Raw genomic sequence first — 115343 nt, forward strand, 5'->3', positions numbered from 1 at the left:
AGCGCTCCTTCTTTGGTGACTTTCTTCTGGCGCGTCAGAAGAAAGTTACCCGCCCTCGCGGGGCGGATTCCCGCGGCACTGCACCGGGTCGAAAGGACAGCCGCAAAAGCAACCTCTCCCAGTTCACTTCCCGTACAACACCATCTGCGTACACCTGAACAAGGCCATGGTCTTCCCGGTGTCCTTGTTCGTCACCACCGCATCCCAGATCTGCGTCGTCTTGCCCAGGTGAACCGGCCGGGCCACGCAGGCGATGGTGCCTTCGCGCGCCGTGCCGAGGTGGTTGGACTTCAGCTCGATGGTCGTGAAACCCACTGCGCCCGGCGGCAGGTTGGCGATGCAGCCGTAACCGGCGCAGCTGTCCGCGAGCGTCACGATGCTCCCGGCATGCAGATAGCCGTTGGGCGCCATCAGCTCCTCGCGCACCACCAGCTCCGCCTTGATCTCGGCGGGGTCGGCCTGGGTGAAGACGATGCCCAGATGGCCGGGCAGGTTCTTGGCGCCGAATTGATTGAGTTTGTCGGGTGTGGACATCGCTGATCCTCGAAGTGCGCACGATGCTAAGACAAGAAAAAAGGCCGGCATGAAGCCGGCCTTTTGATTGAACGCGGAGCCGATCAGCTGCGCACCAGCGACGCCTTCAGCATCGAGTTCAGCATGTCCTGCGTCTCGGCCAGATGCGCGCGCGTCTCGACCGACAGGCCCGGCTTGGCCGAGGCCACACGCAGCTCGTTGAGCAACTGGCTGGCATGCCAGCGAGCCATCGAGAAGGCGTCGGCATAGACCGCTGCACCGTTGGTCGCGCGGTTCAGCTGGGCCTGCAGGCGGCGCAGGTATTCGCGCTGCAGGCTGCGGCGCATGCGATCGACCTCGGCGCCGGTCTTGAGCTCGCTGAAGATCGCGCCCTGCAGCGTGCCGTAGACCTCGCTCAGCGACACCGCCCCCTTGCGCTGGGCTTCGGGCAGGTAGGCTCCCTGCTCGATGAGGCGGCGCGCGGTGTTGGGCGACATCAGGCGGTCCAGCACGCGGCCCTGCAATGCGCTGACGCTGTCGGGAATGGACAGCGGCAGGCCGCGGTCCCACTCGTTGTAGTCCAGCGTCTGGGTGACGAGGAACTCGGGCTTGAACTTGAACGAGTCGCTGGACAGCAGGCCTGCCGCAATGAAGCGCAGGGCCTCACGCTGCTGGACGTTGTCGACCGGCTTGAAGGCCGGACCGGTCGTGACACCCGGCACCACGCGCTCGGCATACATGCCGCCGACATACTTGCTGATGTTGTTGGCCGTCATGCCCAGCTGGCGGAAGGACTCGAAGATCGAGCGGCGGCTGCGCAGCGGATCGTCGCCGACGGCGGCCGGGCGCGACTGCACGCGCTCCCACAGCTCCTGGCTGAGCTTCAGGCGCTTCTTGGCGTAGGCCAGCGGGTCGTCGCCGAGATCGCGCTGGTTGGTGCGCGGATCGAAGCCGTCGTAGGGGCCGCCGACGCCCTGGTCGAAGTCGTCGCCATAGGCCAGCTTGGGCTCGGTCGAACGGGCCGCGATCTTGGCCAGCTCGGCCGCCTCCTGGTCGACCGCGATGGGCTTGTAGGCGTACTCGATGGCCCAGTAGTCGTAGGCGCCCAGCGTCGTGTTCGTCAGGCTGGCCTTGGCCTCGCCCTTGAGCGGCAGGTTGTAGGCGTTGTAGTCCATCACCGAGTTGGAGATGCCGTTGGCCTCGGTGAAGGCCTTGTCCTTGAGCTGGGCCTGGGTGACCGTCGTGGAGGATTTGAAGTTGTGCTTGAGACCGAGCGTGTGGCCGACCTCGTGCATGACGACGTCCTTGATGACCGCCTGGGCCAGGGCCTCGGCCTCGGGGCCGTTCATGTCCATGCCGTCGCGAAGGGACAGCAGGTCCAGCGCGAAGCCGAGCTCGTTGGCCTGGTCGGCCATGTAGCTGCACTGCTGCTCGGACAGGCGCAGACTGCGCTCGCCCATCCAGCTGCTGGCGGCATGGTCGTGACCATGGAAGCCCACCACGTCGTCCGACGCCAGGCGGCGCGAGCCGCGGCCGAAGACGTCGCTCATGCCGATGTCGGCGTCGAGGATTTCGCCGGTGCGCGGGTCCTTGTTGCTGGGGCCGATGGCGAAGCCCACGTCGGCACCCGTGAACCAGCGGATGGACGCGTGCGTCGAGTCCATATTGTCCCAATCGGCGTCGTCGGGCTGCTGCTTGGCCTGCACGGCGTCCTTGAAGCCGATCTTCTCGAAGGCCTTGTTCCACTCCTCGATGCCGGCCTTGACCGCCTCGCGGTATTTGGTCGGGATGTTCTTGTCCATCCAGTAGACGATGGGCTGCACCGGCTCGGACAGGGCCGCGGCCGGGTCCTTCTTCTCCAGGCGCCAGCGGGCAATCATGTGCACGCGCGGGTTGGCCTTGAGGTCGTCGCCGAAGTCGCTGTAGCTCTCCATGAAATGACCCAGGCGCGGGTCGGCATGGCGCACGGCCGCCGGCGCTTCGGGCAGCGCACGGAAGCTGTAGACGAAGCTGAAGAACATCGAGCGCGGGTCCGGCGTGGCCTGGGGCGGCGTCGGCACGGGCACGGGTGCGGGCACCAGCGACGGCGCCGGGATGCGCGGCGTGGCGAAGTGCACGCGCGAGGTCAGCGTCGAGACCTGGGCATCGGCGCGGGTGGCTTCGATGAAGGAGTTGGCGCGATCGGGCGCGAACGGCAGGCGGTAGGCGAACTCCAGGCGCGTGGAATAGCCGGGGATGTCGCCCAGCAGCAGGTTGCTGGCGTCGATCAGCACCGACTTGCGGTCCGGATGGTCGGCGCTGGCGACCGGCACGCCGCCGATCAGGCTGGGCGAGAAGGCCTGCTCGATGGCGATCTTGCTCGACGGGTTGGCGGTGCGGAACTTGGTGTTCAGCGCGATCAGCTGCACATGGTTGCCGATGCGGCGCCACTCGGCCATCTCGTCACCCAGCATCTGGCTGGCGTAGAGGCCACGCTCGCCGACGGCGTTAGCAACGTTGACGCTGAACAGGAAAGGCTTGTTGAAGGCTTCCTTGGGGATCTCGATCCAGACCTTCTCGTCCTTGCGCCAGATCGGGAACAGGCCGGGCTGCTCCTTGGCGCCCTTGATGACGTCGGCGAAGGGCTTGGGCGCCGTGGGATCCGCCGGCGGGCGGGCGGCGGCGGGGCCGGAGGCGGCGCTGCCGGGTGCGGAGGCGGCGGCAGCGGGCGGGGTCTGGGCTTGGGCGACCGCGGCCAGTGCGAGCAGGACGGCGGTGGCCAGGGCGGTGCGGGGCGTCGGAATCATGGGACAGGTCCGGGATTGCGGAAAGGCAGGCACTGTGGCTGGCGGCGACACTTGCGTCAATCCGATTCCTCCCGCGTCGCGGGTGCACAAAAGTTCACATCAAAACTTCCGTCATGGATCTCACGCATCTGCTCTATTTGCACGGCTTTCGCTCCTCGCCGGCCTCGGCCAAGGCGCGCCGCATGGCAGCCTGGGCGGCCGAGCAGCCCGGTCTCGTCTTCGCCGCCCCGCAGCTGCCGCCCTCCCCGCTCGAAGCCATGGAAATCGTGGCCGGCCTCATTGAAGGCTGGCCGGCCGAGGGCGCCGCCGTCATCGGCAGCTCGCTGGGCGGTTTCTATGCCACCTTTGTCGCGGAGCAGCCCGCCCATCGCGCCTGGCGCGTCGCCGTGCTCAACCCCGCCGTCGACCCGGCGCGCGATCTCGCCCGCCACATCGGCACACTGACGGCCTGGCATGACCCGCAGCTGCAGTTCGAGTTCACGGCCCAGCATGTGGCCGAGCTGGCCGCCTTGACGCCGCCGGCACGGCTGACGAAGCCGCTGCGCTATTACGCGCTGATCGCCAAGGGCGACGAGCTGCTGGACTGGCGCGAGATGCTGGCCCGTTATGCCGGCTGTGACGGCGAGGTGCTGGAGGGCAGCGACCATGGTCTGACAGACTTCGACGACCATCTCCAACCCCTGACGGAATTCCTGACGAAGAGCCAACGATGAAACTCCAGAACAAGGTCTGCATCATCACGGGCGCGGCCCAGGGCATCGGCCTGGCCACCGCGCTGAAATTCGCCCGCGAGGGCGCCACGGTCATCGCCTGCGACCTGCGCCCGGAAGGCGTGCAGGCCGCCGTCCAGGCCTGCGAGAAGCTCGGCGCCACGGCCCAGGGCCACACCGTCGACGTGGCCGACCGCGTGTCGGTCGACCTGATGGTGGCGGCCGTGCTGGAAGACTTCGGCCGCATCGACGTGCTGGTGAACAACGCCGGCATCACCAAGGATGCCCGCCTGCAGAAGATGACGCTGCTGCAGTTCGACGCCGTCATCGACGTCAACCTGCGCGGCGTCTTCCACTGCGCCCAGGCCGTGGCCGACACCATGGTGGCGCAAGGCTCGGGCGTCATCCTCAATGCCTCGTCGGTCGTCGGCATCTATGGCAATTTCGGCCAGACCAACTATGCGGCCGCGAAATTCGGCGTCATCGGCTTCACCAAGACCTGGAGCCGTGAGCTGGGGCCCAAGGGCATCCGCGTGAATGCCGTCGCCCCGGGCTTCATCGACACGCCCATCCTCGGCACCATTCCCGACAAGGTGCTGGACGAGATGCGCGCCCATGTGCCGCTCAAGCGCCTGGGCAAGCCCGAGGAGATCGCCAACGTCTACGCCTTCCTGGCGAGCGACGAGGCCAGCTACGTCAATGGCGCGGTCATCGAGGTGTCCGGCGGCATGACGGTCTGAGGCCGGGCGTCAGGGCGCGGCGGGCGCGCAAAGCGCCTCGTAGGTCTTGGCGCCACGCGCATAGAGGTCGGTCAGCGGGCGGTCTCGTTCCGTGAATGCCGGGGACGCGAAGCTCCAGGAGGCATCGCGGCCCGACCAGTCCACGCCGCCCAGCTCCAGCAGCGAGGCGAAGACGTTCACATGGCTGACGCGGCGCGCGGTGTTGGCCTGCACGGCCGCAAACCGCTGGGCGTGGCGCTCGCGGTAGGCGGCATTGCCCCAGACCAGCAGGGGCACCTTGAGGTCATGGCAGGTGGGCGTCGGGCGCGCATGCATGAAAGCGGCGCTCTCATCGTCGAGAAGATTGTCGCCATGGTCGGAGGTGTAGAGCAGCACGACGGGCCGGGATTCGGCCTCCAGCAGAGCGATGGTGCGCTCCATGAAGCGGTCCAGCTCGACGACGGTGTTGTCGTAGGAATTGACGGCCTCGGCTCGATGGGCCAGGTCGGGCTGGCCGCTGACACCGGCTTCGGTCAGCGTCGGGCGAAAGCGATGCGAGGCCGCGGTGTAGCGTTCGTCGTAGTGGAAGTGGCTGCCCATCATGTGCAGCACCACGAACTGCCGCGGCCCGGCCTGGTGGTTGAAGGCCACCATCAGCGGCAGCAGGCTCATGTCCTTGCGGAAGTATTTGTCCTGGCCGTTCTCGGAATGGTCCACCACGTCCGCCTCGCGGCTCAGCTTCGACGGCTCCTGGTTCGAGAGCCAGGCGGTGCGGAATCCCGCCTCGGCGAAGGTCTGCACCAGCGTCGCCGCGCCCGCGGCAGACTCCTGCGTGACGATGCGGGGCACGGCACCCTCGGTCCATTGGGCGGTCGAAGCCACGTCGCGAAAAATCGCGAACTCGGACGCATGCGCCATCAGCCACGGCGTGGTGGGCCGCTCGTAGCCGTACAGGCCCAGGTGGTCGCGCCTGACGCTTTCGCCAACCACCAGCACCACCAGCAGCGGGCCGTCGTCGCCGCTGCGGCCCGACACGCTCGCCCGCGTATCCAGCTGTCGCTGCCTGTCCCAGCTGTGCTCGGCCGACAGCGCCAGGTTCACCGGAAACACCAGCTTGGCCGTCTGCAGATCAAACAGCGGCGGCCACGGCAGCCACTGAACCAGAACCTGCTGTCCCAGCATGCCGGCCATGGCGTAGGTCAGCAGCGCAGCCAGCAGCGGCCTGCGCCACGGCCAGCGGGCCTCGCGGCCGATGCTGAGTGCGATCACAGCGTAGACCGCCCCCAGCACCGGCACCCAGCACAGCTTCCAGCCAAAGGAGGCCACCATCTGCACCGAGTCCTGCCAACGCGTGTTCAGCGCGGCGGACATCAGCACGTCCCCGGGCACGCTGCGGTAGTAGTGGCAAAGATAGAGATAGGCCGGGATCAGGGGCGCCAGCGGCAGCCACAGCAGGAAATAACTGCGCCAGCGCGGCAGCAGGCACAGCGGCACGGCCAGCACGAACAGCGACAGCAGCACGACGGACAGCGCCTCGAGGCCGTCCAGCCCTTCCGCCAGCCACGGTGTGGCCAGGCCCGGCAACCACAGAAAGCCAAGCAGCAGCAGGATCTTGAAGCGGTCGGTCATCGGCAATCGGCAGCGGCGAAGGCGGCGCATGATATCGATGGCCTGCGGGGACTCCGGCCGGGCGGGCCGTCACTATCAATGACAATGCGCCCCTATGTTTGCGCTGTTTGATGACGCCGGGAAATTTCTCGCCGGCCGGGTGATGTCGGAGGCCGATGCCTCGCTGCAGGTCGAGCTGGACTCGGGCAAGCGGGTCAAGGTCAAGTCCGCCAATGTGCTGCTGAAGTTCGAGAAGCCGGCGCCTGCTGCGTTGCTGGCCGAAGCGCGCACGCTCGCCGACGACATCGACCTCGACCTGGCCTGGGAGTTCGCCCCCGAGGGCGAGTTCGGCTTTGCCGACCTGGCCCGCGACTATTTCGACGCCAAGGCCGGCACCGTGCAGCAGGCCGCCGCGCTGTTCCGCCTCTACGACGCGCCCCACTATTTCCGCCGCGCCGGCAAGGGTCAGTTCAAGAAGGCCCCCGAGGAGACGGTGAAGGCCGCCCTGCTGGGCATCGAGCGCAAGCGCCAGCAGGCCTTGCAGATCGAGGCCTGGGCCGAGGAGCTGGTGAAGGGCGCCTGCCCCCAGCCCATCCAGGACCAGATCTACAAGATCCTCTTCAAGCCCGACAAGAACGGCCCCGAATACAAGGCGGTGGTCGACGCGGCCAAGCGCTCGCACAAGGCGCCGCTGGACCTGCTGCAGCAGGCCGGCGCCATCACCAGCGCCTATCAGTTCCACTGGAAGCGCTTCCTGTTCGAGAACTTCCCCAAGGGCGTGGGCTTCCCTCAGCTCTCGGCGCCGGAGATCAAGGACGAATTGGCCCTGTCCACCGCGCAGGCCTTCTCCATCGACGATTCGCAGACGACCGAGATCGACGATGCGCTGTCGGTGCAGGGCCTGGGCACGGGCACCGTCACCTTCGGCGTGCACATCGCCGCCCCCGGCCTGGCCATCACGCCGGATTCGGCCGTCGACAAGGTCGCCCGCGAGCGCCTGTCCACCGTCTACATGCCGGGCTGGAAGCTGACCATGCTGCCCGACGAGGTCGTGCAGGCTTACACGCTGATCGAGGGCCGCGACTGCCCGGCCGTGTCCATCTATTTCACGATGGACGAGGCGAGCTTCGAGATCAAGGCGCGCGAGACCCGGCTGGAGCGCGTGCACATCGCCGCCAACCTGCGCCACGACAAGCTGGACGGCATCGTCACCGACGCAACGCTGTCGGGCGAGGCGCCGGCCGACTACGCCTTCGCGCCCGAGCTGGCCTTCACGTGGCGCCTGGCCAAGCACCTCAAGGCCCAGCGCGAGGTCGTGCGCGGCAAGCCCGAGAACTTCAACCGGCCCGACTACAACTTCCGCCTCGCCGGCGAGCGCTCGGAAGCGCCCAATGGCAGCGAGTCCGTCGAGATCGGCGTGCGCGCCCGCGGCAGCTCGCTGGACCTCATCGTGGCCGAGGCCATGATCCTGGCCAACTCCGCCTGGGGCGGCTGGCTGGCCGAACTGGGCCTGCCCGGCATCTACCGCAGCCAGGCCAGCCTGGCGCCCGGCATCAAGGTGCGCATGGGCGTCAAGGCCCTGCCGCATGCCGGCATGGGCGTGGCGCAATACACCTGGGCAACGTCGCCGCTGCGCCGCTACGTGGACCTCGTCAACCAGTGGCAGATCATTGCCTGCGCCCGCCACGGCCGCACCGCCGCCTTGGCCGCGCCCTTCAAGCCCAAGGATGCGCAGCTCTTCTCCATCATCTCGGGCTTCGAGTCCGCCTACATGGCCTACAACGGTTTCCAGAACGGCATCGAACGTTTCTGGACGCTGCGCTGGCTGCAGCAGACTGGCACGACCGAGCTGACCGCCGCCGTCATGAAGGACGGCCTGGTGCGCGCCGACGACCTGCCCCTGGTCTTCAGGGCCCTGGGCTGCGAGAACCTGCCGCGCGGCAGCCATGTGAAGGTGCGCATCACCGGCCTGGACGAAATGACGCTGGACGTGCATGCCACGCTGATCGAGCGCCTGGACGAGGCGGCTGCGGCCGACGAATCGGAAGGCGACGACGAGGAACTCGAGGCCGCGGCGGCGCCGCTGACCTTGGCCATCGACCTGAACGACGGCAGCAGCGAAACCGAACCCGCAGAAGCGGCCGCGTCGAACTGAAGATGCGCAAGCTGAGCACGCTGCAGATCGCGCTCGCGTTTTCGCTCGGCGTGCATGCCGCGCTGCTGAGCCTGCGCATCGCCGCACCCGAGGCCTTCAACCGCATCTTCCAGGACACGCCGCTGGAGGTCGTGCTCGTCAACACGCGCTCCAACGAGGTGCCGGTCAAGGCCGCCGCGCTGGCCCAGGCCAATCTGGCCGGCGGCGGCAATACGGAGGTTGGCCGCGCCACGTCGCCGCTGCCGCCCGCGCGCCAGAACGAGGCTGGCAACGCGGCCGAATCGCAGAGCTCGCAGATCGCCCAGTTGCAGCAGCAGCAGCAGCAATTGCTGGCGCAGATGCGCCGCGATCTGGCGCTGCTGCCACCGCCCGACCCGCGCCGCGAGAAGACCGATGCCGCCGAACGCGCCCTGGCCGAGAAACGCCGCCAGCTCGTCGACCAGCTCGCCGAGATCGAGAAGCGCGTCAACGAGGAAAGCGCCCGGCCGCGCAAGCGCTATGTCAGCCCGGCCACGCGCGAGGTCGTCTATGCGCAGTACTACGACGGCCTGCGCCGCCGCATCGAGGAGCGCGGCACGCGTGATTTCCCTGAATCCCGCGGCAAGAAACTCTACGGCGAGCTGACGATGAACATCCACATCGACCACAAGGGCCGCGTCATCGAGACCGAGATCGTCGCCTCCAGCGGCAACCCGACGCTGGACCGCCGCGCCGTCGCCATCGTGCAGGCGGCCTCGCCCTTCGGCAACTTCACCAAGGAGATGCTGCGTGGCGCGGAAGTGCTGGTCATCACCTCGCGCTTCAAGTTCACGCGGGACGAGAACCTGGAAACGACTTTGCAAGGGCAGCCGCAATGAAGGATCAGTACGCCGTCGTCGGCAACCCGGTGGAGCACAGCCGCTCGCCGGCCATCCACGCGATGTTTGCCGAGCAGATGGGCCAGTCGCTGAGCTACGAGCGCCTGCTCGCGCCGCTGGACGGCTTCGAGGCGACGCTGCGTGCCTTTGCGGCGGCCGGCGCCAAGGGCTGCAACATCACGGTGCCCTTCAAGTTCGACGCCTTTGCGCTGGCCACCGAGCACACCGAACGCGCCGCACGGGCCGGCGCCGTCAATGCGCTGCGCTTTGACGAAGGCGGCTGGGTGGGCGACAACACCGACGGCGCGGGCCTGGTCAACGACATCCAGCGCAATGCCCGCCGCCCGCTCGAAGGCCTGCAGCTGCTGCTGGTCGGTGCCGGCGGCGCGGCGGCCGGCGTGCTGGGCAGCCTGATCGCCGCCCGGCCGGCGCACATCACCATCGTCAACCGCTCGCTCGACAAGGCCCTGGCCCTGGTAACCAGCCATGCCGACCTGGGCGTCCCGCTGAAGGCAGCCACGCTGGCCGACGCGCCCGCGGGCCAGGACATCGTCGTCAATGCCACCAGCACCAGCCTGGCCGGCGCGGCCTCGCCCGTGGACGCCCGCGTGCTCAAGCCCGGCGCCCTGGCCCTGGACATGATGTATGGCCCCAAGGCCCAGGGCTTTCTCGACTGGGCCGCCGCCCACGGCGCCGAACCGCGCGACGGCCTGGGCATGCTCATCGAGCAGGCCGCCGAGGCCTTCTTCTTCTGGCGCGGCCTGCGCCCCGACACCGCGCCGGTGCTCACCGCGCTGAGGTCTTCGCTGTGATCCGGCACATCGGCCGCCTGGTCGCCGTGCTGGCGCTGGCGGTGCTGTGCCTGCAGCTGTGGTTTGCGGGCCGCATCCTGCTGATGCGCTTTGTCGCGCCGCAGTCGACCAGCTTCCAGCGCAGCGAGGCGGTGCGCCTGCTGAAGGAGAAGCAGCAGGTCGCCTGGAGCCAGCAATGGGTGGACGACGCCCAGCTGGCCAGCACGCTCAAGCGCGCCGTCATCGCCAGCGAGGACGATTCCTTTGCCGAGCATGGCGGCGTCGATTGGGACGCCCTCAAGGGCGCCTGGAAGAAGAACGAGAAGGCGCAGGCCCGCGCCGAGGCGCGCGGCAAACCCACCGCCAAGGTCATCGGCGGCTCGACCATCACGCAGCAACTGGCCAAGAACCTCTTCCTGTCGGGCGAACGCACGCTGCTGCGCAAGGGCCAGGAGCTGATCCTGACCTTGATGCTGGAAGGCCTGCTGGACAAGCGCCGCATCCTGGAGATCTATCTGAACAGTGTCGAGTGGGGTGAGGGCCTGTTCGGCGCCCAGGCCGCGGCACGCCACTATTTCCACACCGACGCGGCCCGGCTGGGCGCCTTCGAGGCGGCGCGGCTGGCGGTGATGCTGCCGGCGCCCAAGCGCTTCGAGCGCCAACCGGGGTCGGCCTATGTGATGGGTCGGGCCGGCATCATCACCAGCCGCATGAACAGCGCCCAGCTTCCATGAGCGATACAGAGGAAATTGCCGCCGTCGCCGCCCGACTCATCGTCGACGAAGGCATGGACTGGGGACCCGCCAAGCAGCGCGCCGCGCGTGACCTGGGCGCGCCACGCGCCGCCCTGCCCGGCAATGACGAGGTCGAGGATGCCGTGCGCGAGCACATCGCCATCTTCCATGCCGACACCCAGCCCGGCGAACTGCGCGCCCTGCGCGAACTGGCTGCGCAGTGGATGACGCGGCTGGCGGAGTTCCGCCCCCATCTGACCGGCGCCGTCTGGCGCGGCACGGCCACCCGTCTGTCCAACGTCCATCTGCAGCTGTATTGCGATGACAGCAAGGCCGCCGAGATCGCGCTGCTGGATCGCGGCATCAACTTCGACGTGGCAGAGACGACGGCGGGCCGCGGGCGGCAGGTCGACATGCTCATCCTCGACGCGCCCTGCGCCGCCCTGGGCGAGCGAGTGACGTTGTGCCTGACCATCCTGGACTTCGACGATCTGCGCGGCGCCCTCAAGCCCGATGCACGCGGCCTGACCGAGCGCGGTGACCTCGGTGCGCTGCAGAACCTGCTGGATGCCCCCGAATGAGCCCGATCACCCGACGCATCCTCCTGACCAGCGCCGGCCTCGGCGCCGCCACGCTGGGCGCCTCCTTCGCCTGGCGCAAGCTGAACCCACCCCAGTCCTCGGCCCTCGCCCAGGCCTTCTGGGCGCGCCGCTTCCCTGGCCTGGACGGCCAGGAGGTGGACGTCGCCCGCTGGCGCGGCCAGCCCCTGCTCGTCAATTTCTGGGCGACCTGGTGCCCGCCCTGCGTCAAGGAACTGCCCGAGATCAACCAGTTCTATAAAGAAGCCAAGGGCAAGGGCTGGCAGGTGCTGGGGCTGGCGGTGGACCAACTGGACCCGGTCAAGGCCTTTCTGCAGAAGACGCCGCTGGACTTCGCTGTCGCGCTGGCCGGTCCGGAAGGCCTGGGCTTGGTGCGCGAGCTCGGCAATCCGGCCGGCGGCCTGCCTTTTTCGGTGGTCTTCGACGAAACTGGCGAGATCAGCTGGCGCCGTCTGGGCGTCAGCCGCCTCGAAGAGCTGCGCCAGCTGGCGAAAAGCTGAGCCACCCCGAGAATTTCCCTATCCAGCGGGAAATCGGCGGCAAAACGCGTAAAGTTCGCCCTTCCTCAATTTAGTGGCCGCTCTCTAGACCCTCGGGCCTGGCAGCTGCCACGTGTTTGATGCAAGTTCTTGTCCTGCATGGCCCCAACCTCAACCTGCTTGGCACCCGCGAGCCCGAGGTCTACGGCGCGCAGACTCTGGCGCAGATCGACGCTGAACTCGGCGCGATCGCCTCAGAAGCCGGCGCCACGCTGAGCAGCTTCCAGAGCAACCACGAAGGTGCTCTGGTCGACCGCATCCAGGCCGCGCGCACCGACGGCACTCACTTCATCATCATCAATCCGGCCGCCTACACCCACACCAGCGTCGCCATCCGCGACGCGCTGGCGGCCGTGGCCCTGCCCTTCATCGAAGTTCATTTGTCCAATATCCACCGCCGCGAGGCCTTCCGCCATCACAGCTATATGAGTGAACTGGCGGTGGGCGTCATCTGCGGCCTCGGCGCGAACGGCTACCGCCTCGCGCTGCGCCACGTCCTCGAATCGTTGGAAGCCGGCGCCTGACCTCCGGTCTCGCGCCGCCTTTTCCCTTTCTCCCACAACAACAACACCGCCTGGAGCCAAGATGGACCTTCGCAAGCTCAAAACCCTGATCGACCTGGTTTCGGAATCCAATATTTCCGAACTGGAAATCACCGAGGCCGACGGCAAGGTCCGCATCGTCAAGGCTGACCCGGCCGCCGCCGTCGCCATGCAGCCGGTCTATGCCGCCGCCCCGGCGCCGGTCGCCCATGCGCCGGCCCAGGTCGCCGCGCCCGTGGCCGCCGCCGTTCCGGCCGCGCCCGTCGAAACCGGCCACATCGTCAAGTCGCCCATGGTCGGCACCTTCTACCGTGCCTCCAGCCCCAACGCCAAGCCGTTCGCCGACGTCGGCCAGCAGGTCAAGGAAGGCGAGGCCATCTGCATCATCGAGGCAATGAAGATCATGAACGAGATCGAGGCCGACAAGACCGGCACGATCACCAAGGTGATGTGCGAGAACGGCCAGGCCGTCGAGTTCGGACAACCGCTGTTCGTGATCGAGTGAGGCCACTCGATGTTTAAGAAGGTTCTTATTGCGAATCGCGGAGAGATCGCTCTGCGCATTCAACGAGCGTGCCGAGAACTCGGCATCAAGTCCGTCGTCGTCTACTCCGAGGCCGACCGCGACGCCAAATATGTGCGCCTGGCCGACGAGGCCGTCTGCATCGGCCCCGCACCCTCGGCCCAGAGCTACCTCAGCATGCCGGCCATCATCGCGACGGCCGAGGTGACCGACGCCGAGGCCATCCACCCCGGCTACGGCTTCCTGAGCGAGAACGCCGACTTTGCCGAGCGCGTCGAGCGCAGCGGCTTCACCTTCATCGGCCCGACGCCCGAGTCCATCCGCATGATGGGCGACAAGGTCTCGGCCAAGCAGGCCATGATCCGCGCCGGCGTGCCCTGCGTGCCCGGCTCCGAGGGCGCCCTGCCCGAGGACCCCAAGGAGATCATCAAGATCRCCCGCTCGGTGGGCTACCCGGTCATCATCAAGGCGGCCGGCGGCGGCGGCGGGCGCGGCATGCGTGTCGTGCACACCGAAGCGGCCCTGGTGCACGCGGTGCAGACGACGCGCGCCGAAGCGGGTGCCGCCTTCGGCAACCCCGAGGTCTACATGGAGAAGTTCCTCGAGAACCCGCGCCATGTGGAGATCCAGATCCTCGCCGACACCTTCAAGAACGCCGTCTGGCTGGGCGAACGCGACTGCTCCATGCAGCGCCGCCACCAGAAGATCATCGAGGAAGCGCCGGCGCCCGGCATCCCGCGTCGCAACATCGAGAAGGTGGGTGACCGCTGCGCGGCCGCCTGCAAGAAGATGGGCTACCGCGGCGCCGGCACCTTCGAATTCCTCTACGAAAACGGCGAGTTCTTCTTTATCGAGATGAACACGCGCGTGCAGGTGGAGCATCCGGTCACGGAGATGGTCACCGGCATCGACATCGTGCAGCAGCAGATCAAGATCGCCGCCGGCGAGAAGCTGCCGTTCACGCAGCGCCAGATCGAGATGCGCGGCCATGCCATCGAGTGCCGCATCAACGCGGAAGACCCGGTCAAGTTCGTGCCGTCGCCTGGTCGCATCACGATGTGGCACGCCCCCGGCGGCCCCGGCGTGCGCGTGGACTCGCATGCCTACACGAACTACTTCGTGCCGCCCAACTACGACTCCATGATCGGCAAGATCATCGTCCACGGCGACACACGCGAGCAGGCCCTGGCCCGCATGCGCATCGCGCTGAGCGAGACGGTGGTCGAAGGCATCCAGACCAACATCCCGCTGCACCGCGAGCTGATGGCGGACGCCAAGTTCATCGAGGGTGGCACCAGCATCCATTACCTGGAAGGCTGGATGGCTGCTCATAAACGATGAGCCCAGGGCGGGTCTCGGCAGTCGCGGGACAATAGGCGCATGAGTCATTTGTTTGAACTTGCGCTGGTGTGCCGCGAGGCCGATGTCGAGATCGTCAGCGATGCGCTGATGGAGATCGACGCGCTCGCCGTCTCCGTGGAGGACGCCGACGCAGACACCGACGCCGAACACGCCCTGTTCGGCGAGCCCGGCATGCCGGCGCCCAAGGCCGGCTGGGAACGATCGGTCGTGAAGGCGCTGTTTCCCAGCGAGCCCGACGCTACCGAAGCTGCCACGCTGATCCTGGCCCAGGAGTGGGCCGCGGACGTGCATGTGCAGGCCATCCAGGCCGTGCCCGAGCAGGACTGGGTGCGCCTCACGCAAAGCCAGTTCGCACCCGTGGAGATCACGCCCGAGTTCTGGATCGTGCCCAGCTGGCACGAGGCGCCGCCGCAGGCCCAGCGCGTCATGCGCCTGGACCCGGGCCTGGCCTTCGGCACCGGCACGCATCCGACGACGCGCATGTGCCTGCGCTGGATCGCGACCCACGTTCAAGCTTGGACTCGCGTGCTGGATTACGGCTGCGGCTCCGGCATCCTCGCCATCGGCGCGGCCCTGCATGACGCCCGCGACATCGACGCGGTCGACATCGACCCGGCCGCCATCACCTCCTCGCGCGACAACGCGACGGCGAACAACGTCAAGCTCAATCCCGGCCTGCCTGAACTGGCCCAGGGCGAGTACCCGCTGGTCATCGCCAACATCCTGGCCACGCCGCTGAAGCTGCTGGCCCCGCTGCTCTGCGCCCATGTCGCGCCGGGTGGCGACCTGATCCTGGCCGGCATCCTCAGCCGCCAGGCCGACGAGCTGAAGGCAGCCTATGCGCCCTGGTTGAAGCTCGAAGTCACGGACGAAGAAGATGGCTGGATCCTGATGACGGCCCGGCGCCCGGCATGAGCCTCGCGACGCGCTGCACCGCCTGCGGCACGATCTTCAGGATCGTCGAGGACCAGCTGCGCGTCTCCGACGGCTGGGTGCGCTGCGGCCGCTGCGCCGAGATCTTCGACGCCCGCGAACTGCTGTTCGACATCGAGCGCGACGCGCCGCCACCATGGCCGGCGCAATACGCACCCGCCGCCATGGCGCCTGAACCGGAGCCGCTGCCACCGCCCCCGCCGCCTGCTGCGCCACCACCACCGGCCTACACACCGCCGCCGGATTGGATGCCGCCGCCCGAACCCGAGCCGCGCGCCGAGGCCCTGCCCACCGGCTGGCCTTCCGAGTTCGGCAGGAACGAGTCCAGGCCGGAGCCCCGTTGGGTGGAGGATGACCGGGTCGCCGAGGCGGCTGTCGAACCCGCACCCATGGTGGCCCGTGATGCCGAGCCCGAACCGTCCATGGCCGAGATGGCGCCCATCACCGCAGAGCCCGCCGAGCGGCCCGGCAAGCCTGCGAAGCCGGCCAAGGCAGTCAAGCCAGCCAAGGCGCCCAAGACGGCCAAGGCCCAACCCGGGGTGCCCGAGTTCATGCGCCAGGCCGAGAGCAGCGCGCGCTGGAATCGCCCGGCCGTGCGCGTGGCGCTCGTCGCCGTTTCCCTGTTGCTTGCCTTGCTGCTGGGCCTGCAGGTCACGCTGCACTTCCGCGACGCCATCGCGGCGCTGCACGCACCCCTGCGTGAACCCCTGCGGGCGCTTTGCGGCATTGCCAGTTGCGAGGTCAAGCCGTGGCGCCGCATCGAGGCGCTCAGCATCGATGCCACGTCGCTCAGTCCGGTGGGCACCGGCAGCTACAAGCTCAGCCTGTCGCTGCGCAACAAGACCGGCGTCGACGTCGCAGCGCCCTGGGTGGAGCTGAGCCTCAGCGACGCCAACGGCGTGCCGTTCGCGCGCCGTGTGCTCGGCCCGGAGACCTTGACGCCCGCGTTGACCCAGGTCAATGCCGAGTCCGAACAGGCGCTGAGCCTGGTGTTCGGCACGGGCGGGCAAAAGGTCAGCGGCTACAGCGTCAACATCTTCTACCCCTGAGCGCGGCAGCGTCCGACACCGCAGTCATCGCGGGGTCTTGATCTTCATCGCCGCGCCAATGGGAAAGACGCAGAGCCCCGTGCGAGTCCTCGAGACTTGAGCGCTTCGGCCAACGTCATGCGTCAGTCGGGGCACGCTGTCGTGCTGCGGGGAGAGAGGCCGGGAGTCTGCGCCCGGGATCAAAGTTAGGCCCTCGCAGCGGCAACAGCTGTAGGACCAGGCCGCATCGCCGGCAAGAGGCGTCAGCAGATGCATCCGCGCCCACTTGCACGAGTGCGCCGGCAATAAAAAAACCCGGCACCGAAAATTCGGTGCCGGGTGTCTGATTCGCCGGGATCCGGGTGGACAAGCCACCCGGAGACGAGTCAGCGGATCGCCTGATTAGGGCTTGTTGCCGGTCGGGAAGGGCCAGGCAGCTTGCGGGCTCAGCGCGGTCTTGGCCGCAGGAGCGGTCGCAGCAGCGGCAGGCTTGGCAGCAGGGGCAGGCTTGGCGGCAGCCTTCTTCGGAGCAGCGGCCTTCTTGGCAGCAGGCTTCGCAGCGGGCTTGGCGGCAGGCTTGGCAGCAGCCTTCTTGGGAGCAGCAGCCTTCTTGGCCGGAGCAGCCTTCTTGGGAGCAGCAGCCTTCTTGGCGGGTGCAGCCTTCTTCGGTGCGGCCTTCTTGGCAGCAGCCTTCTTAGGAGCTGCAGCCTTCTTGGCCRGAGCGGCCTTCTTCGCCGGAGCAGCCTTCTTGGCCGGAGCGGCCTTCTTTGCCGGAGCAGCCTTCTTGGCCGGAGCGGCCTTCTTTGCCGGAGCGGCCTTCTTTGCCGGAGCAGCCTTCTTGGCCGGAGCGGCCTTCTTGGCCGGAGCGGCCTTCTTGGCCGGAGCGGCCTTCTTGGCCGGAGCGGCCTTCTTCGCCGGAGCAGCCTTCTTGGCCGGAGCGGCCTTCTTGGCCGGAGCGGCCTTCTTCGGTGCGGCCTTAGCCGGGGTCTTCGCAGTTGCCATGGTTTTCTCCTTGATCAAGTGGAAAAGTCACCGTCCCGCACGGACCGGTCCGTGCAGATACGGTTATTCACCGTCCGAGAGTCGCTCAGGAGGAACGCCTCGGTACGGTGAATCGGATCGCCATGCAGCCCCGCCACCWCAAGGGTGCTGATGCGGGTTTCGCTCGGTGACTGCATTGGCCAGGTCTTGATCTTGTGATGGCTGAGACTTCAGTCCCAGCTCAGGGCCCCGCCTGATTGGTACTCGATGACACGGGTCTCGAAGAAGTTGCGTTCCTTCTTCAAGTCGATCATCTCGCTCATCCAGGGGAAGGGATTTTCTTCGTTAGGGAACAGGGCTTCAAGGCCGATCTGCACCGCGCGACGATTCGCGATGAAGCGCAGATAGCCCTTGAACATCGAGGCGTTGAGGCCCAGCACGCCACGCGGCATGGTGTCCTCGGCGTAGCGATATTCCAGCTCGACGGCCTTCAGGAACAGCGCCTTGATCTCGGCCTTGAACTCGGCCGTCCAGAGGTGCGGGTTCTCAAGCTTGATCTGGTTGATCAGGTCGATGCCGAAATTGCAGTGCATGGACTCGTCGCGCAGGATGTACTGGTACTGCTCTGCCGCACCGGTCATCTTGTTCTGGCGGCCCATCGCCAGGATCTGCGTGAAGCCGACGTAGAAGAACATGCCTTCCATCAGGCAGGCGAAGACGATCAGGCTCTTCAGCAGCGTCTGGTCGGTCTCGGGCGTGCCGGTGTTGAAGTTCGGGTCCATGATCGCGCCGATGAAGGGGATCAGGAACTCGTCCTTGTCACGGATGGACTGGACTTCGTTGTAGGCGTTGAAGATCTCGCTCTCGTCGAGACCGAGCGACTCCACGATGTACTGGTAGGCGTGCGTGTGGATCGCTTCTTCGAAGGCCTGGCGCAGCAGGAACTGACGGGCCTCCGGCGCCGTGATGTGGCGGTAGGTGCCCAGCACGATGTTGTTGGCGGCCAGCGAGTCGGCGGTGACGAAGAAGCCGAGGTTGCGCTTGATGATGCGGCGCTCGTCTTCGGTCAGGCCGTTGGGATCCTTCCAGAGCGCGATGTCGCGGCTCATGTTCACTTCCTGCGGCATCCAGTGGTTGGCGCAGGTGGCGAGGTACTTCTCCCAGGCCCACTTGTACTTGAACGGCACCAACTGGTTGACGTCGGTCTGGCCGTTGATGATGCGCTTGTCGGCGGCACGCACGCGACGCGCGGTCGTGGGTTCACCGGACAGCTGGGGAGCGGGGATGGAGATGCTGGCGGCTTCGCGCGACGCTGTCGCCGAAGGCATGGCCGCGAGAGGCTTCGCGGTGTGGGTATCAGTGGACTTCAGGTCTTCGTCCCAATCCAGCATGGTGTGCTTCCTATCACTTCTAATTATCGGCAGTGCTTGTGCAAATCAACAAGAACTAGCTGCGGCTATTTGCATCATTCGCGCAAAGTTTGTTGCGCGTGGGCATCGAAAACAGGAGGTGCGCACTTGTCTATACAAGTACACACCTCCACTTCGACTTACTGGCAGGCCTCGCAGCCGGGGTCGTCGATGGCGCAGAACTTCATGTCGGTGGCCGGCAGTTCGGGCTCGACGACAGCGATCGGTGCAGCCGCAGCAGCCATCACCGGCGCCGCGCTGGACGACACCGAGTTGAGCTGGCCCGAGCGCGTGACCGTGCTCTTCTCGGCCTGTGTCGCGCTGATGGTGCGCAGGTAGTAGGTCGTCTTCAGGCCGCGCTGCCACGCCAGCTTGTAGGTCTCGTCGAGCTTCTTGCCCGATGCGCCGGCCATGTAGATGTTCAGGCTCTGCGCCTGGTCGATCCACTTCTGGCGGCGCGAGCCGGCTTCGATCAGCCACACGGTGTCGACCTCGAAGGCCGTCGCGTACAGCGCCTTGATGTCCTCGGGCACGCGGTCGATGCGGCGCAGCGAGCCGTCGAAGTGCTTGAGGTCCATGACCATCACGTCGTCCCACAGGCCCAGGGCCTTCAGGTCACGCACCAGCGATTCGTTGATGACGGTGAACTCGCCGGACAGGTTGGACTTGACCGACAGATTGCCGAAGCAGGGTTCGATCGACGCGTCGACGCCAATGATGTTGGAGATGGTGGCCGTCGGCGCGATGGCGATGCAGTTGCTGTTGCGCATGCCGAAGGTGGCGATGCGGCCGCGCAGCGAATCCCAGTCCAGCGTCGTCGAGCGGTCCACGTCGACGTAGCCGCCGCGGGCTTCGGCCAGCAGGTCGAGCGAGTCGATCGGCAGGATGCCGCGGTCCCACAGCGAGCCCTTGTACGAGGAATAGCGGCCGCGCTCTTCGGCCATCTCGGTCGAGGCCCAGTAGGCGTGGTAGCAGACGGCTTCCATCGAGCGGTCGGCGAACTCGACGGCAGCGTGGCTGGCGTAGGGCGTGCGCAGTTGATACAGCGCGTCCTGGAAGCCCATGATGCCCAGGCCGACCGGACGGTGGCGCAGGTTGGAGTCGCGGGCCTTCTTGACGGCGTAGTAGTTGATGTCGATGACGTTGTCGAGCATGCGCATGGCCGTGCGCACCGTCTTCTTCATCTTGACCTGGTCGATGGCGCCATCCTTGATGTGCTGGGCCAGGTTGACGGAGCCGAGGTTGCAGACGGCGATCTCGCTGTCGTTGGTGTTCAGCGTGATCTCGGTGCACAGGTTGCTGGAGTGCACGACGCCGACATGCTGCTGCGGGCTGCGCACATTGCAGGCGTCCTTGAACGTGATCCAGGGGTGGCCCGTCTCGAACAGCATCGACAGCATCTTGCGCCACAGGTCCTTGGCCGGCATGCGCTTGAAGAGCTTGATCTCGCCGCGGTCGGCCTTGGCCTCGTAGGCCGTGTAGGCCACTTCGAAGGGCTTGCCGAACAGGTCATGCAGGTCCGGGCAGGTGGAGGGGCTGAACAGCGTCCAGTCGCCGCCTTCGAGGACACGCTTCATGAACAGGTCGGGAATCCAGTTCGCCGTGTTCATGTCGTGGGTGCGGCGGCGGTCGTCGCCGGTGTTCTTGCGCAGGTCCAGGAACTCTTCGATGTCGAGGTGCCAGGTTTCCAGGTAGGCGCAGACGGCGCCCTTGCGCTTGCCGCCCTGGTTCACGGCGACGGCCGTGTCGTTGACGACCTTCAGGAAGGGGACGACGCCTTGCGACTTGCCGTTGGTGCCCTTGATGTGCGAGCCGAGCGCACGCACCGGCGTCCAGTCGTTGCCCAGGCCACCGGCAAACTTGCTCAGCAGCGCGTTCTCCTTCAGGGCCTCGTAGATGCCGTCGAGGTCATCGCTGACCGTCGTCAGGTAGCAGCTCGACAACTGCGAGCGGCGCGTGCCGGCGTTGAAGAGGGTGGGCGTGCTCGACATGAAGTCGAAGCTCGACAGCACTTCGTAGAACTCGATGGCGCGCGCTTCGCGGTCGATCTCGCCCAGCGCCAGGCCCATGGCCACGCGCATGAAGAAGGCCTGCGGCATCTCGATGCGCTGGTCTTCGATGTGCAGGAAGTAGCGGTCGTACAGCGTCTGCAGGCCGAGGTAGTCGAACTGCAGGTCGCGTTCGGCCTTCAGCGCGGCGCCCAGCTTGGCCAGGTCGTACTGGCCGAGCTTCTCGTCCAGCAGCTCGGCCTTGATGCCCTTCTTGATATAGCCGGGGAAGTACTCGGCATAGCGCTGGGCCATCTCGCCCTGCAGCACCTCGCCGCCGATGATCTCGCGGCGGATGGTGTGCAGCAGCAGGCGGGCGGTGGCGCGGCTGTAGCCGGGGTCCTTCTCGATCAGCGTGCGGGCGGCCAGGATGGCGGCCTTGTAGACCTCGTCGATCGCGACGCCGTCGTACAGATTGCGCATGGTCTCGGCCAGCACGGGGTCGGGCTTGACGTCGGCGCCGAGGTTCTCGCAGGCGGAGACGATCAGCGACTTCAGCTGGCCGAGGTCCAGCGGACGACGCTCGCCGCCGTCCACCACCATCAGCTSCGGCTCGGCCGCRCGCGTGGCCTCGCCCTGGGCGGCACGCTCCTGGGTGCGGCGCTCGCGATACAGCACATAGGCGCGGGCGACTTCGTGGTTGCTGCTGCGCATCAGGCCCAGTTCAACCTGGTCCTGCACATCTTCAATATGGAAGGTGCCGCCGCTCGGACGCGAACGCAGCAGGGCGCGCACGACGTTCTGGGTCAGCTGCTCCACCGTCTCGCGCACGCTGGCCGAGGCTGCACCGCTGGTGCCGTGCACGGCCAGGAAGGCCTTCATCAGCGCGACGGCGATCTTGCTCGGCTCGAACGAGACCACGGCACCGTTGCGGCGAATGATCTGGTAGGCCTGGTAGGTCGTCAGCGTGGGGGCGCTGGGAGCGGACGCGTCGGATCCAAACGCGACCGGTGCAGCGGGAATGGCTTGGGCCTGACCCGTGGCGGCTTCATGCAGCATGAGGAGATCCTTTATCGAGAAATGACGGGCAAATGCGCGGCAGCAACCCGGAGGTCGGGCCAGCGCATGGTGCGTAGCTTCAGTGGGGTGTTTCGTCCCTGCCGGTCCATTGCCAGGCCGGTGTTCCGGCTTGGGCCTCGGGCGCTTTGCTGCGGTGGCCAAGCCACTGCAAACAGCAAATCCGAGGGGAAGGTCATGGGGTCGACTGGGTTAGCAGGATATCACGAAGGGACACTATATCTATGGGCCGAAGACCCCTCAAGCACTACCCCTAGTGTCAAACCCTGGGCGTGATTCCGCTGGAAAAATGCCCGGCGCGCGCCTTTGTCCGATCAGATCGGGGCTCATGGCCGACAACCCGCATCAACACTGGGCTGGCGGGTCGAAGCGGCCCGCAAAGCCGCGCCAACGCTAGGCCCGGACAAGCACCCGACAGCCACGCTGCAGATTCAAGCAGGGCAAATCCCGAGAAGGTTTTTCGTTCAACTGTCACCCGCCGAGATCGCCAACCGCGCCATGCGGTAGCGGATCTGGCGCAGCGACAGCCCGAGGCTGGCCGCCGCCGCCGTGCGGTTGAAGCGGTGCAGCTCCAAAGCCCGCAGCAGGATGGCGCGCTCGACCTCGTCGAGATAGCGCGCCAGGTCCGATGGCAGCTCCTCGGGCAGGGACACGCCCTCGACGACGGGCGCTGCCTCGATGGGGAGGTCCAGGGCGGCGAACTGCGACTCGCTGCGGCCTTCATCGAGCAGGGTGTCGGGCAGGCCGAGATCGTCGGCGTCTATCCACTCACCGCCGGCCAGCGCCAGCGCGCGGTGCAGCAGGTTCTCCAGTTCGCGCACATTGCCGGGGAAGGCATAGCGCGACAAGGTCTGCAGCGCGCCCGCCGTCAGCCGCGGCGCCGGCGAGACACCAGCGTCCTGGGCGATGCGCGTCAGCACCCGGGTGCTGATCAGGCCCAGGTCCTCCAGCCGCTCGCGCAGCGGCGGCACGCGGATCTGGATGACATTGAGGCGGTAGAACAAGTCCTGGCGGAAGCGGCCCGCCGCGACCTCGGCGGACAGGTCCTTGTGCGTCGCGCTGAGGATGCGCACATTGATCGGCGTCTCGGCGGTGGCGCCGACCGGTCGCACCGAACGCTCCTGGATGACGCGCAGCAGCTTGCTCTGCATGGCCAGCGGCAGGTCGCCAATCTCGTCGAGGAAAAGCGTGCCGCCGTCGGCCGCCTGGAAAAAACCCTCGCGGTCCTCGTTGGCACCGGTGAAGGCGCCCTTGCGGTAGCCGAAGAACTCGGCCTCCAGCAGATTCTCGGGAATGGCGCCGCAGTTGACAGCGACAAAGCGCGCGTCAGCCCGCACGCCGTGGTCGTGGATGGCGCGCGCCACCAGCTCCTTGCCGGTGCCGGACTCGCCCTGTACCAGCACCGGCGCCATGCTGCGCGCCACCTTGTCGATCAGCGACCGCACCGCGCGGATGGCGGGTGATTCGCCGACCAGGCGCAAGGCCGACGCGGGCGTCGCCACGTCCTTCTCTTGTGCCGCCGCCGGCGCCGGCTCGGGCGCCACGCGGCCCAGGGCCGATCCGACGACGAGGCGGAACTGGCGCAGGTCCACCGGCTTGGTCAGATAGTCGTAGGCGCCGGCCTTCAAGGCCTCCACGGCGTTCTCGGCCGAGCCGAAGGCGGTGATGACGATGGCCTTCTCCGGCCGGCCCGCCTGCTCCAGCCAGCGCAGCAACGCCAGGCCCGAGCCGTCGGGCAGCTTCATGTCGGTGATGACGGCGCTGTAGGTCCCGGCCTGCAGATGCGCGAGCGCCTCGGCCACCGTGCCAGCGCTGTCGATCTCATAGCCTTCGCGCAGCAGCGTCAGCTCGTAGAGCGTGCGCAGATCGGGCTCGTCGTCAACGACCAGCAGGCGCGGGGGCGAAGCAGTAGTCATGCAGGGGATGCGGATGAGGGCGTGCGCAGTCGAACGCGGAACTCGTTGGCCGCCGCCTCGGTGGCGCGGCGGTAGTCGATGCGGGCACCATGACGCTCGCACAGCTCACGACAAATATAGAGGCCCAGGCCCGAACCGCGGCTGCGGGTCGAGAAGAAAGGCTCGAACAGATGGCGCTCGATCTCGTGCGGCACCGGCGGGCCCGCGCTGCGCACGAGCAGGTCCAGCGCATCGCCGTGGCGCTCCAGGCTTGCCTGGATGGCACCCGCGCCCGGTTCGGCATGGCGATGCGCGTTGTCCAGCAGGTTGACGAGGACGCGACGCAGATGCTCGGCGTCGAACAGGCCCACCAGGCCCGGCGCGGCGATGTGCAGCTGGAAGCGGCTCCCGGCGCCGGGCTCGACGCCATTGACGCGCACCCAGTCCTCGCAGGCCTCCTTCACCAGCATGCTGACGTCCAGCGGCTGGGTGTCGGGCTGCATGCCGGGAGCCAGTTCGCTGACGTCATCGACCAGGCGCTTGAGCCGCTGCACATTGGAAGCCACCATCTTGGTCAGCTGCTCCGCGCGGCCGCCGGCCACGTCCTCGGCCAGCAAGGCATTCGCCTGCGCTATTGCCGCCAGCGGGTTGCGGATCTCGTGCGCAATGCCCGCCGACACCCGGCCCATGGCGGCCAGCTTCTCCTGGCGGGTGCGCGCCAGCAGCTCGCGGTTGTCCTCGACGAAGAGCACGCACAGCTCCTCGCTGCCCTCGCGCTGGCGCGTGAAGCGCAGCCGCAGGCGCAGGCTGCGCGCGGCGCCGTTGTCCAGCGCGAGCGCCACGTCGACCTCCGCGCCCGCCTCGCCAGCGCTGCTGCCGTGAGCCTGCTCCAGGGCCAGCACCAGCGGCTGCCAGTCGGCCCGGCCGCGCAGCTGCCAGCTCAGCTCGCCACTGGCGGCGCCCAGCAGGACGCGCGCCGCCGGGTTCATCGCGCGCACGCGGCCGCGCCGATCGACGACGAGGACGCCCTCCTGCATCTCGTCGATGACGAGGCGGTTCAGTTGCTCCTGCTGGCGCGCCAGCGCGAGGCTGCCGCGCGCGGCCCTTTCCTCGCGGGCCAGGCGGGCGCTGAGCTCGCTGGCCAGCAGGCTGACGGCGAACAGGCCGCCCCCCACCAGACCGGCCTGCGTCGTCTTCAAGCCCACATCGTTGCCCGACAGCAGCGACCAACCCGCCGCAGCCAGCAGGCCCAGCGTCGCGATCGCGGCCGTCGCCAGCGCCAGCAACCGCGGGCTCAGCACGGCCGCCATCAGCACCGGCATGACGAACAAGGCGCCGTAGTTCACGCCGCTCGGGTCCAGCGCATGCAGCGCGCCAAACAGGATCAGGTCCACGCCGATGGCACTCCACCAATGGGGGCTGCTGATGCGCGCGAGGCTGCGTGCGGAAGCCCCGCGCCGCAACTGCGGCAGCAGCCAGAGCGCCAGCGCCGCCAGTGCATAGGAGACGCTGAGCGCCAGCGTCGAGCGCGCCGGTGTCGTCCCCAGAATGGCGGAGATCATTTGCGCCGCCACCAAAGCCAGGCCCAGGGCGGCCCGCGCCGACAGGAAGGCCCGGTAGAGGCGTTCGAACGAAGCACTGGCCTCGACCGGCGGCTCCGCCGGCGGCTGTTCGACGAACCAGCTCCCCGCGCCGGCCACCTTCAGGCCTGGCCCTGGCGGGCCTCGAAGCTGCTGCGGTGGCCCGCGCTGCAAAACACGCCGCCCTTGCCCGGCAGGGCCTCATCGGCCGGCAGGTGCATGCCGCATTCGGCGCAACGCAGCATGGGGCGGGGCGGTGCGGGCGGCTGGGGTTGGCTCGCCTCGGGCTCGCGCGGCTTGGCGCGCCTGACACCCAGCACGAAGAAAAGCACGGCCAGTCCGACCAGCAGCAGCAGGTACTTCATGCGCCGCCTCCGTTGACACCGCGTTGCAGGATGACCTCCAGCACGAAACGCGAGCCGGCATAGGACAGCAGCAGCAGGGCGGCGCCGGCATAGAGCCAACGCGTCGCGCGCCGGCCGCGCCAGCCATAGATGCGCCGGCCGACGAGCAGGCCGGTCAGTACCAGCCAACCCAGCACGGCGAGCAGGTTCTTGTGGTCCCAGCGCCAATGCGGCGTGAACCACCAGCCCAGCACGATGGCCAGCGACAGCACGCCGACGCCGGCGGCCACGAACTGGAAGGTCAGCCGTTCCAGCCGCAGCAGCGGCAGGCCGGCCGGTGTCGACTGCTTGCGGCGCAGCTGGGATTCGGCGCGGTTCATCAGCGCCGCGTGCAGCACCGCCACGCCGAAGAGGCCATAGGACGCCAAGCCCAGCACCCAATGCAGCGGCGCCCAGGGCGAGGCGGCCGTCGGCCGGCTTTCGCCCGGGAAGCCCCAGGCCAGCAGCACGGCAGCCGCCGCCAGCCAGGCCAGCACGCGGCGCACGCTGTGCAGCGGCAGAAAACGGCTTTCGACCAGATAGACCGTCAGCACCAGCCAGGTCGTCATCGACAGCGCCGGCGCGAAGCCGAAGCGCGCACCCGGCTCGGCCAGGCCGTAGCCACTGATGTCTATATAGAGGGCGATGAACTGGGCCGTCCAGGCCAGGGCCATGGGCGGCACGGAGCGCAGCGGGCGACGCACCGCGGCGTCCGCATCACCGGTGCGCGCGCGCAGCAGGCCGACCCAGACATAACCCAGCAGCGCCAGCGCGCTGGCGACGGCCAATGCGAGGCCCGGCCCGACGGCGCCGACCACGGCGGCGTCTCCAACAGGGGCGGGCGATAAACTCATGGCTGCAGTGTACTTTTGGCCTGTCGCCGTTCTGTCGACCCAGGCCCCCTTCCCAAACATGGCTTCCACCCTCTCCGACCGCCTGAGTCGCCTCGTCAAGACGATGCGCGGGCAGGCCCGCATCACTGAAAGCAATGTGCAGGACATGCTGCGCGAGGTGCGCGTGGCCCTGCTGGAGGCCGACGTGGCCTTGCCGGTGGTACGCGACTTCATCGCCCGCGTGAAGGAGAAGGCGCTGGGCCAGGAGGTCGTCGGCTCGCTGAACCCGGGCCAGGTGCTGGTTTCGGTGGTGCACAAGGAACTCGCCGCCACCATGGGCGAGGGCGTGGCCGACATCAACCTGGCCGCCCAGCCGCCTGCCGTGATCCTGATGGCCGGTCTGCAGGGCGCCGGCAAGACGACGACCACCGCCAAGCTGGCCAAGCACCTGATCGAGAAGCGCAAGAAGAAGGTGCTGACGGTCTCCGCCGACGTCTACCGCCCCGCCGCCATCGAGCAGCTGAAGACGGTGACCAAGCAGGCCGGCGCCGAATGGTTCGAGTCCACGCCCGACCAGAAGCCGCGCGACATCGCCCTGGCCGCGCTGGACTACGCCAAGCGCCACTACATCGACGTGCTGCTGGTCGACACGGCCGGCCGCCTGGCCATCGACGAAGCGCTGATGGCCGAGATCAAGGAGCTGCACAGCGTCCTGAATCCCGTCGAGACGCTGTTCGTCGTCGACGCCATGCAGGGCCAGGACGCGGTCAACACCGCCAAGGCCTTCAAGGAAGCACTGCCGCTGACCGGCGTCATCCTGACCAAGCTCGACGGCGACTCGCGCGGTGGCGCGGCCCTGTCGGTGCGCCAGATCACCGGTGCGCCGATCAAGTTCGCCGGCGTGTCCGAGAAGATCGACGGCCTGGAAGTCTTCGACGCCGACCGCCATGCCGGCCGCGTGCTGGGCATGGGCGACATCGTGGCCCTGGTCGAGCAGGTCACGCAGAACGTTGACCTGGCCAGTGCCCAGGCCATGGCCGAGAAGCTCAAGAGCGGCAGCGGCTTTGACCTGAACGACTTCCTGCAGCAGATCGCGCAGATGAAGAAGATGGGCGGCCTGGGCGGCCTGATGGACAAGCTGCCGACCGCCATGATGGGCAACAAGCAGCCCGGCCAGGCCGACATGGACCGTGCCGAGCGCGACATGAAGCGCATGGAAGGCATCCTGCGCGCCATGACCGCCAAGGAGCGCGCCCAGCCCACGCTGCTGATGGACGGCAAGAGCAAGGCCAGCCGCAAGCGCCGCATCGCCACAGGCGCCGGCGTACAGATCCAGGACGTCAACCGCCTGCTGAATCAGTTCGACCAGATGCAGGGCATGATGAAGAAGATGAAGGGCGGCGGCCTGATGAAGATGATGAAGAAGATGGGCGGCATGAAGGGCATGGGCGGCCCCGGCGGCCTGATGGGCTAGGGACAACCAGCACCCAATCCTTCGTCGGACTGTCCGGCGACACAAGTGCTCACACTTGGTCCCAAGGTCCGGGGACAGCCGGCCATGGTCAAGACCCGGCACTGCCGCTAGCGTGCTCCGCATGCTGAATCTTCACCTCCCCGCCTGGCTGAGCAACCTGACCGGACAGGGCGCCCCGCGCCGCCAGGTCGACGCATCTGACACCGTGATGCACTGGCCGCCCACGGCCGCACGCGTGCTGGTGAGCTCGGAGCGCCACGCCCACAAGAGCATCTCCCACGCGCTGACGCTGGAGCATCCCAAAGGCTTTCTGCTGGCCCATGTGCCCCTGCACAAGCTGGTGCGCGTGCCCAAGCAATACTCCTACCGCGAGTGGCTGTCTCGCACTGGCCTGCTGACTGTCGACTTTGCACTGTGCGACGAGCACGGCTATGTGCGCTCTGTCGTGCTGCTGCCCGTCGCCGAAGACCAGGTCCGCCACTCCCGCAAGCGCGAACGCCTGCTGCGGGTGCTGGGCGCCACGGAGCTGGCGGTCACGCACTGGGACCGTGAGTGGCAGAACGACACGCCGGAAACGCTGCGCGAACGGCTGTTCTCCAAGGCCAAGGCGTCCGGCTACTACGCCGACACGCCCCAGGCCCATTGAAACGATTTATTCCAGCAGGGCGCGCGCGAACTCGCGCGCGCTGAAGGTCTCGAGGTCTTCCAGCTTCTCGCCGACGCCGATGAAATAGACGGGCACGGGCCGCTCGCGCGCGATGGCCGCGAGCACGCCGCCCTTGGCCGTACCGTCGAGCTTGGTGACGATCAGTCCGGTCAGGCCCAACGCCTCGTCAAAAACCTTGACCTGGTTCAGCGCGTTCTGGCCGGTGTTGCCGTCCACCACCAGCAGCACCTCGTGAGGCGCGCCCTCCTGGGCCTTGGCGATGACGCGCCTGATCTTCTTCAGCTCCTCCATCAGGTGGACCTGGGTCGGCAGGCGACCGGCCGTGTCGGCAATGACGACATCGACGCCGCGCGCACGGCCGGCGTTGACGGCATCGAAGGACACGGCGGCAGGGTCGCCACCCTCCTGGCTGATGATCTCGACCTTGGCGCGGTCGGCCCAGACGCCCAACTGCTCACGCGCGGCGGCGCGGAAGGTGTCGGCGGCGGCCAGCAGCACCTTCTGGTCGGCCTCGGCCAGGTGGCGGGTCAGCTTGCCGATGCTGGTCGTCTTGCCGGCACCGTTGACGCCGACGACCATCATGACGGTGGGCGTGTGGCGCCCCACTTCCAGGCCCTTCTCCAGCGGCGCCAGCAGCTCGGCCAACGCGTCGATGAGCAGGCCACGCACGGCCTGCGGCTCGGTCACGCGGGCATCCTTGACGCGGCGCTTGAGGTCATCGAGCAGGAACTGCGTCGCCTTGACGCCGGCATCGGCCATCAGCAGGGCCTCTTCCAGCTCTTCGTAGAGCTGCTCGTCGATCTTGGCGCCGCTGAAGACGCCGGCAATGCTGCCGCCGGTCTTGCGCAGGCCGGCGCGCAGGCGGTCCATCCAGCTGGCGCGCGGCGGCAGGGCCGGCACGGCAACGGGCGCCTGCACTGGCGCTGACACCACGACAGGCGCTGCAAAGGGTGCAGCGATAGGCGCAGCAACGACGGCTGGCACGGGGGCTGGCACAGGGGCGATGACCGTTGCAGGGGCCGGAACGGGCTCCGGCGCCGGCTTGCTGGCCGGCTTGGTGACCCAGCCTTCCGGAAGCAGGGTCGGCGCCTCGTCGGCGGGCGCGGGAGGCGGGGGCGTCTTCTTGAAGAAACTGAACATAGGCCGCCATTTTCGCCTGCCCTCACGAAAGCCCTTGGATGGCGCCTTTCTCGCAAGCGCTTGATTTTTTGGCGATGGCGAACCGGGTGACACTGATTCAGGCTCCCCGCACTCCCGGTCCGCTCATGCACGCTGCCCTGCCTTCCGCCCTTCGGTCGCTCCCGCTCGCCGCGCTGCTGCTGTGTGCCGCTGCCGTCGCACAGGACCTGCCCGGCCAGCAGGCGCCCACCGCCGTCAGCACGCCGGCTCGAGCGGTCGCGCCGGCCGCCAAGGCCGAGCGCAGCTTCCTGATGTCCGCCTTCATGGCGACCTCGCAGAACAAGCTCAGCCTGTTCTCGTCGAGCGACGGCATCACGTTCACGTCGCTGGGCTCTGAGGTCTATGAGCCGCCCAAGGACCTGCTGCGCGACCCGTCCATCATCCGCGCGGCCGACGGCCTCTACTACATCGCCTACACGACGAACTGGTCGGGCTCGACCTTCGGCATCGCGAGGTCAGCCGACCTGAAGACCTGGACGCACGTGGCCGATGTGCCGGTCAAGCTGCCCGGCGTCTCCAACGTCTGGGCGCCGGAATGGTTCCGCGAGGCCGACGGCAGCTTGAAGCTGGTCGTCAGCCTGTCCAAGGGCGGCACACAAGGACCGTTCGCCGCCTACTCGGTGAAGGCGCTGGACGCCAGCTTCACCAAGTTCGCCGATCCCGTGCCCATGCGAGGTTTGGAAAACAACTTCATCGACACCTTCGTCATCCAGCACGACGGCCGCTACGTCGCTTTCACGAAGAACGAGACCACCAAGTTCATCGAACTGGCCACCGCGCCGTCGCTGGACGGGCCGTGGACGGTTGAGAAGACCGGCGACTGGGCTGGCTGGGGTGGCCCGTCCGAAGGCCAGGCCCTGGTACCCATCAAGGGCGGCTGGCGCATCTATTTCGACGACTACACGACCAAGCGCTACTGGTACTCCGACAGCTTCGACGGCCTGAAGACTTGGACGGCCAAGAAGGAGCTGGGCGGCGTGTCGGGCACCGTGCGCCACTTCACCGTGATCTCCGAAGAGACCGCGCAACTGGAGCGCGCAACGGCGCCGAAGAACAAGCCCAAGGCAATCGCCTGGGACCGGCACTCGTTGATCATCGACGGCCGGCGCGAAATGATCTTCGCCGGCGAGATCCACCCCTTCCGCCTGCCCTCGCCCAGCCTGTGGCGCGACGTGCTGCAGAAGATGAAGGCGTCCGGGCTGAACGCCGTGTCCTTCTACTTCAGCTGGGGCTACCACTCGGCCAAGCCGGGCCACTACGACTTCACCGGCGTGCGCAACATCGAGCGTGCCATCCAGATGGCCGAAGAGGAAGGCCTCTACGTCATCGCCCGCATGGGGCCCTACGTCAATGCTGAGCTGACCGCCGGTGGCTTCCCCGGCTGGCTGCTGCGCCAGCGCGCCGAAGCGCGCACCGACGCGGCCGAATACCAGGCCGCAGCCGATGAATGGATGACGCAGATCAACGCCATCCTGGCCCGCCACCAGATCACCAACGGCGGCGGCAACGTCATCGCCTACCAGCTGGAGAACGAGCTGTTCTCGGTGCAGCCCAAGAACATCCGCCATATGCAGCATCTGGCGGACAAGGCGCGCGCCGACGGCATCACGGTGCCCCTCTTCCACAATGCCGCTTCACGCCTGCCGGACTGGACGCCGAAGAACTCCACCGCGTCCTTCGCCAACCCCGGTCCGACCGACCTCTACGCCTTCGACGGCTACCCCGGCGGCGTCTGCAGCGTGGATGCGCAAACCGGCACGCCCGCACCGGCGCCGGACTGGGGCATCTACGGCAAGAACTATCCCAAGGTCGGCTCTCTGGCCTCGCCCAACACGCCGGGCTTTGTCGCCGAGATCGGCGCGGGCTGGTTCGACTACTGGGGCAGCAACGGCACCTATGAGTGCACGGCCCAGCGCCAGGGCCCCGGCTACCAGCGCGTGTTCTACGGCAGCAGCCTCATCAATGCGCTGACCATCCATTCCATCTACATGGCCTTCGGCGGCACCAGCTGGGGCTGGCAACCCGGGCCCATCGTCTACACCAGCTACGACTACGGCTCGCCCATCAGCGAGGCCCGCGTCATGCGCGACAAGGCCCTGGTGCTCAAGCAGATGGGCGGCTTCGTCCAGGCCGCCACGCCGGTACTGACGCAGATGGACAAGGGCGAACCGCTGGACCCGGGCAATGCCAAGGTCAGGCTGTATCACAACGTCAACCAGGCACTGGGCAGCCATGTACTGCTGGCGCAGCACAACGCGCTGACCGGCACCGAGGCCTTCGGCTTCAAGCTGCAGACGCGCGACGGCAGCTACCAGATCCCGCACGCCGGCAAGCTGACACTGACCGGCCAGGACGCCAAGATGCTGCTGGCCAGCTACGCGCTGGAGCGCCAGCATCTCGTCTACAGCACGAGCGAGCTGCAGGCGCAGCTGCAGCAGGGCGCGCGCGACGTGGCGCTGTTCTACGGCCGCAACGGCGACGACGGCGAGACCGTGCTGCGCTATGCCGCCAGGCCGACCGTGAAGCTGCTGCGCGGCCAGGCCCAGCTGAACTGGGATGCCAGGAGCGGCGACCTGCGGCTGAACTACCAGCACAGCGGCCTCGTCGAAGTACTGATCAGCGGCGCCGGCCGCGCGCCCTTGCTGCTGCTGCTTGCCGACGAGAAGACGGCCCAGGAGTTCTGGCGGCTGCAAGGCGTGCTGGTGCGCAGCGCGGCTCTCGTTCGCGCGGCGGCCGTCGATGGCAAGACGTTGAAGCTGAGCGGCGACACGACCGCGCCCAGCGCACTGCGCGCCTGGGTACCCGATGGCATCACCGGTCTGAACTTCAACGGCCAGCCCGTCGCCGTTGCAGCTCAAGACTTCAGCCTCGCCGCCCGCACCGCCCTGCCCGGTCCCGACGTGATCAAGCTGCCCGACCTGACGCAACTGGCCTGGACGCGCCGCTTCGACTCCCTCGAAGCCGCACCCGGCTTCGACGACAGCGCCTGGCGCAAGGCCGACGCGACCGCTTCGGCCGCCAATGTCTACACCGCGCCCGACAAGGGCCAGCCCGTGCTGGCGATGAGCGACTACGGCTTCCACCACGGCGACGTCTGGTACCGCGGCCGCTTCACGACGACGAGCACTGCCAAGCCGCTGCAGCTCGAACTCTTCTTTGGCGGCGGCGGCGCCGGCATGATCCAGGTCTGGCTGGACGGCCGCTTCCTCGGCCAGCAGGAGAACGACACCGGCCGGCCCTTCCCCGAGACGACCGACAGCTTCAAGCAGCAGCTGAAAGACCTGCCGGCCGGCGAGCATGTGCTGGCCGTCGTCGTGCGCAACAACTCGCACAACTGGGATCTGTTCGCCGACGATGCCCACAAGGAGGCCCGCGGCCTCATCGCCGCGTCGCTGGCGACCCGGGGCGGCCAGCGTTTCGGTCTGCCCATCGCCTGGAAGATCCAGGGCAACAAGGGCGGCGAGGACATTGCTGACCTCGTGCGCGGCCCGATGAACAACGGTGGCCTGCAGGGCGAGCGCATGGGCTGGCATCTGCCTGTCGATCCGAGCAAGCCGCAGCTTGGGTGGGAAACCACCACGCCCAGCGCCGCACCGCCCGCGCCCGGCAGCTACTGGCTGCGCACCCACTTCAAGCTCGACCTTCCCGCCGGCCACGACGTGCAGCTGGGCCTGGCCTTTGGCGATACGACGAAGCCGCGCTCCGAGGTCGAGAACCGCGCGCTGATCTTCGTCAACGGCTGGAATATGGGCCAGTTCATCGCCCACGTCGGCCCGCAGCGCGTCTTCGTACTGCCGCCCGGCATCCTGAATCCGAACGGCGACAACACGCTGACGCTGGCCGTCACCACCGATGGCCAGGCGGCCAACGCGTTGGAGGCCGTGCACCTCGTGCCGCTGGCCGTGGCGCGCGGCGGCGTACCGTTGGAGCCGGTGCCCCAACCGCGCAACCTGCAGCGTTGAATACATACCGAGACATGACCATGCCCAATCAAGTCCTCAAGCCCGTCGATTCGTCCAAGATCCACCCGCTGCTGGCCCACCACACGGCCAAGCTCGGCGCGGACCGCGATGACATCCGCGGCGCCATCGATCGCCTGATCCACAACCTGGTCAATATCGAGGACAAGGACGGCAAGTTCCTGCTGCGCCTGGACGATGGCCGCGTGCTGGACACCAAGGGCTGGAACGGCTTCGAGTGGACGCATGGCGTGGGCCTGTACGGCGTCTACAAGGTCTGGGAGCTGACCGGCGACCCCAAGGCCTGGGACATCATGACGAGCTGGTTCGAGGCCCGCTTCGCCGAGGGCATGCCCAGCCGCAACATCAACACGGTGGCGCCCTTCCTGACGCTGGCCTATCTGTTCGACCGCACCGGCGAGCGCCGCTTCCTGCCCTATATCGACCGCTGGGCCGAGTGGGTCTACAAGGACCTGCCGCGCACCGAGGAAGGCGGCTTCCAGCACATCGTCTACAACAGCGTGAACCACCAGCAGCTGTGGGACGACACGCTGATGATGTCGGTCTTGCCGCTGGCCAAGTTCGGCCTGCTGCTGGACCGGCCGCACTACGTCGAGGAGGCCAAGCGCCAGTTCCTCGTCCACATCAAATACCTGGCCGATCGCAAGACGGGCCTGTGGTTCCACGGCTGGACCTTCGAGGGTCGGCACAACTTTGCCAACGCGCTCTGGGCACGCGGGAACTCGTGGGTCACCATCGTCATCCCCGAGTTCATCGAGCTGCTGAACCTGCCGGAGGGCGACGCCTTCCGGCAGTTCCTGGTGTCGACGCTGGAGGCGCAGGTCAAGGCGCTCGCCGCCTGCCAGTCCGCGTCCGGCTTGTGGCCGACGCTGCTGGACGATCCGACGTCGTATGACGAGGCCGCCGCCTCGGCCGGTTTCGCCTACGGCATCCTGAAGGCCGTCCGCAAGGGCCATATCTCCAAGGACTGCGAGGCCTTGGGCCTGAAGGCCGCGCTGGCCGTGCGCAGCAAGATCAACGACGCGGGCGAGTTGACCCAGGTCAGCTTCGGCACGCCGGTGTTCAACACGCTGCAGGAATACAAGGACATCCCGCTGACCTCCATGCCCTTCGGCCAGGCCATGGCACTGCTGGCCATGGGTGAGCTGCTCGTCCGCTTCATCTGACGATGAAAAACCTGCACCCCGCGGCCCGCGAGCCGAACTGGATCAACTACTGGGGCTGGGGCTCGGGCGACATGCTGGGCGCCGGCGCCCAGGCCGTCATCACCGGCTGGCTGTTCTATTTCTTCACGACCTTCTGTGGCCTTAGCGCCGTGGAAGCTGGCCTGATCCTGGGTCTGCCCAGGCTGCTTGAAGCCATCACCTGCCCGCTGATCGGCTATGTGTCCGACAACCTGCGCCACACCTGGGTGGGCCGCAAGATCGGCCGGCGCAAGCTCTTCCTGCTCATCACCATCCCGCTGCTGCCCAGCTTCGCGCTGATCTTCCGCACCGGCCACAGCTTCACCTACTACCTGCTCGCCTTCATCTTCTTCGAGCTGCTGTACACGATGTTTCTCATCCCCTGGGAGACGCTGGCGGCCGAGATGACCAAGGACTACAAGGCCAAGGCCAAGTTCGCCGGCGCGCGCATGATCGTCGCGCAGAGCTCGGCCATCCTGGCCTCCTACCTGCCCACGCTGCTGATCAGCCAGTTCGGCGGCAAGGACTCGCCCGACACCTTCTTCTGGATGGCGGCCATCTTCGGCTGCATCTTCTCGGTCGTCGTGACCATCGTCGTGCTGACGACCTGGGAGCGCCCCTACGGCACCCGCGAACAGGCCGTGCTGTCGCAGACCTATGGCGGCGTGACGCTGAAGGCGGCGCTGGCCCTGCCGGTCAAGATGTTCGGCGACCTGTTCTCGACGCTGAAGATCCGCGCCTTCCGCCAGCACCTGTCCATCTACCTGGGTGGCTATCTGTCGCAGGACATCTTCAACACCGCCTTCCCCATCTTCGTGGCGACGGTGCTGATGGGCGCCACCCTCGTCATCTCGCAGCTGATGACGGTCATGTATGTGGCCCAGCTGATCTCGGTGATGGTGGCCATCCAGATCGTCATCCGCACCGGGCCCGTGCTGGCCTACCGCCTGGCGATCTCCCTGTTCGGCGCAGCGCTGTTGCTGTACCTGGGCTTCTTCCTGTTGCGGCCCGAGGGCTTCGACGCCGGCTTCAAGGCGCTGGGCACCAACCTCTTCAGCGCGCTGAACCCCGCCAGCGGCAGCTTCAGCCTGGTGTTCTGGATCTTCGTGCCCATCGTGCTGGCGGGCCTGGGCCGCGGCACGCTGAACTTCGTGCCCTGGTCGGTCTACAACTACCTGCCCGACATCGACGAGGCCGTCACCGGCCAGCGCCGCGAGGGCATCTTCGCCGGCGTGATGACGCTGGTGCGCAAGATGGCCCAGAGCGCCGCCATCATCGCCAGCGGCTGGATCATCGACCTGGGCGGCTATATCTCACCCAAGAGCCGCCCCGGCGAGGTCATCGTGCAAAGCCCCGAGGCCATCCAGACCATCACCGGGCTGATGGTGGGCGGGCCCCTCTTGATGATGCTGTTCGGCCTGATCGCCTCCTGGTCCTTCCGCCTCAATGCCAGCACGCATGCCGTCCTCGTCAACGAGGTCGAGCGCCTGCGCAGCGGCGCCACCGAGGCAGAAACCGATGAAAGCCGCCGCATCGTCGAAGACCTGACCGGCTGGTCCTACGACCGCCTGTGGGGCCGCGGCAGCGGCCACGCCACCGACTCCTCGCTGCAACCCCTGCAAGCCCGCCCATGACCGACTTCAGCCGCCGCAATTTCTTCAAGACCGCGTCACTGCCTTTGGGCATCACCGGCCTCACCGGCTTGGCCACTGCCGCCAGCGCAGCGCCGGCGCCAGCGCCGGTCGCCACGGTTTCCACCGAGCTGCTCGCGCTGCGCTGGCTCGACGGCGCCGCGCCCGCACTGCCGCTGGGCGCAACGCTGGGCCTGCCCTGGCCGCGCGGCCAGTATCAGAAGAGTCAGGACTTCAACGCGGTCGATGCCAAGGGCAACCCGCTGCCGCTGCAGACCTGGCCGCTGGCCTACTGGCCCGACGGCTCGCTGAAATGGACGGCGCATGCACTGCCGGCCGGCGTCGACGCCGGCGCCGCACCCAGCATCCGCGCCGGCAAGGGCGTGACCACAGGCGGCGCCATCGTCAGCGTCAAGGAGGGGCCGGACTTCATCGAAGTCGACACCGGCGTCATCCGCTGCAAGCTGCCACGCCAGGGCGCCAGGCTCATCCAGGGCATCGAGCGCGACGGCCGCGAGGTGCTGGGCGCCTGCACCCTCATTGCGCAGACCGACGACAAGCCCGATGCCGAGCAGGGTGCTGTCACGCAGACCGCCTTCCAGAGCCGCACGACTAAGCTGACCGTCGAGCAGACCGGCCCGGTGCGCGCCGTCATCAAGGTCGACGGCCAGCACCGCAGCGCCGCCGGCCGCGAATGGCTGCCCTTCTCGGTGCGCTTGTATTTCTACGCCGGTGCCGAGTCCCTGCGCGTCATGCACACCTTTGTCTTCGATGGCGACGACCAGAAGGATTTCCTGCGCGGCATCGGCCTGCGCTTCGACGTGCCGCTGCGCGACGCCCTCTACGACCGCCATGTGCGCTTTGCCGGCGAAGCCGGTGGCCTCTGGGCCGAGGGCGTGCGCAACCTGACCGGCCTGCGCCGCGACCCCGGCGCCGCCGTGCGCGAGGCCCAGCTCGCCGGCCGCGCCACGCCGCCGGTGGCGCAATGGGGCAAGCAGGTGCGCGAACTGCAACGCGGCTATATCGGCGGCGCCACCGGCGGCGTGGCATTCGGCCTGCGCGACTTCTGGCAGCGCCACCCGACGCAGCTGGACATCCGCAACGCCCACACCGACGCCGCGCAGGTGACGCTGTGGATGCACTCGCCCGAGGCGCCGGCCATGGACCTGCGCTTCTATCACGATGGCCTCGGCATGGAGACCCACGAGCAGGAGCTCGAAGGCCTGGAGGTCACTTACGAGGACTACGAGAAGGGCTTCGGCACGCCGGTAGGCATCGCGCGCAGCAGCGAGATCACGCTGTGGGCGCTGGCCGCCACGCCGACCCGCGAGCGCCTCGTGCAGATGGCTACCGCGGTGCAAACGCCGCCGCAGCTGGCTGCGTCGCCAGCTCGCTATCTGCAGGCCGGCGTCTTCGGCAAGCTATGGAGCCTGCCCGACCGCAGCACGCCGGCACGCCAGAAGATCGAGGACAAGCTGGACTTCCTGTTCGGCTTCTACGCCAAGGAGACCGAACAACGCCACTGGTACGGCTTCTGGGACTATGGCGACGTCCGCCACACCTATGACAGCGACCGCCACGAATGGCGCTACGACGTCGGCGGCTTCGCCTGGGACAACTCCGAGCTCTCGCCCGACCTCTGGCTCTGGTACGCCTACTTGCGCAGCGGCCGCGCCGACATCTTCCGTTTCGCCGAGGCCATGGTGCGCCACACCAGCGAGGTCGACATCTATCACGCCGGCCGCTTCCAGGGCCTGGGTACGCGGCACAACGTGCAGCACTGGGGCTGCAGCGCCAAGCAGGCGCGCATCTCCACGGCTGCCTACCGTCGCTTCTACTACTACCTGACGGCGGACGAGCGCATCGGCGACGTCATGCGCGAGGTGCTGAACGCCGACAGCAAGATGGACGAGGTCGACCCCGTGCGCAAGATCGCCGGCCGCGTCGACAAGGGCCCCTGGCCGGCACGCATCGGTTTCGGCACGGACTGGGGTTCGGTGGTCGCCAATGTGCTGACCGAATGGGAGCGCACCGGCGACGTCCGCTGGCGCAACAAGTTGCTGCGCGGCATGAAAGGCATTGCCGCCATGCCGCATGGCTTCTTCACCGGCAGCGGCGGCTACGAGCCCACGGGGCTCAACGAAGGCGCCTTCCACAACGTCAGCGGCGACAAGCTCAGCGCCAGCCACCTGAGCGCCGTCTTCGGTGCGGTGGAGATGATGGCCGAGCTGGTCGACCTCATCGACGAGCCCGCCTTCAAGCAGGCGTGGCTGCAGTATTGCGAGCTCTACAACGCGCCGAAGGAACAGCAGGTCAAGGCGCTGGGTGCGCCGCATGGCGGCGGCACCGTGCTGAGCGTGGGGCATTCGCGTCTGAGCGCCTACGCGGCCAAGAGCAAGCAGGACAAGGCCCTGGCCCAGCGCGCCTGGCGCGAGTTCTGGGCCGACGACCCGCGCGGCCACAAGACGCTGAAGACGACGCGCATCGCCGGCCCGCTGGCGCTGAACCCGGTCGACGAGGCGCCGTGGATCAGCACCAACGACACGGCGCAATGGGGCCTGGCGGCCATCCAGAACCTGGCCCTGATCGGCGACCAGCTGACCGACTGACATGAAGAGCCTCCTCCTCATCGCCAGCCTGCTGGCCGCACCCGCCTTGGCCGCCGACAAGGCCATGAGCTTCGACCTCACCGGCCCTGAGCAGACCTACAGCCGCGAACGCGGCAACGGCTTCGAGCCCGGTTCGCCACGCAATGCGGCCGGCCAGCCCAGCTTCTTCTCGATCGACCTGCCCGAAGGCAACTACCGCGTCACCGCCACGCTGGGCGGCGCCGAGGCGAACAACACGACGGTCAAGGCCGAGCTGCGCCGGCTGATGCTGGACAGCGTCAGCCTGCCCGCAGGCAGCACCGAGACCCGCAGCTTCATCGTCAACGTGCGCACGGCCGACATCACCGCCGCGCCAGGGGTCGAAGCCGGCCGCGTCAAGCTCAAGGAGCGCGAGATCGCCAGCGAAGCCTGGGCCTGGGACCGCCGCCTCACGCTTGAGATCAACGGACCGCATCCCGCCCTGCGCCAGCTCGTCATCGAGCCGGTCAGCCTTCCCACCGTCTTCCTGCTCGGCGACTCGACCGTCGCCGACCAGAGCGGCGAGCCTTATGCCAGCTGGGGCCAGATGCTGACAGCCCTGTTCAAGCCCAGCGTGGCCGTGGCCAACCATGCGGAGTCGGGCGAGACCTTCCGCGACTCGCTGGCGCGCCGGCGCATCGACAAGATCCTGTCGGTGCTGCAGCCCGGCGACACCGTGCTGATGCAGTTCGGCCACAACGACCAGAAGCAGCAGAAGGACGGCAGCGGCAATGCCGAGAGCTACAAGGCCGAGTTGCGCACGCACGCCGAACGCATCCTGGCGCGCGGCGGCGTGCCGGTCGTGGTGTCGTCGATGGAGAGGCGCAACTTCGACGCGCAAGGCAAGCTCAAGCCCAGCCTGACCGAGTACGCCGACTCGGCCCGCGCCGTGGCCCAGGACATGAAGCTGGCCTTCATCGACCTCAACGCGATGAGCCAGCAGGTCTATGCGGCCCTGGGGCCCGAGCGTTCCCAGGCCGCCCACCCGCTGAACAACGGCAAGCTGGACAACACCCACCACAACAACTACGGGGCCATGCAACTGGCGCGTTTGGTGGCCCTGGGCCTCAGGGAAGCCCGGGTGCCGGTGGCTGATCAGCTGCGGGATGATCTCGGCGCCATCGAGCCGGGCAAACCGCAGGCGCCGGAGCAGTTCCACGTCGCCACCAGCCCCGGCTTCACCAACCAGCGCCCGCTGGGCGACTAGCCGCATGAAGTCTCTCGTCCTTGCCGTGGCGCTGGCCTGCGCCGCGGTGATCCACGCGCCCGCCTCGATCGCAGCGCCGCCGGCCCTGGTCGCCGGCTTCTCGCCCGAACGGCTGAAGCGCCTGGACGCCGCCATAGCCGAGCAGATTTCGCAGAAGCAGCTCGCCGGCGGCGTCATGGTGGTGCTGCGCGATGGCAAGCCTGTCGTCTTCAAGGCCTATGGCCAGCAGGACGTCGAGAACGCCAAGCCCATGCGCACGGACGCCATCTTCCGCATCGCCTCCATGACCAAGGCGCTGACGACGGTCGCGGCCATGATGCTTTACGAGGAAGGCCGTTTCCTGCTGAAGGACCCGGTGGCGCGCCATCTGCCGGCCTTCGCCAATGTGCAGGTGGCGCTGCCCGGTGGCGGCACCGAGAAGCCGCGCCGGCCGCTGACCATCCACGACCTGCTGACCCACACGGCCGGCATGAGCTATGGCCCCGGCCCGGCCAAGGCCGCCTACGACGCGGCCGGCATGAAGGACTGGTATCTCGTCGGCAACGACGAGACGCTGGCGCAATGGACCGACCGGCTGGCCGCGCTGCCGCTGCAGGGCCAGCCGGGCGATGCCTTCATCTACGGCTATGCGACCGACGTGCTGGGGCGGCTGGTGGAGGTCGTGTCCGGCCAGCCGCTGGACCGCTTCATCCGCGAGCGCATCACCGGCCCGCTGCGCATGCCGGACACCAGCTTCTTCCTGCCACCCGACAAGCTCGATCGCCTGGCCAATGTCTACGGCCTGGAGGGCGGGCAGATCAAGCTGATGGAAACGGCCGCGCGCAGCGACTTCGTCGACGGCCCGCGCAAGCTGCTGTCCGGTGGCGCCGGCATGCTGTCCACGGCCGGCGACTACACCCGCTTCCTGCAGATGCTGCTCAACAAGGGCGAACTCGACGGCGTGCGCCTGCTCGCGCCCCACACCGTGGCGCTGATGACGGCCGACCATCTCGGAGCCAAGTCCGGTGGCGACGCCGATGGCTTCGGCCTGGGCTTCTGGGTCAATGTGCGCACCGGCGGCTTCAAGGAGCTGGGCAGCGAAGGCGCCTTCGGCTGGGGCAGCGCCTATTTCCCGCAGTACACGGTGGACCCCAAGGAGCGCCTGGTCATCCTCTTCATGACCCAGCTGCGGCCCGCGGGCAACTCGACGCTGCATCTGCGCGTGCGCAACCTGACCTATCAAGCCCTCATGAAGTGACGCGCGATGCCACATCGGGTATCGCGAACGCCGTGTTAGCGCGCATCAATTCGCGCCGTCGACGGCGTATTTGAAACGCGGCCCAAACGCTCATTGGGTTGAGTACACGCAACGAGGCCTCCTGCCTAGAGTCCGCTCCCGGTCATAGACCGTGAACAACGACACGAAACCAGGAGACCTCATGCACACGAAGACAAGCGCGCGCCCGCCCTGGGCGCGCTGGCTGGCCACCGCGCTGCTCGCCACCACCGCACCGGCCGCGATGGCGGCCCTCAGCATCACCACCGTCCACGACAGCGGCAATGCCGCCAAGCCGCAATACGTCATCGATACCGACGCCGGCCTGGTGTTCAAGGTGCGCGGCTATGACAACGGCGCCAGCACCACGTCGGCAGGTGACCTCTCCAGCATGGTCTACAAGGGCGTGGAGTACGCCGACCCGGCGCGCGGCACGCAGCTGAACTCGGGCGCCGACTGGCTCTACACCGGCGTCAGCGCCGTGGCCGTGAAGGCCGAGCTCGTCAACGCCAATGGCAGCGTGGTGCCGGCCGCCGCGACCAATGGTGGCGTCGTCACGGGCGATGCCTACATCCGCGTCACGCTGACCGTGAACAGCCTCAAGGGTGGCGTGCTGACGCACTACTACCTGGTGAAGAAGGGTGAGTCCAACATCCACATGGGCACCCACTTCACCGAGGAGCCCGATGTGCACGGCCTGGTGCGTTTCATCGCGCGCATCCCCATCGCCAAGCTGCCCAACGGCGGCCCGGCCAACGCGGCCGGCGGTCTCGTGACCTACGCCGGCCAGAGCTACTGGGCCGAAGACCTGCGCGGCACCAACGGCGCCATCGAGGCCAGCGACGTGTTCGGCTTCGCCAGCAGCGACCCGCGCTACGGCCAGTCGCGCTCCAAGCATTACGCCAACCGTCGCCTGAAGGACTGGCAGTTCCTCGGCGGCACCGGTGCCGGCGTGGGCATCTGGTTCTGGCGCGACAACAACGAAGGCGGCTCCAGCGGCCCGTTCTACCGCAGCCTGCTGCAGCAGATCACCGACACGACCAACGAGCTGACCTATATGGTCAATTACGGCGAGGCGCAGATCGAGCCCTTCCGCCTCAATGTGCTCAACACCTACACGATGATCTTCAACGACGGGACCGCGCCGACGGCAAGACCCGACACCAGCTGGTATGGCCAGCTGGGCATGGTCGGCTATGTGCCGCCGGTGGGCCGGGGCGCGGTCAACGTCGCGGGCCTGACCGGGCGCGTCGCAGGCGTGCCCTACACGGTGGGCTTCGCCAATGCGCAGGCGCAGTACTGGGTGGACGCCGACCCGGTCGACGGCCACTTCACGGCCGAGGGCATGCTGCCGGGCAACTACACGATGACGGTCTACAAGGGCGAACTCGCCGTGCAGACCGTGCCGGTGACAGTCACGGCCAACACCAGCTTTGCGCTGAACCCGGTGGCCATCACGGCCGACCCCGAGGCCACGCCGGCGATCTGGCGCATCGGCCGCTGGGACGGCACGCCTCAGGAGTTCATCAACGGCGACCGCCTGAACTTCATGCACCCGTCCGACGTGCGCATGGCTTCGTGGTTGGCAGGCCCCTTCATCGTCGGCACGTCGACGAATGCCAACTGGCCAGCCTATCAATGGAAGGACGTGAATAACGGCCTGCAGGTGCGCTTCACGCTCAAGCGCGGCCAGAACGCGGCTCCGCTGCGGCTACGCATCGGCATCACGGCCGACTACAACAGCGCCCGCCCGCAGGTCACCGTCAACAGCTGGTCGTCCGCGATTCCCAGCGCGCCGCCCAAGGTCTCGCGCAACGTCACCGTGGGCACCTACCGCGGCTTCAACCGCCTCTACACCTTCGACATCCCGGCCGCCCAGCTCGTCGTCGGCACCAATGTGCTGACCATCAACACCGTCAGCGGCACCGCCGGCGCGGGCTTCCTGAGCCCCGCCCTGTCCTTCGACGCCATCGACCTCGTCGCAGCGAACTAGGTACCCCTCGCCCGGTCTGACCTCGCTGGACGCGGGTCAGCCCAGTCGGTCCCCCGAGGGGACGGCGATGCATGCGGCGTCGAGCCGCATGCACATCGCCAACGCGGGCCGGCTAGGGGCGGCCCGGCGCTCGGCCCGGAATACAACTGACACATCCACCACCATGAAAACCAAACTTCTCTCCCTGATCGCGGCCTTGTTCGCGGCACCCGCCATGGCCGCCGTCGTTCAGACCACCGGCGCCGGCAGCGCCACGCCCGGTGCCGCGCACCTGACCTATACCGCCGACTTCGAGACCAACACCGCGCTGGCCAGCCCCTGGTCGGAGGGGGGCCTGCTGTTCAGCCATACCGGCCTGGGCAACGACAACGGCGGCTGCGGCTATGCCGGCGGCAACTGTGTCGATCTGGGCGCCGGCGAGTCCTACAGCCAGTCCTTCTCCGGCAACTACTTCGCCACTGCGGGCATGAACGCCTACCTGTCCATCCGCAGCGCGGCACGCGACCTCAACGGCATCGAGTTCGCCGTCGATTCGGGCTACGCCAACATCTACCTGATGTGGCAGACCTGGCTGGACGGCGTGCAGACCGGCACCGGCCGCGTGTCTCTCGGCGCAGCGGGTATCGGCGGCGTGCTCGGCCTGAGCGACCTGGTGGGCTTTGACGAGGTGAGGGTCTATGCCTTCGACAGCGCCAGCGACGTGTCCGGCTACAGCGCACCCGCCATCGACAGCGTGCGCGCCTTCACGATTCCCGAACCGGGCTCCCTTGCGCTGGCCTCGCTGGCCGGGCTGGGCGTGGCCGGCATGCGCCGTCGCCGTCGCGGCTGATCGCTGCGCCAAAGTCAAAGGGCCGGTCTCGCGGGAGGCCGGCCCTTTTTCCTTCATTCAGTGCGCGCCGGCCTGCGTTCGCCAGGCGTCGCGATAGGCCCGCCAGCCCGGTGGGTTCAACGCGGCCACGGGCGCTGCGGCCGCCTCGGGGGCGCTGCCCCAGGCGTCCAGCAGCCAGGCGCCGCAGGTGGTGCCGCTGCTGTCGTCCGAGACGGTCACGTCGCGGCCCTCGGCCAGACCCGCCAGCAGCGGGCCGAACCAGGGGTTGGCCGTGAACGCGCCTTCGACGACGACACGGCCCCTGGCGCCGAGAGCGGCCAGGCAATGGTCGGTCATCAGCACGACGTAGAGCGTCGCCAACGCGGCGCGCTCCGCATCCGTTTGCGGCGCAACGCCCTGGACCCGCCCGGCTTGCCCCTCGAACGGCCCGCCGGTCTCCGCAAAGCAGGGCAGCGCCATCGTCTGCCGCGCAATCAGCCGCTCCAGATCCTCGGCCGTGAACGCCGCCGGTCGTTCGCCGGCAATGGCGCCGAACTCGCGCCCGCCCATGAAGCGGATGCAGGGCACGGCGTCACCGAAGACATTGCAGTTGGCCAGCATGTCCTGCGCCTCGACGAGGGGCCGCGTCGCCGAGCCCAGCGCCGCGGCGATGACCCAGGTGCCCGTGGACAGCACCGTGCAGGGGCCGCTCTGCTGCAGCGTCAGCAGGTGGCGCAGCAGCGAGGCATTGCTGTCGTGGATGCCGCAGACGATCTCGCAATCGGCCGGCAGGCCCGTGTCCGCGACGACATCGGGCCGCAGCGTGCCCAGCCGCGCCCACGCTTCGCGTTGCGGCGGGAACAGTGGCTGCCAGCCCTGACGCTCCACCAGCGACGACCAGGTGCGCTGGCGCGGCCGCCACAGATCGGTATGACAACCCAGGGAGGTGACCTCGCTGGCCGCGACACCGCAGAAGCGCCACGCCCAGTACTGCGGATACATCAGCACATGCCTGGCCTGCGCGAACTCCGCGGGGAAGCGCGCCTGCAGCCAGTCCAGCTGGCGGCCCAGATTCAAGCCGGCCGGCAGCTGCGGCGAGCCGCTCTCTTCAAAGGCCGGCCGCAGCAAGTCATAGCGCGCCGCATCGGTCGCATCGCCGGGCACATGCTCGTAATCGGGCACCGGCAGCACCAGGCCCGCGTCGTCGATCAATGCCGCCGTCGCGCCATGCGTCACGGGCACGATGGCGCGGATATGCGCCATAGTCGACAGCTCGCGCAACTGGCCCAGCATCCAGCCCCAGAGCCTCTCGGTGTCGTGACGCGGATAGGGGCCGTCGCGACGCACGGTGTTGGGCGTGCGCGCCTCGGCCAGCGTCTTGCCGGCCGAGTCGATCAGGGTGAGCTTGGCGTTGGTCTTGCCGATGTCGAGGATGACACTTTGACCGGGGGCAGCGCTCAAGAGTTCAACGCCACGTGGCGTCCATAGCCACCCGCTTCCAGCACGGCCGCATAGTCATTCGAGCTCATGGCCGAAGCCTCCACCACCCGGGGGTCCACGGCTTCGGGCTCCACCGTGATGACGCGCACGCCGTAGTGCTCCAGCAGTTGCACGGCGCTGTCGGAGGCGCCGGTGTCGGTGATGACGGTGGACACACGGTTCAGGCCACACAGCACCAGGCCGGCCTTGCGCTGGAACTTGGAGCTGTCCACCAGCACGACGAGTTCCTCGGCCTGGCCGATGAGGCGCTTTTCGGCCTGGATCAGCAGCGGATCGGCTTCCATCAGGCCCAGGATGGACAGGCCGTAGACGCCCATGAACATCTTGGCCGCGTAATGGTGCTGGGCGACGTCGTTCTCGAACGGGCTGAGGATGACGTTCTGCTCGCGATAGACCTTGCCGCCGGGCAGGATGATTTCGTTGTCGCTGGTGACGAGCAGGCGCTCGGCCATCAGGAATGAATTGGTCAGGATCTTCAGCTGTTTCTCGACGAGAAACTCCGCCATCATGAAAGTGGTGGTGCCCCCATTGATGATGATGGTTTCGCCGTTATTGCACATCGAGGTGGCATAACGGGCGATGGCGCGCTTGGCGGCAGTATTCTGCTGGGCGTTGCTTTGAAAAGTCTCGCTGGACAGCGTATAGGACTTTTTCTTCTGCTCCAGCCTTTGGGCACCACCCCGGGTGCGCGTCAGCTGGTTTTTGGCAGCCAACCAGGAAATATCCCGTCGCACGGTGGCGGCGGAAGCCGACAGCCATTCCATCAATTGCTGCACGCTGGCGTGATCGCGTTCGTCCAGCAGTTTGAGCAGACGCTTGTGGCGCTTGTGATTGATCATGTGGATCACCTTTATCGGGCGTCCCGGAGAACCGGCGGCGACCGTTGTCTCGTATTTATGGCACCCAGCCTCTGAAGGGCAGGCGTCGCTTGGCTTGGCGGCCCGGCTGAGGCCAGGTCCTTGATCGCGGCCGGTGAGCGTAGGCGCCGGTCGCCACAGCCCTTTCCACTCACGCTCAGAAGCAATCAAAGCCTGGGTGAAACACTGTTCCAAGTACAGATTACGTCAGGCAGGTGACGAGGTCAATCAGCAAACGCTCACGGCCGTGAGCGTTTCGTGAGCGGAGGCATCGCGGCCGATGCATTCGCTCATCCTTTTGATTTACTGCGCCGCCGCCGCCCATGGCGCGCCGTTTCGGCCCACACTGCGTTCCGCTAACCCCGCGAATGGCGGGCTCCGGACCGCAGGCTGCGCTCACGGGGATGAATGACGGACTGAATACAGGCAAGCTGATGACTGCAATTTCTCAAACCCCTGCACAAACTCCGATCGTCTCGAAATGGGACGACGCCGTGGCGGCCAAGCTGAGCGAACCTGAACTGCTGCTGTATCGCTCCAATCTGCTGGGCTCGGACCTGCGCGTGACGAATTTCGGCGGTGGCAATACCTCGGCCAAGGTGCTGATGCGCGACCATTTGACGGGTGAGGATGTCGAAGTGCTGTGGGTCAAGGGCTCGGGCGGCGACCTTGGCAGCATCAAGCTCGATGGTTTTTCCACCCTCTATATGAGCAAGCTGCAGGCGCTCAAGAAGCGTTATCGCGGCCTGGAACTCGAAGACGAGATGGTGGATTACCTGCCGCACTGCACATTCAATTTGAATCCGCGTGCCGCGAGTATCGATACCCCGCTGCACGCCTATATTCCGAAGGCGCATGTCGACCACATGCACCCCGACGCCATCATCGCCATCGCCGCCTGCGCCGACAGCCGCCGCCTGACCGAAGTGATCTTCGGCGGCCAGCTGGGCTGGCTGCCCTGGCAGCGCCCCGGCTACGACCTCGGCCTGAAGCTCGAGGCTCTGGCGACGTCGCAGCCCCAACTGAAGGGCATCATCCTGGAAGGCCATGGCCTGTTCACCTGGGGTGACACGGCCAAGTCCTGCTACGAGATCACGCTGGACATGATCCGCCTGGCCGAGCAGTGGCTCTCCGAGAACATCAAGCAGCCAGTGTTCGGCGGCGTGAAGACCCCCACCCTGCCCGCCGACCAGCGCGCGGCCCTCGCCGCCAGGCTGATGCCCGCGCTGCGCGGCCGCATCAGCGCCGACGAGCGCAAGCTGGGCGACTTCAACGACAGCGCCGCGGTGCTGGAGTTCGTCGGCAGCCAAGACCTGAACAAGCTGGCCGCTCTGGGCACGTCCTGCCCCGACCATTTCCTGCGCACCAAGATCCGCCCCCTGGTGCTGGACTTCGACCCGGCCAAGCCCGATGTCGACGCCGTGCTGGCTGGCCTGGACGCCGCGCTGGAGGCCTACCGCGCCGACTACCGGGCCTATCACGAGCGCTGCAAGCGGCCCAACAGCCCGGCCGTGCGCGATGCCAATCCCATCATCTACCTGATCCCCGGCGTCGGCATGCTGTCCTTCGCCAAGGACAAGGCCACCGCCCGCATCGCCGGCGAGTTCTACATCAACGCCATCAACGTGATGCGCGGCGCGAACGGCGTCGACAAATACGTCGGCCTGCCCGAGCAGGAGGCCTTCGACATCGAGTACTGGCTGCTCGAGGAAGCCAAGCTGCAACGCATGCCCAAGCCCAAGAGCCTGGCCGGCCGCGTGGCCCTGGTCACCGGCGGCGCCGGCGGCATCRGCCAGGCCGTTGCCCGCCAGCTGCTGCAGGAAGGTGCCTGCGTGATGCTGACCGACATCGATGCCGAGGCGCTGGAAGAAGCCCGCCAGAACCTGCTGAAGGTCGGCGGCAAGGACAACGTCGCCGCCGTGCGGGGCGACATCACGTCAGAGGCCGAGGTCGAAGCCCTGCTGTCGGCCACGGCCCTGCGCTTCGGCGGCCTGGACATCCTCGTCTCCAACGCCGGCATCGCCTCCGCCGCACCGTTGGAAGACACGACGCTGGAGATCTGGAACCGCAACCAGAACATCCTCGTCACCGGCTACTTCCTCGTCAGCCGCGGTGCCTTCCGCCTGATGAAGCAGCAGAAGATCGGCGGCAGCATGGTGTTCGTGGCCAGCAAGAACGGCCTGGTGGCCTCCGCCGGCGCATCGGCCTACTGCACGGCCAAGGCGGCCGAGATCCACCTGGCCCGTTGCGTCGCGCTGGAGGGTGCCGCCATCGGCGTGCGCGTCAACGTCGTCAACCCCGACGCCGTCATCCGCGGCTCGCGCATCTGGGACGGCAAGTGGAAGGAAGAGCGCGCCGCGTCCAACAAGATCGACAGCGACAACATCGAAGAGTTCTATCGCCAGCGCAGCATGCTCAAGCTCAGCGTGCTGCCCGAGGACATCGCCGAAGCGGTCTACTTCATGGCCAGCGACAAGTCCGGCAAGAGCACCGGCAACGTCCTCAACGTGGACGCCGGCAACGCCGCGGCCTTCACGCGCTAACAATCAGCGCAGGAGACAAACATGACGACGCAAATCATTGATGCCGGCCAGGTCGAGCAGCACAACGCCAGCCAGCGCGCCACGCTGCAGGCCGACTATGACGCGCTCGGCGGCATGCTGTCCCGCCGCGGCGTGGACATCGAGGCGCTGACGGCCACGGCCCAGACCTTCGCCGTCGCCCTGCCCAGCTGGGGCGTGGGCACGGGCGGCACGCGCTTCGCGCGCTTCCCCGGCAAGGGCGAGCCGCGCGACGTGACCGAGAAGCTCGAGGACTGCGCCGTCATCCACCAGCTGACGCGTGCCACGCCCCTGGTGTCGCTGCACTTCCCCTGGGACAAGCCGGCCGACCCCAAGGCGCTGCGCCAGCAGGCCGACAGCCTGGGCCTGTCCTTCGACGCGGTGAACTCCAACACCTTCCAGGACCAGGCCGGCCAGGCGCACAGCTACAAATACGGCAGCCTGACCTCGCAAAGCCAGGCCGCCCGCGAGCAGGCCGTGGCCCACAACATCGACTGCATCGAGCTCGGCAAGACGCTGGGCTCCAAGGGCCTGACGGTGTGGGTCGGCGACGGCGCCAACTTCCCCGGCCAGCACAATCTGCGCGGCGCGCTGGAGCGCTATCTGGACAGCGCCAAGGGCATCTACGCCGCCCTGCCCGACGACTGGCTGATGTATATCGAGCACAAGCTGTTCGAGCCGGCCTTCTACTGCACCGTCATCGCCGACTGGGGCACCAGCTTCGCCGCCGCGCAAACCCTGGGCGACAAGGCCAAATGCCTGGTGGACCTGGGCCACCACGCGCCCAACACCAACATCGAGATGATCGTGGCCCGCCTGGCCCAGTTCGGCAAGCTCGGCGGCTTCCACTTCAACGACAGCAAATACGGCGACGACGACCTGGACTCGGGGAGCATCGACCCCTTCCAGCTCTTCCTCGTCTTCAACGAACTGGCCGACGCCACGCTGCGTGATGGCAGCTTCAAGCCCGCCTACATGCTGGACCAGTCGCACAACGTGACCGACCCCATCGAAAGCCTGATGAGCAGCGCCGTCGAAGTGCAGCGCGCCTTCGTGCAGGCCGCCATGGTGGACCGTGCGGCTCTGGCCGGCTTCCAGGAAGCCAACGATGCGCTGCAATCGGCTCAGGCGCTGAAGAAGGCCTTCCGCACCGACGTCAGCCCCATCCTCGCCATGGCCCGCCTGCGTTCGGGCGCTGCCATCGACCCGGTCGCCGCCTACCGTGCCAGTGGCTATCGCGAGAAGGCCGCCGTCAAGCGCCCGCCGAAAGCAGGAGCTTCCGGCAGCGGCATCGTCTGAGGTGGATGCCAAGGACTTCGGCGCACGCGGCGATGGCATCACGCTCGACACGCGGGCGCTGCAGGCCGCCATCGATGCCGCGGCGTTGCGGCGCACCGAGCTGCGCCTGCCGCCCGGCATCTACCTGACGGGTTCGCTGTTCCTGAAAAGCGGCATGACGCTGCGGCTTGACCGCGGCGCCACGCTGCTGGGCTCGCACAACCTGGCTGACTACCCACTGCTGCCGACGCGCGTCTCCGGCATCGAGATGCGCTGGCCTGCCGCCCTCGTCAACATCTACGGTGAGCACGACGTCGGCCTGCTCGGCGAAGGCTGCATCGACGGCGACGGCCAGGTCTTCTGGGACAGCTACTGGGCCTTGCGCGCAACCTACGAGCCTCGTGGCCTGCGCTGGGCCTCCGACTACGACGCCCAGCGTCCACGCCTGATCCAGGTCTTCGAGTCGGCCCGCGTCAACATCGGCGAAGGCCTGCTGCTGCGCCGCTCGGGCTTCTGGACGCTGCACCTCTGCTACTCGGAGGACGTGACCGTCGACGGCGTCACCCTCCGCAACAACGAGGGCGACGCACGCGGCCCCTCCACCGATGGCATCGACATCGACTCCTCGCGCCGCATCACCATCCGCCGCGCCGACATCGCCGGCAATGACGATGCCCTCGTGCTGAAGGCCGGCCGCGATGCCGACGGCCTGCGCGTCGCCCGCCCCTGCGAGGACATCAGCATCAGCGACTGCGTCGTCCGCGACGGCGCCGCGGGCCTGACCTTCGGCAGCGAAACCTCTGGGGGCTTCCGGCGCATCACCGCCCGGCGCATCGAAGTGCATGCGCCGGTGCCGGTGGGCCTGCTGTTCAAGTCCGCGCCCAGCCGGGGCGGCTTCATCGAGGACGTGACGATCAGCGACCTCGCCCTGCACGACGTGCCAACGGCGCTGCGCGTGACGATGAACTGGAACCCCGCCTTCAGCCGCGCGGACATCCCGGCCAGCGAGATCGCCGCGGCGCCCGCTCATTGGTTGAACCTGGCCACGCCGGTGCCGCCAGCGCAGGGCCGCGTGCAGGTGAGCGGGGTTCGCATCGAGCGACTGAAGGCCCGCGGCGCCCAGGTGGCCTTCGAGGTCGACGCCTATGCCGAGGCACCGCTGCGCGACTTCCGCTTCACCGGCCTGGACATCCAGGCCCGTCGTGGCGGCCATCTGCAGGACACCAGCGGCTGGCGCTTCGACGCCGACTGCCGCCTGGACCTGGGCTCGCCCATCGCCGTCGGCGCCGGCTGCGAACCGGCGGGTCTGGCCGACAGGCATTGGCGCCTGGCGCCGACGCTGCAGCGCCGCGACGTGTCGGGCCTGCCCATGGCCGAGCAGGACATCCAATAAAACCGGAGACATGACGATGAGCGACGAGACCCTGGCCTTCAAGATGCAGCTCAAGCCCGGCGTCGTGGCCGAGTACAGGCGCCGCCACGACGAGCTCTGGCCCGATCTCGCCGAAGCCCTGCGCGGCGCCGGCATCCACGACTACTGGATCTTCCTCGACGAAGCCACGCTCTCCCTCTTCGCCGTCCTCAAGCGCAAGTCCGGCCACCCCTTCGACGACCTGCCCCACCAGCCCGTGATGCGCCGCTGGTGGGACTACATGGCCGACCTGATGGAGGTCGAGGCCGACAACAAGCCGCGCCAGTGGCCGTTGACACCCCTCTTCCACTTCAACTGAAGGAGGGCCGCCATGCGCACCTGGATCACCCTCACCCTGGCCTGGGCCCTCGCCCTGCCGACGCTCGCCGCCGACGCGCTGCGCCCGCCGCTGCTGCTCACCGGTGCCCGGGCCAATGCGCAGGACCTGTCCGGCCGCTGGACCTATTCCAAGGATCTGTACCGCACCGGCTTCACCGACATCAATGGTTGGGTCGCCAAGTCGCGCATGCAGCGCCACCGTGACGTGGACGTGGCCACCGAGGAGAGCAAGCCCGGTCCGGCCTTCTTCGAGTTCGACCTCGACCGCGGCCCGGCGATGGACATCCCCGGCGCGTGGAACTCGGCCACGCCCGAACTGCGCTACTTCGACGGGCTGATCTGGTTCCAGCGCCGCTTTGATGCGGCCATCAAGACGGACCAGCGCAGCTTCCTGCGCTTCGAGGCCGTCAACTACCGCGCCTACGTCTATCTGAACGGCAAGGAAGTCGGCCGGCACGAGGGCGGCTTCACGCCCTTCGTCGTCGAGGTGACCGACGCGCTGCGCGCGCAGGGCAACCGCCTCGTCGTCGGCGTGGACTCCAAGCACGACGCCAACAGCGTCCCCGGCGAGATCACCGACTGGGACCTCTACGGCGGCATCACGCGGCCGGTGAAGCTCATCCAGACACCCGCCACCTTCATCGACGACGCGACGCTGCGCCTCAACGACGCCGGCCGGCTGGTGGGCAGCCTGCAGCTCAACGGCCCGCAGGCCGCCAACCGCGCGGTAAACCTGCGCATCGCCGGCCTGAACCTCACGCTRCCGACGCGCACCGACGCGAACGGCGAAGCCCGCTTTGACATGGCAGCGCCAGCGAGCTTGAAGCGCTGGACGCCCGACACGCCGACGCTCTACGACGTGGACTTCGACGCCGGTGACGACAAAGTGCGCGACCACATCGGCTTCCGCACGATTGCCGTGCGCGGCAGCGAGATCCTGCTCAACGGTCAGCCCATCTTCCTGAAGGGCATCTGCATCCACGAGGAAGAGGTCGGCCCCAACCCCGCCCGCCGCATCGACGATGCCGCCGCGCGCCGCCTGCTCGGCGAGGTGAAGAACGGCCTGCACAGCAACTATGTGCGCCTGTCCCACTACCCGCACAACGAAGCCATGCTGCGCGTGGCCGACGAGATCGGCCTGCTGGTGTGGAGCGAGATCCCCGTCTACTGGACCGTGAACTGGGACAACCCGGCCACGCTGGACCTGGCCCGCCGCATGCAGGCCGAGACCATCTATCGCGACCGCAACCGCGCCGCCGTCGTGCTGTGGAGCATCGGCAACGAGACGCCCGTGGCCGACAACCGCACGCGCTTCCACACCGCGCTGGCCCAGACCGTGCGCGCGCTGGACCCGAGCCGCCTCATCAGCGCGGCGCTGCTGGTGGAGCGCAAGGGCGACACCCTCCACATCGCCGACCCGCTGCTGAAGGAACTCGACGTCATCGCCGTCAACACCTATGCGGGCTGGTACGGCGACGACACGCTGGAGGCCGTCGGCAAGCTGCGCTGGGACGTGCCGGCGGACAAGCCGCTGCTGTTCTCCGAGTTCGGCGCCGATGCGCAGGCCGGCTTCCAGGATGCCACGCTGCGCCGCAAGTTCAGCGAGGACTACCAGGCCGACTACTACCGCGCGACGCTCGCCATGGCCGCCAAGGTGCCGACGCTGCGCGGCCTGTCGCCCTGGGTGCTGAAGGACTTCCGCTCGCCGCGCCGCGAGCACCCGGTCTACCAGAACGGCTGGAACCGCAAGGGGCTGATCTCCGAGACGGGGCAGCGCAAGCTGGCCTTCGACGTGCTGGCCGAGCACTACAAGGCGCAGGCGAAATGAAGCGATGGCTGACCGCCCTCGCCTTGGCAGCGGCGGCGCTGTCGACCCACGCCGCGCGCGAGGCCTACAACTTCAACCCGGGCTGGCGCCTGCATGTCGGCGACGCGCCTGGCGCTGAAGCCCCAGCCTTCGACGACGCCGGCTGGAAGCCCGTCACCCTGCCCCGCGCCTGGAACGAGGACGATGCCTTCGCCAGGGACATCGTCGACCACCGCACCGGCATCGCCTGGTACCGCAAGCGCTTCACGCTGCCCAGGGACATCGCCGGCCGCAAGGTCTTCATCGAGTTCGAGGGTGCCCGCCAAGCCGCCGAGGTCTGGGTCAACGGCCAGCGCATCGGCTTGCACGAGAACGGCGTGACGGCCTTCGGCTTCGACCTGAGCCAGGTCGTCAAACCCGGCGACAACTTCATCGCCGTGCGCACCGACAACCGCTGGGACTACCGCGAGCAGGCCACCAACCAGCGCTACCAGTGGGCCGACAAGAACTTCAACGCCAACTACGGTGGCCTGCCCAAGAACCTGCGGCTTCACGTCACCGACAAGCTCTACCAGACGCTGCCGCTGTACAGCAACCTCGGCACCACGGGCGTCTACGTCCACGCGGCGGACTTCGACCCGCAGGCCCACCGCGCCACCATCACCGCTGAAGCCCAGGTGCGCAACGAGCACGACAAGCCGCGCCGCTTCGCCTTCGACGTCGCCCTGCTTGACCGCGACGGCAAGCAGGTTGCCAGCTTCAAGGCTCCAGCCCAGACGCTGCTGCCCGGCGCCACCACCACCGTCCGCGCCAGCGCGCCTGTCGACGGCCTGCAGTTCTGGAGCTGGGGTTATGGCGCCCTCTACGACGTCGAGACGACGCTGAGTGTCGACGGCAAGCCCGTCGACAAGGTCGTCACGCGCACCGGCTTTCGCCAGACCGCGTTCGCCAACGGCATGGTCACGCTGAACGGCCGCATCATCCAGCTCAAGGGCTATGCCCAGCGCACCAGCAACGAGTGGCCGGCCATCGGCCTCTCCGTGCCCGCCTGGCTCAGCGACTACAGCAACGGCCTGATGCTGGCCAGCAACGCCAACTTCGTGCGCTGGATGCACACCGCGCCGTGGAAGCAGGACGTCGAGTCGCTGGACCGCATCGGCCTGATGCAGGCCCTGCCCACCGGCGACTCCGAGGCCGATGTGACGGGCAGGCGCTGGGAGCAGCGCATGGAAGCCATGCGCGACGCCATCGTCTACTTCCGCAACAACCCATCGGTGCTGATGTTCGAGGCGGGCAACCGCAGCGTCAGCGCCGAGCACATGGCCGAGGTGCGCGCGCTGCGCGACCGCTTCGACCCGCACGGCGGCCGCGCCGCCGGCAGCCGCGAGATGCTGTCGCGGGCGCTGCAGGACGTGGCCGAGTACGGTGGCGAGATGCTCTACATCAACAAGAGCGCCCGCCGGCCGATGTGGGCCATGGAGTACTCGCGCGACGAAGGCGCCCGCAAGTTCTGGGACGAGCTCTCGCCGCCCTGGCACCGCGACGGCGACGGCCCCGAGCACAAGGGCCAGAGTGCCGCCAGCTACAACCGCAACCAGGACAGCCACGCGCTGGAAGACGTGCGCCGCTGGGTGGACTACTGGCGTGAGCGCCCCGGCACCGGCACGCGCGTGTCGTCGGGCGGCGTCAACATCATCTTCAGCGACAGCAACACCCACCACCGCGGCGCCGAGAACTACCGCCGCAGCGGCGAAGTGGATGCCATGCGCATCCCCAAGGACGGCTTCTTCGCCCACCAGGTGATGTGGGATGGCTGGGTCGATGTCGAGAAGCCGCGCGCACATCTGCTGGGCCACTGGAACTACCCAGCCGGCACGGTGAAGACCGTCACCGTCATCTCCAGCGCCGCCCGCGTCGTGCTGACGCTGAACGGCAGGCCGGTCGGCGCGGTCGCCGCCGGCGAGCCCTTCATCTTTCGCTTCGACGGCGTCAAGTTCGAACCCGGCGAGCTGCGCGCCGTGGGTCTCGACAAGGAGGGCAACAAGGTCTGCGAGGACGTTCGCGTTACCGCCGGTGCGCCCACCGCGCTGAAGCTGACGGCGCAGACTCACCCTCAGGGCCTGCAGGCCGACGGCGCCGACTTGGCGCTGGTGCAGGTCGAGGTCGTCGACGCCAAGGGCCAGCGCCACCCGCTGGCCCTGGACAGCGCGAAGTTCACCCTCGACGGCCCGGCCGAGTGGCGCGGCGGCATCGCCCAGGGTCCGGGCAACTTTGTGCTGGCGCGCGAGCTGCCGGTGGAAGGCGGTGTCAACCGCGTGCTGCTGCGCAGCACGACCGATGCGGGCCTCATCAGGCTGCGCGCCGAAGCCCAGGGGCTGGCGCCCGCGACGCTGGAGCTGCGCTCGCAGGCCGTGAAGGTCGGCGGCGGCCTGAGCACACGCTTCCCCGCGGATGGCATCGCCGCGCCCTTCACGCGCGGCCCGACGCCCGCGACACCGTCCTTTGTCGTGAGCCGCATCGCCGTGGCCGTGTCTTCGGTGGAAGCCGACAGCGGCACGCCGGGCCACGCCGTCGACGACGATGAATCCACCTCCTGGACCAGTGAGCCCGGTAGGAGCGGCATCCGCTTCCGCCTGGCAGAGGCCACGACGCTGAAGGAGATCACGCTCAAGCTCGGTGGCTGGCGCGAGCGCCAGTACCCGCTGGTCATCCGGGTCGACGGCATCGCCGTCTGGCGCGGCCTGACGGAGCGCAGCCTCGGCTATGTGACGCTGCCGCTGCGGCCGCAGCGCGGCCAGCTCGTCAGCATCGAGCTGACCGGCGATGCCCAGGGCGGCAACGAGGTGGCCACCAACACCGAGGTCGCCAACCAGAAGATCGTCGACACCGGCGCGAGCCGCCTGGGCCGCGGCGTGCTGTCCATCGTCGAGGCCGAGTTCTACAAGACGCCCTGAGCCATGCCCAATTCACCTGCTCTCACCCGCCGCCAGCTGCTGGCCGCCACGCTGCTGGCGCCGGCCCTGACCGCCTCGGCCCAGCCGGTCTCGTGGCCCAAYCCGCTCGTCCCCCAGCGCGCCGACCCGCAGATCCTGCGCCACGGCGATTGGGTCTACCTGATGGCCACCGTGCCCGAGTACGACCGGCTGGAGCTGCGCCGCGCGCGCAGCATCGCCGGCCTGGCCACGGCCGAGCCCAAGGTCGTCTGGCGCCGGCATGAGCAGGGCCCCATGAGCCGCAACATCTGGGCGCCCGAGCTGCACGTCATCGACGGCCGCTGGTTCATCTACTTCAGCGCCGGCGAGGCCAAGGAGCCCTGGAAGATCCGGCTCTGGGTGCTGGAGAACGCGTCGCCGGATCCACTGCAGGGCGACTGGACCGAGCGCGGCCAGATCAAGACGCAGTGGGAAACCTTCACGCTGGACGCCACCGTCTTCGAACACCGCGGCAAGCGCTATCTGGCCTGGGCCCAGACCGAGCCGGCCACCAAAAATCACAGCACCAACATCTATCTGCAGCGCATGGCCAGCCCGACGACGCTAGAAGGCCCACAGCTGCTGCTGAGCCGCCCCGAGTTCGCCTGGGAGCAGGTGCGCCACATCGTCAACGAAGCGCCCGCCGTGCTCATCCATGGCGGCCGCGTCTTCATGACGTATTCGGCGGCCGGCACGGGTGCCGAGTACTGCCTGGGCCTGCTGTGGGCCGACGAGAGCGCCGACCTGCTGGACCCAAAGAGCTGGCGCAAATCACCCGGCCCGGTGTTCGTCAGCAACCCTGAAAACAGCCAGTACGGCCCCGGCCACAACAGCTTCGTCGTGGAGCCCGACGGCAGCGTGCTCAACGTCTTCCACGCGCGCAACTACCGCGACATCGTCGGCGACCCGCTGAAGGACAGTGGCCGCGCGACACGCGTGCAGCCACTGCGCTTCACGGCCGATGGCATGCCCGACTTCGGCCAGCCGCTGCGCGAGACCACCAGGCCATCACCGTCATCGCCCTCTCGGCCGGCGTGCCCAATGTGTTCGATGGCGAGTCCCCCGACCGGGTCTGCCGCCGGCCGACGCGCGCCGAGTTGCATGCCTACCCCTCGTCCTTGCCGGCCCGGGGCCGAGCCTTGGTCTACGCGGGGGGCGGCTATCTGCAGCTGATGCACGACAAGGAAGGCGTCGAGATCGCGCGCTGGCTGAACACGCTGGGAATGGACGCCTATGTCCTCGTGCACCGCCTGCCCGGCCAGGACGGCCAGCCCTTCGACATCGCGCTGCAGGACGGCCTGCGCGCCATGGAGCTGCTGGCCACGCTGCCGCCTTTGCCGCTGCTGCACGTGGGCCTGTCCTCCGGTGGCCATCTGGCCGGCGTGATGGCCTGCCAGGGCGGGTCCGCGGGCGCCGTCATCGCCTACGCGCCCCTCAACGCCAACCACCGCGACCACAAGGCCCCGGCGGGCAAGCCCGACTTTCCACCGCCCGAGAAGCAGGCCTTCTACGACGCCTGGCCCATCGGCATCGCCACCGAGCCGCACGGCCTGCCGCGCTGCCCGGTGTTCCTGGCCTATGCGCTGCACGACGCCATCGTGCCTGTCGACCACGCCCTCAATCTCATCAAGGCCGCGCAGGTCCACGGGCTGGATGTCGAGGCCCATGTCTTCCCGCAGGCCGAGCATGGCTTTGCGCTGCGCGGCCTCGCCGGCACACAGGACCAATGGCCGGCGCTCGCGGCCCGCTGGATGGCGGCCAAATTGGACAGCCCCAACTTCGCCTAACCTTGCCGGCTTGTCAGAGCCACGAGTCAAGCATGCTGGAAGCGATCAATAGCTGGGGTGACTACCGATCCAAGGTGAGGGAGTTCGACGCCGTGCTCGAGCACGGCAAGGCGGTTTCCGGGGCGCTGACCGGGCTGCCGGCGTCCGCCCCGCACGTCAGCTATGGCGCGCAGATCTACGTCAAGCTGCTGTCCCACAGCATCGCCTTGCGCCGGCTGGCGCCCGACCCCGGCCAGCCGATGCCGCGCGAACTGTGGGACCAGCCCTCCATGTGCGCGCTGGCACGCTGCGTCATCGAGGCCCATGACGCCTTCGAATACATCGCCGGGCACGCCGTCACGGACTCGGAGCGCGGCTTTCGCATCCGGCTCTGGGAGCTGCACGACGCCACGCGCCGCCTGAAGATCCTGGGCGGCACCGCCTCGACGGACCCCGCCATCACCGGCATCCTTGCCGACGCCGCGCGGCTTCAGCTGGCGCTGGAGGCGCACGAGTACATGGCCTCGCTGCCGGCCGTGCCGCAGGCGGAGCTGCGCCTGCGGCTGCGGCGCAGCGACCCGCCGGACTTCCACCTGACCCGGCGCCAACGCTGCGCCCTGAGCGGCGTGGACGCCGACTGGCACAAGGCGGTCTCGATGCAGCTCTCGCAGCATGTGCTGACCTTGCCCTACTCCGTCCACCAGCTGTTCCAGTTCCAGGCGGGAACGCCCGCGGCGCTGCGCCTGACGGCCATGCCGCTGCTCTTCGCCCTGCCCTTCCTCGCGCGCGCCATCCACGCCATGGACCTGCTCCTGCCCGGGCGCGCCCCCAAACCGCCGAGCCGGACGGCACGCACCATGGCCCTGTGGCGCGGCGTTGCCGAGCCCGGCACGAAAGACCCTGGATGACCCATCTGCTGAAGTCGCTGCTGCTGTGCGCGGCCTGGCTGCCACTGGCGGCCCTGGCCGAGGGCAGCGCCCTCATGCTGTCGCCCGCTCACCAGGCCAGCGGCATCAGCCCCGACACCCAGCTCGCCATCCGTTTCGCCAGCCCGCCCACGCCGGGCACTGCAGGCCTGATCCGCATCCATGACGCCGACGACGGGCGGCTGGTCGACACGCTGGATCTGTCTGTTGCGGCCTCACCCAACCGCCGCATGACGCCGCCCGAGGCGGCCGCCGACGCGCTCCAGCAGACCTACCAGTCCACCCGCATCGCCGGCCGCGACTGGCACTTCCGCCCGGTCATCGTGCGCGGCAAGGTGGCGACGATCTACCCTCACCACGGCGTGCTGGGCTATGGCCGCCACTACCGCGTGACGGTGGATGCGGGCGTGCTGCAGGCAGCAGCCATCACCTGGGCCTTCAGCACCCGGGCCGCTCCACCCGCGGCCGACAGCACCCGCCTCGTCGTCGCGGCCGACGGCAGCGGCGACTTCGCCACCGTGCAGGGCGCCATCGACTTCGTGCCCGACAAGCCGGCCAAGCGGATCACCCTCTTCATCCGCAATGGCTTCTACGAGGAGATCGTGTCGCTGGCCGCCAAGTCCAATCTCATCCTGCGCGGCGAGGACCGCGACAAGGTGCAGGTCGGCTATGCCAACAGCAGCGCCTTCAACCCCGGCGCGCGCGGCCGCTGGGCCTTCTCCATCGTCGATGGCACGGACATCCAGCTCTCCGGCTTCACGATCAACAACTACGCCGTCGGCCAGGCCGAGGCGCTGATGACGCGCGGCGAGCGCATCGTGCTGAGCGACATGACGCTGAACGGCTCCGGCGATGCGCTGACGACCTACGGCACGCTCTATGTGGCCGACAGCAAGCTCAGCGGCCATGGCGACACCATCCTGGGCTATGCGGCGGCCTATTTCCTGCGCACCGAGCTGCAGTCCATCGGCCCCTTCAGCTGGACGCGCACACCCGCCGGCCAGCACGGCAATGTGTTCGTGGACTGCCGCTTCATCGCCAGCGAAGCCCCGCTGCCCTGGGCTCCGCAGGGTGACAAGGCCGAGCGCCCGCCCGCTGTTTTCGCCCGGCTGCCGCGCAACCGCTCCGTCACGGCCGCAGCCGCCAACTACCCGCATGCCGAGATGGTGCTGATCGACACCCGCACCCAGGGCATCGCGCCCGAAGGCTGGGGTCCGGTGGAAGAGGCGCCGGACTTCGACAGCTCGCAGGTGCGCTTCTGGGAGTTCAACACCATGGACCTGCACGGCCGCCCCATCGACCTCTCCAGGCGCCACCCGGTCTCGCGCCGGCTGACGATGGAGAAGGACGCCGCCTTGATAGCCGACTACCGCCGGCCGGAGTTCGTGCTGGGTGGCTGGAAGCCGGTGGTGGAGTGAGGCGATGAGACTGCTGCGCGCCCTCGCACTCCTGCTGCTGGCCCTGTGCGGCGCAACGGCGCAGGCCGTTGAGCAGTGGGGCCTCTTCGAGATCGAACTCGCGGGCCCCAGCGATGGCAACCCCTTCGTCGACGTGCAGCTCACTGCCCGCTTCAGCGACGGCGTGCAGACGATAGAGGTCGACGGCTTCTACGACGGCGACGGCGTCTACCGCCTGCGCTTCATGCCGCCGCATGCCGGCCGCTGGACCTGGGTCAGCCAGAGCAACCGCTGGCCGCTGACCCACCAGCAGGGCGAGTTCACCGCCACACCGCCCAAGGCGGGCAACCACGGCCCCGTCGGTGTGCGCCATGGCTACCACTTCGACCACGCCGACGGCACGCCCTACAAGCCCGTCGGCACGACGATGTACAGCTGGGCTCACCGCGGCGCGGCGCTGGAAGAGCAGACGCTGAAGACGCTGGCCGTCGCGCCCTTCAACAAGGTGCGCATGCTGGTGTTCCCGCAGACGGCGGGAACAGACAAGCACCCCCCGGAACTGTGGCCCTACGCTGGCACGCCGCCTCGCAACTGGGACTTCAGCCGCTTCAACCCCGCTTTCTTCCGCCACCTGGAACAGCGCGTTGGCCAGCTGCGGGACCTCGGCATCGAGGCCGACCTGATCCTGCACCACCCCTATGACGACAAGCGCGCCTGGGGCTTTGACGACCTCCCGCGCGAGGTGGACGACCGCTACGCCCGCTACCTCGTCGCGCGCCTGGCGGCCTATCGAAACGTCTGGTGGTCGCTGGCCAACGAGTTCGACTTCATCCGCACCAAGACCGACGACGACTGGGAGCACCTCGGCCAGCTGCTGCAGCACGTCGATCCCTACGGCCATCTGCGCTCCATCCACAACGGCAAGCGCATCTACGACCAGGCGCGGCCGTGGATCACCCACGTCAGCATGCAGCACGGCATGGCGGCCGCAGAGGCCAGCCGCGCCGTGCTGTTCCGCGAGGCCTGGCGCAAGCCGGTCGTCTTCGACGAGCTGAAGTACGAGGGCCGGCACGACCGCCGCTGGGCGCAACTGAGCGGGCCGCAGATGGTGCACGCCTTCTGGTCGGCGACCATCGCGGGCAGCTACGGCGGCCACAGCGAGTTCATCCCCGACGCCGACGGCCTGATCTGGCTGGCCCAGGGCGTGCAGCTGCGCGGCGAGAGCCCGCCGCGGCTGGCCTTCCTGAGGCGCATCCTCGACGCCGCGCCCGCCGAAGGCATCGACCCCATCGACGCCTTCGACGACCTCTTCATCGCCGGCCAGCCCGGCCGCTACTACCTCGTCTACTTCGGCCAGCAGGCGCCCACCGCATGGCTGCCCAGGCTCTACCTGACCGGCCTGCGTGACGGCCAGCGCTTCAAGGCCGAGATCATCGACACCTGGGCCATGACGATCACGCCAGTGCCCACGCCGCTGCAGTTCACGCCGCAGGGTCGCTACGACTTCGTGGAGCGCAGCGGCCAGGCCCTCCCACTGCCTGGCAAGCCCGGCATCGCGCTGCGCCTGACCGCGCTGGACACGCCGGCCGGCCCGGGCGCGCGGCCCGCTCACGACGACTGACCCCGCCCGCGACATGAAGACAAACACCGCTCTCGCCACCCTCCTGCTGCTCGCCGCCTGTGCGACGACCCAATCGGCAGCGGCACCGCCTGCATTCCCGGGCGCCGAGGGCGAAGGCGCCGTCTCCCTCGGCGGGCGCGGCGGGCGGGCCCTCTACGTGACGACGCTGGCCGACGCTGGCCCCGGCTCGCTGCGCGCCGCCGTCGAGGCCAAGGGGCCACGCACCGTCGTGTTCGCGGTGTCCGGCACCATCGCCCTGGCCAGGCCGCTGCACGTCACCGAAGGCCGCCTCACCATCGCCGGCCAGACGGCACCTGGCGACGGCATCACGCTGCGCAATCACGCGCTGCTGATCGATGCCGACGACGTCGTCGTGCGCTTCATCCGCTCCCGCATGGGCGACGAGTCCGGCGCGGACGACGACGCCATCAGCGTCGGCTCGGGCCAGCGCATCATGCTGGACCATGTCTCGGCCAGTTGGTCCACCGACGAGTCACTGTCGGTTTCGGTGGCCCGCGCCGACCTGGGCCGCCCGGCCTACCAGCATGTCACCGTGCAATGGAGCTTGATTGCCGAATCACTGAACTGCAATGCGCCCAAGAAAGGCGCCTGCCATGGCTTCGGCAGCCTGCTGCGTGGCGCGCACGGCACGCGGCTGTCCATGCACCACAACCTCTGGGCCCACCACCAGGACCGCATGCCCCGCCCCGGCAACTACCTCGGCCCGCAGGCCGACCCGGTGGGTGGCTTCTACGATCTGCGCGCCAACGTCTTCTACAACTGGGGCACCGAGCGCGCCGGCTACAACCTGGATCGCGGCGGCGAACGCGCCAGTTACAACTTCGTCGACAACGTCTACCTGACCGGGCCCAGCTCCACGGGCAAGTTCGCCTTCGAGGAAAGCAACCCCGGGTCACGCGCCTGGTTCGCCGGCAACAGCATGGACGGCGAGTTGCCCGCCGACCCGTGGACGCTGGTGCGGGCCCATGCGCAGAACCTGCCCGGCGGCCTGCCAGCCGGCTACAAGCTGGCGGCGCCCCTGCCCTTCGCAGCGGTCACCGCGGACGCGCCCGCGAAGACGCTGGAGCGCGTGCTGGCCAGCGCCGGCGCGTCACTGGTGCGAGACGCGGTGGATGAGCGCTTCATCACCGACGTGCGCCAGCGCCGTGGCAAGCTCATCAACAGCCAGACCGAAGTGGGCGGCTGGCCCGAGCTGAAGAGTGGCCCTGCACCTCTGGACAGCGATGGCGATGGCATGCCGGATGCGTGGGAGACGGCGCAGGGCCTGAACCCCGGCGATGCGTCGGACGCAGCGCGCGTGGACCCGTCCTCGGGCTACACGCAGCTGGAGCGCTATCTGAACGGACTGGTGGCCCACCTGGTCGGCGCTGGAACCGCCGCCGTCCCCTGCCCGGATCTGGCCTTCGTGAAGCAGCAGCCTTTTCGCAAGGCCAAGCAGGCCCTCGACACGTCGTCCATCACCACGGCCCATGACGCCCGCGTGATCGGCGACGCCATCACGCCGATCATGAGGCTGCTCGTGGCCCTGAGCTACGCCGATCTGCCGCAGAGCGTCGACAAGGAAGTGCTGACCGGCAATGGTCGCGCCGCACTGCGCCAGCCGCCGCTGCGCAACGACAAGAATCGTTTCTCCGTCACCAGCGTGAGCGGCTGGAAAGTCTGTGGCGACGACATGCTGTCGTTTTCGGCAACCTATCGCGACCTGCTCCGCAAGAACCCCTGGACGACGAACTTCCTGTTCACGAAGGTGGACGGGGTTTGGCGCTTCCACGATCACGCGGAAATCGGTGCTGGGCAGGTGTGCCGGTAGACAGCCCTTCAGTCGATCGCCAAGGTCAAGCGGTTCAGCTGCCCTCGCCCGGCGGCGCGTACTGCTCGATGACCTGCTGCTCGGTCAACATCGACGTCTGGTTGGCGAAGTCGTAATAGGCAGGCTTCTTGTCGACATAGATCTGGCTGGCCAGCTCGAAGTCGTTGCTCTCGAAAGCACCGGCCGGCACAAAGTACTCGCCGGTGGCCAGCAGCTTGTAGAAGAGATGGGTGCCGCAATGCTTGCAGAAGGCGCGCTCGGCCCACTGCGAAGACGCATAGACGCCGATGTGCTCCTGGCCTACGAAGCGAACGTCGGGCCCGCAATGCACGGCCAGCAACGGGCCGCCGCCCCAGCGCCGACAGAAGCCGCAATGGCAGGCGCCGATCTCTCGGGTGTCGGGCGACGTGAAGCGGACGGCGCCGCAAAGGCAGTGACCTTGCATGGAGGGTCTCCAGGAGAGCCAGGACAGGTGCGTGGATTCTTGCGCCGCCGCTGCGCAGCCGGTGCCGGGATCTGTCAGCAACGGCGCCGCAGGCTCAGCGCCCGCCGAGCTGCGGGTCCGGCCAGACCGGCGCCGGCTGCGGCGCCCGAGGGGTGCTGCGCCACAGCCACCATTCCAGCCACAGCGCCTGCGGCARCCAGGAGCTCCAGGCCAGTGCCGTGTAGAAGGCCTCCACTGGCACGCCAAAGGCCGAGCCCATGAGGATTTGCAGGCGCAGCGTGATGCCGCCGGCCGTCAGCACGAAGCTGCGCAGCATCCAGCGCCGGTGCGCCGCCACGCGGCGAGCGCGGATGTGGACGAGAGCGATGGCCGTGCTCGCCAGCCACAGCAGGCCCAGCAGCGCAAAGCCCACCTGAGCCAGCAGACCGCCGTTGGCCTGCAGGGCCAGCGGCAACGCCGTCAGGCCGCCGACCAGCAGGCAGCTCGCATAGCCCCAGCCGATGGCGCGGTGCAGGCGCGGGCGCTGCTCGCGCAGCCGCACGACGAACTGCCAGGGGCCCAGCATCAAGGCCAGGCCGGCGCTCACGGCGTGCAGCACCAGCAGCTCGCGCTGCGTGGCCAGGTTGGTCAGCGGCGGCGCCCAGGGCTGGCCCGGCAAGGCGTAGCGCAGCGCCATGAAGCCGGTCACGGCGGCGGTCACCAGCAACAGCGCAAGGCCGAACCGGCGGGCGAATGGGGAGGGGTGTGCGGTGTTCATGCCGCTCAATCTAGGCGGCAAGAATGAGTTGAGCCTTAACCTGGATCCGGCAGATGCACTCTCGCCACCAAGCCGGACTGCCCGTCCTCCCGCCCACGCAGCTCGATGCGCAAGCCATGCTTGAGACCCGCCTGCCGCGCGATGGCCAGGCCCAGCCCGCTGCCGCCCGCAGGCGCGTCGGGCATGCGGAAGAAGCGGTCGAAGACGCGCTCGCGCATGGCCTCCGGCAGGACCGGGCCGCTGTCCTGCACATCCACCCAGCGCGCCCCGCCCTCGCCCGCCGCCAGCCTCAGCTCGACCTCGCTGCCCGGCGGCGCATGGCGCAGCGCGTTGTCGATGAGGTTGTCGAACAGGCTGCGCAGGTCGCCCTCGACGGCGCTCAGCAGCAGCGGTCCTTCAACCTGGTCGACAAACGCGACCTCGACGCCGCGCCGGTCGGCCAGGGCCATGGCCTGACCGATGCTGGCGCGCAGCAGGGTGCGCAGATCCAGCAGCACGCCGGCGCCGGTCGTGCGGGCCGCCTCCTGGCGCGACAGACTCAGCATCTGCTCGACCAGGTGCTGGGCCCGGTCCATGCCCTGCTGCAGCTGCACGAACTCGGCCTGGGCGCCGGCCATGTGGGGGCGCAGGTTTTCCAGCTGCAGGTTGAGGGCCGTCAGCGGCGTGCGCAGCTCGTGGGCGGCGTCCTGCACAAAGCGAGCGGTCAGGTCAGCGCTCAGGCGCGCAGCGGCCCTGGATGTCGGCTGCCAGCCGCGCAACCTCGGCCGGGTCTGCCCCGGGCGGCGGTTTGAAGCTGGCCAGCAAGCTCTCCAACGCAGCCTTGTGGGCGGAGTCGACGTCGGGCCGGCGCCGCGTCTCCTCGGTCCCCTTGCTGATCTCGGCGCGCTGCTGCTCACGCAGCGCGCCGATCTCGTTGGGTGTCAGCAGCCGCGGGTGCTGTGCAGCCAGCGTGCTGAGCCAGTACAGCGACACGCGGTCGCAGGCCCAGGCGTCGCGGCGCAACGCGGCCACGACCGTGGGCTCTGAGGCCATGTCGAAACCCTTGCCCAGCGCCGACACCAGCGCGGCCGCCGCACCTTGATCGCCTTCGGCGAGGCTGCGGCGCAGCAGCGGCACCAGTTGCGCGCGTGACGCGGAATCCACGGCCTGGCAGGACGCCAGGTCCTGCTGCATGCCGGCCAGCAGCGCGCGGCCGTCAGCCTCGGACTTGCGGTGCCATCCGGCGTCAACCTGCGCACGGAGTCTCTCGACGCCTTCACAGGTCTTGATGTGCCGCGCCGCCTCGCCGGCCTTGCCGCGCTCGTCGCTGCTGACGGCGATCTGGATTTCGCGCTGCATGCGCGAGACATCCGGCGGCGGGCGGGGAATGGCGACCGCCGATGCCGGTGCCGCCGGCTGCGAAGCTGGCTCGGCGGTCGGCCCTGCCGTGGCGGGGGGCGGTACCGGTTCGATCGATTGGGCCTGCGCCACAGGCTCCGCCGGCTCGGCTGGTGCCGCGCCATCGCCGCGCCACCAGGCGAAGGCCGATACGGCCAGCACGGCTACAACGACAACCGGGACCACATGGCGGCTCAGCTTCATCCAACTACCCCGCCTTGCGCCGAATGATGGTGACGATGACATGCCGGTTGTTGCGCACGAAAGTCGACGTGGAGTTGCCGCTGAACTGGCCATGCCACAGCAGCTTGCCGAAGCTGCTCCGTGCCTTGGCCGAAGGTGGAGAAGTCGGCAACGCAGATGGTCTCGGCGTGCGCAGCGGTGGCCAGCAGGCAGAGGGCAAAGGCCGTGAAAAGTGATGACTTCATGCGGACGACTTTGTCATTCCGGTGAGAGGACCAAGTATTGCCTGGGCGGGGAAGATCACCCACGCTCAGGCGGACAGCACCGGCGCGAGCCGCTCGGCAAGCTGTGTGCGCTTGTCTTGCGATGAGGCATTCCCCAGCGAACGCTCGGCCGCGGCCCTGGCGTCTGCAGCGCGGCCGGCGGCGAACAGCGCCTCGGCCTGCGTCAGGTTCAGCAGCCAGTCGTCGGGCAGTGCAGCCAGCGACGGCGCCAGCACGTCCAGCGCGCGCTCGGGCTCTCCGTGCCGCACCAATCGGTCCGCCAGGAAGTGGCGGGCGATCTTCACGCCGGGCGCGGCATCGCTCGGCCCGCCCTGCGCCTGTTCGGCGGCCAGCGCCAGTTCGGACTGGGCGACGGCTTCGGCCAGCTGGCCCTGCGTATCCAGCACGCCGGCGAGTTGGGCATGCAGGTCCGCCACCGCCGGCAGGCCGCCGTCACGAACCAGCGTGATGGCTGCGGTGAAGCCCTCTGCGGCCTCGGCCAGCCGCCCGGCACCCCAGTGCGCAAAGGCCTGGCGGGCCAGCGCGTTGATCTGCGCGTACGGATTCCGGGCCTGGCTCACCTAGCTGCCCACGCCACGAGGTCCGCCACCGGGAAGGGCGGCCCGGGCGGCCTCGCAACGACTCTGGATCTCGGCCGAGATGCGCGCCACTTCCGCAGCGTTGGCCTCGGGCGGCGGCTTGAAGGTGGCCAGCATGCCTTCGATGGCAGCCTGACGCTTCGGGTCACCGTCAGCCTTGCTCAGCATTGCCTCCAAACCCTTGCTGAGCTGGATTCGTTCCTGATCGCGCAAGGCCCCGATCTCGTTGGGAGTCAACAGTTGCGGATCCCGGCGGACCAGACTGCTCAGCACACGTTGTGAGCTGCTGTCGCAGTCCCAGGCGTCACGACGCAGCGCGGGAATGACGGCGGGCTCATCCGCCAGATTGAAGTTCTTTCCCAAGGCCTGCACCAGGCCTGCAGCAGCACCCTTGTCGCCCTCGTCAAGGCTGCGGCGAAGCAGCGGCACCAACTGCGCGCGAGACGCTGCGTCCACGGCCTGGCAGGAGGCGACCAACTCCTGGTGGCTGGCTCTCATGACGCTGTGCGCGGTTTCCGGCAAGCGGCGCAGCAAGTTCTCCATCGACTGGCGCGCCCGCTCTGGGTCGCGCTCCAACGCCAGGCACCTCTGGATGTGCCGCGCTGCTTCTCCCGCCTTGCCACGCTGATCGCTGCTGATGGCGAGCTGGATGTCGGGCTGCATGCGCGAGACGTTTACAGGCGGGCGGCGCAAGACGGCCGATGCAGGGATCGCCATTGTCGGCACCGAGGCGGCGGCAGGGGCGGCGGCGACGGAGCGCCCCTCATCCAACGGGACGGCTGGCGCCGGCACCACGGGCGGCGAAGGCGCCGGCACCGAGGCTTGCTGCGGCACGGCGTCGCTGCCGCCACGCCAGTGGGTCACGGCAAAAGCCAATGCGCCGACACAGGCGACGCCCGCCAGCCAGGCCAAACGCTGGGCACCAGGTTTCATCGGGACAGGTCCTTTGTGCTCATGAAGGAAGCGGGTGATGGCCCCGCAACGGGAAGGGGCGGCTGCGACAGGTCTGGACATCCCAGCCTGGGCTGCAGCGGCCAGCAGGGCAAGACGGCGCTTGCACTGCGAACTACTTTGTCACGCCTGCAGCAGTGCCAGGTGTTGCCCGCTGGGGAAAATCACCCACGCCTTCCTTCGTCCGCTCCACCTTGCGGATCGTGCCGTCGCCGTTGAAGTGCAGGTACTCCGCCGTCACATGCCGCTGCTTCTTCGCGCAGGCCGCGCCCGGCGTGTCCAGCCAGCGGTGATAGAACAGCACCCACTGCCCCTTGTACTCAACGATGGAGTGGTGGTTGTTGGCGTTGTTCTCCTGCTCCATGATGACGCCGTGGTACTTCCACGGCCCGGTGGGCGAGGTGGACGTGTAGTAGGTCAGGATGCGGTTGTGCTCGGGCATCGTGAAGTAGTAGAGGCCCTTCCTCTTGAACACCCACGGCCCCTCCATCGGCGGCTCGTAGCCGCCCATGTCCATCTTCTTCAGCTCGCCCTTGAGGCTGCGCATGTCGTCGGCCATCTCGGCCACGAGGTAGTTGACGCCCGACGTGCGGCTGTAGAGGTAGGCGCGGCCGTCGTCGTCGACGAACAGCACCGGATCGTTGGCGTAAGGCTTGCGCCACAGCGGCGCGYCGATCACGTCCTTGAAGGGGCCGGCGGGCGAGTCGCTCTCGGCGATGCCGATACCCATCCACTTGGTGCTGTTCTTGGGGTTCTGCCGGTCCTTGATGGCGGTGCCGGCGGGGAAGACGAGGTAGTACTTGCCGTTCTTGTAGGCCGCGTCGGGCGCCCAGGCGTAGTCGGTGGCCCAGGTCAGGTCCTTCACTGACAGCACGGCGCCGTGGTTCGTCCAGTTGACGAGATCGGTGGACGAGAAGGCGACCCAGTCCTTCATGTGGAAATCGGCCTGGCACTCCTCGTCGTGCGAGGTGTAGAGCCACATCTTGCCGTCGGGCCAGACGTGGCCGGACGGGTCGGCGGTGCGCAGGTCCTTGCCAAGGTTCAGCGGGTTCTGGGCCTGCGCCAGCGGCGTGGCGAGCAGGGCGGCGAGCGCGAGGGATGCGAGCTTCATGGATTGCCTTTGCAGGCGCCGGGCAGCAGCTCGGCGCCATCGAACATCAGGTCAGCCTGGCGAGCCTTCAGGTACACAGAAGCGCCAGGGCGATCAGGCAGCGTGAGTGTCGCGGTCAGGCGGTTGGCCAGCACGCCTTGCGCCCAGGCGGTGTCCTGGGTGCCGCGCGGCCAGCGCAGCGGATGGGTCTGGCCGCCGACCAGCACATCGGCCTGCCAAGCCTCATGCGTGGCCTGCGGGTAGATGGGCAATACGTGGACACGCAGGCAGCTGGGGCCGGTGGGGGCTTCAGCTTGCAGGTCCAAGGTGGCGTCGGGTTGCAGCGACCTCAGCACGCCCTCGCCACGGCCGAGGCCAGGGATGCGGCGCCAGCCCTGCGACGCGGTCACCCGCAGCGATGGCAGTACTGGGGCCGCTGACACGGGTGCGAGGTCAGCGGCAGCCTTGGCGAGATCGCGCAGCGCATCGTCCGCATGACCACCCAGGCCGACCGCCGGCAGCAGCAGGGCCTGCTGGCGGTAGCTGGTCCACAAGCCATCCGCCGGCTCCTCGGCCAGCATGCCCGCCCAACGGCCGCTGTTGTAGCGCCCCGTCAGCGCCTTGAGGCGCTGGTCGGCGCGCACGGCCTGGGCCGCGAAGCGGCGGGCGCCGGCCGGGTCGCGCTCCATCGTGGCGGCGTAGCGCTCCAGCGCGAAGAAGCGCTCGTTGGCCAGGGCCGAGGCGCGCAGCGGGTATTCGACGAGCTGGAAGAAGCCGCCCTGCTGCGCGCTAGCGATGCGCGGGCGCACGGCGTCCAACTTCGTGAGCAACTGTGCAAAGCGGCCCAGGCGCTCGTTCACGGCGTCGGCCGACAGCCCGCTGCGCTTGACCTTCTCGCCCGGCAGGTGGAATTGCAGGTGCTCAGGGCGGCGCTCGAAGTTGACGCGGTAATAGCCGTCCCATATCTCCGCAATGTCAGCCACGCCGAACAGCCGAGTAGCCAGATCGCGGAGGTAGCCGCCCTGCCCTTGCGCCCGCACGGCGGCCGGGTTCCAGGCCAGGTCGAACCAGTGGCTGAGGTTGACCTCGTGCGGCTTGATGTCGCCGGCGTTGGCCATCCACAGCCGCTGTGCGCCGGCATCGAAGGCGCGACCCATCTCCTCCGCCACCAACGCCGGCGGTGTCGTGCTCAGCCAAAGATAGGACAGCGGCGCGCCGAGATAGGACAGGTGGTAGTAGACGCCCGAGCCACCCGAGCGTTGGGCTTGGGCCGCGTCGGGGAACTGGCGGATATAGCCGAAGTTGTCGTCGGGCCAGACCAGGGTCACATCGTCCGGCAGCGCCAGGCCGGGAGGTGTTCCCATGAGCGGCAGCACTTCCTTGTAGGGCACGAAGACCTGCGGCAGCGTGGCGGGGTCGCCGACATGACGGGCCAGCAACTCGCGCTGATCGGCCAGCAGGCGGTTCAGCAGCGCCTGTTTCTCGGCCACCGTGCCGCCACCCTGCATGCCGGAGTCGTGGATGCCGCGCATGCCCAGCGTGTAGAGGTTGTCGAAGCGGCCATTCGTCTTCAGCCGCTCGGCCCAGTAGTCGCGCACCTGTTCAGGATGTGTCGCGTAGTTGTACTGCTCGTGCGGCGCGCTCCACTCGGCGACGTTGTTGCGCAGCAGGGGTTCGGCGTGGGACGAACCCATGACGATGCCGTAGCGCTGCGCGAGCCTGGCGTTGCGTGGGTCGGCGTTGAAGGCGCCCGAAACCTGGTGCATGGCCGGCCACAGCGTGTTGGCCTTCAGGCGCAGCAGCAGGCGGAAGACCTGCTCGTAGGTGCGCGGGCCGAGGGTGCCGGCCTCGGGCTCGAAAGTGCGCGCGGCCCAGGGGAAGAGCCCCCAGTCCTCGTCATTGATGAAGAGGCCGCGGTACTTCACGGCGGGACCGTCGTGCAGCGGCGCATCGAGGCTGAGGTGCAGTGGCCCGCGCTTGAGCGGCGCGACGTCGGCCCACCAATGCCAGGGCGACACACCCAGGGCCTGGCTCAGCGTGTAGACGCCATAGGCCGTGCCACGGCGGTCGGCGCCGGCGATGACGAGGGCCGCCTTCACGCCCGGCGCGGGGTTGCGCAGCAGCGCGATCTGGAAGCATTCCCAGCAGCCCTTGAGCTTGCTGAGGTCGAGACCGGCGGCGTCGATGGCGGCGTGGCGGCCCACGGTGCCGACCCAGATCTGCACTGAGCCCTTGCTGCCGACGCTCAGGCCCAGCCGCTTCAGGTCGTTGGCAAGGTCGCTGGCGACGAAGGCTTCGAGCGGGTCGGCATCCGGCGCTGCGACGATGACAGCGCCGTCCAGCGGCACGCTGCCCAGCGTGGCCTTGACGTCGACAGCGAGCCCGGCATGCGCTGCGCTGGCCAGCGCACACAGCAAGGCCAGCAGCAGCGCGCGCATCAACGGGCTCCGAAAGCCGCGCGCAGGTCCGGCGGTGGCGCGTTGCGGTCCACCGTCAGCCAGCCATCCTGCAGCTTCATCTCCGCCACCTGGATGACGGTGCGCTGGTGCCAGCGGTCGTCCGTCTTCGCTTCGGGCTCGCCGCTCTGGTGCGTGAAGTAGAAGAGGTAGGCCCGGCCGTCCACGACGGTCACGCCGGGGTGCTGGCCCTTGGCGCGGTCGGTCGGGTGAAGGCCGACGTCGGACAGCAGCCGCGCGGGCTGCTCTTCCCAGTTCTGGGCGCCGTCGGAGCGCATGACCAGCAGGCCCTTCCACAGGTCCGCCACCAGCCACCACTTGCCGGCAAAGTGGAAGACGGTGGGGCCTTCGCCAGCCAGCTGGCTGACCGGGCCGCGCACGGTCCAGGTCTTCAGGTCGGGACTGTCGGCCACCTTGAGCCTGCTGCCGCCCTGCTCGTCCTTGAACCACATCCGCCAGCCCCCTTGCGGCGCGCGGATGACGGACGCGTCGATGACCTTGGGCGAGCCGAGGTCCACGCGGCCGGCGCAGGTCCAGCTGCGCAGGTCGGTACTCGTCAGATGCTCGATGCGGCGCTCGCCGGTCCAGCTCCTGTGCACGCCGGGCACGATGGTCAGCCACAGGTGATACACGCCGTCGAAGTCCTGGATCTCGGGCGCCCAAAGCGTGACACCGGTGCATTCGGTCGGGAACTTGGCCTCGCCCGCGGCGCGCCAGTGGTTGCCGTCGTCCGTCGTCGCAATCGCTATGGGCGTGGCGTGCACCCAGCTCACATCCTTGGGGTCGTCCAGCCGCAGCGTCGCGCGGCGGTTGGTATAGAACATCTCCCAGCGCTTGAGGCCGCGGTTGAAGACCAGGGACACGTCGGCAGCACCGTCCAGTACGGGGTCGCGATAGAGCGGGCGCGGTGCCGGTTCAACGCTTGCACAGCCGGTCAGCAGCGCAAACAGAAGCAGGCCGATGAGCTTCATGGCGTCGTGATCGGCAGGTAGCGCGGCGCCCTCATGCCGTGGCCCAGATGGAAGCTCGTGTGCGGAGGTTGGTTGTAGCCGGCGTTCTGCGCGGCCACTTGCACGCGGTACTGCGGGTCGTGCATGAGCGTGACGAGGCGGTGCTCCGTGGGCAGCGGTGTCGAGAAGACCAGCAGCGCGGTGCTGTCCTCGTTGCGCCAGACCACTTCCTCGCGCCAGTCGCCGAACAGGTCGGCCGACAGCACGGGGTTGCCCTTGGTGCCGTTGTTGGATGCGGCGCCGTATTTCTTGCCGTTCAGCAGGTTCTCGAACTTGAAGGTGGCGGGGTTCCACTTGTCGATGGCAACGTGGTCCAGCGACTCGCGCAGCAGGTCGCCGTCCCACCAAAGGGCGAAGTTGTAGCGGTTGGGGTGCTGCTCGCTGATGAGCTTGCCGCCCGCGCTCATCAGGCCACCGACGCTGCCCCAGCATTCGGCGCCGGGGTAGGCGGGGTCGATGTCGAAGCAGACGCCGCGGCCGACATCGGTGTTCTTGCCCGACATGCTCCACAAGACCTTGCCGGTGGCGGCGTCGTGCATCTCCAGGCCATGCTCGCCGTAGCAGCGCGGGCTCTCGTGCACCATGAAGATCTGTTGTTGACCTTCGCGCGCGGGGTCGAAGGCACTGACGTGCAGTGCATCGCCATGGCAGAGGCCCGTGCTGTAGAGCAGCTTGCCGGAACTCGCGATGGTGGCGGCGCCGTAGATGATGTCCTGCCGGCCGTCGCCGTCCACGTCGGCGACCGAGAACCAGTGGGCGCCCTGTCCTGCCGCGGGTTTGGCTGAAGCATCGCTGTCACTGTCGAACACCCAACGCTGGCTCAGCTTGCCGTCGCGCCAATCCCAGGCGGCCAGCACCGCGCGGGTGTAGTAGCCGCGCGAGAACACGGCGCTCGGGCGCTGGCCATCCAGGTAGGCCACGCCGGCCAGGAAGCGGTCGACGCGGTTGCCATAGGCATCGCCCCAGGCCGTCACCTCGCCGCGCGCCGGTGTGTAAGCCACCGTGGCCATGGCCGCGCCGCTCAGGCCGTTGAAGACGGTCAGGAACTCCGGCCCGGCCAGCACATAGCCGGCCTCGTTGCGGTAGTCGGCCTTGGCGTCGCCGAGACCCAAGCCTTGTCCATCCACCGTGCCGTCGGCCATCTTCAGCATGAGCTCGGCCTTGCCGTCACCGTCGAAGTCGTAGGCGAGGAAGCTGGTGTAGTGGGCGCCGGCACGGATGTTCTGGCCGAGGTCGATGCGCCACAGCCGCGTGCCGTCCAGCTTGTAGGCGTCGATCAGCGTGTGGCCGGTATGGCCCTTGTGCGAGTTGTCGTGGGCATTGGTGGGCTGCCATTTCACGATCAGCTCGTATTGCCCGTCGCCGTCGAGGTCGGCCGCCGCGCCATCGTTGGCCTCGTAGGTGTAGGCCACGCCGTCGGGCGTCACGCCGCCTGCGGGCTTTTGCAGCGGCAGGCGCAGATAGGGCTGGCTCCACGGTGCAGCGGCATGCGAGGCCGTCTGCTCCTGGCCGTCGACGACGGCACGCACCGTGTAGAGGCTGTCTGCACGTCCTTGCGCATCGACCAGGTTGGTCAACAGCTGCGGCTCGCGGTTGACGCGCTTGCCATCGCGGTAGACGTTGAAGCGCACCCCGGCCGGCTCGGTGCCGAGCAGGCGCCAGCTGACGAAGACACCGTTCGCCGTGACAAGCGCGACGACACCGCGGTCCAGCTTCTCCATCTGCTTGGGTTGGGCCTGGGCCGCGCCGGTCAGCAGCAGGCAGCAGACGAGGAGATGGCGCAGAAGATTCATGGTGGCGATCAAAAAAACGGCCCCAGCTTCAGGCGGGGGCCGGCGCGCTCACGGCGCAACTACGGAGGCCATGCCGGCCCGGGAGTTCATGAAGAAGGAGTGATCAGAGCTTGTAGCCCAAGGTCACGTAGTAGCGGCGGCCCGACCAGGCGAGCTCGTTGGGCCGACCCAGGTCGCCCGCATAGGTCAGTTCGGCCTGGTTGGTCAGGTTCTTGGCTTCGACGGCCAGCGTGAAGTTCTTCGTGGCCTTCCACTGGATCTTGGCGTCCAGATAGCCGGTCTTGTCGGCGAAGTTCGGGTTGCCCGAGACGTCGTTGCCACCGGTGTAGTACTTGTCGCGGTAGGCGTAGGCCAGGCGGGCATTGAAGTTGCCGTCGTCGTACCACAGGCCCAGGTTGTAGGAGTTCTTCGACAGGCCCGGATACGGCAGCACCGAGTTGTCCAACGGGCTGATCAGCTCGTTGCCCTTGGCGTAGCTGAACGTCATGTGGGTGTAGTTGGCATCGACGCCGAGGTTGCCCAGCAAGCCGGGAAGGAAGGACAGCGCCGTGCGGCCGGCCAGCTCCAGGCCCTGTGTCTTGGCGCCCTCGCCGTTGATGGCCTGCGTCACGTCGAACAGGCGGCCGTCGCCGTAGAAGTTGACGCCGCGGTTCACGATGCCCTTGCGGACATAGGTGCCGATTTCGGTGCGGAAGGTGGCCAGGCTGAGCTGCGTGTCGCGGCTGGGGTAGTACTCCAGGCTCAGGTCGTACTTGGTGGCACGGTAGGGCTTCAGGTCGGGGTTGCCGGCCGTGCAGTCGTCGGTGCCGTCACCGCCGCGCGCCGGGTCGCCGCTGCCCGTCGTGCAGGTGACGTTGGGCGCCAGCAGGTCGATCGCCGGGCGCGCCATCACCTTGGCTGCACCACCGCGGACCAGCAGTTGGCCGTTGATCAGCTGCAGCGTGGCGTTCAGGCTGGGCAGCACGTCGTTGTAGCTGTTGCTGAGCGTCACCACCGAATTGCTGTTCACGAGCACCGAGCAGGTCGACACGGTGGCTGGGTTGCAGGTACGGTCCGTCTTCAGGCCCGTCGAGGTCAGGTCGGTGCGGGTGTAGCGCACGCCCACGTTGCCATCGAGCGGCAGGCCAAAGACCTCCGTGCCCCAGTCCAGCCGCACATAGCCGGCCTTGACCTTCTCGATGACGTCGAAGGCCGGAATCTGCGGATAGGTCTTGCCGTCGTTGCCGGGCGTCTGGTAGAGGTATTTGTGGGTGAAGTCGCTGGTATCGAAGATGCCGGAGGACGCCGTTGCCGAATAGCTCGGCGCCGTCCAGTTGGCCGGCAAGCCGCTGACGTCGCCATAGCCGCCCATGAAGGTGCCGGGCGACTTCGTGCGGATCGTGTTGACGATCTCCTGCATGCGGGTGCCGGTCACATACGACGTCTTGTAGCCGCTGTTGATGTAGGTCTGCGCATCGTTGGGGCGCTGCGCAGTGCCGGTGTAGAGCGGGTCGAAGATGAGGGTCTGGTTGATGTTGGCGGTGCGGACATTGATGTCCACTGCCTCGTCGGTGAGGTTCGGCAGGCCGTTGTTCTGCACGAGATAGCCGCCGCCGTTGAACTGGCGCGCGGTGGACTCGCGCATCTGGCCACCGAACCACAGGCTCTGCAAGAAGCTGTGGTCGATGCTGTACTGGAAGTCCAGCTTGCCCTGGCGCTCGGTGTTCTTGGTGGCCGACGGGCGGTACTGCAGCTGCGCCTGCACATAGGACGACGCGTTGTCGGGGCTGTAGGCCGCCGGGAAGGTGAACTGCGGCAAGTGGTTGCCGTCGAGCTTGACGACCAGGCCGGGCGCGTTTTGCGTCAGCACGATGTTGTTGCTCTCGCTCTTGTAGTCCGACTTGGAGTCACCCAGCAGGCCTTCGACGCGCCACTTGTCGTTCTTGAACTTGAAGCCAGCCGTCGTGTACTTGGACTTGATGTCCAGCGCGAAATCGCGCGCCGACGTGCTGAACGCGCCCTGGCCGCCCTGGCCGGCCACATTCAGGCAGTTGCCCACCGTGAACTGCGTGACGTGGTGGTTCTCCACCGTCATGCCGGCCGGCGTGGTGGCCGCGGGTGCTGCAACGCAGGTGCCCGCCGTGGCGACAGTGCCGTTGGCCGCATAGACCGGCGCATTGCCCGACGATGCCAGCCGCGTGATGGCTGAAAAGTCGGTGCCGTAGTTCATGTCGTTGAGCCGCTGGGCCTGCGTGTTGGCCTGGTAGCTCACGTAGGCGTCCAGCTCCTTGGTGAACTGGTACTGGGCCGTCACTTCGGCGGAGCTGCGCTCGTGGTCGCGCGTCCAGATGCCATAGCGCGAGATGCGCGGCGAGTAGTCGAACCACTGCGACTGGCAGGGGGTGCGATCAGCCGCGGCCAGCGAGGCACAGCCGGCGGCGGTTGTCACGGCGGCGGCGTTGGCGTTCAGGCTGGTGACGGTCTTCTCGGCCGAGAAGTCCCAGTCGCGCAGGAAGGCCCAGGACGTGTTGCGCGCAAAGTCGCCGCGCGTGTAGATCTTGTCGTAGACGAGGTTGGCCATCAGGCCCAGCTTGCCGTCCAGGAACTTGTCGGCCAGCAGCAGCGTGCCACGCGGCTGCACGCCGCCGCGCAGGCTGCCCTGCTCGGCCGCCAGCGTGCCGGCGATGGTGAGCTTGGTGAAGTCCAGCGGCTTGCGCGTCTTGATCTCCACGGTGCCGCCGATGCCGCCTTCGGTCAGGTCGGCCGTCGAGCCCTTGATGACGTCGATGGAGGCGATCAGCTCCGACGCCAGCTCGCGCAACTCGGCGCCGCGGCCGGCGCCGCCCGTGGTGCTCAGCACCGACATGCCATTGATCTGGATGCGGTTCAGGTCGGGCTCGACGCCGCGGATGGACACCTGCGAGCCCTCACCGAACTGGCGCGACAGCTGCACGCCGGTGATGCGCGACAGCGCCTCGCCGACGTTCTTGTCGGGGAACTGGTCGATGTCTTCCGCCACGATGCTGTCGCTGACGGTGGAGGCATTGCGCTTGCGGTCGATGGCGCTCTGGATGGAGCGGCGGATGCCGGTGACGACGACGGTCTCGAGCTGGTTGGCGTCCTTGGCAGCGGGCGCAGACGCGGCAGTGGCCGGTGCGGCGGGCTGCTGCGCCTGGGCCTGGGCCTGGCTGGCCAGTGCTGCCGAAATGGCCAGGGCCAGCGGCGTCCAACGCGAAACCGGCGAACCGCCATGAATCTTCTTCAGCATTTTGTCTTCTCCAGAATATCGACCGGGGAGAGCTCGAAATGGCTCTCTCTAATGCCCCGAAGACAGTCTAGAGGTCGGGTTTCACGCTGTGTTCACACGCTGGCAAAGAATCACGACCGTGATTGCTTTGACTCCGAGAAAACCCTTGAAAGACGCAGGTTTCGATCACGCTGGTGATTATCAAGGGCCGCTCCCGCCTGTCGCCAGGCCTGCCCGGCAGGCCCGAATGAATATGGGCCAAACCCTTCACAGAAGAGTTTGGCCCAATATTGCGAGTATCAGTATCTGGAATTATTCAATCACCAATATATCCAAGACGATAGTCAGAATCTCATGGTTTTCTATCCAACCAAGCCTTGGGCACGGGCACGATGCAGATATTCATCTCGCGCCCGTCGGCAGACAGCATGGCGGACTGGATCTGGATCTTCCTGCCGTCGGGGCTGAAGGTCGGGTGGATGTGGTCGCGCGCCGTCGCCTTGTGGCCGGTGGTCAGCACCATCATTTCGCGCGTCTTGCGGTCGATCAGATAGAGGCTGCGGCCGAAGTCGTCGCCCGTCGCAAAGCGCCCGTCCGGCGAGCCATGCACATGCCACAGGCCGCTGCCCGCAGGCGTCTGGCCGGCAATGATGACCTCGCGGGTGCGCAGATTGACGATGGCCAGGCCGGTCGGCTTCTCGCGCGTGCCGGCATCGCCCCAGGCGGCGTCCTGGCCCGGGTTGGCGCCGCCCACATCGGTGGCGGCCGGCCGGTTCGGGTCGACGACGCCGGGAATGGCGCGGTGGCCCATGATGGCCAGGGCCACCTCGTCCTTGCCGATGAAGGCCTCGTGCGTGACCCACTCATAGGGCGCCTCAGGGTAGAGCGGGCGCAGGCCGCTGCCGTCGCCCTTGACGGTCCACGTGCGCTGCGGCGACTTGCCGCCCGTCTCCCAGCTGAACACCAGCTCGCCCGGGTTCCAGCTGTTGCTCTGGATATGGCCGATCTGGAAGGGCACGGAGACGACGTGCTTGATCTCGCCCGTCTGCACATTGATCTTGCCGATGGCATGGGGCCCGGCGCCCATGCCGCGCGGGCCGAAGGGCGGCTCGATCTTGGTGCCGGCCGGCAGCCTGGCCCCCGCGAAGGCCTTGCCGGTGACGCGGAAGTAGAACCATTGGCCATCGGCGTCCAGTGCGTTGTCGCCCACCGCTTCCAGCTCGGGCGGCAGCGTGCCGATGACGCGCTGGTAGCTGCTGGCCGGCTTCATGGCGCCGGCCTTGCTGTCGGCGAAGACGCGGTCCAGGTCCACCTCGATGGCCTGCATGGCCTTGGCCGCGCCGCCCTTGTCGGGCCGCAGGAAGTAGAGCTTGTTGCCACCCGACTGCGCGAGGTTGAGCATGCCGTCGTAGCCGCCCTCGGTGACCTGCACCATGTCGCCCGTCGCCTCGTTGACGGCGATGGCCTCGCCTTTGACGCGTGCCGATCGGAACACCAGCCACTGGCCATCGGCCGTCCATTGCGGGTGGCTGGGGTAGATCTTGGAGTCACCGCGCGGCTGGGTCGTCAGAAAGGTCAGCGGCGTGCCGGTGACGGGGTCGGGCACGACGCGCTTCTCGGAGGGGAAGCGCTGGCCGATCTGGGCCCAGGCGGGCGCCATCACGACCAGGAGAGCCAACAGCAGGGAGGTCTTGCGAAGCGACATGATGGGTGCCCGGTAGAAGTGGCGCGACTCTAGGACCGGCTCTGTTGCGCGATGTTGCTGGGCCTCAATCGCTCAAGAACTTGCGCCGTCCCGGGTCGGGCTGCTCCTAGCATCCGCGCCATGATCCGAACGCTCATCGCCCTGCTCTCACTGCTGGCCTGGCCTCTGGCCCAGGCCCAGACCTTCACCGCCAGCACCGACCCGGCGCGCGCCCAGGTCAAGCTGCCGGAGCCGGCTCGGCCCGAGCTGCCGTCCCTCATCCTGATCGGCGACTCGACGGTGCGCAATGGCCAGGATGATGGCCAGGGCAAGGGCGCCGAAGGTCAGTGGGGCTGGGGCAACCCGATCGCCGCTTACTTCGACACGAACAGGATCAATGTCGTCAATCGCGCCGTTGGCGGCTTGAGCAGCCGCACCTACCGCACGAGCGGCCACTGGGAGCGCACCAAGCCCTTCATCAAGCGCGGCGACTGGGTCGTCATGCAGTTCGGCCACAACGACGCCAGCCCCGTCAACGACAACAGCCGCGCTCGCGGCGTGCTGCGCGGCACAGGCCCCGAGAAGGAAGACATCGACAACCTGCTGACCGGCAAGCGGGAGACCGTCTACACCTACGGCGCCTATCTGCGCGGCTACATCGGCGAGATCCGTGCGGCCGGGGCCACGCCCGTCATCGCCTCGCCGGTGATCCGCAAACGCTGGGAGGCCGACGGTGTGAAGGTGACGCGCGCCGGCGGCAACTACGCCGCTTGGGCCGCCGAGGTGGCCAAGCAGGAGGGCGTGGCCTTCATCGACCTCAACGAGTGGGGTGCGCTGCGCTACGAGGCGCTGGGCAAGGCCACGGTCGAGAAGCTCTTCCCTGCCGACACACCCCAGGAGACCGTGCACACCAACTGGCTCGGCGCGGCGGTCAACGCGCAGCTCGTCATCGCCGGGCTGATCCAGAGCAAGCTGCTGCCGGACGACGTCTACACGCACCGCTTCGCGCCCGACGGCAGCGACGACCGGCCCGTGGTCGATGCGCGCAAGGTCAAGGTCGAGGCGCCGCGCGACGCCAGACTGCCCAGCCTCGTGCTGATCGGCGACTCCACCGTGCGCAGTGGCGGCCAGAACGGCGCCTACGGCTGGGGCGAGCGCCTGGCGCCCTTCTTCGACACCCAGCGCATCAACGTCGTCAACAACGCCATCGGCGGGCGCAGCAGCCGCACCTTCTTCACCGAAGGCCGCTGGGCGTCAGTGCTCGAGCAGTTGAAGGCCGGCGACACGCTGCTGATCCAGTTCGGCCACAACGACGGCGCCCGCATCGGCGACCCGGCCGGCAAGAACCGCGGCTCGGTGCCCGGCATCGGCCCCGAGGCCGTGGAAGACACCCGGCCCGATGGCAGCAAGGAGATGGTGCAGAGCTTTGGCTGGTACCTGGCTCGCTACATCGCCGACGCGCGCGCCAAGGGCGCCCATGTCGTCGTGCTGTCACCCATCCCGCACAAGGACCGTTGGCAGGCCGGCCAGCCACGCGACTTCGAGAACTACGCCGTCTGGGGTGAGCAGGTCGCGCGCGCCGGCGGCGCCCAGTTCATCGACCTGACCATGCTGGTCACCGAGGCCTATCGCGTCGCTGGCGCCGAGCGCGTCGAGACGTTCTTCTCCGACGCCCGCACCCACACGAACGACGCTGGCGCGGTCTTCAACGCCACCCAGGTCGTCGAGGGCCTGAAGCGCCTGCCGGGCCGGCCGCTGCAGAGCTTTCTGCACCCCGCCACGCCCTGATTTTCAGACCCACTTGCCAGCCCCGAAAAACTTCGCTTAGAATGGCGGGCTCAGGCGCTTTAGCTCAGTTGGTTAGAGCGATGGAATCATAATCCACAGGTCCGGGGTTCGAGTCCCTGAAGCGCCACCAAACAAAGCCAACGGGCTGTCCTTTTCAGGGCAGCCCGTTTTGCTTTGCGCCGTAGACCTGGTCCGCTGCACCTGGCCCGCTATTTCGCCGGGCCGGCAAAGCGCTGCTGGACCAGCGCCCCGACGGCCATGCCGATCTGGTTGCCCACCTCCGTCGAGTTCCGGTAATGCACGCCGTCATAGACGCGCGCCATGCGCACCTCTTCCATGAAGGCCTCGACGCTGTCCCACTCGCGCACGGCACCGGGCAGTGTGGGGCTGGTCGAGCTGAGGCGAGGCATGGCCTTGCCGCGCATCTCCTCGCGCAGCACCGCGCCAAGCGCACCCGACACCACGCAATGGGCGCAGGGGTATTCCGGGTGCATCGGCGTGGCGATGAAGGGCGTCCAGCCTGGGTCAGCCGCTGTCTTGCTGCCGCCGGCCATATGCTCGACGCGGATGGCCGTGATGGGGCGCCAGAAGTTGTAGGCGTACTTGGCGTCGAAGACGGCAATCAGCGCGTCGTCGATGGCCATGCCGGTGGCAGCGTACAGCCGCGCGTTCTGCACCACGGTGCGCCCGGGCAGCTGGCTGACGGCCTTCAGCACGGGGTAATAGATCATTGGCCGCGTGTCCTCCCAGAACCGCGCGATATCGGTCTGGGCCGCCGTACGGGCCGTGCTGCTCTTGCCACCCAGCGCACGCACCTCCTGCAGGTCGCGCGCCCAGCCCTCGCTGGCGAGATCGGGTGGCGGCCCGGGCCGGAACTGATCGGCACGCGCCATCACCCAGGGCGTGCGCCGCGGCCAGGTCGGGACGGCGGGAACCACCGTGGGCACGTAGCGGCCGGGCGTTGTCTGCCACTGATAGTTGTCAGGGCCAGCGGCACCATCGGCCGCGGCGCGCGCGAGCACCTGAGCGGCCGCCTTTTCGCCAACGGCGATGCCGTCCGCCTTGGCCGCGCCCTCGGGCATGTTTTTCAGCGCGGCGTGGTAGGCCGAGTCGATGGCCGCCTTCTCGGCCGGCATCAGGGCTGTCAGCGTGGCGCGGTTGGCGGCGGCCACCGCCGCCTCGATCGACGCACCGGCGGGTGCCGCCAGCCGCTGCAGCCAGGGCGCATAGCGGGGCTCGATACCGTTGACCGCCTCGAAGACGGCGAGCTGTACAACGGCCAGCATGCGATGCCCGGGCGCACCGGGGCCGGCCTTGGCCACCACGTCGCATGCCGTCTGATTCCAGTCGCTGATCACGTCGGCCCGCGCCGACGTGAGGCCGGCAACCAGGCTGAGAGCAGCCAGCAGGGTTGGAATTGCACGCCACGCCGTCATGTCGATCTCCTCATCCGAAGCCAACAACAACCATAGTCGGCGGCCCGGCTGCGAGCACCGCACGCTTGGGGGGGGGCTCCGTGCACAGGATTGCGGTCCGACCGAATGAATCGCCCAAGGTAAACTTGCGCCCCTTCGCTGGTGCGAGCACCGCGAAGCCCCAAGCGGCGCGAGCAAGCCTCGCGCCGTCTTCATTTACGCAGCCACTGGACACATACCATGTACCGCTGTGCACTCGCGCTGGCCCTGGCCGCCAGCAGTCTGGTCGCCCACGCCCAGACCCACCGTTTCTTCACACCCCAGACCCTGCGTGGCGAACTTGTCGTCACCCAGCACCCCGACGTGCTGCTGAACGGCAAGCCCGCGCGCCTGGCGCCCGGCAGCCGCGTCAAGGGCGATAACAATCTCCTCGTGCAGCCCGCCGGCATCGCAGGCAAGAAATTCATCGTGCACTACACGGTCGAGGGCAGCGGCCTGATCATGGACGTCTGGGTGTTGAACCCCGCCGAGCTCGCCAACAAGCCCTGGCCGACGACGCCCCTCGAGGCTGCGACCTGGCAGTTCAATCCGGGCAACCAGACCTGGATCAAGCGATGAGCACCGAAACGACGGGCAAGAAGGTCTACATCAAGACCTTCGGCTGCCAGATGAACGAGTACGACTCGGACAAGATGGCCGATGTGCTGGGCGCAGCGCAAGGCTACGAGCCGACCAACGATCCCGAGCAGGCCGACCTCATCCTGTTCAACACCTGCTCGGTGCGTGAGAAGGCGCAGGAGAAGGTCTTCAGCGACCTCGGCCGCGTGAAGCACCTCAAGGCCAAGGGCGTCATGATCGGCGTCGGTGGCTGCGTGGCCTCGCAGGAAGGCGCCGCCATCATCGAGCGCGCGCCCTATGTGGACGTCGTCTTCGGCCCGCAGACCCTGCACCGCCTGCCCGCCATGCTGGACGCCCGCCGCGAGCAGCGCCGCCCGCAGGTGGACATCTCCTTCCCCGAGATCGAGAAGTTCGACCACCTGCCGCCGGCCAAGGTCGAGGGCGCCTCGGCCTTCGTGTCCATCATGGAAGGCTGCTCCAAGTACTGCAGCTACTGCGTCGTGCCCTACACGCGCGGTGAGGAGGTCTCGCGGCCGTTCGACGACGTGCTGACCGAGATCGCCGGCCTGGCCGACCAGGGCGTCATGGAGATCAACCTGCTGGGCCAGAACGTCAATGCCTACCGCGGCAAGATGGGTGACACGGCCGAGTTCGCCGACCTGGCCCTGCTGCTGGAATACGCGGCCGAGATCCCCGGCATCCAGCGCCTGCGCTTCACCACCAGCCACCCCAACGAGTTCAGCCCCCGCCTCATCGAGGCCTACGGCAAGATCCCGCAGCTGGTGAACCATCTGCACCTGCCCGTGCAGCACGGCAGCGACCGCATCCTGATGGCCATGAAGCGCGGCTACACGGCGCTGGAGTTCAAGAGCATCGTGCGCAAGCTGCGCGCCATCCGCCCGGACCTGCGCCTGGCCAGCGACTTCATCGTCGGCTTCCCCGGCGAGACCGACGAAGACCACGCCAAGCTGATGAAGCTGGTGCACGACGTCGGCTTCGACGCGAGCTTCAGCTTCATCTTCAGCCCCCGCCCCGGCACGCCGGCCGCGGCGCTGGAGGACACGACGCCCTACGAGGTCAAGGTGAAGCGCCTGCAGGAACTGCAGGCCGCCATCGAGGCGCATGCCATCACCATCTCGCAAGGCATGGTGGGCAAGGTCGAGAAGGTGCTCGTCACCGGCAACGCCCGCAAGGACAGCTCCGAGCTGATGGGTCGCACCGAGTGCAACCGCATCGTCAACTTCCCCGGCTCGCCGCGCCTGATGAACCAGCTGGTGGACGTTCGCATCACGACGGCCTTCGCGCATTCGCTGCGCGGAGAGGTCGTCACGACTGAGGAGGTGCTCAGCGCTTGATGCTGAGCAAATACCACTGCGGCAGGGCCACGCCGAGCACCAGCAAGGCATAGCCCGCCATGCGGCCATCGCGGCCCAGCAGGACCAGCGCACCGATGGCAGCGGCCGTGCCGCCCGCCGCGCCCCAGAGCCACAACGTCCGCCAGCCCAGAGACTTCGCCTCACGCCGCCACAACCCCTTGATCGCCGCCGCCAGCAGCGCCGCCAGGCCCCAGGCCGGGGCAAACAGGTTGGCGATATGCCAGAAGGCGTCGAGTGGGCTCATGCGGCTTGACCGATGTCAGATGCGGAAAAGCCGCGAATCCTACAATTCAACCCATGTCGGTCTTTGCTCTCGGCCTGAACCACAACACCGCCCCGCTCGATCTGCGCGGGCGGTTTGCGTTCACGCTCGAGCAGCTCGCGCCTTCGCTGACCGGTCTGCGCCAGAAACTGTCGGGCACGCCCGAAGCGGCCATCCTGTCCACCTGCAACCGCACGGAGGTCTATGTGGCCGCGCCGTCGGCCCTGGTGCAGCCGGCCATCGCCTGGCTGGCCGACGCCGGCGGCGTGCAGGCCGGCGCGCTGCGCGAGCACGCCTATGTGATGCAAGGCAGCGAAGCCGCCCGCCACGCCTTCCGCGTTGCGGCCGGGCTGGACTCCATGGTGCTGGGCGAGCCGCAGATCCTCGGCCAGATGAAGCAGGCCGTGAAGGAGGCCGAAGCGGCCGGCGCCCTGGGCACGACGCTGCATCAGCTCTTCCAGCGCAGCTTCTCGGTCGCCAAGGAAGTGCGCTCCTCCACCGAGATCGGCGCCCACTCCATCAGCATGGCCGCCGCCGCCGTGCGCCTGGCCGGCCAGCTGTTCGAGGACCTGGCCAAGACGCGCGTGCTCTTCGTCGGCGCTGGCGAGATGATCGAGCTGACGGCGACCCATTTCGCGGCCAAGACGCCGCGCCAGATGGCCGTGGCCAACCGGACTCTCGAGCGCGGCGAGAAGCTCGCGACCCATTTCGGCGCCGAGGCCATGCGCCTGGCCGACCTGCCCGAGCGCCTGCATGAATTCGACATCGTCGTCAGTTGCACGGCGTCCAGCCTGCCGCTGATCGGCCTGGGCGCCGTCGAGCGGGCGCTGAAGAAACGCAAGCACCGCCCGATGTTCATGGTCGACCTGGCCGTGCCGCGCGACATCGAGCCCGAAGTCGCCCAGCTCGACGACATCTATCTCTACACCGTCGACGAACTCGCCGCCCAGGTGCAGACCGCCGGCGAGAAGCGCCAGGCTGCCGTGGCCCAGGCCGAGGCCATCGTCGAGACCGGCGTGCAGGGCTTCATGCACTGGCTGGACCAGCGCCACACGGTGCCGCTGATCCAGGCCCTGCATGCCCAGGCCGACGACTGGCGTGCGCTCGAGATCGCCCGTGCCCGCAAGCTGCTGGCCAAGGGCGCGGGCGTGGACGAAGTGCTGGACGCGCTGTCCAAGGGCCTCACCCAGAAGATGCTGCACGGCACGCTGGCCGAGTTGAACAGCAGCGATGGCGAGCAGCGCCTGCAACTGGCGCAGACGGTGTCGCGCCTCTTCCTGCGCGGCAAGCAGTCTTAGCGGCGATCTCGCTCGCCGCCCGGCGCCCAAGGATGGAATCCTCGCGCCGCCCCTGACTGCCCTTCTTGTTTGCCGCCCATGAAAGATTCCCTTCGCCAGCAGTTCGACCGCCTTGGCTTCCGCCTCGCCGAGCTCGACGCCCTTCTCGCCGACGGCAGCATCGCATCGGACATGAAGCGCTATCGCGCGCTGACCAGGGAGCAGTCCGAGGTGTCAGGCCTGGTCGAGCGCTACCGCCGCTATCAAGCGCACGAGGCCGACCTCGCGGCCGCGCGCGACATGCTCGCCGACCCCGAGATGGCCGAGATGGCCCGCGAGGAGATCGCCGCCAACGAGGCGGCCCTCGCCGCGCTGGATCACGAACTGCAGCTCGCCCTGATCCCCAAGGACCCCGACGACGAACGCAACGCCTTCCTGGAAATCCGCGCCGGCGCAGGTGGTGACGAATCGGCCCTGTTCGCCGGCGATCTGGCGCGCATGTACCTGCGCTTCGCCGAAGGCCAGGGCTGGCGCACCGAAATCCTGTCCGAAAACGTGTCGGACCTGGGCGGTTACAAGGAGCTGGTCGTCCGCGTGGAGGGCGACAGCGTCTACGGTCGCCTCAAGTTCGAGAGCGGCGGCCACCGCGTGCAGCGCGTGCCGGCGACCGAGACCCAGGGCCGCATCCACACCAGCGCCTGCACGATCGCCGTCATGCCCGAGCCCGACGAGGCCGAGGCCATCACGCTGAACCCGGCCGACCTGCGCATCGATACCTTCCGTGCCAGCGGCGCCGGTGGCCAGCACATCAACAAGACCGATTCCGCCGTGCGCGTCGTCCACCTGCCGACCGGCATCGTGGCGGAATGCCAGGACGGCCGCAGTCAGCACAGCAACAAGGCCAAGGCGCTGCAGGTGCTGCAGGCACGCATCCAGGAGAAGGAGCGCAGCGAGCGCGCCGCCAAGGAGGCAGCCACGCGCAAGGGCCTGATCGGCAGCGGCGACCGCAGCGACCGCATCCGCACCTACAACTTCCCGCAGGGCCGGTTGACCGACCACCGCATCAACCTGACGCTCTACAAGCTCGGTCAGATCCTGGACGGCGACCTCAGCGACGTGATCCAGGGCCTGCTCGCGGCGCAGGCAGCGGAGCAACTGGCCCAGCTCGAAGAAGGCCGCGTGTGACGGCCAGCTTGACGGTAGATGGAGCGCTCGCCCTCGCCCGCCGGCTCGGCGTCGAGCGCGGCGATGCGCAGACGCTGCTGAGCCATCTGACTGGCCAGGACCGCGCCTGGTTGATCACCCACGGCGACGCGCCGGTTCACGATGCTGAAGCCGCTTTGAACAGGCTGGCCGCTGGCGAACCGCTGGCCCATCTGACCGGCTGGCAGCCTTTCCACGGCCTGATGCTGCAGGTGACGCCCGCCACGTTGATCCCCCGCCCCGACACGGAAACCCTGGTCGACTGGGCGCTGGAACTGCTTTCCGGCCTGGCTGGCCAGCCCAGCGTCGTCGACCTCGGCACCGGCAGCGGCGCCATCGCGCTGGCCATCAAGGCGGCTTGCCCGCGCGCCCAGGTCACAGCGGTGGACTTCAGCGCCGACGCCCTGGCCGTCGCCCGCGCCAACGGCGAACGCCTGGGTCTGGCCGTCGACTGGCTCCATGGCAGCTGGTTCGAGCCGCTGGCCGGCCGGCGCTTCGATCTCGTCGTCAGCAACCCGCCGTATATCGCCGGCGACGACCCTCACCTGCCGGCCCTGCGCCACGAGCCCCGCACGGCGCTCACGCCCGGCGGCGACGGCTTGGCCGACCTGCAGACCCTTGTTGATGTTGCACCGCAACACCTCAACGACGGCGGCTGGCTGCTGATGGAGCATGGCTGGGATCAGGCCGCAGCGGTCGGCGCCCGCCTGACCGAACGGGGTTTTTCCCAGGCCACGTTGAGGCGCGACCTGGCCGATCGGCCCCGGGCCAGCGGCGGCCGCTGGCGTGCAACCAGCTGAAACCACCCCGAAATGTGTGATGTATTGCTGCCAGTTCTTCATTCCCGTAACTGACTGGCCGGCGTAGTATCAAATCCCGGTGCCACCCGATGCACCGCGCAGGAGACGATCATGGTCCGCCTCGCCAGCGCTGCAGTACTGAGCCTCTGTGTTCTCGCCGCTGTCCCGGCCTGGGCCGACGACAACGCCAATCCGCGCTGGCAGGCGCGATTGCAGTTGAACAGCGTCGACAGCGGCAGCGAGGCCCAGCAGCCTCATCTCGGCGGCTCGCGCGTGCTCAGCGCCAACCTGCTCGGCGACTACTACCTCACCAGTTCCGGTTTCTCCAGCCTGCGCGGCGGCCTGCGCGCCACCGGCGGCCTGCTGCTCGGCCCGCTGTCGATGTCGCAAAGCAGTGGCGGCCTGGCCCTGGGCAGCGGCCCCGTCGCCGCCGGCCGACGCAGCCTGTCGCTGAGCGGCCCCGACGGTTATTCGCTGGACAACGCCAACCTCTCCTACTTCGGCATCGGCTACACGGGCCGCGTGCACAACGGCGGCCTGGCCTTCAGCGCCGATCTCGGCCTGATGTCGGGCTCCTATAACGGCCTGCGTCTGGGCCGCAGCAGCGCCCAGGGCTTCGAGGACGCCATGCGCGACCTGCGCTTCAAGCCCCTGCTGCAACTGGGCCTGGCTTACAGCTACTGACCGCGGCCACGCCGCGTCTCGGATAATCACGGCTTTGCCTTTCCGAGAACTGCAATGAGCGACGTTCAGCAACGCATCGACGACCTGGTCAAGAACAACCGTGTCGTGCTCTTCATGAAGGGCACCGCCCAGTTCCCCATGTGCGGCTTTTCCGGCCGCGCCATCCAGATCCTGAAAGCCGCCGGCGTGAGCGACCTCAAGACCTTCAACGTGCTCGAAGACGAGGAAGTGCGCCAAGGCATCAAGGACTACGCCAACTGGCCCACCATCCCCCAGCTCTACGTCAACGGCGAATTCCTCGGCGGCTCGGACATCATGATGGAGATGTACGAGTCGGGTGAGCTGCAACAGGCCCTGACCACGGCGTGACCCGCCTTGTCGTCGGGCTGACGGGGGCGACGGGCGCGGCCTACGCGCTGCGCCTGCTGCGCCGCTCGCGCGAGCTGGGTGTCGAAACCCACCTGGTCGCGACACCCGCCGGCATCCTCAACGCCCACCACGAGCTGGGGCTGGACCGCTCCACGCTGGAAGCGGAAGCCGACCACGCCTACGCGCCTGGCGACATCGGCGCCTGCATCGCCAGCGGCAGCTTCGCGACCGCCGCGATGGTGGTCGCGCCCTGCTCGATGAAGTCCCTGGCCGCGATTGCCCACGGCCTGGGCGACAACCTGCTGACCCGCGCCGCCGACGTCATCTTGAAGGAGCGCCGCCGCCTCATCCTGATGGTGCGCGAGACGCCGCTCAACCTCGCCCATCTGCGCAATATGGTCGCCGTGACCGAGATGGGCGGCATCTGCTTCCCACCGCTGCCGGCCTTCTATCACCACCCCAAGACCATCGAGGAGATGGTCAACGAGACGGCCGAGCGCGTGCTCGAGCTGGCGGGCGTGGCGCACGCGCAGCCCAAGACCTGGACCGGGCTCTAACCCCCCACGTCAACGGCGAACTGCCCGGTGAATCGGGCCTTGCAGCGCCCTTGGGACCGCCCCCTTGCCCGCAAGATGCCGGCAGGAAAGACTCAGGGGAATGCCGTGGTGACTGGCCTCAACGCCTCGCTGCTCAACTATCTGTCGACGCAAGGCCTCGACAACTCGGCCGCCAATGGCAAGACGGCCGCCAATGCCCGCACCGGCGACAAGACGGTGACTTCGCAAGTGTCCCAGGCTGCCCTGCAACGCGCGGCCGGCACGGCCAAGTCATCGGCTGCCGTGCACCAGCTCGACATCGCCCAGAAGAAGCTGGGCGCCGAGCTGCGCACCGCGATGGACAAGGCTGGCATCCACCTGACGGCAGCCATCGACATCTCGGTGAAGAGCGACGGCAGCGTGGCCTTCAACGGCTCCGAAGCGGACAAGGCCGCGATGAAGGCCTTTCTGAAGGCCGACACCAGCCAGCCCAGCTTCGCCAACCGCATCGCCGACCAGGCCAAGGAGGCGATGAAGCTGTCGACGACGATTCAGCAAAGCGCCGCCATCTCTCAGGCGGCCAAGCTCGCCAGGTCGGCTGGCGGCGTCATGTCGCTCTACACCTCGCTGATGCAGCAGACCAGCAGCACCAGCGTGGTGTTCTCCGTCTCCGCGACGTCGAGCTCCCTGAGCTACCCGGGCGCGCTGGCGACCAACGCCTGACGCGCCCAGCGGTTCTGCTCAGGGCTTCTGCACGACCAGGCCGCGGCGTTCCAGCAGCGGCTTGATGTCGGGCTCATGCCCGACCAGGTTGCGGAACAGCACCATCGCATCCTCGCTGCCGCCACGCGACAACAGCTTCGCGCGCAGTGCGTCGCCGTTGGCACGCTTGAGGCCGCCATGGGCCTTCAGCCATTCCACGGTGTCGGCGTCCAGCACCTCGCTCCAGATGTAGGCGTAGTAGCCAGCCGAGTAGCCGCCCATGATGTGGCTGAAGTAGGGCAGACGGTAGCGCGGCGGCACCGGGCCGAAGGCGATGCCCTCGTCCTTCAGCACCTTGGCCTCGAAGGCCATGACGCCGTCCGCGGCCGGCACCTCACCGGCCTTGAGCTGGTGCAGGCGCTGGTCGACGATGGCCGCGCCGAGATAGGACAGCGTCGTGTAGCCCTGGTTGAAACGCTTGGCACGCGCCACCTTGTCGAGCAGCTCGCGCGGCATGGGTGCGCCGGTCTGGTAGTGCTTGGCGTAATTGGCCAGCACGCTGGGCCAGTCGGCCCAGACCTCGTTGACCTGCGAGGGGTATTCGACGAAGTCACGCGGCACGCGGGAGAGGCCCGGATACAGGCCCTTGTTGAACATGCCATGCAGCGCGTGGCCGAACTCGTGGAACAGCGTGTTGACCTCGTCCCAGGTCAGCAGCGTCGGCTCGCCGGCGGGTGGCTTGGGGATGTTGAGGTGGTTGGCGACGACGGGGGAAGTGCCCTCCAGCGGGTTCTGGCCGACATAGGCGTTCATCCACGCACCGCCGCGTTTGCTCGGGCGGGCGTAGAGGTCGGCGATGAAGATGGCGAGCTGCTTGCCGTCGCTGTCGAAGACGTCGTAGGTGCGCACGTCGTCGCGGTAGACCGGCAGGTCGGTGCGGCGCTTGAAGCTGATGCCGTAGAGCTGGTTGGCGGCGTAGAAGACGCCCTTCTCCAACACGCTGGTGAGCTCCAGATAGGGCTTGAGCTGGCTCTCGTCGAAGCCGTACTTGGCGGCGCGCAGCTTCTCGGAGTAGTAGCTCCAGTCCCAGGGCTGCAGCGCGAAGCTGGGCTGCTTCTTGGCGGCTTGGTCGGTGTCGATGAGCTTCTGCAGTTCGGCCGCTTCCTGTCTGGCGGAGGCGACGGCGGCCGGCCCGAGCTTGCCGAGCATGGCGTTGACGGCTTCGGCCGATTTGGCCGTTTCTTCCTCCAGCACATAGGCGGCCGGCGTGGCATAGCCCAGCAGGGCGGCGCGCTCCTGGCGCAGCGTCATCACGCGCGACACGATGCCCGTCGTGTCATTGGCATTGCCGCGGCTGCCGCGGGCGACCGAGGCCAAATGCAGGCGTTCGCGCAGCGCGCGGTTCTGCAGCTCGGTCTCGGGCGGCTGGATGGTGGTGTTCAGCAGCGTCAGCAGGTATTTGCCTTCCAGGCCCTTCTTCTTGGCCGCCTCCGAGGCGGCGGAGATCTGGGCCGGTGTCAGGCCGGCCAGCTCCTCGGCGCTGTCGACGACGAGAGCCGAGTCATTGACCTCGGCCAGCACCGCTCGGTTGAAGCGCGCGCCCAGCGTCGCCACTTCGGCATTGATGGCCTTCATGCGCACCTTCTGCTCATCGCTCAGCTGGGCGCCGGCGCGCACCATGTCACGGCGGTAGCGCTCGATGAGGCGCGTGCCCTGGGCGTTGGGCGCCGCCGTGGTGCGTGCCGCATACAAGGCCTCGATGCGTGCGAACAGCTTGGGGTTGAGCAGCACCGCGTCGCGATGCGCGGCGAGCTTGGCGGCGTAGTCGGTCTGCAGCTGCTGGCGGGCCGGGTTGGCATCGGCGCCGATCAGGCTGAACAGCAGCGTGGAGGTGCGGCCCAGCAGCCGGCCGCTCTTCTCCCACGCGATGATGGTGTTGTCGAAGGTGGGCGCCGCGGGGTTGTCCGCAATGGCCTGGATCTCGGCCAGTTGCTCGGCCATGCCCTTGTCCAGGGCCGGGCCGAAATGTTCGTCCCTCACCTTGTCGAACTGCGGGTATTGCAGCGGCAGCGGGCTTGGCGCGAAGAGGGGGTTGTCCGTGGACTGGGCCCAGCTCAGGCTGGTGGCCAGCAGCGTGGTGAGAAGAAGGGGCGCAAAGCGTTTGGCAGCGTGCATCGGCGGCTTGTCTTGTGGACGAAACCGCCAAGCCTAACGCGCCAATCAACCCCAGCCACAAGCCACGCCGGGTAAGCCCTGAGGGCTTTACTGGCCCTTCACTTCTCGCCCGGCAGCAGCCACTGCCGACGTGCGGCAAACACGGCGTTCGGGTACTCGGGCTTGCCGCGGCTGCCGTTGTAGCGCCCCAGCGCGAGGTACATATCGCCCTTCTCGCGGTCCAGGTAGTGGCGCAGGATGACGCAGCCAAAACGCAGGTTGCTCTGCATGTGGAAGAGGCTCGCGGCGTCGCCGTCGCCGATCAGCTTGGCCCAGAAGGGCATGACCTGCATATAGCCGCGCGCGCCGGCAATGCTGATGGCGTATTTGCGAAAGCCGCTCTCCACCTGCACGAGGCCGAGCACCAGGCTGGGCTCCAGGCCCGCGCGCTTGGCTTCGTACCAGACCGTCTCGAGGAACTCGATGCGGATCTGCGCCTCGGTCTTGCGCTTCTTCAGCCGCTCGCTCATGGCGCCCAGCCAGCGCAGATAGGCCATGCGCTCGTCGATCTGGCTGGCATCGAACCTGGGGCGCGGCGGCGCGCTCTGCGCGATGGACGCGCTCAGCGCCGAGCGCATCGAATCCGCCAGCGGCTCCTCGACCTGGGCGCCCGCCCGCGCCGCCAACGGCGCGGCGAGCAGGCTGGACAGCAGCAGCCGGCGCTTCAAAGCTTGAGCAGGCCCTTCAGATGGCCGACCACATCGTTGACGCCCAGCTTGGTCGCGGCTTCATCGCGGCGGCCCTGGTACTCGACCTGGCCTTCCTTCAGGCCACGGTCGCCCAGCACGACGCGGTGCGGCACGCCGATCAGCTCCCAGTCCGCGAACATCGCACCGGGGCGCTCGCCGCGGTCGTCCAGCAGCACGTCCACGCCCAGCGCCTTCAGCTCTTCGTAGAGCTTGTCAGCAGCAGCCTTGACGTCGGCGCTGCGGTCCGCGCCGATGGGGCAGATGACGACCGTGAACGGCGCGATGGCGTCCGGCCAGATGATGCCGCGCGCATCGTGGTTCTGCTCGATGGCGGCACCCAGGATGCGCGTCACGCCGATGCCATAGCAGCCCATCTCCATCAGCTTGGGCTTGCCGTTCTCGTCCAGGAAGTTCGCGTTCATCGCGGACGAGTACTTGGTGCCGAGATAGAAGACATGGCCGACCTCGATGCCGCGCTGGATGGCGAGCAGGCCCTTGCCGTCGGGCGAGGGGTCGCCGGCGACGACATTGCGGATGTCGGCGACGACATCGGGCTCGGGCAGGTCGCGGCCCCAGTTGGCGCCGGTGAAGTGGAAGTCTGCTTCGTTGGCGCCGCAGACGAAGTCACTCATGACAGCGACGGTGCGGTCGGCGACGATCTTCAGCGGCTGCTTCAAGCCGATGGGGCCGAGGTAGCCGGGCTTGCAGCCGAAGTGGGCGTCGATCTCGCCGCCCGTCGCGAAGCGGAAGCCGCCCTTCAGGCCTTCGACCTTGCCGGCCTTGACCTCGTTCAGGTCGTGGTCGCCACGCACCAGCAGCAGCCAGACCTGGGTCTTGACGATGTTGCCGTCCTTGTCGAGCTCATCGGTGGCCAGCACCAGGGACTTCACCGTCTGGGCCAGCGGCAGGTTCAGCAGCAGCGCGACCTCGGCGCAGGTGGCCTTGCCGGGCGTGGGCGTCTTGCTCAGCGCCTGCAGGGCAGCGGCGCGGCCAGGCAGCAGGGCCACGGCTTCCGCGAGCTCCATGTTGGCCGCGTAGTCGCTGGTCGGGCAGTAGACGATGGCGTCCTCGCCGGTGTCCGCGATGACCTGGAACTCATGCGAGCGGTCGCCGCCGATGGCGCCGGTGTCCGCCGCGACGGCGCGGTATTGCAGGCCGAAGCGGTCGAAGATCTTGCAGTAGGCCGCGTACATGTTCTCGTAGCTGCGGCCGGCCGACTCCACGTCACGGTCGAAGGAATAGGCATCCTTCATCGTGAACTCGCGGCCACGCATCAGGCCGAAGCGCGGGCGGCGCTCGTCGCGGAACTTGGTCTGGATGTGATAGAAATTTTTCGGCAGCTGGCGGTAGCTGCGCAGCTCCTGGCGAGCGATGTCGGTGATGACTTCCTCGCTGGTCGGCTGGACGATGAAGTCGCGGCCATGGCGGTCCTTCACGCGCAGCAGTTCGGGGCCCATCTTGTCGAAGCGGCCAGTTTCCTGCCACAGCTCGGCAGGCTGGATGACGGGCATCAGGCACTCGACGGCGCCGGCCGCATCCATCTCCTCGCGAATGATCTTCTCGACCTTGCGGATGACGCGAAGCCCCATCGGCATGTAGTTGTAAATGCCGGCGCCCAGGCGCTTGATCATGCCGGCGCGCATCATCAGCTTGTGGCTGACGACCTCGGCATCGGCGGGCGCTTCCTTGAGGGTGGAGACGAAAAACTGGGAGGCTTTCATGGGCAAACCAAATGCGAAGGCCGGGTGAAAACCCGGCCGAAGTCACGACAAAACAGAGGCAAATCTTCGGGTTAGCGAGGGCGCTGTGGCAATCGCGGCCCGATGCAATAATCGAACCAACTAGAGATTTGAGGTTGATTATGCTCGACCGTGAAGGCTTCCGCCCCAACGTCGGCATCATCCTGCTCAACCAACGCAACGAGGTGTTCTGGGGCAAGCGCATCCGGACGCACTCGTGGCAGTTCCCGCAAGGGGGCATCAAGCACGGTGAAACGCCTGAGCAGGCGATGTTCCGAGAGCTCCACGAAGAGGTGGGGCTCATACCAGAGCATGTGCGCATCATCGCGAGAACACGCGACTGGCTGCGCTATGAGGTGCCCGAGCACTTCATCCGGCGCGATGCGCGCGGCCACTATCGCGGCCAGAAACAGATCTGGTTCCTGCTGCAGATGGTGGGCCGCGACTGCGACATGAATCTGCGCGCCACCGACCACCCCGAGTTCGACGCCTGGCGCTGGAACGAGTACTGGGTGCCACTCGAGGCCGTCATCGAGTTCAAGCGCGGCGTCTACGAGATGGCGCTGACGGAGCTGGCGCGCTATCTGCCGCGCATCAACCACCACAACCGCTATCTGCGCGCCGGCATGCGGCCGGCGCATCGGGAGCGCAACAGCGGGCCGATGCCTTTGGAGGCGCCGGTGGAGACGACTGCGTCACCACCGGACGGCGAGCCAACGAGCTGAGCTCCTAGCGGAGCACCAGGTTGTCTCTGTGGATAAGTTCAGGCTCTGCTGCGTAACCGAGCAGGGCCTCGAACTCCGACGACGGCTTGCGCGCGATCAATCGCGCTTCCGACGCTGAATAGTTGGCCAGGCCACGGGCCAGCTCAACGCCTTCGGCCGTCTGCACGGCGATGACATCGCCGCGGTGGAAGCCGCCCTGCACTTCGACGACACCGATGGGCAGCAGGCTCTTGCCTTCGTCACGCAGCTTGATCGCCGCGCCGGCATCGACCTTGACGGCCCCGCGCAGTTGCAGGTGATCAACCATCCACTGCTTGCGCGCCGCCAGCTTGGGCGTTGCTGCGTGCAGGGCCGTCCCGATGGCCTCGCCCCGCGCCAGTCGCAGCAGCACGTCGGGCTCGCGCCCCCAGGCGATCACGGTGCCGGCGCCGCTGCCCGCAGCGCGCTTGGCGGCCAGGATCTTGGTGATCATGCCGCCGCGGCCGAGGCTGGAGCCCGCGCCGCCGGCCATGCGCTCCAGCTCAGGGTCACCGGCCTGGGCCGTGTCGATGAAGCGGGCAGAAGGGTCCTTGCGCGGGTCGGCTGAATACAGGCCGCGCTGGTCGGTCAGGATGACGAGGGCGTCGGCCTCGACGAGGTTGGCGACGAGCGCACCCAGCGTGTCGTTGTCGCCGAACTTGATCTCGTCGTTGACGACGGTGTCGTTCTCGTTGATGACCGGCAGCACGCGATGCGCCAGCAGCGTCAGCAGCGTCGAGCGGGCATTGAGATAACGCTCGCGGTCGGCCAGGTCGGCGTGGGTCAGCAGCACCTGGGCGCTGGCCATGCCTTGGGCGCTGAGCTGGCTCTCGTACATCTGCGCCAGGCCCATCTGGCCGACGGCGGCGGCGGCCTGCAACTCATGCAGCTCTTTGGGGCGCGTCGCCCAACCGAGGCGCTTCATGCCCTCGGCGATGGCGCCGCTGGACACCATGATCAGCTCACGCCCTTCGTTGGCCAATGCCGCCAGTTGACGGCTCCAGTTCGCGATCGCTTCGGCGTCAACGCCCCGGCCCTCGTTGGTGACGAGGCTGGAACCGACTTTGACAACGATGCGGCGCGCGCTGGAGAGCAGGGTCATTCTGTGGTGTCGGGGGCGTCGAAGCGGACGTCGCGGTCCTCGACCACCTTCTGCTCGGCGGCAACGTGGTCGTAGATGGCGTGGATGAGGGGCTGGCAGCCCTCGCGCGTCAGCGCGGAAATCTTGAAGACCGGGCCCTTCCACTTGTAGCGCTTGACGAAGTCCTTCACGCGGGCTTCGCGCTCTTCCTCGGGCACCATGTCCAGCTTGTTGAGCACCAGCCAGCGCGGCTTGTCATGCAACTCGGGGTCGTACTTCTTGAGCTCGGCGACGATCGCCTTGGCTTCCTTGACGGGGTCGACTTCGGGGTCGAAGGGGGCCAGGTCAACGACGTGCAGCAAGAGGCGCGTGCGCTGCAGATGGCGCAGGAACTGGTGGCCCAGGCCGGCCCCCTCCGCTGCACCTTCGATGAGGCCTGGAATGTCGGCCACGACGAAGCTCTTCTCCGGCGCAACGCGCACGACGCCGAGGTTGGGATGCAGCGTCGTGAACGGATAGTCCGCAATCTTGGGCTTGGCGTTCGAAATGGCCGTGATCAGCGTCGACTTGCCGGCGTTGGGCTGGCCCAGCAGGCCGACATCGGCCAGCACGCGCAACTCCATGCGGATCTTCTTGATCTCGCCCGGCCAACCCGGCGTCTTCTGACGCGGCGCCCGGTTCGTCGAGGTCTTGAAATGGAGGTTGCCGAAACCGCCGTCGCCGCCCTTGCAGATCAGGATGCGGTGACCCGGCTCCAGCAGTTCTCCGATGACGGACTCGGTTTCGAGGTCGGTGATGATGGTGCCGACCGGCACGCGCAGCACGATGTCGTCGGCCGCCGCACCGAAGCAGTCCGAACCACGGCCGGCCTCGCCGTTGCGGGCCTCGTGGCGGCGCGCATAGCGGTAGTCGATCAGCGTGTTGAGATTGCGGTCAGCCTCGGCCCAGACGCTGCCGCCCTTGCCGCCGTCGCCACCGTCGGGGCCACCGAAGGGGATGAACTTTTCGCGGCGAAAGCTCGCGCAGCCAGCGCCACCGTTACCGGCGGCGACATCGATGGTGGCTTCGTCAACGAATTTCATGGCGGGTGGGCCATCGTAATGGCTGGGTTGCAACCGGTGCACCGTCGTGTGGCGCACCAGACTTCAGAAATGACAAAGCCCCGGCGAGCCGGGGCTTCGGATATCGGGCGATGTTGTCGCCCGAACTGCCGACCTTAGGCGGCCAGCGGCGTCACGACGACCGTCGAGCGGCTGTTGGCGCCCTTGACGGTGAAGCTGACGTGGCCATCGACCAGCGCGAACAGCGTGTGGTCCTTGCCGATGCCGACGTTCACACCGGGGTGGAACTTGGTGCCGCGCTGGCGAACGATGATCGAACCAGCGGAGATCAGTTCACCGCCGTAAGCCTTGACGCCCAGCATCTTGGGCTTGGAGTCGCGGCCGTTCCGTGTAGAACCGCCGCCCTTTTTCTGTGCCATGTTTAGCTCCTAGAAATTAGCGAAAGAAGAGGGATCAGCCGTTGACCGCGCTGATTTCCAGCTCGGTGTAGTTCTGGCGATGGCCCTGGCTCTTCTTGTAGTGCTTGCGACGGCGCATCTTGAAGATGCGAACCTTGTCGTGCTTGCCGTGGCTGACGACCTTGGCGCTGACGGTAGCGCCGGCGACCAGCGGAGCGCCGACCGTCAGGCCGTCACCGCTGCCAACTGCCAGCACCTGGTCGATGGTGACCTCGGCGCCGACTTCCGCGTCGAGCAACTCGACCTTGATCTTTTCACCAGCAGCAACCTTGTATTGCTTGCCGCCGGTTTTGATGACCGCGTACATATTCATCCTTCCGTACCTCGGGGGTACATTCACCCGGCTCCAGCGGCTCAGGTGCCAGCATCACGCTGAGCACCGCCGCCCTCGTCGGGCCTTTTTGTCGGTTTTGATCTCTCGGCAGATCACACACCAAAGGCGCACGAGCCGCAAAGAGCCCACGAGTATACCCTGAGCCTCAACCGGAAGGCAATTGCGCCGCCGCCAGGGCGCGTGCAAGCCCCGTGACAACTGCCCACAACGCCAAGCCCGTGAGGGGGCAGACAGCGTTTCTATAATCGCCGGATTCCTTGACTGAGAGTCCAGAGTGAGCGTCGAGTCTGCCTCGCCCCCGTCCCAAGTTGCCGAGGTACTCGCCCTGCTGGCCGCCGAAATGGCCCAGGTCGACGCTGTCATCGCCCAGCGCCTCTCTTCCGATGTGGCGCTGATCGACCAGATCGCCCACTACATCGTGCATGCCGGCGGCAAGCGCATGCGCCCCAAGCTCGTGCTGCTGTTTGCGAATGCCCTCGGCTTCGACAAGCCCGCGCGCTTCGAACTGGCCGCCGTCGTCGAGTTCATCCACACGGCGACCCTGCTGCACGACGACGTCGTCGACGAGTCTTCGCTGCGCCGCGGCAAGCCGACGGCCAACGCCCTGTTCGGCAACGCGGCGAGCGTGCTGGTCGGCGACTTCCTTTACTCGCGCGCCTTCCAGATGATGGTGTCGGTCGACCGCATGCGCGTGCTGGAAGTGCTGGCCGAAGCCACCAACGTCATCGCCGAGGGCGAGGTCCTGCAGTTGATGAACATGCACGACCCCGACATCACCGTGGAAAGCTATCTGCGCGTGATCCGGTTCAAGACCGCCAAGCTCTTCGAGGCCAGCGCCCGCCTGGGCGCGGTGCTCGCCAATGCGTCGCCCGAGGTCGAAGAAGCCTGCGCTGCCTACGGACGGGCCTTGGGAACAGCCTTCCAGCTCATCGACGACGTACTGGACTACGAGGGCGATGCCCTGGAACTCGGCAAGAACATCGGCGACGACCTGCGCGAGGGCAAGACGACGCTGCCGCTGTTGATCGCGATGGAGCGCGCAACGCCCGATCAGCGCGCCCTGCTGCGCCACGCGATCGAGGAAGGCGAACAGGAAAAGCTGCAGGACATCGTCGCCATCGTGCGCTCGACCGGCGCGCTGCAGTCGACGCGGGAGGCCGCCCGCACCGAAGCGCGGCACGCGGCCGACTGCCTCAGCCATCTGCCTCCAAACAAGTGGACCGAATCTCTGCTAGAATTCGCAATTCAGTCGGTTGAGCGTCACTCCTGAAAAAGAGGAGCTCAGCGGAAGACATCGGGGTGTAGCTTAGCCTGGTAGAGCGCTACGTTCGGGACGTAGAGGCCGGAGGTTCGAATCCTCTCACCCCGACCAGATCTTCCATCATTGCCCCTCGGGACGAGGGTCGTGAAAACCGACACAGGCGCCGCAAGAGTGACCTGAAATCCTGACGTTATCCCTGGAAATCGTTTGCCGCGAGTGCGGCTTGCGGCTGGCACAATCAGCAGACTTCGCTCTTTCCGTCGTCGACGCAACTGCCTGTGGAAACCACGCTCGCCGAGCCGCTCCAGTCCTCCCTGTCGGGGGTTGCGCGCATGCTGGTGCATGCGGGCAAGCTCCCAGCCAAGGCGGCCGAAGATCTCGTCAAACAGGCGAGAGAAAAGAAGACCAGCTTTGTCAACGCGGTGATCGCGAGCGGCCAGGTCTCGCCCGTCGATCTCGCGCACACGCTGTCCAGCGCACTGGCCTTGCCGCTGCTGGATCTGTCCGCGATGGACCCGCAGCGCATGCCGCAGAACGTCATCGACGCCAAGCTGGCCCTGCAGTACCAGGTTGTCGCCCTGTCCCGGCGCGGCAATCGTCTCTTCGTCGGCGGCGCCGACCCCACCGACCTGGAAGTCATCGAACGCATCAAGTTCGCGACCCAGTTGCAGCCGGAATGGGTCATCGTCGAGCACGACAAGCTGGCGAAGATGCTGTCCAGCACCAGCGCGAGTGCCACCGAGTCGCTGGAGAGCATCGCCGGCGGCGACTTCGACTTCGACATCGCCGAGGAAGATGCGACGCCGCAGCAGGAGTCGGCGGAGCTGGCAGACGTCGAGGACGCACCGGTCGTGCGCTTCCTGCAGAAGATGCTGGTCGACGCGATCAATCTGCGCGCCTCGGACTTGCATTTCGAGCCCTACGAATTCCATTACCGCGTGCGCTTCCGCGTTGACGGCGAGCTGCGCGAAATCACGCAGCCGCCCATCGCGATCAAGGACAAGCTGGCCTCGCGCATCAAGGTGATTTCGCGCCTGGACATCTCCGAGAAGCGCGTGCCCCAGGACGGGCGCATGAAGCTGAAGTTCGGCAGCAAGTCCATCGACTTCCGCGTCAGCACCCTGCCCACCCTCTTCGGCGAAAAGATCGTCATCCGTATCCTGGACTCCTCCTCGGCCAAGCTGGGCATCGAGGCGCTGGGCTACGAGAAGATCGAGAAGGATCGCCTGCTCGCCTGCATCTACCGCCCTTACGGCATGGTGCTGGTGACCGGGCCGACGGGTTCCGGCAAGACGGTGTCGCTCTACACCTGCCTGAACATCCTGAACCAGCCCGGCGTCAACATCGCGACCGTGGAAGACCCGGCCGAAATCAACCTGCCCGGCATCAATCAGGTCAACGTCAACGACAAGGCCGGCCTGAACTTCGCGGCCGCGCTGAAGTCCTTCCTGCGCCAGGATCCGGACATCATCATGGTCGGCGAAATCCGCGACCTGGAGACGGCCGACATCGCGATCAAGGCCGCGCAGACCGGCCATATGGTCATGTCGACGCTGCACACCAACGACGCACCCAAGACGCTGACCCGCCTGCTCAACATGGGCGTGGCGCCGTTCAACATCGCGTCCAGCGTGCTGCTCATCACGGCCCAGCGCCTGGTGCGCCGGCTGTGCGAGAACTGCAAGCAGCAGGCCGACTATCCGCGTGAGGCCCTGATCAAGGCCGGCTTCGTCGAGGACGACTTCGACGGCAGCTGGAAGACCTACCGTGCCGTCGGCTGCAGCAACTGCACAAATGGTTACCGCGGCCGTGTCGGTCTTTACCAAGTCATGCCGATCACGGAAGACATTCAACGCATCATCCTGGCTGAGGGAACGGCGATGGACATCGCCGATCAGGCCAAGAAGGAAGGCGTGCGCGATCTGCGCCAATCCGGCTTGGTGAAGGTACGCCTCGGCGTTACGACGCTGGAAGAAGTGCTGGCCGCCACCAACGAATAATCAGTCTCGAGGAGAGCGCATGGCTACTGCCACCGCTGCAGCAAAGGGCGTCAAGGACTTCGTCTTCGAGTGGGAAGGCAAGGACCGCAACGGCAAGATCGTCAGAGGTGAACTGCGTGCCGGCGGCGAAGCCATGGTCAGCGCCACCCTGCGCCGCCAGGGCATCCTGGTCAACAAGGTCAAGAAGCGCCGCGCCAGCGGCGGCAGCGCGATCAAGCAGAAGGACATCGCCATCTTCACGCGTCAATTGGCGACGATGATGCGCGCCGGCGTGCCGCTGCTGCAGTCCTTCGACATCGTGGCTCGTGGCGCGACCAACCCGCGCCTCACGCGGTTGCTGAACGACATCCGCCAGGACGTCGAGACCGGCACCAGCCTGTCGTCGGCCTTCCGCAAGCACCCGATGTATTTCGACGCGCTGTACTGCAACCTCGTCGAGGCGGGTGAGTCGGGCGGTATTCTGGAAGCGCTGCTGGACCGGCTGGCCGTCTATCAGGAAAAGACCGTCGCCATCAAGAACAAGATCAAGTCGGCGCTGACCTACCCCATCGCCGTCATGGTCGTGGCCTTCATCGTCGTCGCCGTCATCATGATCTTCGTCGTGCCGGCCTTCGAGGACGTATTCAAGTCCTTCGGCGCCGACCTGCCTGCACCCACGCTGTTCATCATCGCGCTGTCGAAATTCTTCGTCTCCTACTGGTGGGCCATCTTCGGCAGCATCGGTGGCGGCATCTATTTCTTCCTGCAGACCTGGAAACGCTCGGTGCCGATGCAAAAGCGCATGGACCGCCTGTTGCTGAAGGTGCCCGTCTTCGGCGACCTCATGTACAAATCGGCCATCGCGCGCTGGACCCGCACGCTGTCGACGATGTTCGCGGCCGGCGTCCCGCTCGTCGAGGCTCTGGACTCCGTGGGCGGCGCGTCGGGCAACGCGGTGTTCGCGGAAGCCACCGAGCAGATCCAGCGTGACGTCTCCACCGGCGCCGCGCTGACCACGTCGATGCAGACGACGGGCATCTTCCCGACCATGGTGCTGCAGATGTCGTCCATCGGCGAGGAATCCGGCTCGCTGGACCACATGCTGGCCAAGGCCGCCGAGTTCTACGAGGACGAGGTCGATGAGGCGGTCAAGGCCCTGTCCAGCCTGATGGAGCCCTTCATCATCGTCATCCTGGGCGGCCTGATCGGTGGCATCGTCGTGTCGATGTACCTGCCGATCTTCAAGCTCGGCCAGGTGGTTTGAGAATGGTGGTTGACTACAGCCAGCTGCTGTCACCCTGGGCCCTTGGCCTCTTCGGCCTGTGCATCGGCAGTTTCCTGAATGTCGTCATCCACCGCCTGCCGCTGATCCTGGAGCGCCAGTGGCTGCATGAGTCGGCCGCGCAGCTGACCGACGCGCCGGCGATGGCGCGCGTCGCCGGCGTGCCCCTGCCCGAGGCGGAAAAGCTGGCCAAGGCCGTCGACGCCTATGGCACCAAGATCGAGGCCCTGCCGCCCTTCAGCATCGCCGCGCCGCGTTCGCGCTGCCCCCACTGCGGCCACCAACTGCGCTGGCATGAGAACCTGCCCGTCGTCGGCTGGCTGCGCCTGGGTGGCAAGTGCGCGTCCTGCAAGGCGCCGATCTCCAAGCGCTATCCCATCGTCGAGGCCGTCACCGGCATTGCCTTCGCCGCGCTGTCATGGCGCTTCGGCGCCCAGCCGACGACGCTGCTGTGGTGCGGCTTCGTCGCCGCTCTGATCGCGCTGGCGATGATCGACTGGGACACCACGCTGCTGCCCGATGCGATCAACCAGCCCCTGCTCTGGGCCGGCCTGATCGCCGCGCTGATGGGCTGGACCATCCCGCTGGACAAGGCCCTGATCGGCACGCTGGCTGGCTATCTGTCGCTGTGGTCGGTCTACTGGGTGTTCAAGCTCCTCACCAAGAAAGAGGGCATGGGCTACGGCGACTTCAAGCTGCTGGCCGCCCTGGGCGCCTGGCTGGGCTGGCAGATGATCCTGCCCATCGTGCTGGGCGCGTCGGCCATAGGCGCCGTCATCGGCATCATCATGAAGATGAATGCCGGCCTGCGCGAGGGCCGCTATGTGCCCTTCGGCCCCTTCCTGGCAGGCGGTGGCCTCGTCGTGCTGTTTGCCGGTCAGCCGACCGTGCTGGGCTGGCTCGGCTGGACCTGACGCCTTGATGAGGGTCGGCCTGACCGGCGGTATCGGCAGCGGCAAGAGCACTGTTGCCGGTTTTCTGCGCGAAGCCGGGGCCGCCATCATCGACACCGACGCCATCTCCCGCGCGCTGACCGCTCCTGGCGGCGCCGCCATGGCCGCTGTCGCCCAGCAGTTCGGCGCTGATTTCGTCGGCGCCGACGGCGCCCTTGACCGCGACCGCATGCGCGCCCTCGCCTTCTCGGACGCGGCCGCCAAACGTCGGCTCGAGTCCATCCTGCATCCGCTGATCACCGCTGAAGCGCTGGCCCAGGCGGATGCCGCCACGGCACCCCTGCTCGTCTTCGACGTGCCCCTGCTCGTCGAATCCACGCGCTGGCGGCCTCGCCTGGCCCGCGTGCTCGTCGTCGATTGCTCGGCACAGACCCAGTTCGAGCGCGTGCAACAGCGCCCGGGCTGGACGCGTGAGCGCATCGCGGGCGCCATCGCCGCGCAGACGACGCGGGAGGCGCGCCGCGCCGCGGCCGACGCCGTGCTGCTGAACGATGGGATGCCGCTTGTTGCGCTCAGAAACGAAGTTCTCGACCTGGCCGAGCGCTGGGGCTGTGGAACAATCGCCCGGCCCTGACCGCAGTCCATCCCGAGGCCCCATTGGTCCTGTACGAGTACCCGTTCAACGAAAGCATCCGCACGATGCTTCGCCTCGAGCATCTGTTCGACCGCCTCGGTACGCTGATGTCGCGCGAGTCCGCGCTGGACCATCATTTCGCCCTGGTCACGCTGTTCGAGATCATGGACGTCGCCTCCCGCGCCGACCTCAAGAGCGACCTGCTCAAGGAGCTCGAGAAGCACAAAGCGCAATTCGTGGGCTACCGCGGCAGCCCCGGCCTCGATGAGGCCCGCCTGGACGAAGTCGTCGCCCGCATCGATGGCGCCTTCCAGCGCCTGAACGCGCTGTCCGGCAAGGCCGGCGCGACGCTGACGGGCAACGAGTGGCTGATGAGCATCCGCAGCCGCATCAGCATCCCCGGCGGCACCTGCGAGTTCGACCTGCCGGCCTACTACAACTGGCAGCAACTGCTGCCGGTGCGCCGCCGCAAGGATCTGATGACCTGGGCCCAGACGCTGATGCCGCTGGCCGAGGCCCTGCAGGTGCTGCTCGGCCTGCTGCGCGACTCCGGCGCGCCGCACAAGGTGGCGGCCACCGCGGGCCAGTTCCAGCAGAGCCTGCCGGCCGGTCGCGTCTACCAGCTGCTGCGCATGCGCATCGACCCCAGCCTCGGGCTGATCCCCGAGATCTCCGGCCACCGGCTGATGATCTCCATCCGCCTGATGCGCCAGGACGAGGAAGGCCGGCTCAAGCTGGCCCAGGAAGACAGCGGCTTCGAGCTCGCCCTTTGCCAGTAAAGAGCCCATGAAGACGAATGCACAAGGCGAGCGCATCGTGCGCTGCCCCCAATGCGGCGGCGACAGCGTGTTCGCGCCCAGCAACAAGTGGCGGCCTTTCTGCAGCGAGCGCTGCCGTCAGATCGACCTCGGCGCCTGGGCCAGCGAGTCCTTCCGCGTGCCGGCCACGCCGCCTCAAAACCCCGATGAATACGGGCCGGACGGCGAGCCGCTGGTGCACTAAGCGTTCAGCAAGCGCCGCGACACCAGCTCACGCCGCGCACTCGCGGCATCGGTGAACAAAAAGGCCTGCCAGTCGCGCGCCAGGGCCGCATCGACATTGGCCGGATGGTCGTCCAGGAACAGCAGCTCCTGGGGCGGCGCATTGAAATGACGCTCGGCCATGGCGAAGATCTCCGCGCCAGGCTTGATCTGCTTGGCGCGGCCCGAGAACAGACCCGACTCGAACCATTCGTTTAGCGGAAAGGTCCTGCTGAGATGGTCCGCATAGGGCTCGGGCATGTTGGACAGGAAGTGCAGCGTGTGCCCCGCCGCACGCAGGTCGCGGATCAGCACGACGGTGGCCGGGATGGCCATCAACTCATCCGGCACGGCACGCACCACGGCCTCGACCTCGCCGCGCGGCCAGCCGGTGCGGGCCGAGATGCGGCGCACGACCTCGGCCGCACCGATCAGGCCCTGGTCGAACAGGCCCCAGTCACCACCATAGTTCTGGAAGAAGGTTGCCGCGGCAGCGGCGCCCTGCTCCAGCGTCTCGATGCGGTGCGGCCAGAGGCGCGCGAGGAAGCTTGCCGGGTGCCAGCGGAACACCACGCCGCCGAAATCGAAGACGATCTTCATGCGGCCACCAAGCGCTTCAGCAGACCGGCCGTCGAGCCGTCCAGGCCCGCCGTGTCGCCGGACTCGAGGCGCGGCAGCAATTGGTTGCACAGCGCCTTGCCCAGCTCGACGCCCCATTGGTCGAAGCTGTTGATGCCCCACAACGCGCCGGTCACGAAGACACGGTGTTCGTAGAGAGCGATGAGCGCACCGAGCGAACGCGGCGTCAACGCGTCCAGCACGAGGGTCGTGCTCGGGCGGTTGCCGGGGAAGCTGCGGTGGCGGGACAGCACCTCGCGGTCCAGCGTGGCGGAGGCGGTCGGCGCCTTCTCGGTCAGCGCCTCGGCGGCCGTCTTGCCCTGCATCAAGGCCTGGCTCTGCGCCAGACAGTTGGCCAGCAGCTTGCGATGCTGGTCGGCCAGCTTCTCGGCCAGCTCACCGCTCACGCCGTGGTTGGGACGCTTCACGGCGATGAATTCGACCGGGATGACGTCGGTGCCCTGGTGCAGCATCTGGAAGTAGGCATGCTGGCCATTGGTGCCGGCCTCGCCCCAGATGACCGGCGAGGTGCCGATAGCCAGCGCGTTGCCGTCCAGGTCCACGCCCTTGCCGTTGCTCTCCATCTCCAGCTGCTGCAGATAGGCCGGCAGACGGCGCAGGCCCTGGTGGTAGGGCGCGACGCTGCGGCTCGTGAAGCCGTGGAAATTGCGGTACCAGATGTCGACGAGACCCAGCAGCACGGGCAGGTTCTGTTCGAGCGGCGTGGACGCGAAGTGCTCGTCCATCGCATGCGCGCCGGCCAGCAGCGCGCGGAAGTTGTCGGCGCCGACGGCAATGGCGATAGGCAGGCCGATGACCGACCACAGCGAGTAGCGGCCGCCGACCCAGTCCCAGAAACCGAAGGCCGTGTCGATGCCGAAGGCCGCGGCGGCGGCCGTATTGCTGCTGGTCGCGACGAAGTGGCGGGCGATGTCCCTGCCGCCCGCGGCCAGGAACCAGGCCTTGGCGGCCTGGGCGTTGGCCAGCGTCTCCTGCGTCGTGAAGGTCTTGGACGCGATGACGAACAGCGTGTGCTTCGCATCCAGCCCCGCCAGCACGGGCGCCAGATCATGGCCGTCGACGTTGGACACGAAATGCAGTTTCAGGTCGCGCCGGCCGAAGGCCTGCAGCGCCTGCACGACCATGGCCGGACCCAGGTCGCTGCCGCCGATGCCGATGTGCACGACGTCGGTGATCTCACCGCGCTCACCAGCCCGCACGCTCTCGGCAAAAGCCAGCATCGCGTCAAGCGAGGCCTGCACCTCGGCGTTGAAAGGCGCGTCGCTGCCGGCCGGCGCGCGCAGCGCCGTGTGCAGCACCGCGCGGCCTTCGGTGTGGTTGACCGGATCGCCGCGCAGCAAGGCATCGCGGCGCGCCTCGAGGCCGCAATCGCGGGCCAGCTTCAGCAACAGGGCCAACGTGGGCGTGTCGATGCGGTTCTTGGACAGATCGGCGAAGACCTCGGGCGCTTCGAAGGACAGCGCGCCGAAGCGACCCGCGTCAGCCTTGAAAGCTTCACGGATGTCGAAGCCGCGACCCGTCGCGGCATGGTGGGCTTGAAGTTCGGCCCAGACGGCAGACAGGTCGCAGCGCTTCATGATCAGGCGGCCTCGATGAGCTTGTCGAGCTTGCCGGCGTCGACGGCGAACAGGCGGATGCCCTCGGCCAGCTTCTCGGTCGCCATCGCGTCCTCGTTGAGCGCGAAGCGGAAGGCGGCCTCGTCGAGATGGATGGCCGGCGTCGCAGCCGTCTTGGCCGGGTCGAGGGCGCGCTCGAGCTGGGCATCCGTCGCCTGCAACTGGGCCAGCAGATCGGGGCTGATGGTCAGCAGGTCGCAGCCGGCCAGCGCCTGGATCTGGCCGATGTTGCGGAAGCTCGCGCCCATGACCTCGGTCTTGATGCCATGCTGCTTGAAGTAGGCGTAGATCTGGCTCACCGACTTCACGCCCGGGTCGTTGACGCCGGCCATTGCAGCTTCGTCCCACGCAGCCCCGGCCGACTTCTTGTACCAGTCGTAGATGCGGCCCACGAAGGGCGAGATCAGCTGCACCTTGGCTTCACCGCAGGCCACGGCCTGGGCGAAGGCGAACAGCAGCGTCAGATTGCAGCGGATGCCTTCGCGCTCCAGCTCGGCAGCGGCCTCGATGCCTTCCCACGTGGACGCCAGCTTGATCAGCACGCGCTCGCGGCCAATGCCGGCGGCTTCGTACAAGCCAATGATGCGGCGGGCACGCGCCAGGCTGGCGGCCTTGTCGAAGCTCAGGCGCGCATCGACCTCGGTCGACACGCGGCCCGGCACGACCTTGAGGATCTCCAGGCCGAAGCGCACCAACACCCGGTCGACGATCTCGTCGAGCGCCTTGCCACGATGGGCTTCGACGGTTTCCTTCAGCAGCGGCGCGTAATCTGGCGACTGCACCGCCTTCAGGATCAACGAAGGATTGGTCGTCGCATCCCGCGGCGCGAACTGCGCGAGCTGCAGGAAGTTGCCGGTATCGGCCACCACGGTGGTGAAGGATTTGAGCTGGTCGAGCTGGTTCATGACGAGGGTCTGTTCAGATGACGGGGTTCGGTGCGAGAGGGTTAGCGCGGGTGCAGGGCTAGGCGCCGCGCTGAAGCCCGGGCTGGTTGCCCGGGCAWGGCGCGCAACGACGTCGTGCGCCCGCGCCAACCCTCTCCCGAAGGGTTGGCACTCAAAAGCCTGCGTGCGGCGTTGCGAAACCTCGCTGGGGCGGCACCCCAGCTTCGTTTCGCGCCTTGCTCGCAGGCTTTTGAGTGGCAACGCATCCGATCCCCGTCATCTGAACAGGCCCCGGCCGGATTGACCCGGCGAAGAAACTGCTGCATAGTATTTCACGAAACTTAGTTACACAACGGTTAGCCTCTCATGGGAGATGCTGGCCTGGAGACCCCGCAAATGTCTTTCGATCTCGTGTTCTTTGGCGGCACCGGCGACCTGACTTGGCGCAAGCTGATGCCCGCGCTGTTCCAGGCCTTCCGGCACGGCAAGCTGCCCGAAGGCGGTCGTATTCTCGCCGTCGCGCGTGACGACCAGACCGACGAACGCTACCGCGAATGGCTGAAGGAGCGCTTCCGCGAAGTGGACGGCGCCAAGCGGCCGAGCGACGAGGAATTCGAGCGCTTCGCCGCGCTGATCCACTACCGCCGCATGGACCTGTCCCAGCCCGAGCACTACCAGGGGCTCAAGGACTGGCTGGATGCGCGCAATGCCGACACCGTCGTGCTCTACCTCGCCACCAGCCCGCATCTGTTCACCGGCATCTGCCAGCAGCTCGGCGCCGTGGGGCTGAACCACGCCAAGGTCCGCGTCGTGCTCGAGAAGCCGCTGGGCCACGACCTGGCCAGCGCCCAGGAGATCAATCGAGCGGTGCGCAGCGTGTTCGCCGAAAGCCAGGCCTTCCGCATCGACCACTACCTCGGCAAGCCCTCGGTGCAGAACCTGATGGCGCTGCGCTTCGGCAATGCGCTGTTCGAGCCGCTGTGGCGCCGCGAGAGCATCGCCAACATCCAGATCACGCTGGCCGAGCGCCTGGGCGTGGGCACGCGGGGGGCCTTCTACGACGGCACCGGCGCGCTGCGCGACATGATCCAGAACCATGCGCTGCAGCTGCTGACGATGATCGCGATGGAGCCGCCGAGCAGCAACGACGCCGACGCCATCCGCGACGAGAAGCTCAAGGTGCTGCGCTCGCTCAAGCCCTTCACGACCGAGAGCGTGGCCCGCGACGTCGTGCGCGGCCAGTACCGCGCCGGCAACATCGAAGGCCAGGCCGTGCCGGGCTACCTGGAAGAGGTCAAGGTACCGCCGGAAAGCCCCTGCGAAACCTTCGTGGCCCTGCGCACCGAGATCAACAACTGGCGCTGGGCCGGCGTGCCCTTCTACCTGCGCACCGGCAAGCGCCTGGCCGAGCGCGACGCACAGATCGTCGTCAACTTCCGCCCGGTGCCGCACAAGATCTTCGCTGGTGGCAGCCAGCCCAACCGCCTCGTCATCAAGCTGCAGCCCGAGGACGGCCTGGAGCTGCAACTGCTGGCCCAGAAGGGCGCAGGCGCCGGCGAACAGCTGACGCCGGTGTCGCTGGACCTGGACTTCGACAAGGCTTTTGCGACCCAGCGTGTCGGCGCCTACGAGCGCCTGTTGCTGGACGCCATCGCCGGTCGCCTGAATCTCTTCGTGCGCAGCGACGAGCAGGAACAGGCCTGGCGCTGGGTCGAACCCATCCTCGATGCGTGGGCGGCCGATGCGAGCGGCCCGCGTCCCTATTCCGCCGGCTCCTGGGGCCCGGCGGCTGCAAGCGCCTTGGTGGCGCGTGATGGTTTCAGCTGGGCGGAAGAATCATGATGGCCCCCACGCAAACTTCGTTTGCTGCCCCCCGGGGGGGCGCAGACCTCCCTAGGGGCGGCCCGTCGGAAGGTCTGGTATGAGCATCCTCGAACGCGTCAAGGCGGCCCTGCCCGCCCTCCCCCCGGCCGAACAGCGGGTCGCCAAGCTGTTGCTGGCCGATGCGCGCAGCTTCGCCAGCCTGCCCGTCAGCGAGCTGGCCGATCGCTCGCATGTGTCCAAGCCGACGGTGGTGCGCTTCTGCCGCAGCGTCGGCTATGACGGGCTGGCCGACTTCAAGCTGAAGCTGGCCGGCAGCGTCAACGAGGGCGTGCCCTTCGTGCACCGCGCGGTGGACGAGGACGACAAGACGGGCGACATCATCGTCAAGGTGGTCGACAACGCTGTTGCCGCCCTGCTGCACTACCGCAACGACGCCGCCAGCCACGCCTTCGAGCGCGCCATCGACGCGCTGGCCGATTCGGCCCGCCACAACAAGCGCATCGAGTTCTACGGCGTCGGCAACTCCGGCATCGTGGCCCAGGATGCCCAGCACAAGTTCTTCCGCCTCGGCGTGAACACGGTGGCAACCAGCGACGGCCATGTGCAGCTGATGAGCGCCACCATGCTGACGCCGGGCGATTGCGCCGTCATCATCAGCAACTCGGGCCGCAGCCGCGACCTGTTGGACGCCGCGGAGATCGCGCGCAAGAAGGGCGCGACCATCATCATCATCACGGCCAGTGCCTCGCCGCTCGCGCAGATCGCGCTGGGCCCCAGCCAGATCCTGCTGGCGGTGGACCACCCGGAGGACTTTGACCGCTACAGCCCGATGGTGTCGCGGCTGCTGCACCTGATCGCGGTGGACATCCTGACCACGGGCGTGGCGCTGAAGCTGGGCCAGCACCTGCGGCCCATGCTGCAGGAGATCAAGAAGAACCTGCGCGCCAAGCGCTACGCAGGTTAGGGCTACCCTGGGCTGATCAAACCGCCACGGCAGGCGGCCAGAGCAGCTCGGCCACGCCGTAGACGCGCGCCAGTTCGCGCAGCTTGTCGGGCGCGTTTTCGAGCTTGAGCGTTGCGCCCTGCTCGGTGCATTGCCGCCCGGCCGACAGCAGCACGCTCAACGCCGCGGAATCGAAATCCGTCAGTTCGGCGGCCGACAGCCTGACCTCACGGCCGGCCGCGGCCAGCACCTGGGCAGCCTCGGCGCGCAGGGCCGGCGACATCTGCGCCCAGGCGGCGCGGGCACCGTCCAGGCGCAGCCGCGTGGGCAGCTTCAGACCGCTCAAGATCAGCTCTTGGCAGTCGAGCCGGCCTTGGCATTCTTGTCGGCCAGGCTCTTGATCAGGCCGTCGATGCCGTTGGCGCCGATCTCCTGAGCGAAGCTGTTGCGGTATTGATCCGCCAGCCAGATGCCCAGCACGTTGACGTCATAGATCTTCCATTCGGCGCCGGCCTTCTCGAGGCGGTAGTCGAGCTGGATGGCGTCACCCTTGCCGCGGATCTCGGTGCGCACGACGACTTCGGTATCGGTCGGCTGGGCACGCAGCGGCTTCAGGCCGATGGTCTGGTCCTTCACCTGGGTCAGCGCGCCGGCATAGGTGCGCACGAGCAGGGTCTTGAACTCGGCCTGCAGCTTGGTCTGTTGCTCGGGCGTGGCCTGGCGCCAGAAGCGGCCGACGGCGGAGGCCGTCATGCGCTGGAAGTTCACGTGGGGCATCACCTTGGCATCGACCAGGGCAATGATCTTGTTGACGTTGCCGCCCTGGATGTCCTTGTCGGCCTTGACGGCCTCGATGGTCTCCAGGGACAGCTGGCGGATCAGCTGGTCGGGCGCGCCGGCATCGGCCGCGTGGGCGGCGTGCACGAGGCCGAGGCCAATCGTGGCCACGGTGAGCAGTCGGCGCAGGGAGGTCAGCAGAGTCATGGTGTCACTTTCACTGGACGGGACGGGACGGGCGCTCAACGCCGCAGCCCGGGTTTTGGTTGGCTCTCGGCACGTAACCGTTGGTGGCACATCAGGTCAGCGGGACGCCGCGGAGGCGGGTTCGGCCGGCTTCTTCACGCTGGCTGCGGGTTCTGAGGCCGCGGGCTGAGCGGCCGAAGCCGCCGAAGCGGCGGCAGCCGGCGCCGAGGCCCCATTGCCCGGCACCAGCAATTCGATCTCGTCGTCATCATCGAAGCTGCCGCGCCTTTGCAGATAGGCATCGCGGTAAAAGGTGTATTTGTCCAGCGCGATGCCTTCCAGCATCTCGCCGGCGCGCAGGAAGTTGGCGCGGGTGTTGATGATGTTCAGCGACGTGATCAGCACCTTCTTGCTGCCGTCGTCGAAGACGACCGCAGGCGACGCCTTCCAGTCCATCGGCAGGGCCAGCGAGTCGCGCACCGAGGACGGACCGAACAGGGGCCAGACGATGTAGGCGCCGGTGCCCATGCCCCATTTGCCCAACGTCTTGCCGAAGTCCTGGCTGTTCTTTTCCAGGCCTGCCTCGGTCGCGACGTCCAGCACGCCGACCAGGCCGATCGTCGAGTTGACGGCGAAGCGCATGCCCTGCTCCACGCCGGCCTTGAAGCGCCCCTGCAGGAACAGGTTCACCGCCGACCAGGCGTCGCCGATGTTGCCGAAGAAGTTGTCGATGCCGGTGCGGATCGGTGAGGGCACGATCTCGGAATAGGCGGTCGCCACGGGCTTGAGCACGTTCGCATCGAGGCTTTCGTTGAAGGCGAAGACCTTGCGGTTCCACGACTCCCACGGGTCCAGCTTCTGGCCCTTGGAGCCCATGACCTTGTCGACGGCGCGCTCGATGCGCGTGCCAACGCCCTTCACGGTCTGGCAGCCGGCCAGGCTCAGCGCCAGCACCAGCAGGGCCAGCATGCGCAGGACCCGGCTCACGGCTTGCCCCCCGACGCGGTCGCCGCGGGCGCCGCGCTGCCCATGTCGGACGCCTTGCTGTTGATGAACTGGCCGATGAGGTTTTCCAGCACGACGGCGCTCTGCGTCTGCTTGATGACGTCACCGCTGGCCAGGTTCTTCTCGTCGGCACCCGGCTCCAGGCCGATGTACTGCTCGCCCAGCAGGCCCGAGGTCAGGATCTTGGCCGAGCTGTCCTTGGGGAACAGCGTGTTCTTGTGCATATTGAGCAGCACCTTGGCCTGGAAGGTCTTGTCGTCGAAGCTGATCGACTCCACGCGGCCGACGACGACGCCGGCGCTCTTGACCGCCGCGTTGGGCTTGAGGCCGCCGATGTTGTCGAAGCGTGCCGAGACCTGATAGGTGGCGTCGAAATTGAGGCTCAGCAGATTGCCGGCCTTG

97 protein-coding genes and 2 tRNA genes (1 of these 99 running past the window's edge) are annotated in these 115343 nt (G+C 67.7%); 57 read left to right on the plus strand and 42 right to left on the minus strand.

The annotated features are described in order from the left end of the window. Window positions 1–123: 123 nt before the first annotated feature. Together AC1DW3_RS08005 and AC1DW3_RS08010 are read right to left on the minus strand one after the other, a co-directional pair. Window positions 124–534, minus strand: a complete 411-nt coding sequence (locus AC1DW3_RS08005; protein WP_477930283.1) for a PaaI family thioesterase — start codon at window positions 532–534, stop codon at window positions 124–126. An 83-nt stretch (window positions 535–617) separates the two neighbouring features. Beyond that, complete coding sequence (locus tag AC1DW3_RS08010; RefSeq protein WP_477930285.1) at window positions 618–3299, minus strand: zinc-dependent metalloprotease; 2682 nt, start codon at window positions 3297–3299, stop codon at window positions 618–620. Window positions 3300–3412: 113 nt separating this feature from the next. On the opposite strand from AC1DW3_RS08010, the gene AC1DW3_RS08015 reads away from it, so the two are divergent. Together AC1DW3_RS08015 and fabG are read left to right on the plus strand one after the other, a co-directional pair. Further along, window positions 3413–4012: a YqiA/YcfP family alpha/beta fold hydrolase gene (locus AC1DW3_RS08015; RefSeq protein WP_477930287.1), complete on the plus strand. Its 600-nt coding sequence runs from the start codon at window positions 3413–3415 to the stop codon at window positions 4010–4012. Further along, window positions 4009–4749, plus strand: a complete 741-nt coding sequence (fabG, locus tag AC1DW3_RS08020; RefSeq protein ID WP_477930289.1) for a 3-oxoacyl-ACP reductase FabG — start codon at window positions 4009–4011, stop codon at window positions 4747–4749. Before AC1DW3_RS08015 ends, fabG begins: the two co-directional genes overlap by 4 nt. A gap of 9 nt (window positions 4750–4758) precedes the next feature. On the opposite strand, the gene AC1DW3_RS08025 is transcribed toward fabG, so the two are convergent. After that, complete coding sequence (locus AC1DW3_RS08025) at window positions 4759–6357, minus strand: phosphoethanolamine transferase (RefSeq protein WP_477930291.1); 1599 nt, start codon at window positions 6355–6357, stop codon at window positions 4759–4761. Window positions 6358–6451: 94 nt separating this feature from the next. Here AC1DW3_RS08025 and AC1DW3_RS08030 point away from each other — a divergent pair, with 94 nt between their 5' ends. The 11 genes from AC1DW3_RS08030 (at window position 6452) to AC1DW3_RS08080 (ending at window position 16420) form a co-directional block, all read left to right on the plus strand. After that, complete coding sequence (locus AC1DW3_RS08030; protein WP_477930293.1) at window positions 6452–8491, plus strand: ribonuclease catalytic domain-containing protein; 2040 nt, start codon at window positions 6452–6454, stop codon at window positions 8489–8491. Between the two features lie 2 nt (window positions 8492–8493). Beyond that, window positions 8494–9348 (plus strand): energy transducer TonB, encoded by an 855-nt coding sequence (locus AC1DW3_RS08035; RefSeq protein WP_477930294.1) that lies wholly within the window; start codon window positions 8494–8496, stop codon window positions 9346–9348. Next, window positions 9345–10160, plus strand: a complete 816-nt coding sequence (gene aroE, locus AC1DW3_RS08040; protein ID WP_477930296.1) for a shikimate dehydrogenase — start codon at window positions 9345–9347, stop codon at window positions 10158–10160. The genes AC1DW3_RS08035 and aroE overlap by 4 nt, the downstream gene beginning before the upstream one ends. Next, window positions 10160–10873: a monofunctional biosynthetic peptidoglycan transglycosylase gene (gene mtgA, locus AC1DW3_RS08045; protein ID WP_477930592.1), complete on the plus strand. Its 714-nt coding sequence runs from the start codon at window positions 10160–10162 to the stop codon at window positions 10871–10873. Before aroE ends, mtgA begins: the two co-directional genes overlap by 1 nt. Then, entirely contained in the window at window positions 10870–11454 is a 585-nt protein-coding gene (locus AC1DW3_RS08050) for a hypothetical protein (RefSeq protein WP_477930298.1), read from the plus strand. Before mtgA ends, AC1DW3_RS08050 begins: the two co-directional genes overlap by 4 nt. Continuing rightward, the gene (locus tag AC1DW3_RS08055) at window positions 11451–11972 is read left to right on the plus strand and encodes a TlpA disulfide reductase family protein (RefSeq protein ID WP_477930300.1); all 522 of its coding nucleotides are present in this window, start codon (window positions 11451–11453) and stop codon (window positions 11970–11972) included. Before AC1DW3_RS08050 ends, AC1DW3_RS08055 begins: the two co-directional genes overlap by 4 nt. Before the next feature lie 116 nt (window positions 11973–12088). Further along, window positions 12089–12535 carry a type II 3-dehydroquinate dehydratase gene (aroQ, locus tag AC1DW3_RS08060; RefSeq protein ID WP_477930302.1) on the plus strand — a complete coding sequence of 149 codons (447 nt, stop codon included), beginning with the start codon at window positions 12089–12091 and terminating at the stop codon, window positions 12533–12535. A gap of 61 nt (window positions 12536–12596) precedes the next feature. Then, window positions 12597–13058, plus strand: coding sequence for an acetyl-CoA carboxylase biotin carboxyl carrier protein (gene accB / locus AC1DW3_RS08065; RefSeq protein WP_477930304.1), 462 nt, complete (start codon window positions 12597–12599; stop codon window positions 13056–13058). 9 nt (window positions 13059–13067) lie between these two features. After that, entirely contained in the window at window positions 13068–14417 is a 1350-nt protein-coding gene (gene accC / locus AC1DW3_RS08070) for an acetyl-CoA carboxylase biotin carboxylase subunit (protein ID WP_477930306.1), read from the plus strand. Window positions 14418–14465: 48 nt separating this feature from the next. Continuing rightward, entirely contained in the window at window positions 14466–15353 is an 888-nt protein-coding gene (prmA, locus tag AC1DW3_RS08075) for a 50S ribosomal protein L11 methyltransferase (protein WP_477930594.1), read from the plus strand. Continuing rightward, window positions 15350–16420 carry a zinc-ribbon and DUF3426 domain-containing protein gene (locus AC1DW3_RS08080; protein WP_477930307.1) on the plus strand — a complete coding sequence of 357 codons (1071 nt, stop codon included), beginning with the start codon at window positions 15350–15352 and terminating at the stop codon, window positions 16418–16420. The genes prmA and AC1DW3_RS08080 overlap by 4 nt, the downstream gene beginning before the upstream one ends. A 381-nt stretch (window positions 16421–16801) precedes the next feature. Here AC1DW3_RS08080 and AC1DW3_RS08085 read toward each other — a convergent pair whose 3' ends face one another. The 7 genes from AC1DW3_RS08085 to AC1DW3_RS08115 all read right to left on the minus strand — a co-directional run bounded on the left by AC1DW3_RS08085 (window position 16802) and on the right by AC1DW3_RS08115 (window position 26566). Continuing rightward, window positions 16802–17401 carry a histone gene (locus AC1DW3_RS08085; protein WP_477930308.1) on the minus strand — a complete coding sequence of 200 codons (600 nt, stop codon included), beginning with the start codon at window positions 17399–17401 and terminating at the stop codon, window positions 16802–16804. Window positions 17402–17610: 209 nt separating this feature from the next. After that, complete coding sequence (locus AC1DW3_RS08090) at window positions 17611–18771, minus strand: ribonucleotide-diphosphate reductase subunit beta (RefSeq protein WP_477930310.1); 1161 nt, start codon at window positions 18769–18771, stop codon at window positions 17611–17613. Between the two features lie 158 nt (window positions 18772–18929). Continuing rightward, window positions 18930–21836, minus strand: coding sequence for a ribonucleoside-diphosphate reductase subunit alpha (locus tag AC1DW3_RS08095; RefSeq protein WP_477930312.1), 2907 nt, complete (start codon window positions 21834–21836; stop codon window positions 18930–18932). A 482-nt stretch (window positions 21837–22318) separates the two neighbouring features. After that, complete coding sequence (locus AC1DW3_RS08100) at window positions 22319–23770, minus strand: sigma-54-dependent transcriptional regulator (protein WP_477930314.1); 1452 nt, start codon at window positions 23768–23770, stop codon at window positions 22319–22321. Then, complete coding sequence (locus AC1DW3_RS08105) at window positions 23767–25449, minus strand: sensor histidine kinase (RefSeq protein WP_477930316.1); 1683 nt, start codon at window positions 25447–25449, stop codon at window positions 23767–23769. The genes AC1DW3_RS08100 and AC1DW3_RS08105 overlap by 4 nt, the downstream gene beginning before the upstream one ends. A gap of 2 nt (window positions 25450–25451) precedes the next feature. Beyond that, complete coding sequence (locus tag AC1DW3_RS08110) at window positions 25452–25694, minus strand: PP0621 family protein (protein WP_477930317.1); 243 nt, start codon at window positions 25692–25694, stop codon at window positions 25452–25454. Next, on the minus strand, window positions 25691–26566 hold the full coding sequence (locus AC1DW3_RS08115; RefSeq protein WP_477930319.1) for a cytochrome C assembly family protein: 876 nt from the start codon (window positions 26564–26566) through the stop codon (window positions 25691–25693). The genes AC1DW3_RS08110 and AC1DW3_RS08115 overlap by 4 nt, the downstream gene beginning before the upstream one ends. 58 nt (window positions 26567–26624) lie before the next feature. Between AC1DW3_RS08115 and ffh the strand changes: the two genes are divergently transcribed. Together ffh and AC1DW3_RS08125 are read left to right on the plus strand one after the other, a co-directional pair. After that, window positions 26625–28019, plus strand: coding sequence for a signal recognition particle protein (gene ffh, locus AC1DW3_RS08120; protein WP_477930321.1), 1395 nt, complete (start codon window positions 26625–26627; stop codon window positions 28017–28019). Window positions 28020–28140: 121 nt separating this feature from the next. Next, window positions 28141–28665 (plus strand): hypothetical protein, encoded by a 525-nt coding sequence (locus AC1DW3_RS08125; RefSeq protein ID WP_477930323.1) that lies wholly within the window; start codon window positions 28141–28143, stop codon window positions 28663–28665. 6 nt (window positions 28666–28671) lie between these two features. Here the strand turns inward: AC1DW3_RS08125 and ftsY are convergent, their stop codons facing one another. Beyond that, entirely contained in the window at window positions 28672–29826 is a 1155-nt protein-coding gene (ftsY, locus tag AC1DW3_RS08130) for a signal recognition particle-docking protein FtsY (RefSeq protein WP_477930325.1), read from the minus strand. 125 nt (window positions 29827–29951) lie between these two features. On the opposite strand from ftsY, the gene AC1DW3_RS08135 reads away from it, so the two are divergent. The 8 genes from AC1DW3_RS08135 (at window position 29952) to AC1DW3_RS08170 (ending at window position 44571) form a co-directional block, all read left to right on the plus strand. Continuing rightward, window positions 29952–33827: a beta-galactosidase gene (locus tag AC1DW3_RS08135; RefSeq protein ID WP_477930327.1), complete on the plus strand. Its 3876-nt coding sequence runs from the start codon at window positions 29952–29954 to the stop codon at window positions 33825–33827. A 20-nt stretch (window positions 33828–33847) separates the two neighbouring features. Further along, entirely contained in the window at window positions 33848–35011 is a 1164-nt protein-coding gene (gene bglB / locus AC1DW3_RS08140) for a beta-galactosidase BglB (protein ID WP_477930329.1), read from the plus strand. 2 nt (window positions 35012–35013) lie between these two features. Further along, window positions 35014–36663, plus strand: coding sequence for an MFS transporter (locus AC1DW3_RS08145; RefSeq protein WP_477930331.1), 1650 nt, complete (start codon window positions 35014–35016; stop codon window positions 36661–36663). Continuing rightward, window positions 36660–39269, plus strand: a complete 2610-nt coding sequence (locus AC1DW3_RS08150; RefSeq protein WP_477930332.1) for an exo-rhamnogalacturonan lyase family protein — start codon at window positions 36660–36662, stop codon at window positions 39267–39269. The genes AC1DW3_RS08145 and AC1DW3_RS08150 overlap by 4 nt, the downstream gene beginning before the upstream one ends. 1 nt (window position 39270) lies before the next feature. After that, entirely contained in the window at window positions 39271–40494 is a 1224-nt protein-coding gene (locus AC1DW3_RS08155) for a rhamnogalacturonan acetylesterase (protein ID WP_477930334.1), read from the plus strand. 4 nt (window positions 40495–40498) lie between these two features. Beyond that, the gene (locus tag AC1DW3_RS08160) at window positions 40499–41731 is read left to right on the plus strand and encodes a serine hydrolase domain-containing protein (protein ID WP_477930336.1); all 1233 of its coding nucleotides are present in this window, start codon (window positions 40499–40501) and stop codon (window positions 41729–41731) included. Between the two features lie 181 nt (window positions 41732–41912). Then, the gene (locus tag AC1DW3_RS08165) at window positions 41913–43742 is read left to right on the plus strand and encodes a rhamnogalacturonan lyase B N-terminal domain-containing protein (protein ID WP_477930338.1); all 1830 of its coding nucleotides are present in this window, start codon (window positions 41913–41915) and stop codon (window positions 43740–43742) included. Window positions 43743–43905: 163 nt separating this feature from the next. Then, window positions 43906–44571 (plus strand): PEP-CTERM sorting domain-containing protein, encoded by a 666-nt coding sequence (locus AC1DW3_RS08170; RefSeq protein ID WP_477930340.1) that lies wholly within the window; start codon window positions 43906–43908, stop codon window positions 44569–44571. Between the two features lie 57 nt (window positions 44572–44628). Here the strand turns inward: AC1DW3_RS08170 and AC1DW3_RS08175 are convergent, their stop codons facing one another. Both AC1DW3_RS08175 and AC1DW3_RS08180 read right to left on the minus strand, forming a co-directional pair. Next, complete coding sequence (locus AC1DW3_RS08175) at window positions 44629–46011, minus strand: FGGY-family carbohydrate kinase (RefSeq protein WP_477930342.1); 1383 nt, start codon at window positions 46009–46011, stop codon at window positions 44629–44631. After that, window positions 46008–46889 carry a DeoR/GlpR family DNA-binding transcription regulator gene (locus AC1DW3_RS08180; protein WP_477930343.1) on the minus strand — a complete coding sequence of 294 codons (882 nt, stop codon included), beginning with the start codon at window positions 46887–46889 and terminating at the stop codon, window positions 46008–46010. The genes AC1DW3_RS08175 and AC1DW3_RS08180 overlap by 4 nt, the downstream gene beginning before the upstream one ends. Before the next feature lie 452 nt (window positions 46890–47341). Between AC1DW3_RS08180 and AC1DW3_RS08185 the strand changes: the two genes are divergently transcribed. The 12 genes from AC1DW3_RS08185 to AC1DW3_RS08240 are packed head-to-tail and all read left to right on the plus strand — an operon-like array spanning window position 47342 to window position 64816. Further along, complete coding sequence (locus AC1DW3_RS08185) at window positions 47342–49450, plus strand: bifunctional rhamnulose-1-phosphate aldolase/short-chain dehydrogenase (RefSeq protein WP_477930344.1); 2109 nt, start codon at window positions 47342–47344, stop codon at window positions 49448–49450. 21 nt (window positions 49451–49471) lie between these two features. Further along, a complete protein-coding gene (gene rhaI / locus AC1DW3_RS08190; protein ID WP_477930346.1) occupies window positions 49472–50767 on the plus strand; it encodes an L-rhamnose catabolism isomerase in 1296 nt (431 codons plus the stop codon). Between the two features lies 1 nt (window position 50768). Further along, window positions 50769–52139: a glycoside hydrolase family 28 protein gene (locus AC1DW3_RS08195; protein WP_477930348.1), complete on the plus strand. Its 1371-nt coding sequence runs from the start codon at window positions 50769–50771 to the stop codon at window positions 52137–52139. Window positions 52140–52149: 10 nt separating this feature from the next. After that, window positions 52150–52476 carry an L-rhamnose mutarotase gene (locus tag AC1DW3_RS08200; protein ID WP_477930350.1) on the plus strand — a complete coding sequence of 109 codons (327 nt, stop codon included), beginning with the start codon at window positions 52150–52152 and terminating at the stop codon, window positions 52474–52476. Between the two features lie 12 nt (window positions 52477–52488). After that, complete coding sequence (locus AC1DW3_RS08205) at window positions 52489–54324, plus strand: glycoside hydrolase family 2 protein (protein ID WP_477930352.1); 1836 nt, start codon at window positions 52489–52491, stop codon at window positions 54322–54324. Beyond that, a complete protein-coding gene (locus AC1DW3_RS08210; protein ID WP_477930354.1) occupies window positions 54321–57257 on the plus strand; it encodes a glycoside hydrolase family 2 protein in 2937 nt (978 codons plus the stop codon). Before AC1DW3_RS08205 ends, AC1DW3_RS08210 begins: the two co-directional genes overlap by 4 nt. A 3-nt stretch (window positions 57258–57260) precedes the next feature. After that, on the plus strand, window positions 57261–58448 hold the full coding sequence (locus AC1DW3_RS08215; protein ID WP_477930356.1) for a glycoside hydrolase family 43 protein: 1188 nt from the start codon (window positions 57261–57263) through the stop codon (window positions 58446–58448). Beyond that, window positions 58415–59062, plus strand: coding sequence for an alpha/beta hydrolase (locus tag AC1DW3_RS08220; protein ID WP_477930358.1), 648 nt, complete (start codon window positions 58415–58417; stop codon window positions 59060–59062). Before AC1DW3_RS08215 ends, AC1DW3_RS08220 begins: the two co-directional genes overlap by 34 nt. 32 nt (window positions 59063–59094) lie before the next feature. Then, window positions 59095–59949 (plus strand): hypothetical protein, encoded by an 855-nt coding sequence (locus tag AC1DW3_RS08225; RefSeq protein WP_477930360.1) that lies wholly within the window; start codon window positions 59095–59097, stop codon window positions 59947–59949. Continuing rightward, entirely contained in the window at window positions 59946–61385 is a 1440-nt protein-coding gene (locus AC1DW3_RS08230) for a pectinesterase family protein (RefSeq protein WP_477930362.1), read from the plus strand. Before AC1DW3_RS08225 ends, AC1DW3_RS08230 begins: the two co-directional genes overlap by 4 nt. Window positions 61386–61389: 4 nt before the next feature. Beyond that, window positions 61390–62985, plus strand: a complete 1596-nt coding sequence (locus AC1DW3_RS08235) for a DUF5060 domain-containing protein (protein WP_477930364.1) — start codon at window positions 61390–61392, stop codon at window positions 62983–62985. Between the two features lie 13 nt (window positions 62986–62998). Continuing rightward, window positions 62999–64816 carry a pectate lyase family protein gene (locus AC1DW3_RS08240; RefSeq protein WP_477930366.1) on the plus strand — a complete coding sequence of 606 codons (1818 nt, stop codon included), beginning with the start codon at window positions 62999–63001 and terminating at the stop codon, window positions 64814–64816. Between the two features lie 34 nt (window positions 64817–64850). Here AC1DW3_RS08240 and AC1DW3_RS08245 read toward each other — a convergent pair whose 3' ends face one another. The 13 genes from AC1DW3_RS08245 to AC1DW3_RS08305 all read right to left on the minus strand — a co-directional run bounded on the left by AC1DW3_RS08245 (window position 64851) and on the right by AC1DW3_RS08305 (window position 80671). After that, window positions 64851–65261: a GFA family protein gene (locus tag AC1DW3_RS08245; RefSeq protein ID WP_477930367.1), complete on the minus strand. Its 411-nt coding sequence runs from the start codon at window positions 65259–65261 to the stop codon at window positions 64851–64853. A 94-nt stretch (window positions 65262–65355) separates the two neighbouring features. Further along, a complete protein-coding gene (locus tag AC1DW3_RS08250; RefSeq protein ID WP_477930369.1) occupies window positions 65356–66018 on the minus strand; it encodes a DUF2306 domain-containing protein in 663 nt (220 codons plus the stop codon). Window positions 66019–66053: 35 nt separating this feature from the next. Next, window positions 66054–66710: a sensor histidine kinase gene (locus AC1DW3_RS08255; protein ID WP_477930371.1), complete on the minus strand. Its 657-nt coding sequence runs from the start codon at window positions 66708–66710 to the stop codon at window positions 66054–66056. A gap of 16 nt (window positions 66711–66726) precedes the next feature. Further along, the gene (locus AC1DW3_RS08260; RefSeq protein ID WP_477930373.1) at window positions 66727–67356 is read right to left on the minus strand and encodes a hypothetical protein; all 630 of its coding nucleotides are present in this window, start codon (window positions 67354–67356) and stop codon (window positions 66727–66729) included. Window positions 67357–67603: 247 nt separating this feature from the next. Continuing rightward, window positions 67604–67750, minus strand: coding sequence for a hypothetical protein (locus tag AC1DW3_RS08265; RefSeq protein ID WP_477930375.1), 147 nt, complete (start codon window positions 67748–67750; stop codon window positions 67604–67606). A gap of 138 nt (window positions 67751–67888) precedes the next feature. After that, complete coding sequence (locus tag AC1DW3_RS08270) at window positions 67889–68422, minus strand: hypothetical protein (RefSeq protein ID WP_477930376.1); 534 nt, start codon at window positions 68420–68422, stop codon at window positions 67889–67891. Continuing rightward, window positions 68423–69373 carry a hypothetical protein gene (locus tag AC1DW3_RS08275; RefSeq protein WP_477930378.1) on the minus strand — a complete coding sequence of 317 codons (951 nt, stop codon included), beginning with the start codon at window positions 69371–69373 and terminating at the stop codon, window positions 68423–68425. 133 nt (window positions 69374–69506) lie between these two features. Continuing rightward, window positions 69507–70502, minus strand: coding sequence for a family 43 glycosylhydrolase (locus AC1DW3_RS08280; RefSeq protein ID WP_477930380.1), 996 nt, complete (start codon window positions 70500–70502; stop codon window positions 69507–69509). Continuing rightward, window positions 70499–72919, minus strand: a complete 2421-nt coding sequence (locus AC1DW3_RS08285; protein WP_477930382.1) for a glycosyl hydrolase 115 family protein — start codon at window positions 72917–72919, stop codon at window positions 70499–70501. Before AC1DW3_RS08285 ends, AC1DW3_RS08280 begins: the two co-directional genes overlap by 4 nt. Continuing rightward, window positions 72919–73908: a hypothetical protein gene (locus tag AC1DW3_RS08290; protein ID WP_477930384.1), complete on the minus strand. Its 990-nt coding sequence runs from the start codon at window positions 73906–73908 to the stop codon at window positions 72919–72921. Before AC1DW3_RS08290 ends, AC1DW3_RS08285 begins: the two co-directional genes overlap by 1 nt. Further along, complete coding sequence (locus AC1DW3_RS08295) at window positions 73905–75740, minus strand: rhamnogalacturonan lyase (RefSeq protein ID WP_477930386.1); 1836 nt, start codon at window positions 75738–75740, stop codon at window positions 73905–73907. Before AC1DW3_RS08295 ends, AC1DW3_RS08290 begins: the two co-directional genes overlap by 4 nt. A 103-nt stretch (window positions 75741–75843) precedes the next feature. Beyond that, window positions 75844–78987: a TonB-dependent receptor gene (locus AC1DW3_RS08300; RefSeq protein WP_477930388.1), complete on the minus strand. Its 3144-nt coding sequence runs from the start codon at window positions 78985–78987 to the stop codon at window positions 75844–75846. Window positions 78988–79318: 331 nt separating this feature from the next. Next, window positions 79319–80671, minus strand: coding sequence for a hypothetical protein (locus AC1DW3_RS08305; RefSeq protein WP_477930390.1), 1353 nt, complete (start codon window positions 80669–80671; stop codon window positions 79319–79321). 120 nt (window positions 80672–80791) lie between these two features. Here AC1DW3_RS08305 and AC1DW3_RS08310 point away from each other — a divergent pair, with 120 nt between their 5' ends. Continuing rightward, the gene (locus tag AC1DW3_RS08310) at window positions 80792–82438 is read left to right on the plus strand and encodes a rhamnogalacturonan acetylesterase (protein WP_477930392.1); all 1647 of its coding nucleotides are present in this window, start codon (window positions 80792–80794) and stop codon (window positions 82436–82438) included. A gap of 53 nt (window positions 82439–82491) precedes the next feature. Then, window positions 82492–82568, plus strand: a tRNA-Met gene (locus tag AC1DW3_RS08315). 79 nt (window positions 82569–82647) lie between these two features. On the opposite strand, the gene AC1DW3_RS08320 is transcribed toward AC1DW3_RS08315, so the two are convergent. Next, window positions 82648–83874: a vanadium-dependent haloperoxidase gene (locus AC1DW3_RS08320; RefSeq protein ID WP_477930394.1), complete on the minus strand. Its 1227-nt coding sequence runs from the start codon at window positions 83872–83874 to the stop codon at window positions 82648–82650. A gap of 219 nt (window positions 83875–84093) precedes the next feature. Here AC1DW3_RS08320 and AC1DW3_RS08325 point away from each other — a divergent pair, with 219 nt between their 5' ends. Both AC1DW3_RS08325 and miaB read left to right on the plus strand, forming a co-directional pair. Next, window positions 84094–84471, plus strand: a complete 378-nt coding sequence (locus tag AC1DW3_RS08325) for a hypothetical protein (RefSeq protein WP_477930396.1) — start codon at window positions 84094–84096, stop codon at window positions 84469–84471. Next, window positions 84468–85826 (plus strand): tRNA (N6-isopentenyl adenosine(37)-C2)-methylthiotransferase MiaB, encoded by a 1359-nt coding sequence (gene miaB, locus AC1DW3_RS08330; protein WP_477930397.1) that lies wholly within the window; start codon window positions 84468–84470, stop codon window positions 85824–85826. The genes AC1DW3_RS08325 and miaB overlap by 4 nt, the downstream gene beginning before the upstream one ends. Here the strand turns inward: miaB and AC1DW3_RS08335 are convergent. Beyond that, a complete protein-coding gene (locus AC1DW3_RS08335) occupies window positions 85816–86091 on the minus strand; it encodes a hypothetical protein (RefSeq protein WP_477930399.1) in 276 nt (91 codons plus the stop codon). The two genes, miaB and AC1DW3_RS08335, sit on opposite strands and share 11 nt — an antisense overlap. 53 nt (window positions 86092–86144) lie before the next feature. On the opposite strand from AC1DW3_RS08335, the gene hemA reads away from it, so the two are divergent. The 7 genes from hemA (at window position 86145) to AC1DW3_RS08370 (ending at window position 91701) form a co-directional block, all read left to right on the plus strand. Beyond that, a complete protein-coding gene (gene hemA / locus AC1DW3_RS08340; protein ID WP_477930400.1) occupies window positions 86145–87407 on the plus strand; it encodes a glutamyl-tRNA reductase in 1263 nt (420 codons plus the stop codon). Window positions 87408–87485: 78 nt separating this feature from the next. After that, window positions 87486–88571 carry a peptide chain release factor 1 gene (gene prfA, locus AC1DW3_RS08345; protein WP_477930401.1) on the plus strand — a complete coding sequence of 362 codons (1086 nt, stop codon included), beginning with the start codon at window positions 87486–87488 and terminating at the stop codon, window positions 88569–88571. A gap of 8 nt (window positions 88572–88579) precedes the next feature. Further along, window positions 88580–89389 carry a peptide chain release factor N(5)-glutamine methyltransferase gene (gene prmC / locus AC1DW3_RS08350; RefSeq protein WP_477930403.1) on the plus strand — a complete coding sequence of 270 codons (810 nt, stop codon included), beginning with the start codon at window positions 88580–88582 and terminating at the stop codon, window positions 89387–89389. A 111-nt stretch (window positions 89390–89500) separates the two neighbouring features. Next, window positions 89501–90073, plus strand: a complete 573-nt coding sequence (locus AC1DW3_RS08355) for a hypothetical protein (protein WP_477930405.1) — start codon at window positions 89501–89503, stop codon at window positions 90071–90073. Window positions 90074–90127: 54 nt separating this feature from the next. Then, window positions 90128–90442: a Grx4 family monothiol glutaredoxin gene (gene grxD, locus AC1DW3_RS08360; protein ID WP_477930407.1), complete on the plus strand. Its 315-nt coding sequence runs from the start codon at window positions 90128–90130 to the stop codon at window positions 90440–90442. Further along, complete coding sequence (locus AC1DW3_RS08365; protein WP_477930409.1) at window positions 90439–90999, plus strand: UbiX family flavin prenyltransferase; 561 nt, start codon at window positions 90439–90441, stop codon at window positions 90997–90999. The genes grxD and AC1DW3_RS08365 overlap by 4 nt, the downstream gene beginning before the upstream one ends. Before the next feature lie 108 nt (window positions 91000–91107). Beyond that, the gene (locus tag AC1DW3_RS08370; RefSeq protein WP_477930411.1) at window positions 91108–91701 is read left to right on the plus strand and encodes a hypothetical protein; all 594 of its coding nucleotides are present in this window, start codon (window positions 91108–91110) and stop codon (window positions 91699–91701) included. Between the two features lie 18 nt (window positions 91702–91719). Here AC1DW3_RS08370 and AC1DW3_RS08375 read toward each other — a convergent pair whose 3' ends face one another. From AC1DW3_RS08375 to AC1DW3_RS08385, 3 genes are all read right to left on the minus strand, one after another. Continuing rightward, window positions 91720–93855 carry a M3 family metallopeptidase gene (locus tag AC1DW3_RS08375; protein ID WP_477930413.1) on the minus strand — a complete coding sequence of 712 codons (2136 nt, stop codon included), beginning with the start codon at window positions 93853–93855 and terminating at the stop codon, window positions 91720–91722. A 98-nt stretch (window positions 93856–93953) separates the two neighbouring features. After that, window positions 93954–94562 carry a lytic transglycosylase domain-containing protein gene (locus tag AC1DW3_RS08380; RefSeq protein WP_477930415.1) on the minus strand — a complete coding sequence of 203 codons (609 nt, stop codon included), beginning with the start codon at window positions 94560–94562 and terminating at the stop codon, window positions 93954–93956. Next, window positions 94559–96304, minus strand: coding sequence for a proline--tRNA ligase (locus AC1DW3_RS08385; protein ID WP_477930417.1), 1746 nt, complete (start codon window positions 96302–96304; stop codon window positions 94559–94561). The genes AC1DW3_RS08380 and AC1DW3_RS08385 overlap by 4 nt, the downstream gene beginning before the upstream one ends. 140 nt (window positions 96305–96444) lie before the next feature. On the opposite strand from AC1DW3_RS08385, the gene AC1DW3_RS08390 reads away from it, so the two are divergent. Continuing rightward, a complete protein-coding gene (locus AC1DW3_RS08390; RefSeq protein ID WP_477930419.1) occupies window positions 96445–97047 on the plus strand; it encodes an RNA pyrophosphohydrolase in 603 nt (200 codons plus the stop codon). 4 nt (window positions 97048–97051) lie between these two features. Here the strand turns inward: AC1DW3_RS08390 and proB are convergent, their stop codons facing one another. From proB to rplU, 4 genes are all read right to left on the minus strand, one after another. Continuing rightward, the gene (gene proB / locus AC1DW3_RS08395; RefSeq protein WP_477930421.1) at window positions 97052–98167 is read right to left on the minus strand and encodes a glutamate 5-kinase; all 1116 of its coding nucleotides are present in this window, start codon (window positions 98165–98167) and stop codon (window positions 97052–97054) included. Continuing rightward, window positions 98164–99228, minus strand: coding sequence for a GTPase ObgE (gene obgE, locus AC1DW3_RS08400; RefSeq protein WP_477930423.1), 1065 nt, complete (start codon window positions 99226–99228; stop codon window positions 98164–98166). The genes proB and obgE overlap by 4 nt, the downstream gene beginning before the upstream one ends. A 134-nt stretch (window positions 99229–99362) precedes the next feature. Continuing rightward, on the minus strand, window positions 99363–99626 hold the full coding sequence (gene rpmA / locus AC1DW3_RS08405) for a 50S ribosomal protein L27 (RefSeq protein WP_477930425.1): 264 nt from the start codon (window positions 99624–99626) through the stop codon (window positions 99363–99365). A 34-nt stretch (window positions 99627–99660) separates the two neighbouring features. Next, entirely contained in the window at window positions 99661–99972 is a 312-nt protein-coding gene (gene rplU / locus AC1DW3_RS08410; protein WP_476789767.1) for a 50S ribosomal protein L21, read from the minus strand. 301 nt (window positions 99973–100273) lie between these two features. On the opposite strand from rplU, the gene ispB reads away from it, so the two are divergent. The 8 genes from ispB (at window position 100274) to AC1DW3_RS08450 (ending at window position 107050) form a co-directional block, all read left to right on the plus strand. After that, a complete protein-coding gene (gene ispB, locus AC1DW3_RS08415) occupies window positions 100274–101269 on the plus strand; it encodes an octaprenyl diphosphate synthase (protein ID WP_477930427.1) in 996 nt (331 codons plus the stop codon). 25 nt (window positions 101270–101294) lie between these two features. Then, a tRNA-Pro gene (locus AC1DW3_RS08420) sits at window positions 101295–101371 on the plus strand. 221 nt (window positions 101372–101592) lie between these two features. Continuing rightward, a complete protein-coding gene (pilB, locus tag AC1DW3_RS08425) occupies window positions 101593–103260 on the plus strand; it encodes a type IV-A pilus assembly ATPase PilB (RefSeq protein ID WP_477930596.1) in 1668 nt (555 codons plus the stop codon). Window positions 103261–103279: 19 nt separating this feature from the next. Next, a complete protein-coding gene (locus AC1DW3_RS08430) occupies window positions 103280–104503 on the plus strand; it encodes a type II secretion system F family protein (protein WP_477930429.1) in 1224 nt (407 codons plus the stop codon). A 2-nt stretch (window positions 104504–104505) separates the two neighbouring features. Continuing rightward, window positions 104506–105435 carry a prepilin peptidase gene (locus AC1DW3_RS08435; protein WP_477930431.1) on the plus strand — a complete coding sequence of 310 codons (930 nt, stop codon included), beginning with the start codon at window positions 104506–104508 and terminating at the stop codon, window positions 105433–105435. A gap of 7 nt (window positions 105436–105442) precedes the next feature. Then, a complete protein-coding gene (gene coaE / locus AC1DW3_RS08440) occupies window positions 105443–106048 on the plus strand; it encodes a dephospho-CoA kinase (RefSeq protein ID WP_477930433.1) in 606 nt (201 codons plus the stop codon). Between the two features lie 23 nt (window positions 106049–106071). Next, entirely contained in the window at window positions 106072–106827 is a 756-nt protein-coding gene (gene zapD / locus AC1DW3_RS08445) for a cell division protein ZapD (RefSeq protein WP_477930435.1), read from the plus strand. Window positions 106828–106834: 7 nt separating this feature from the next. After that, window positions 106835–107050 (plus strand): DNA gyrase inhibitor YacG, encoded by a 216-nt coding sequence (locus tag AC1DW3_RS08450; RefSeq protein WP_348014033.1) that lies wholly within the window; start codon window positions 106835–106837, stop codon window positions 107048–107050. On the opposite strand, the gene AC1DW3_RS08455 is transcribed toward AC1DW3_RS08450, so the two are convergent. From AC1DW3_RS08455 to tal, 3 genes are read right to left on the minus strand one after another with little or no spacing between them, the layout of a single operon-like run. Then, window positions 107047–107667: an HAD family hydrolase gene (locus tag AC1DW3_RS08455; protein WP_477930437.1), complete on the minus strand. Its 621-nt coding sequence runs from the start codon at window positions 107665–107667 to the stop codon at window positions 107047–107049. The genes AC1DW3_RS08450 and AC1DW3_RS08455 overlap by 4 nt on opposite strands. Continuing rightward, window positions 107664–109283 (minus strand): glucose-6-phosphate isomerase, encoded by a 1620-nt coding sequence (gene pgi / locus AC1DW3_RS08460; RefSeq protein ID WP_477930439.1) that lies wholly within the window; start codon window positions 109281–109283, stop codon window positions 107664–107666. Before pgi ends, AC1DW3_RS08455 begins: the two co-directional genes overlap by 4 nt. 2 nt (window positions 109284–109285) lie before the next feature. Further along, window positions 109286–110227: a transaldolase gene (tal, locus tag AC1DW3_RS08465; RefSeq protein WP_477930441.1), complete on the minus strand. Its 942-nt coding sequence runs from the start codon at window positions 110225–110227 to the stop codon at window positions 109286–109288. Window positions 110228–110602: 375 nt separating this feature from the next. On the opposite strand from tal, the gene zwf reads away from it, so the two are divergent. Next, window positions 110603–112048: a glucose-6-phosphate dehydrogenase gene (zwf, locus tag AC1DW3_RS08470; RefSeq protein ID WP_477930443.1), complete on the plus strand. Its 1446-nt coding sequence runs from the start codon at window positions 110603–110605 to the stop codon at window positions 112046–112048. Between the two features lie 85 nt (window positions 112049–112133). Then, window positions 112134–112994, plus strand: coding sequence for a MurR/RpiR family transcriptional regulator (locus AC1DW3_RS08475; protein WP_477930598.1), 861 nt, complete (start codon window positions 112134–112136; stop codon window positions 112992–112994). A 16-nt stretch (window positions 112995–113010) separates the two neighbouring features. On the opposite strand, the gene AC1DW3_RS08480 is transcribed toward AC1DW3_RS08475, so the two are convergent. From AC1DW3_RS08480 to mlaD, 4 genes are all read right to left on the minus strand, one after another. Then, on the minus strand, window positions 113011–113319 hold the full coding sequence (locus AC1DW3_RS08480) for an STAS domain-containing protein (protein WP_477930445.1): 309 nt from the start codon (window positions 113317–113319) through the stop codon (window positions 113011–113013). A 2-nt stretch (window positions 113320–113321) separates the two neighbouring features. Then, the gene (locus tag AC1DW3_RS08485; RefSeq protein WP_477930446.1) at window positions 113322–113957 is read right to left on the minus strand and encodes an MlaC/ttg2D family ABC transporter substrate-binding protein; all 636 of its coding nucleotides are present in this window, start codon (window positions 113955–113957) and stop codon (window positions 113322–113324) included. A gap of 96 nt (window positions 113958–114053) precedes the next feature. After that, window positions 114054–114923: an MlaA family lipoprotein gene (locus AC1DW3_RS08490; RefSeq protein WP_477930448.1), complete on the minus strand. Its 870-nt coding sequence runs from the start codon at window positions 114921–114923 to the stop codon at window positions 114054–114056. After that, on the minus strand, window positions 114920–115343 hold the 3' portion of the coding sequence (gene mlaD / locus AC1DW3_RS08495) for an outer membrane lipid asymmetry maintenance protein MlaD (RefSeq protein WP_477930450.1). It continues 77 nt past the right edge of the window; 424 of the gene's 501 nt are visible here — the last part of the coding sequence; its start codon lies off the right edge, out of view; it ends in the stop codon at window positions 114920–114922. Before mlaD ends, AC1DW3_RS08490 begins: the two co-directional genes overlap by 4 nt.

The sequence above is a fragment of the Roseateles sp. P2_H4 genome (genome assembly GCF_056403315.1).

Coding starts and splice junctions, on each gene's coding strand:
- AC1DW3_RS08005 (WP_477930283.1), bottom strand. CDS start 534: ATGTCCACACCCGACAAACTCAATCAATTCGGCGCCAAGAACCTGCCC.
- AC1DW3_RS08010 (WP_477930285.1), bottom strand. CDS start 3,299: ATGATTCCGACGCCCCGCACCGCCCTGGCCACCGCCGTCCTGCTCGCA.
- AC1DW3_RS08015 (WP_477930287.1), top strand. CDS start 3,413: ATGGATCTCACGCATCTGCTCTATTTGCACGGCTTTCGCTCCTCGCCG.
- fabG (WP_477930289.1), top strand. CDS start 4,009: ATGAAACTCCAGAACAAGGTCTGCATCATCACGGGCGCGGCCCAGGGC.
- AC1DW3_RS08025 (WP_477930291.1), bottom strand. CDS start 6,357: ATGACCGACCGCTTCAAGATCCTGCTGCTGCTTGGCTTTCTGTGGTTG.
- AC1DW3_RS08030 (WP_477930293.1), top strand. CDS start 6,452: ATGTTTGCGCTGTTTGATGACGCCGGGAAATTTCTCGCCGGCCGGGTG.
- AC1DW3_RS08035 (WP_477930294.1), top strand. CDS start 8,494: ATGCGCAAGCTGAGCACGCTGCAGATCGCGCTCGCGTTTTCGCTCGGC.
- aroE (WP_477930296.1), top strand. CDS start 9,345: ATGAAGGATCAGTACGCCGTCGTCGGCAACCCGGTGGAGCACAGCCGC.
- AC1DW3_RS08050 (WP_477930298.1), top strand. CDS start 10,870: ATGAGCGATACAGAGGAAATTGCCGCCGTCGCCGCCCGACTCATCGTC.
- AC1DW3_RS08055 (WP_477930300.1), top strand. CDS start 11,451: ATGAGCCCGATCACCCGACGCATCCTCCTGACCAGCGCCGGCCTCGGC.
- accB (WP_477930304.1), top strand. CDS start 12,597: ATGGACCTTCGCAAGCTCAAAACCCTGATCGACCTGGTTTCGGAATCC.
- AC1DW3_RS08080 (WP_477930307.1), top strand. CDS start 15,350: ATGAGCCTCGCGACGCGCTGCACCGCCTGCGGCACGATCTTCAGGATC.
- AC1DW3_RS08090 (WP_477930310.1), bottom strand. CDS start 18,771: ATGCTGGATTGGGACGAAGACCTGAAGTCCACTGATACCCACACCGCG.
- AC1DW3_RS08100 (WP_477930314.1), bottom strand. CDS start 23,770: ATGACTACTGCTTCGCCCCCGCGCCTGCTGGTCGTTGACGACGAGCCC.
- AC1DW3_RS08110 (WP_477930317.1), bottom strand. CDS start 25,694: ATGAAGTACCTGCTGCTGCTGGTCGGACTGGCCGTGCTTTTCTTCGTG.
- AC1DW3_RS08115 (WP_477930319.1), bottom strand. CDS start 26,566: ATGAGTTTATCGCCCGCCCCTGTTGGAGACGCCGCCGTGGTCGGCGCC.
- ffh (WP_477930321.1), top strand. CDS start 26,625: ATGGCTTCCACCCTCTCCGACCGCCTGAGTCGCCTCGTCAAGACGATG.
- AC1DW3_RS08125 (WP_477930323.1), top strand. CDS start 28,141: ATGCTGAATCTTCACCTCCCCGCCTGGCTGAGCAACCTGACCGGACAG.
- ftsY (WP_477930325.1), bottom strand. CDS start 29,826: ATGTTCAGTTTCTTCAAGAAGACGCCCCCGCCTCCCGCGCCCGCCGAC.
- AC1DW3_RS08135 (WP_477930327.1), top strand. CDS start 29,952: ATGCACGCTGCCCTGCCTTCCGCCCTTCGGTCGCTCCCGCTCGCCGCG.
- bglB (WP_477930329.1), top strand. CDS start 33,848: ATGCCCAATCAAGTCCTCAAGCCCGTCGATTCGTCCAAGATCCACCCG.
- AC1DW3_RS08145 (WP_477930331.1), top strand. CDS start 35,014: ATGAAAAACCTGCACCCCGCGGCCCGCGAGCCGAACTGGATCAACTAC.
- AC1DW3_RS08150 (WP_477930332.1), top strand. CDS start 36,660: ATGACCGACTTCAGCCGCCGCAATTTCTTCAAGACCGCGTCACTGCCT.
- AC1DW3_RS08155 (WP_477930334.1), top strand. CDS start 39,271: ATGAAGAGCCTCCTCCTCATCGCCAGCCTGCTGGCCGCACCCGCCTTG.
- AC1DW3_RS08160 (WP_477930336.1), top strand. CDS start 40,499: ATGAAGTCTCTCGTCCTTGCCGTGGCGCTGGCCTGCGCCGCGGTGATC.
- AC1DW3_RS08165 (WP_477930338.1), top strand. CDS start 41,913: ATGCACACGAAGACAAGCGCGCGCCCGCCCTGGGCGCGCTGGCTGGCC.
- AC1DW3_RS08170 (WP_477930340.1), top strand. CDS start 43,906: ATGAAAACCAAACTTCTCTCCCTGATCGCGGCCTTGTTCGCGGCACCC.
- AC1DW3_RS08180 (WP_477930343.1), bottom strand. CDS start 46,889: ATGATCAATCACAAGCGCCACAAGCGTCTGCTCAAACTGCTGGACGAA.
- rhaI (WP_477930346.1), top strand. CDS start 49,472: ATGACGACGCAAATCATTGATGCCGGCCAGGTCGAGCAGCACAACGCC.
- AC1DW3_RS08200 (WP_477930350.1), top strand. CDS start 52,150: ATGACGATGAGCGACGAGACCCTGGCCTTCAAGATGCAGCTCAAGCCC.
- AC1DW3_RS08210 (WP_477930354.1), top strand. CDS start 54,321: ATGAAGCGATGGCTGACCGCCCTCGCCTTGGCAGCGGCGGCGCTGTCG.
- AC1DW3_RS08225 (WP_477930360.1), top strand. CDS start 59,095: ATGCTGGAAGCGATCAATAGCTGGGGTGACTACCGATCCAAGGTGAGG.
- AC1DW3_RS08230 (WP_477930362.1), top strand. CDS start 59,946: ATGACCCATCTGCTGAAGTCGCTGCTGCTGTGCGCGGCCTGGCTGCCA.
- AC1DW3_RS08235 (WP_477930364.1), top strand. CDS start 61,390: ATGAGACTGCTGCGCGCCCTCGCACTCCTGCTGCTGGCCCTGTGCGGC.
- AC1DW3_RS08240 (WP_477930366.1), top strand. CDS start 62,999: ATGAAGACAAACACCGCTCTCGCCACCCTCCTGCTGCTCGCCGCCTGT.
- AC1DW3_RS08245 (WP_477930367.1), bottom strand. CDS start 65,261: ATGCAAGGTCACTGCCTTTGCGGCGCCGTCCGCTTCACGTCGCCCGAC.
- AC1DW3_RS08260 (WP_477930373.1), bottom strand. CDS start 67,356: ATGCAGCGCGAAATCCAGATCGCCGTCAGCAGCGACGAGCGCGGCAAG.
- AC1DW3_RS08275 (WP_477930378.1), bottom strand. CDS start 69,373: ATGAAACCTGGTGCCCAGCGTTTGGCCTGGCTGGCGGGCGTCGCCTGT.
- AC1DW3_RS08285 (WP_477930382.1), bottom strand. CDS start 72,919: ATGCGCGCGCTGCTGCTGGCCTTGCTGTGTGCGCTGGCCAGCGCAGCG.
- AC1DW3_RS08290 (WP_477930384.1), bottom strand. CDS start 73,908: ATGAAGCTCATCGGCCTGCTTCTGTTTGCGCTGCTGACCGGCTGTGCA.
- AC1DW3_RS08295 (WP_477930386.1), bottom strand. CDS start 75,740: ATGAATCTTCTGCGCCATCTCCTCGTCTGCTGCCTGCTGCTGACCGGC.
- AC1DW3_RS08300 (WP_477930388.1), bottom strand. CDS start 78,987: ATGCTGAAGAAGATTCATGGCGGTTCGCCGGTTTCGCGTTGGACGCCG.
- AC1DW3_RS08305 (WP_477930390.1), bottom strand. CDS start 80,671: ATGTCGCTTCGCAAGACCTCCCTGCTGTTGGCTCTCCTGGTCGTGATG.
- AC1DW3_RS08310 (WP_477930392.1), top strand. CDS start 80,792: ATGATCCGAACGCTCATCGCCCTGCTCTCACTGCTGGCCTGGCCTCTG.
- AC1DW3_RS08320 (WP_477930394.1), bottom strand. CDS start 83,874: ATGACGGCGTGGCGTGCAATTCCAACCCTGCTGGCTGCTCTCAGCCTG.
- AC1DW3_RS08325 (WP_477930396.1), top strand. CDS start 84,094: ATGTACCGCTGTGCACTCGCGCTGGCCCTGGCCGCCAGCAGTCTGGTC.
- miaB (WP_477930397.1), top strand. CDS start 84,468: ATGAGCACCGAAACGACGGGCAAGAAGGTCTACATCAAGACCTTCGGC.
- AC1DW3_RS08335 (WP_477930399.1), bottom strand. CDS start 86,091: ATGAGCCCACTCGACGCCTTCTGGCATATCGCCAACCTGTTTGCCCCG.
- hemA (WP_477930400.1), top strand. CDS start 86,145: ATGTCGGTCTTTGCTCTCGGCCTGAACCACAACACCGCCCCGCTCGAT.
- prfA (WP_477930401.1), top strand. CDS start 87,486: ATGAAAGATTCCCTTCGCCAGCAGTTCGACCGCCTTGGCTTCCGCCTC.
- AC1DW3_RS08355 (WP_477930405.1), top strand. CDS start 89,501: ATGGTCCGCCTCGCCAGCGCTGCAGTACTGAGCCTCTGTGTTCTCGCC.
- grxD (WP_477930407.1), top strand. CDS start 90,128: ATGAGCGACGTTCAGCAACGCATCGACGACCTGGTCAAGAACAACCGT.
- AC1DW3_RS08375 (WP_477930413.1), bottom strand. CDS start 93,855: ATGCACGCTGCCAAACGCTTTGCGCCCCTTCTTCTCACCACGCTGCTG.
- AC1DW3_RS08385 (WP_477930417.1), bottom strand. CDS start 96,304: ATGAAAGCCTCCCAGTTTTTCGTCTCCACCCTCAAGGAAGCGCCCGCC.
- AC1DW3_RS08390 (WP_477930419.1), top strand. CDS start 96,445: ATGCTCGACCGTGAAGGCTTCCGCCCCAACGTCGGCATCATCCTGCTC.
- proB (WP_477930421.1), bottom strand. CDS start 98,167: ATGACCCTGCTCTCCAGCGCGCGCCGCATCGTTGTCAAAGTCGGTTCC.
- obgE (WP_477930423.1), bottom strand. CDS start 99,228: ATGAAATTCGTTGACGAAGCCACCATCGATGTCGCCGCCGGTAACGGT.
- rpmA (WP_477930425.1), bottom strand. CDS start 99,626: ATGGCACAGAAAAAGGGCGGCGGTTCTACACGGAACGGCCGCGACTCC.
- rplU (WP_476789767.1), bottom strand. CDS start 99,972: ATGTACGCGGTCATCAAAACCGGCGGCAAGCAATACAAGGTTGCTGCT.
- pilB (WP_477930596.1), top strand. CDS start 101,593: ATGCTGGTGCATGCGGGCAAGCTCCCAGCCAAGGCGGCCGAAGATCTC.
- AC1DW3_RS08430 (WP_477930429.1), top strand. CDS start 103,280: ATGGCTACTGCCACCGCTGCAGCAAAGGGCGTCAAGGACTTCGTCTTC.
- AC1DW3_RS08435 (WP_477930431.1), top strand. CDS start 104,506: ATGGTGGTTGACTACAGCCAGCTGCTGTCACCCTGGGCCCTTGGCCTC.
- coaE (WP_477930433.1), top strand. CDS start 105,443: ATGAGGGTCGGCCTGACCGGCGGTATCGGCAGCGGCAAGAGCACTGTT.
- AC1DW3_RS08450 (WP_348014033.1), top strand. CDS start 106,835: ATGAAGACGAATGCACAAGGCGAGCGCATCGTGCGCTGCCCCCAATGC.
- AC1DW3_RS08455 (WP_477930437.1), bottom strand. CDS start 107,667: ATGAAGATCGTCTTCGATTTCGGCGGCGTGGTGTTCCGCTGGCACCCG.
- pgi (WP_477930439.1), bottom strand. CDS start 109,283: ATGAAGCGCTGCGACCTGTCTGCCGTCTGGGCCGAACTTCAAGCCCAC.
- tal (WP_477930441.1), bottom strand. CDS start 110,227: ATGAACCAGCTCGACCAGCTCAAATCCTTCACCACCGTGGTGGCCGAT.
- zwf (WP_477930443.1), top strand. CDS start 110,603: ATGTCTTTCGATCTCGTGTTCTTTGGCGGCACCGGCGACCTGACTTGG.
- AC1DW3_RS08485 (WP_477930446.1), bottom strand. CDS start 113,957: ATGACTCTGCTGACCTCCCTGCGCCGACTGCTCACCGTGGCCACGATT.